Origin of the sequence: Pseudohongiella sp. O18, from assembly GCF_021729085.1 — a bacterium.
Taxonomy (GTDB): domain Bacteria; phylum Pseudomonadota; class Gammaproteobacteria; order Pseudomonadales; family Pseudohongiellaceae; genus Pseudohongiella.
In genome coordinates this window covers 629,044-744,386 of record NZ_JAJSAR010000002.1, presented here as the reverse complement: position 1 = coordinate 744,386, position 115,343 = coordinate 629,044, and the positions used below count along the sequence as shown (strand labels likewise).

Here is a 115,343-nt window from a genome sequence, read left to right as displayed (position 1 = left end):
CTACCTGCCGCGCAAGTTCAAAATTGCAGTCTGTGGCACCAGGCACGACCAGGCGGCCACGCAAGTCCATGATATTGGTCTGTACATGGTCAGAAATGCAGCTGGCGAGCTGGGCTTTCGGGTACTGGTTGGGGGCGGGCTGGGTCGCACCCCGGTCATCGGCAGTGAGATTCGTAGTTTCCTGCCGGAGCAACATCTGCTGAGTTACCTTGATGCCATCCTGCGCGTCTATAACCAGGAAGGACGCCGTGACAACAAATACAAAGCGCGCATCAAGATTCTGGTCAGGGAAACCGGTGTAGAGCAGTTCCGGGACAAGGTCGAAGCTGAATGGCTGACCGTCAAGGACGGTCCTATGACATTGACTCAGGATGAAGTGGTACGTTGCCGCGGATTTTTCCACGACCCGGATTACAAAGATCTGCCTGCCAGCAGTGAGCTGCTGAAGCGGGCACTTGGCGGCGACGTGATGTTTGCAGCGTGGCACGACCAGAATGTCAGCGCGCACAAACGACCCGGCTATGCCATTGTCACCATTTGTGCGAAGAAGACCGGTTATGCCCCCGGGGATCTGGACGCCGCACAGATGCAGTTCATTGCCGATCTGGCTGATCAGTACAGTTTTGGTGAAATGCGCATCACGCATACGCAAAACGTGGTACTCGCCGATGTTGAGCAGGACAAGCTGTACGACCTGTGGCAGGCACTGAAAACTCACGACCTGCAGGCGGATAATCTTGGCCTGCTCAGTGACATGATCTGCTGCCCGGGCGGTGACTTCTGCGCACTCGCCAACGCCAAATCGATTCCGATAGCGGAGTCGATCCAGCGTCGATTCAGCCATGCCGAACTGCGCGAGATTGGCAAATTGTCTCTGAACATATCAGGCTGCATGAATGCCTGTGGTCATCACCATGTCGGCAACATCGGCATTCTGGGTGTAGACAAAAAAGGTGAGGAGTTCTATCAGGTTTCTCTCGGTGGTTCTGCCAGCAACGAAACCGCACTGGGAAAGATTGTCGGCCCGGCTTTCTCGCAGGATGAAATACCGGATGTGATAGAAAAGATCGTATCGGTCTATAAACAGCAGCGAAGTGGTGGTGAGGAATTTGTCGAAACCTTTAATCGTATCGGTCTGGATCCGTTCAAGGCCGCACTATACGGCGACAAATCCAACTCACGCGCGCCGCGCCAGGCTTAATCATTGGACACTGAAAACATGCCAGCATCATCTGAATGGATCATCAAAGACCAGACTGTTGTAAGTAATTCCTGGAGAATTCTGGAGGCCGAGGTTGGCGTCGATGAGCTGGCGGACATGGAGCAGCAAGCCATCATCGTGCCACTCGATTTCTGGCTGGCCGAACGCAGCACACTGCAGGCCAGAAAGGGACAGACTGGGGTATGGCTGGACAGTAATGAAAAGCCGGGTTCGCTTATCGTCGACTCCGCATTTGATATTAATGATATCCCGCTGATTGCTGTCAATTTTCCAGTTTTCAGCGATGGTCGCGGCTACAGCACTGCACGCGCGCTCCGTCAGAATCTGGGTTACAAAGGCGACCTGATGGCGGTAGGCGATGTGCTGCGCGACCAGGTTTTCTTCCTGAAACGCTGTGGTTTCAACATCCTCATGCCACGCGCTGATCAGGATGCCGAGATCATGCTGACTGCCTTTGCCGACTTCAAAACCGGGTATCAGGCCAGCATTGACCAGCCTGAACCCCTGTTTCGTCGCCGTTAGGCTTGCAGATCCAGAACCAGTCGACCAGTCGACTTGCCCGCCAGAACCTGTTTGAGCGCATCGGACAGTTGCGCCAGTGATAACGTGGTTTGCAGTGATGCCAGCTGCGCCGGTTTCCAGTTTGCAGCCAGCTTGTTCCATAACTGTCGCTTGTGAGAAATTGGCAGGTTCACCGAATCGATGCCCAGCAGGTTCACTCCTCGCAGAATAAACGGAAATACCGATGCATCAAATGTGGGTGACGCGACCAATCCACAACAGGCCACACTGCCACCATAGCGCAGGGATTTAACGACATTAAAAAGGATGTCACCACCAACGGCATCGACTGCCCCACCCCATTGTTCCTTCAACAAAGGCCGCGGGTTGGGGCTGGCGTAGTCTTCCCGACCTATAATTTCAGTAGCGCCAAGACCCTTCAGGAAATCAGCAGCCTGGCCGGAGCCGGTCATGGCTGTAACAGAAAAGCCCAGCTGGGCAAGCAGAGCCACCGCAAAACTGCCTACCCCGCCACTGGCACCCGTTACAAGAACGGGACCGGAGTCGGCATCTACGCCGTTGAGGAGCAGCTTTTCCACGCACAGAGCTGCGGTAAAGCCAGCTGTGCCGATGATCATGCTTTCCTGAAGGCTCAAACCCGCCGGTCTGGGCACAACCCAGTCAGCTGGCACACGAATGTATTGCCCAAATCCTCCCGCGGTATTCATGCCCAGGTCGTATCCAATAACAATCACTTCATCACCCGGCTTGAAGTGTTCGTTCTCCGACTCTGCCACAACGCCTGCCGCGTCAATACCCGGTGTATGAGGGTAATTACGCGTCACGCCTTTATTGCCTGCTGCCGACAATGCGTCTTTGTAATTGAGTGACGAATAGGCCACGCGAATCAGCACATCACCTGCAGGCAGTTCCGCAACCTTGCGATCAACCAATGCCGACTCGTATCGGTTTTTGCCGTCATCACCGGCATGTTCGGTAACAAGCAATGCTTTGAATGATTCCTGGTCAAGTTTCATAAACTATCCTGTATCGCGTGAAGTTTGTGTTGCATGAAAGTCAGAATTGCTGCGGCGTGCGCAGGCGTTGCCACCAGTTCAGTAAAGTCTTGTCCATGGCCCGCTGCAGCACCCCACCAATTTTTTCGCCCAGCGGCACACGTATCTCATAACAGACCTCGTAGACATCAGCAGCCTCGCAGGACTGGACAATAAAGTCATCGCTGGTTCCGATGTCATCAACCATTTTGCGGTCATGAGCCTGCATGCCTACCCAGGTCTCTCCCGTGGAGATTTGATCAATGTCTACGACGGGACGGTAGCGTTGAACCCAGTCCTTGAACAGGCCATGCATCTCTTCAACATCCTGCTTGACCTTTTCGCGCCCTTTTTCAGTCACCTCAGTGAACGGAGTCAGAGTCCGCTTGTATTCACCAGCCGTGATCATCTCGAAATCAACATCGTTTTTCTTCAACAGCCTGTGGATGTTCGGCATCTGCACCAGCACGCCTATCGAGCCAATGATGGCAAACGGCGCTGCCAGCAGCCGATCTGCCAGACACGCCATCATGTAACCGCCGCTAGCGGCAACTTTGTCTACGCAGATGGTGAGCGGGATATTGCTCTGCTTAAGTCTGAGCAACTGCGACGCCGCCAGTCCGTAGGCATGCACCATGCCACCCGGGCTCTCCAGTCGCAACATGACTTCGTCATTTGACTCTGCCATGGTCAACACAGCCGTCACTTCCTGCCGCAGGGATTCCACCTCGTTTGCTTCCATGTCACCGTTAAAACTCAGAACATAAATGCGTTTTTTTCGCTGCTCACTGGATTGCTCACCCTTCAGTCTGCGCGCCTCTTCTTTGTCTTTTTTCTTCTGCGCCTTCAACAGCTTTTTAAGCATGAACTTGTCCAGAATCACGCGCTGCAGACTCTCTTTCAGGTCTTCAATTTCTTTGTTCAGGTGAATCACAGAAATACTGCCGCGGTTCACCTGGCGACGGTTGCGCTGACCGGCAGCGACAAGAATGCTTACCACCGCAAAAATGGCCACGACGATGGTTACCGCCCTCGCAAGAAACATCAGGTATTCAACAAAGTATTCCAAGATTTACACTCTCCTTTCAACGAGCGCTGTTGTTCAGCGCCGATTCCACATACGTCTCTATCAATTGCCCGGCAATGCTTATGCGCGGGGAAGGTACCTTCGGTAGCTGATCAACAGCATACCAATCGGCATCAGCAATTTCGTCCGGATCGGGGTTAATTTCGCCATCCAGGTAATCAGCGTAAAAGCCAAGCATTAACTGAGACGGAAACGGCCACGGCTGACTGCCGGTGTATCGAATATTGGTAACCTGCAGGCCGACCTCTTCGAAGACTTCCCGCCTTACCGCCTGCTCTGCACTCTCCCCTGGCTCGATAAAACCGGCCAGACAGCTGTAAAAATCAGTGCCGCGCCGACTGCTTCTGGCCAGCAGAATATTGTCGCCACGGGTAATCAGAACAATAATGCAGGGATTAATGCGGGGGTAGTATTCCTTGCCACAGGCAGTGCACAACACCCGGTTGGCAGCTTCCGCCAATTCTGTCTGATGTCCGCAGGCGCCACAGTAGCGGTGCATGATGTACCAATTTACAAGTTGACTGGCACGACCCACAACCGAAAATGAATCAAAGCCTGACTCCAGCAAAAACTGGCGCACGCCGACCGGTTCAATACTGGGGAATGGTTTGAGGGAGTCAAGCACCGCAACCTGGTAAACACCTGCGCCTCCGGTCTCATCGGCCACCGGCAACAGGGCGCGAAGCACAACATCAGGGCGGTTAAGTACATCTGGATTCCAGAGAGGACGCCCATTGTTCAGCAGAACACTGCCTTCGTGAAAAAGGATGACGGCAGCAGGCATCAGTCGGACTTGCCTCTAAGCCACACACAATTCTCGCCACTGGCCTTTTGGATGCGTTCCAGAAGCTTCTGGTGCGCCTGCCACTCTGCCTCTGTTGGCTGCGAAACTGCCAGCGCCAGACCTTCGCGGCTGACGCGAACAGCTTGTGTAGCGCCGCTTTCATTCTCTGACGCGGCTTCTTCAGCCAGACTCAGATCAGTCTGACCACCGGTCATCAGTAGATAAACGTCGGCCAGTATCTCGGAGTCAAGCAAGGCGCCGTGCAGTTCACGATGGGAGTTATCGACCTCGTAGCGCTTACAAAGGGCATCCAGACTGTTGCGCTGACCGGGGTGTTTGCGCCGGGCCAGCTGCAATGTATCGGTAATGCGACAATAATCTGCCATCCGCCCATAGGATGAGCCGAGTCGCTCCAGTTCCGCGTCAAGGAACCCAATATCGAACGGGGCATTGTGTATCAGCAGTTCTGCCCCACGGACAAATTCAAGAAACTCATCAGCAATTTCGGAGAACACCGGTTTGTCAGCCAGAAATTCGTTGCTGATGCCGTGCACTTCCTGGGCACCTTCGTCAATTTCCCGCTCGGGTCTGACATACTGGTGATAGTGATTGCCAGTAAGCCTGCGATGTTCAACTTCAACGCAACCTATTTCGATGATCCGGTGTCCCTGGGAGGCTTCCAGGCCGGTCGTTTCTGTATCCAGTACAATCTGACGCACTACTGATGCACTCCCGTATCTGCTTGTGCCGGCAACTCATCAATCCCACGATTCGCCAATTCATCCGCCAGCTCATTGCCCGGGTGGCCACTGTGTCCCTTGACCCAGTGCCAGTCAATATCGTGCTGCTGACTTAGCTCATCGAGCGCCTGCCACAGCTCCTGATTCAGTACCGGCTTGCGATTGGCGGTTTTCCAGCCTCTACGCTTCCAGTTGGGCAACCATTCACTGATGCCTGTCAGGACGTAACGTGAGTCGCTATATAATGAAACCTGACAGCCCGAACGTTTGAGTGCCTCAAGCGCCTTGATGACGGCAAGCAGCTCCATCTTATTATTGGTAGTGTGGAAGCTGCCGCCATACAGTTGCTTCTCCACCCCACGGTAACGCAGAACAGCCCCCCAACCACCCGGCCCCGGGTTGCCACGACAGGCACCATCGGTATAAATTTCAACAACTTCTTTCAATCATCTAGCCTTATTTGTAACTTATTCGTGATCGGGAGTATGGCGTCTGTAGGGGCGCAGCGGTACGACTTTGCGTGCCCTGCCAGCCGCTCTGCCTGGCTGGCTGGCAACACGACCCGTTTCAGGCAATGGTACGCCGAGCGCCGGCCGCTGCATTTTTCGCCAGCGCGGTGCTACCGGAATCAGTGGCACGCGCTGCTTGCTGGCAACCACCATATAGAACGCGCCTGTCGGATTGCCCAGTTTATCCAGCCAGCGCTCAAAATCGGCGGCTTTAGCAAGAATCCGTGGGTGCTTGAGCGGTGGCAGAAACCCACCGTAGGTGACTTTATCAACGCTAAAATCCAGCAGGCTCAACCAGTCCGACAAGCGACGTCGCGACAGAAAGCGGGCATTCCATGGTGTGCGTGGTCGCCAGCGCAGCAACTTGCTGAGCCCCCAGAGACTAACTGGATTGAAGCCAACAATCAGCAAACGTCCGCCTGGCCGCAATACCCGGGTCGCTTCCCGCAATAGCCGGTGACTGTCATTAGTGTAATCCAGCGCATGGTGCAGAAGAACTGCGTCAACGCTGTCGGTTTCCAGCGGCAGAGACTCGATGCTGGCCACAGGCTGGTTGATACCTGGTCGCCAGGCCGGTGCAAAACAAATCTTGTGCCCGACCAGGCAGTCCTGCAACATGTCCACTTGCGGTGCACAGGACAACTGCAGGACATGATAGCCAAACACACGACTGAGCACCGGGTATAGCGCCTGGCGCTGAGCATCCAGCAAGGCCTGACCCAGCGGTGATTGCAGCCACTCAGACAGTTCTGGCTCCAGCGTCACGGGATCGGGTAACTCGGGTTTGCGGTTGTGGGATGACATTGGCATTCTCCTCAAGTCTGGATTCTAGCACCGCAACGGAAACTCACCAAACCTGATCTGATATCATTGAGAAAAGCAGCAAAAGGAGAACACCATGAGCGATCAGGCGCAGTTCAGTATGGTTCCCATACCGGCGTTTAATGACAACTACATTTGGGCTATCTGTCATGGCAGTGCATGCACTGTAGTCGATCCGGGTGACGCCGAGCCCGTGATCGCGTTTCTTCAGGAAAAAGGTCTGCAGCTGCACTCAATACTGATAACTCATCACCACGCAGATCATGTCGGTGGCCTGAAAACGCTGCTGTCACGCTATTTCGTGCCGGTTTATGGTCCAAAAGGCGGTCATATTGATGGCATAAGCACAGCTGTAGGTGAGGCCGATCAGCTTGAGGTTGTCGGTGGATTCAGACTACAGGTTATTACGGTACCTGGTCACACACTGGACCATATCGCGTATTTCGGCAAACAACCGGACGATGACTCCCCTGCTCTGTTCTGTGGCGACACACTCTTCGCGGGCGGCTGCGGCCGTATATTTGAAGGTACGCCAGAAATGATGTACCAGTCGCTGCAGCGTCTGAGCAGTCTTCCCGGTAACACGCGGGTCTACTGCGCGCACGAATACACACTCAAGAACCTTGAATTTGCATCGCTTGCCGAACCACAGAACATCGATCTGCAACAGCGGATTGACGCTGAGAAAACAAAGCGCTCTAAACATTTGCCGACGCTCCCATCAACAATTGAGTTAGAATTGCGAACCAATCCGTTTTTGCGTTGTCACAATGACAGCCTCAAACAGCGTGTAATCGAACATTCTCCCGCTGAGATCAATGATGACTGCGGCACATTCGCTGCCCTGCGTCGTTGGAAGGACAACGCATAGACAAACGCCAGGCCGGACAGGAAGATGGCCGGCAGGAAACGACTAACAGGAATACTGCAGGAAACATGACTCCAGAATCATCCAAACCCCGCTTCAAGCGCCGGCGACTGTCGGCCCTGATTTCCCTGACTCTACTCATCAACGCCTGCAGCACTCTGCCACCGCCGGCCGAAGATACCGAACAGGCCGGCCCACTCTCCACACAAACACGAAGCGTTGCCCAGACACGCAATCGTGCACAACAGATACGGACCCAACGTGAAACACAGCCGGAACTGGAACTGACCCAGGCCGAGATCGAATTTCAGAACAGTGTGTGGTTCCGGGTCAGCGAAGGCATGCAGTTCTACCACCAGCATTACAACGACAGCATTCAGGAAGAAATTGACTGGTTTTTGAGTAACAGCAGCTTTATTAGCGAGATAAGTGCGCGTGCTGCTCCGTTCATTTACGAAATCGTATCAGAGATCCAGCAGCGCAATCTGCCGACCGAGCTCGCACTGCTGCCCTTTATTGAGAGCGCCTTTGAACCCAGCGCCCGCTCACCTGTCAATGCAGCAGGCCTGTGGCAATTCATGGCACCCACCGCAGCCAGCCTGGGCCTGCAGCGAGATTGGTGGTATGACGGCCGTCACGACCCGATCGCGTCAACCAGTGCAGCACTCGATTACCTGCAGCGACTGCACGCTCTGTTTAATGAGGACTGGTTACTGACACTGGCGGCCTACAACGCCGGCCAGGGAACCGTTTCCAGAGCCATTGAACGCAACGAGCGTAATGGCCGGGGCACAGATTTCTGGTCCTTGTCACTGCCAGGAGAGACACAGCGTCATGTACCGCGACTCCTCGCGCTGGCGTATCTGATGGCAGACCCATTATCAAACGAACTCGCGTTAGAGCCAGTGCCCGATACCACCTGGCTGGCCCGTGTCGACGCAGGCTCGCAGATCGATCTTAATCTGGCAGCACAGCTGGCTGGCATAGAGCCGGAACTGCTGTATCAACTCAACCCCGGTTATCTGCAGTGGGCTACACGTCCGCAGGGCCCTCACCTGATCAACCTGCCGCTGGACGCTGCCGAGCGATTTTCTGCCAATCTTGCTGATCTGGGCGATAACCGAGTTACCTGGGAACGTTATCAGATAAAACCAGGCGATACGCTGAGCGGCATCGCGCGCTCACAGCGAACGACGGTCGCCGCCCTGCAGCAAGCCAACAATCTTACCGGTAGCTCGATTCGGGCAGGTGATGATCTGTTGATTCCGCGCGCCTATGGTGCCGGTGATGGCATTCCCGGTATGGCCAGTATTCTGGCAGCAAACAATAATCAGCCGATACCCGCGGGCAATTACATAGTCAAAAGCGGAGACAGCCTCTGGAGCATCGCTAATCGCTACAGCCTGACGGTCAATGAACTGAGGCGCTGGAACAGTTTGAGCGAGAGCGCTGTGTTGCAACCGGGCCAGCGACTGGTTCTGCAGGCCGGTAACCTGACCGCAGCTGCAGACCTGTCAGGCAGCACCCAAGCTACCCTGACCCAGCGTTACGAAGTCAAATCGGGCGACACCCTTGCGGGAATCGCCAGACGGCATGGTGTGAGTGTAGAGGATATTACTGAGTGGAATGGCATCAGCCAACGTGCTCTTATCCATCCTGGCCAGGAGCTGATTTTGCACGTGGAGTAAGTCCGGCTGCTTCGCCGGACAACAGGTCCGGTTGCTGTTAAAGCAACCGGGCCCCTATCAGAATGATAACCAGCAGCACCGTTACCCACAACAGCATACTGCCAGTCGGCCAGGTTCGGGCCAGCGGGCCTTCCGGACCATGATAACGCAGCAGCATTGCCGGGATTGATTTACTGGGTTTGACGACCAGTGACTGCAGCAAATCCCCCAGACCTTTCACCAGGCGTTCGAATGCACGCCATAGTATCGGCCCAAGCCGTCGGTAGAAAAAGTCTACATCAAGGCTGATGGTCAGCGTGCGTTTCATCAAAGGCAGGGTGACGAAGAACGCCAGACCAGCAAACAGCAATAGCTGCAACTGGGTCACCAGGTGGTCCGCTGTATAAGGCTCGTATGTCGCCTCAAATGGCAGGAAGTCATACAGAATCTGCGGGAAAACACCGATCAGCACGCAGGCCGCAGCAAAGAAAATCATCGCCGCCTGCATGTTCCAGGACGGATCCTTCGGTCGCAGGCCAGAATCCTTCTGGAAAAACACAAACCAAGGGAATTTGATGCCGGCATGCAGGAATACACCTGCCGATGCAGCTACCAGGCAGTACCAGACAAAGGCGTACTGCTCATAGGCAGCACCTGAGCTGATCATTGACTTGGAAATGAATCCAGAGGTGTACGGGAACGCCGAGATGGCAAGCGCGCCAATGATGCCGCAGACAGCCGTCACCGGCATGGTTCGGTACAGACCGCCAAGATCAGTACACTTGCGCTTGCCAGTCTGGACCATGACCGCACCTGCGCTCATAAGCAACAACGCTTTGTAGATGATATGCGAGAAGGCATGTGCGGCCACACCGTTAAGCGCCATCTCGGTACCAATACCAACGCCTACAACCATGAAACCCACCTGGTTTACGATTGAGTAAGCCAGAATACGCCGCATGTCGTTTTCCATCAGCGCGTAAATAATGCCGTAGAAAATCATGTACAGACCGATCCAGATCAGCACAGACTGACCCGGGAACAGCAACCATAGTGCCAGTACGGCCGTTTTGGTTGTGAACGCCGAGAGGAACACAGAACCTGTCGGGCTTGCTTCAGGATAGGCATCTGACAGCCATGCAGAGACCGGGGGCGCCGCTGCATTGATCAGGATACCAATCAGAATCATCCAGGTGGCAAAACTTTCCAGCTGCAGGGCCTGAATCTCGATTGAGCCTGTCTGGATTGCCACACCTTCAATACCGATCTTGAGAATGATGCCACCGATCAGATGCATGATGCCGTAACGAATACCGGCACGGCGCGCCTCCTCAGTGCCTCCACACCAGACCACGATCGTCGAGAACAGTGCCATGAATTCCCAGAACAGGAACAGCGTAATCAGATCACCGGCAAAAGAAACACCGACAGCGCCGGCGGCATATGCCATGGCCGCTGAGAGTTCAGCAACTTTTGCGTGCCTGAAGGCGAAAAATCCGCCGATCATGGCCATCAGGGCGAATATCGTCGCGAACAGGCGTCGGACGTTGCTGGCCTCAACGAGTTCGACTTCATAACCGAGAAACCGGGCGCTCAACAGCACACCGTCATCCAGATTCCATATCATCAGGAGTGTCAGTAGCGGTACCAGCACCAGAAGAACTGGACGGAAACTATCGCGGACCACCGGCAGCAGCATGGCGCCGATGATCATGATGAAGGCAGGTGGGAACATTAACTCAGAGATCGTCATAGTACGTATCCGGACGCTTCAAAAATACTCCCAGGAGCTTGGCGAATACCACCATGCCCAGGCAGCTGACAAAACCGTAGATGGCATAAAAGCCAAAATAACCATCCAGTGCAAAATAGGCATGCACATGCACGAATATCTGCGCCAGTACCGTCAATGCGAGGATGACTGAAAACACCCACCACAGAATCTTGATAGTGGAAGCCCTGACCAGCCAATGGGGCTTGCCATCAACCAGATCAGGTGTTTCTACACGTGGGCAGTCGGCGCCATATTCATTGGCCACCAGGCCTTTGCCTGCCTTGCCGGGTACGGCCTTGATTTCACCAGGCTGCTCGCTCATTACGGCATCCCTCCTACAATCTGAGTCTCAAGATCCAGTACCGGACCGTTAAAGAAGAAGAACAACAGCGTCAGGGTCGCTGTCACACTCAACGCAATAACCATATTGGTGGGCGCTTCGGCGTGATCCTTGACGGGTGTCACATCCTCGGGCTTGAAGAATGCATTAAAGATGATTGGCAGGAAATAAGCCGCATTCAGCGCCGTGGACAGAATCAACACAACCAGCACGAAATAATTATCAAGCTGGAAGGCACCCGCAATGATGAACCACTTGGAGACAAATCCTGCCGTTGGCGGCACACCGATCATGGACAAAGCACCGATCGCAAAGGCCGTCATCGTGTAAGGCATCCGCCAGCCTATGCCGTTCAACTGGGTGATCTCGGTCTTCTTGGACGCCACATAGATGGCACCGGCGGTAAAGAACAGTGTGATCTTGCCAAAAGCGTGAGCAGCGATATGTATAGCCGCGCCTATTTCAGAGAATGGTGCGAGTGCCATTGTCGCCATGATGATGTAACTCAACTGGCCAATGGTTGAGTATGCCAACAGTCGTTTGATATTGGTCTGCCGCAAGGCGATGCAGGATGCTGCCACGACTGTGAAACCGGCGATATAAACAGCGAACTGTTCATACGGAACTTCGGCCAGATAGTCGGTACCAAAAATATAGATGACCACCTTGATCAAGGTGAATACACCCGCCTTTACAACGGCGACCGCGTGCAGCAATGCGGAGACTGGCGTCGGCGCGACCATCGCGGCCGGCAGCCAGCGATGAACCGGCATCACTGCAGCCTTGGCTACACCAAACAGGAACAACATCAACAACAGCGTCGCGGAGCCAGCCGCCAACTGACCCTCGAGGATTCCGCCTGGAACAAAATCCAGCGTACCTGCGGCCGCATAGGTCCAGATGATTGCCGGCAGCAGGAACACGATGGACGTTGTCATCAGGATGCCCAGATAAGTACGCCCGCCCGCCTTGGCCTTGTCGTCACCTTTATGTGTGACAAGAGGATATGTCGAGATTGTCAGGACTTCATAAAAAATGAAGAGTGTCAGCAGGTTTGCAGAGAACGCCACACCCATGGCACCAAACAGCGCGATGGCAAAGCATACATAAAAGCGTGTCTGCTGTTTTTCATTGGTGCCGCGCATATAGCCGATGGCGTAAATCGAGGTAACAATCCAGAGGCCGCTGGCGATCATTGCGAACAGTATCGACAGTGGTTCGGTATTGAAGGCAATTGGCACCCCGGAGAACAGCGTGACCAGTTCAACGCCTATTTCCTCACCAGCGTTCAGCCCCATCAGTACACGAATGACCAAACCGAACAGCGTCAGGGCTGTCACCATGGTTACAGTTTCGCGAAGGTTCGGCCAGCGACCTGCCAGTGCAATCAGCACCGCTCCGAGCAGCGGTACAACCAGCGTTAACAACAATGCAGTATTGGCAGTCACCGTACAACACCTCCCGCCATCAACTGAGCGGCAGCCGCTTCGGCTATATCCACAGTCAGACGCGTATCAATTCCAAACCAGATATTGGCAATGACGAGTACCCACAATGGAACCAGCAGACCCCAGGGTGCTTCACGCTTGGTGGCATCTTTGGGCTCACCAAAGAAACCAGCTTCCACAACACGACCAACATACACAACAGCCAGCATTGAACCTGCCAGAATGGCAACCACAACAGGCCACCAGCCCAGCTCCAGGGAAGCCAGAATCAAGTGCCACTTGCTGACAAAACCAACTGTCAATGGCACACCTATCAGGCTGAGGCCACCAAGAACAAAGGCCCAGAATGTCAAAGGCATGGTTTTGGCCAGACCACGCATATCATCAATGCTGGTACCACCCATCCTGTAAGCCACGGCACCCATCACCATAAACAGCGCGCCCTTCATCAGGCCATGGTTAAATACATGCAGCAGCGATGCAGTCAGACCCATGGCCGTGCCCATCGCAAGGCCAAGGACGATATAGCCAATCTGCGCCACGCTCGAGTAGGCCAGCATGCGTTTGATATTCGGCTGCATGATGCTGACTGTGGATGCACTTAGCAGACCGATAATCGCCAGTGGAACCAGAACCTCCGCAAGTGGTTCCGCACCAAAGCTGAACTCCACACCAAAAATCGTAAATACGAAGCGAATCAGAACATAAACTGCCACCTTGGTTGCGGTAGCGCCGAGAAACGCCGTGACGGCCGATGGCGAATAGGTGTACGCATTCGGCAGCCATAGATGCAGCGGGAACAGAGCCAGTTTCAGACAGATACCAGTCACGATGAAGGCAAAAGCCGTGCGAACGGTGCTGGAATCGCTTATGGCAGGCAGGCGTTCTGCCAGATCCGCCATATTCAGTGTACCCGTCATCACGTAGAGGAAGCCGACACCAATCAGGTAGAACGTGGCACCAATTGTGCCCATGATCAGGTAGGAGAAAGACGCCGTCAGAGCACGCCGATCCCTGCCCATGGCAATCAATGTATAGGTCGCCAGAGATGAAACTTCCAGGAACACAAACACGTTGAAAGCATCGCCGGTTACTGTGATACCGCAAAGGCCAAGAATTAACAGCAGCAACGCTGTGTAAAACAGTGGGCAGCGATCAGCACCGATTTCGTGCTCAACACTCAGCCGGGCATAGGGTAAAACCACACTAGCCAGACCAGTGATCAATACCAGCAGCAGGGCATTGGCAAAATCAATTCTGTATTCGATACCCCAGGGTGCTTCCCAGCCGCCCATGGTATAGATGAAAGTGCCCTGGGCATTGACCTGAATCAGCAGCAGAACGCTGCACAACAGCGCGAACCAGGAAAGCAGCGTCGCCAGCAGCCAGGGCCAGTTTGGGCCGCGCAGCAGCGACGCGACCGGCGCGCCAAGCAAGGGCGCCAGAATAACAAGTACAGGAAGATGCGCTAACATTAGAGTGAGGAGTCCATTGTATGTAATTCGTCTTCTTCAATCGTGCCAAACGACTCTTTGATGCGTACTGACAATGCGAGCCCGACTGCAGTCGTCGCCACACCGACAACAATCGCTGTCAGGATAAGTACGTGAGGCAGAGGGTTGGAATAAAGCGATGCGCCTTCCTGCATGACGGGACCGGTGGCACCTTCGATGTAACCAAAACTGATATAAAGGAAAAAGACCGATGTCTGAAAAACGTTCAGACCAATCAGCTTCTTGACCAGATTGCTGCTCGACATGACCATGTACAAACCGATCATCATCAGAAAAATGATGATGACGTAGTTCCACACTCCAAGTCCACTCATGATGCCTCTCCCCGACCTGCGAAGGTGAAGAACAGCAGCATCATCACTGATGCCACGGTCAGCCCCACACCGAACTCAACAAGAATAATACCAATGTGCTGACCAGCTATTGGGTCTGCAGCTAGAAAATCATAGTCCAGATAATTGCCACCCATCAGCATTGCAGCAACACCGACCAGGGCATAGATCAATACGCCGGAGGCGGCCACAATCTTCAACACCCATTGCGGCGCAATACGTTCAGCTGACTCCAGGCCAAACAAAAGTGTATGGATGACAAAAGCTGAGGCAAAAATCACACCCGCCTGAAAGCCGCCACCTGGGCCGAAATCGCCATGAAACTGGACATACAGGCCAAACAGCAGAATATAAGGTATGAGAAACTTGCCGACGATCCTGAGGATCAGATGGTCACTCATTGGATATACCCTCTTTGCGCTTGCGCCGTCGGCCTATCAATAACATGACGCCAACACCCGCAGTAAAAATAACAACCACTTCACCCAGTGTGTCGTAACCTCGATAGCTGGCCAGCACTGCAGTCACAAAATTGGGTACGTCAATCTCCTGCGGGGACTGTTCGATGTAGCGCGGAGCAACATGAGTATGAACCGGGTTATCAGGCTCTCCGAAAGGAGGCAGGTCCATTATGCCGTACACCAGCGTCGCGCCAGTTATCACAACTACCGCCAGGGGAAGCATGGTGCCCTTCTTTTTCAGAGGCTTTTCTTCTCTGCCGGTCATGGAAATGGTTGCCAGCATCAGGATCGTCGAAATACCTGCGCCAACAGCTGCCTCCGTAAACCCTACGTCCGCCGCGTCAAGCACCATAAACAGTGATGCCGAGGTTAGGCTGTAGATACCAAACAGCATGACTGCCGTAAACAGATCCCGGATCCGCAGTACTGCGATGGAAATGATGGCGAGAAATACCAGCAGGAAAATGTCAATCAATTGTTCCAGTATCACTTGCTGGCTCCTTGTTCTACACCACTGGTTTTAGTCCAGGGTACCAGTCCGCTATGGCGGGCAGCTTTAGCCAGGGCGTGCGTTGATGTTGGACAGGTGAACAACATAAAAAGGAATATCAGAAACAGTTTAGCGCTCGCCAGAGTCAGGCCGAAATGAATCATCAATCCGCCGAAGAACAGCCCCGCGCAAAGCGTATCGGTTACACCAGCGGCGTGCATCCGGGTGTAAAAATCTGGAAACCGGTTTATACCGATACCACCTATTACTCCCAGCGCACAGCCGGACAACAGCAGGATGGCCGAAAGCCATTGCAACAGATCCATGACTTACTCCTCGGTAGTTTCGCCGTCGTGGCCAAGTGTGCCGTATTCGAAATACTTCATCACCGCGATCATGGCGATGAAGTTGATCATGGCGTAGACCAGAGCAATGTCGAGATAATCGGCCCGTCCTGCCAGAGCGGCGATCAGGGATATCAACATCACCGTTTTGGTTCCGAACATGTTGACAGCCAGCATGCGATCAAAAATGCTGGGACCCAGCAATGCCCGAACGATAGCCAGCAACATTGTCACCAGAATAGCGATGGCAGCAGCGGCCAGTATCATGATTTCACCTCAACTTCAGAAGGTACACGGGCATCCATATCTCCGCTCAGCACGCCCTGAGCCGCAGCCCGATTCAGCGCATGGGCTTCGATCAGGTCGCCTTTAACTTCCAGAGTAACAGTACCCGGCGTCAGTGTGACTGAGTTGCCCAGAACCACCTTACCCAACTCTGAGTGTCGGGAGATGCGCGTTTGCACAACTGATGGATCGATATCGGGGTTCGGGCTGAGAATGACCTTGATGACCTGAAAATTTGAGATGACGATCTGACCAAGCAGATAGCCCCAGTAACGCACGAGTTTGAAGCTCAGGTGCAGAGGGTGGCTTTCGTCGTCAACCACGTTCATGCGGTGAGCAAGAAAAGTGGTGAAAATAACAGAAACAACACCGAGTGAGATGAGAAGAACCTTGGTGTAACCGGAGAGTATCCACCAAAGAACGGCCAGAATGACCAGTAGAGCTGACATGTGCTTCATTATTTAGCGCCCCAGAGCAGACGCACCAATCTGCACCTGCCAAGACCATTTGTTATGAATGGGATTTTAACCCCTGATGTGATTGTCTGACTGCAAATTTGTGATGACAAATTACATCAATTTGTGTCAACAACCTATTTTTTTGGCAATAGCGCCAATGTGTTGTCAAAGTAGCCGTACCGCCCGACAACCAAAATAATTGCAGGAGAAAACTAGCAAAACGCCGTCGCCTTGGCAAGAAATTCCGGCCCTGACGACGGCGCTTTAGTACCTGCCAGCAGCTAAGCAGGTGCGCGTAACAACACTGTAAACTACCTGATGGAAGCCTCTTCCTGCAGATTGCTCAACAGTGCAGAAAACACACTTCGCCCACGATTCTCCAGCATGGCGGCTGCCAGCTGCTGACGCTGGTCTTCGCCCAGCTCATCCAGGCTGCCAGCATTGACCGACTGCAGTTCAATCACGACATAGGCACCATTATTGAGTTGAAAACCGGCAAGCTCGGAATCGTTCTCCGCTGGCGCCGGCATTGAGAATACATTGGCCACTATTTCGGTATTGATATCAAATTGACCGCGACGAACACCCTCTCTCTCTGACCACTCCAGGGACTCCTGCTGCACAAATGAATCGATACTTTCGCCAGCCTGAAGCGCTGCGAGAATTTGTTCACCTACTGCTCTCGCCTGCTCCTGCTCCATCTGTGTACGAAGTTCGACAGCGATATCGGCGCGAACGTCTTCCAGCGGCTGAAGCGCTGATGGTCGATGTTCCGCCAGATGAATGACAACGGCCCGTGTCTCGCCAAGTTCAATAAGATCACTGTTAAGATCTTCTTCCAGTACTTCTGGTGAAAACGCTGCTTCGATAACGGCAGGATCAGATGTCACCGCGCTGCTACCACCTTCACGGCCAAAGAACGCTGACTGTTGAATCTCAAGGCCCAGCTCTTCGTTGATGGCCTGCAGATCAAAGTTCTCAAACGCAAGGTTGGCCATCGATTCGAGTCGACTGAAGTACAATTCGTCAACGCGCGCCTGGCTGAGTTCTCGTCTCAGCCGCTCCTCAACCTCCTCAAAGGGAGGGTAATCCTGCGCATCATATTCAGTCAGCTTAAGCAGGTGCACACCAAACTCTGATACTACCGGGTCAGATACCTCACCCACTTCCAGGGCTGCCAGTGCGCTTTCCATCTCCTGGGGAAACACGCTGCCATCTGTGAAACCGATATCACCATCTTCCGCTGCGGATGCTTCGTCTACGGAGAACTCCCGGGCCAGCTCACCAAAATCCTCGCCCGCATCTATCCGCGCTTTTACTTCGTTTGCGCGCGCAATCACTTCCTCTTCGCTTCCAGAACCGAGGTCAAAGAGTATATGCGCAGCTCTTCGTTCGACGTCAGCGACGGCAGCATCACGGTCTGCCTCGTAGCGCTCCATAACGGTGGCCTCATCGACTTCGATCTCATCGAAGATGGCGTCTTTATCCAGCATTACATAAGCCACAGAAACCTGTTCGGGGCTTGTGAACTGCTCGGGGTTCTGTTCGTAATAGGCTTCGATCGACTCTGGCTCAACCGCCTGGCCCAGGGTTCTGTTACCTAATGGAATTGAAAGATATCGAAAATCTCTGGTCTGAGTCTGCAGCTCGGCAATGCGTTGCAGGTCGGCATCCGTCACAAACGACGTCGCAGCATAGGCGTTAGCCAGCTGCCCCATCATCATGCTCTCTGCCAGTAACTGTCGATAAGCCTGGGGCGTATAGCCCTGTGCAGCCATGGTACGACGCGCCATCTCGTTGTCGAATACGCCGCCAATCTGGAACTGGGGGGTACGCAGAATCTGTCGATCCACCGAGTCATCAGAGATTGCCATCCCGGACTCCTGCGCGGCCTGCATCAACAATTTATCCTCAATCAACTGATTCAACGCGACCTCGCGGATCAGCTCTTCATCGAAGTCCGCTACATTGGCGCCCATCGAGGCCATCAGGTTCTGAATACTGACAGCAAGCTCCTGTTCAGTAATGTCTTCACCATTGACCGAGACTACATTGTTGCTGCCAAGAAACCCGCCAACAATGGACTCGGCACCAAACAGCGCAAAAATGCCAATGATGAAACCAATAATGATCTTGGCTACAACGCCCTGGGAATTGTCACGAATAGTCTGCAGCATAGCGCTTCCTGAATGTCATACATGTAAACTAAAAGGGCGCATCCAAGATGCGCCCCAGTTGGAGCCAGATCTGACTCCGGATAACGCTCTGACTAGGACAGCGGCCAGAGCCTGCCGATCAAAAACTGATCAGCCGTTAACAGCGTCTTTCAATGCTTTGCCAGGCTTGAAGTTTGGAACTTTGGCGGCGCTGATCTGGATTGTAGCGCCAGTCTGGGGATTGCGACCTGTGCGCGCTGCACGCTCTTTAGTGCCGAACGTACCAAAGCCAACCAGAACAACCGGCTCACTTTTTTGCAGAGATTCAGTAATGGTATCAATCATTGCGTCAATCACGCGGGCTGCGGCCGCCTTTGGTAAATCCGCGCTTGCTGCTACAGCTTCGATCAGTTCTGATTTATTCACGATAACCCCTTGTTTTGGTACCTGTTATGTTAATTTGAGTTAGGTTTTAGAAGCGGTTTCTTCCTGCCACTCCTTAAATACTTGTTACTTGTTTGCCGTCAGCAAAATGTAGCTGACCTACGCCATTCAATGTCCGATGTCGATTCTCTCGAAATCGCCTGAATCTCAAGCGGCGCGCGGCCTGCGGCCGCTACAACCGTGACTTTATACCAAGCGCCAGAAATGCCTGTCAACATAAAACACTGATAATCAGTGCGTGCTGACGGCTTTTTTATCACCCTCCTGGCTATGCTCTGGCAACACACCTTCCTGCGGAGGAATGGGGGTTGGCATTCTTTCAAGCGCAATCTCCAGAACCTCGTCTATCCACTTGACCGGGTGTATTGAGAGCTCAGCTTTGATGTTATCCGGAATCTCTTTCAGGTCCCTTTCATTATCAGCAGGAATAATGACTGTTTTGATATTGCCACGATGCGCAGCAAGCAGCTTCTCCTTCAAACCACCAATTCGCAACACCTGACCCCGTAGTGTAATTTCGCCCGTCATTGCCACGTCGGCTCGCACAGGTATGCCTGTCAGAACAGACACCAGTGCAGTACACATTCCAATACCGGCACTCGGGCCGTCCTTGGGAGTTGCACCTTCAGGTACGTGAATATGCAGATCAACTGATTCATGAAAGTTGGATTTCAGTCCCAGCATCGCTGACCGGCTGCGCACAACAGTCAGCGCAGCCTGGATGGACTCCTGCATGACATCACCGAGCGAACCCGTCTTGACAGTTTTGCCTTTGCCCTCTACGGCAACCGACTCGATGGTCAGAAGCTCGCCGCCAACCTGAGTCCAGGCCAGACCATTAACCTGGCCGACCCGATTGTCTTCTTCTGCCCGGCCGTAATCGAATTTTCGAACACCGGAATACTCTTCCAGCAGGTCTGGAGACAGGACGATGCCCGCGGGTTTCTTACCGCCTCTACCCTCTTCCAGCGCCGCTTTTTTGACAACTTTGCGGCACAGCTTGGCTATCTCGCGCTCTAGCCCGCGGACACCAGCCTCGCGTGTGTAATAACGGATGAGATCGCGCACAGTCTCATCAGGCACCGTCAGCTCGCCCTTCTTCAGGCCATTGGCCTCAAGCTGCTTGGGCAACAGATAGCGTGATGCGATATTGATTTTTTCAGCCTCGGTGTAACCTGGCAGGCGAATAACTTCCATACGGTCCAATAATGGGCCAGGAATATTCATGGTGTTGGAGGTACAGACGAACATCACCTCGGACAGGTCAAAATCAACTTCCAGATAGTGGTCGTTAAATGACTTGTTCTGCTCCGGATCCAGGACTTCCAGCAGTGCCGATGCAGGGTCACCACGATGATCCATGCCCATCTTGTCGATCTCATCCAGCAGGAACAATGGATTTTTCACACCGGTTTTCGACAGCTTCTGCAGCAGTTTACCGGGCAACGATCCGATATAGGTTCGACGGTGGCCGCGAATCTCAGCCTCATCGCGAACGCCGCCAAGTGCCATGCGAACAAATTTTCGGTTCGTGGACCGCGCGATCGATTCACCCAGAGAGGTTTTACCTACGCCGGGCGGACCCACCAGACACAAAATCGGTCCCTTGAGTTTACGAACCCGTTTCTGAACCGCGAGATACTCAAGAATGCGCTCCTTGACCTCTTCCAGTCCGTAATGGTCAGCATTCAGAATTTCTTCGGCCTTATCCAGCTGCAGACTGATTTTGCTGCGCTTTTTCCAGGGCACGTTCACCATCCAGTCCAGATAGGTGCGAACCACCGACGCCTCGGATGACATCGGCGACATCATCTTCAGCTTGTTCCATTCTGCCAGTGCCTTGTCTTTTGCCTCTTTCGGCATGCCGGCCTTGTCGATCTTGTTCTTGAGCTCTTCTGCCTCATTGGGAGCATCTTCCAGCTCACCCATTTCCTTCTGGATGGCTTTCATTTGCTCATTCAGGTAGTACTCGCGCTGGCTTTTCTCCATCTGCTTTTTGACACGACCACGAATACGCTTTTCAACCTGAAACAGGTCGATTTCAGCCTCGATAAGCCCCATCAGATGCTCAATTCGCGACTGCAGATTCACCAGCTCAAGCAGATTCTGTTTTTCCTGCAGCTGCAGAGACATATGTGAAGCGATGGTATCCACCATGCGCCCAGGTTCGTCGATACCAGATATGGAGCTCATGACTTCCGGCGGTATCTTGCGGCTGAGCTGCACATACTGGTCAAACTGCGACATCAGGGATCTCAGCAGCAGCTGGCCCTGCTTGTCTGGCAGCGGGTCCGTGTGCAGCGGCATGACCTGGCTCTGGAAATAGTCGTCTTCAAGCTCAACGGACTTGATGCGAGCTCGTGTGACACCTTCCACCAGCACCTTTACGGTGCCATCAGGCAGGCGTATCAGTTGCAGAATGGTAGCGACCGTGCCGACGGCAAATATATCCTTGATCCCGGGATCATCGTCGGAGGCGTTCTTTTGGGCTACCAGCAGCACCTGCTTATGACTGTGCATGGCAACTTCAAGCGCCTTGATGGATCTGGGGCGACCGACAAACAGTGGCTGCACGATCTGCGGGTAGACCACAACGTCGCGAAGCGGCAGCAGCGGCAGGCTAGAATTTACATTGGTGGGATTATCGGATACATCGCCCATAAATACTCTCGTCAAATTCTCAGTGACTGTTGACCTTTAATGTGAGGCCAGAGCCGACCGATTTCAAGTATGATTTTACGAAGAGTACGATCCGGGGAGCGATTTAGGCCACCAGTGGTGGCCTTCAATCAGTATTACAGGGTATGCAGTCGTGCGGGCGAACTAAAATCAGTCCGCCTTGCGAGAAGAGCTCTGCTGATCAGCTTCGTACATCAACAGCGGTTCAGATTCACCTTTGATGACTGCCTCGTCGATGATCACTTTGGTGACATTACCCATTGAGGGAATCTGGTACATACTGTCCAGCAGTACACTTTCCATGATTGACCGCAGGCCACGCGCGCCAGTTTTGCGCTCTTTCGCCTTGCGGGCAACCGCCTGCAGTGCGTCGTCGCGGAACTGAATTTCTACGCCTTCCATATCAAACAGTTTGGCATATTGCTTAACCAGTGAGTTCTTGGGCTCTTTAAGAATTCTCACCAGCGCATCCAGGTCCAGCTCGTCCAGCGTGGCAATCATTGGCAGACGGCCGACAAACTCTGGTATCAGGCCAAACTTGACCAGATCTTCTGGCTCAACCTTGCGGAAGGCATCGCCCAGCAGCTTGTCTTCGTCTTTGCTGCGAACCTCTGCGGTGAAACCAATACCACTTTTTTCAGAGCGATCGCGGATTATCTTGTCCAGGCCGGCAAACGCGCCACCACAGATAAATAGAATATTGGAGGTATCAACCTGCAGGAATTCCTGTTGCGGATGCTTACGACCACCCTGCGGCGGAACTGAAGCCACAGTGCCTTCGATGAGCTTCAGCAACGCCTGCTGCACACCCTCGCCTGACACATCGCGGGTGATTGAAGGATTGTCGGACTTACGTGAAATCTTGTCGATTTCGTCGATGTAGACAATACCAATTTGAGCCTTTTCAACATCATAGTCGCATTTCTGCAACAGCTTCTGGATGATGTTCTCGACATCCTCACCCACATAACCAGCTTCTGTCAGAGTGGTAGCATCGGCAATGGTGAACGGCACATCCAACAATCGGGCAAGCGTCTCGGCCAGCAATGTCTTGCCCGTACCGGTCGGGCCGATCATCAGGATATTACTTTTGCCGAGTTCGACGTCAGTGCCTTTGTTATCGTAACCGAGGCGCTTGTAATGGTTGTAGACGGCCACCGACAGAACCTTTTTAGCCTGGTCCTGACCGATAACATACTCATCAAGCGTCGCCTTGATTTCTTCGGGAACGGGCAATTTCTTGCGTCCCGATTCGGCTTCCTTCTCCTGGATCTCTTCACGAATAATATCGTTACACAGATCCACGCACTCATCGCACACAAACACCGAAGGGCCTGCGATCAACTTGCGGACTTCGTGCTGACTTTTGCCACAGAATGAACAATAAAGCAGCTTGCCGTTGTCATCACCCTTATTGTAGCGATCATCTGCCATGCATTAACCCTTGTATAACTACTGTTCTGGCCTTTTAGACTGCCCTGCGAGAGATGACTTTGTCAATCAGGCCGTAGGCCACTGCCTGCTCGGGGTTCATGAAGTTATCTCGCTCAGTATCACGTGCAATCTCGTCCAGAGGACGGCCAGTGTGGTGCGCCATAATCTCATTAAGCTGTTGACGCATCTTGAGAATTTCGGTCGCCTGGATCTCGATATCTGATGCCTGACCATGCGCTCCACCGCTTGGCTGGTGGATCATCATGCGCGAATTCGGCAATGCGAAACGTTTGCCTTTGGCGCCACCAGTCAGCAGAAACGCCCCCATGCTGGCTGCCTGACCCATGCACATCGTGCTGACATCCGGCTTGATGAACTGCATTGTGTCGTAAATAGACAGACCCGCCGTAACAGCACCACCCGGAGAGTTGATATACAGGTGTATATCTTTGTCCGGGTTCTCTGATTCCAGGAACAGCAGCTGTGCAACGACCAGATTGGCCATATGATCTTCCACGGGTCCCACCAGAAAGATCACGCGATCTTTTAGCAGGCGTGAGTATATGTCATAGGCCCGCTCACCGCGGGCGCTCTGCTCGACCACCATCGGCACCAGATTGGCCTCGATCATGGACAACATCGATTCACTGCTAACTGTGGTTCTGTATGGCATCAATCGGGCCTTCTCTACTTAACGCTGTTTATTCGCTGTCCTTGTCTTTGGCGGCAGCGGCTTTTTTCTTGGCCGGTTTTTTGGCCTTGGCGGTGCTTTTCTTGTCGTCCTCGGCTGCTTCCTGCTGAGGTTTGGTCAGCTCATCATAGCTGACTTTTTTCTCTTTCACGGTCGCCTGCTCAAGAATTACGTCAAATACCTGATCTTCCAGCACAGCGGATTCAACGGTTTCCAGCTGCTCCTTGTTGCCGTAGTACCAGTTGATGACTTCTTCTGGCTGTTCATAGGTGGCGGCGATATCTTCAATCGCTTCACGCACCTTGGCCGGATCAGCACGCATTGACTGCTGCTTGATCACTTCACCCAGAATCAGACCCAGTTTTACGCGCTTTTCTGCCTGCTCACGGAACAGGTCATCTGGCAGCAGACTGGCGTCGAGGTTTTTCGCTCCCGCACCGAACTGCTGCAGGGCCTGCTGACGCAATACGTTGATTTCTGCGGCTACCAGCGCAGACGGTACGTCTACGTCATTCTGGTCAAGCAGGGTATCCATGACTTCAGACTTCAGGCGATTTTTGCTGGCTTTCTTCAGCTCACGCTCCATGTTCTCTTTGACTTCTTTGCGGAAGCCTTCCTCACCGCCCTCGGTCACACCGAATGCGGCAAAAAATTCATCATTAAGTTCCGGCAGTTCAGGTGCTTCCACGCTGTTAACCGTCACTTTGAACTCTACCGGCTTGCCGGCGAGATCCTTGTTACGATAATCTTCCGGGAAGTTCAGGTTCAGCGTGACTTCGTCACCAGCCTTGGACTTCAGCAAACCCTTTTCAAAGCCCTCTATCATACGGCCTGAGCCAAGAACCAGATTGGTACCCTTGGCAGAGCCACCCTGAAACTCTTCTCCATCAATGGTGCCAACGAAGTCAATGTTCACGCGATCGTCATTGCGCGCCTGACGTTTGACTTCTTTCCAGCCCTGGCGCTGCTGACGCAGATTTTCGATCATTGTGTCGATATCTTTGTCTGTCACCTCAGCGACCTGCTTCTCAGCCTTGATTTTGCTGAAGTCAGACAATTCAATCTCCGGATAAACCTCAAATACGGCTACAAACTCAAGATCCTTGCCTTCTTCAAGAGTTTTTGGCTCAATTTTCGGCTGACCCGCAGGTTTGACACCCTGTTCATTCAGGGCGGCGTAATAGCTGCGATTCATCACATCGCCCAGGACTTCCTGACGTACGCCGGCACCGAAACGGTTGCGGATGACCTTCATGGGGACCTTGCCCTTGCGGAAACCGTTGATGCGGACCGTTTTGGCTGCCTCGCTCAAGCGCGCGTCAACAGCACTGTCAATTTCTGTCGCCGGTACGGTAACGGTCATCCGGCGTTCTAATCCAGTCGTGGTTTCGATCGAAACTTGCATGAAATGTCCTCGCAAACCGGCGTGCCCACCACGCCAGCGTAGTATCAACGGTGTTTATGGGCTTACTATTCCGATTTCCATCAAACATTTCAATGGCTTAAGTGAAAACCGGGTAAATTTGAAGAGCGCGATTGTCCCATATCACCGCTGTTTATTCAATAAATAATCGCTGACAGTCAGGGATGGCGGGCATTCGCGACGTTTTACAAATTATTTTCAGAAGAGGGATATTTTTGCCTGAACATCTGGTCTACTATCCAAGTCAGTACTAAACAAAAACACAACAACAAACTGGTGATCAACATGTACACGCCCGTCACCCTGAATAACGGCAGTCTCGCAACCGATAAAACTGAATCCGCGACCAGCGGAACAACCAGCGCCGTACGCGCAGGTGACCGTGTCTCGGTAGAGCACGCACGCACCGATCGGCTATTCAGCAAGTCAGGACTCTGGTACTTCCGAACGCGTGAAGGAAAAGATGTGGGCCCGTTCCGTTACCGAACCGAGGCAGAGCTGATGTTGACACGCTTCATTCAGGACCTGGCTGCCCAGCAGCAACCGGTCAGCACCAAACCACATTTTCGAATAAGCGCACAGCTTGGACGTCAATCCCGCTGACACAATGCCTGCCGGCAGGCCCGAAAGATATCATCAGCACTCGTCGTAAAGAACAGATGACCCTGTCTGGCCACCGTGTGTAACACGGCGCCGGACAGAACGGCATGCAGCCGCAGTGCTGAACATGGCACAGACAGTGTATCCGCCCCACCCTGCCATAAATGCACCGGCGCAACGACGCCTGCCGGATCAAAATCCCACTTGCGAAAACTCATCGCACTGTCGAAGGCCACGCCACGCCCACCCTGACGCGAGGCTTCCAGAGCATCCTGCCTGAGAATTCGTCGCACACCAGGATTATCGAACTGCTTACGGTCGGAATAACAGAGCCGCTCGCGAGCACGATCCATATAGTGCTCCACCCGTCTTGACAGCAGTGAGTGACGTAGATAAATGGCGCCTCTCAAGCCGGCAAGTAGAATGCGAGACAGGGCGGACTCCGAATCCGGCATCACCGGAAAGGGTGACATCATATTCACTGAACTGACCCGATTCGGGTACCGTTGTGCAAATGCCAGAGCGAATGGCCCGCCTCCAGCCCAGGACAGCAGAGCGACTGACTCCAGGTCGAGATGGTCAATCAGAGCAATCAGATCAGTATTAAATTGGGAATGCCCCGTGAGAGGCCGGAAACTTGAGAGACCGATGCCCGGACGATCTACGGCGATCAGTCTGAAACCTGCGGCAACTGCAGCCTCATGTAGCAATTGCCCTTCCAGGCGCGAACCGCCCTGGCTATGAAAATACAGCACGGGATATCCGTGACGGCGTCCAAATTCAGACCAGGCCAGCTGTCCGCCAGCCGCCAGCGACAGACAACGCGTGCGACCATTTACCGCGCTGTTGGCAGGCGTGTCGACTTGCTCGCCGGGATTTCCCAGCGTGCGGCGCTCTTCTCGGACTGGAACTAACATACTTCACCTGTGTCTGGGTACGACTGAATAGTAAGTGGGAATTTTTCCCACGTCAATACTACCAATGGCTATACTGCCTGAGTAGGACGAATTTTATGTGGGATTTATTCCCACCCAGCGTTATACTCCAGCGCATGAGTGGAAATTCAACAACGCCCAATAGCCCGACGCCTCCAGGACAACCGCCGGAAACGCTGGTCAATGCCATTCGCAAACTGGTTCGACCACTGGTCAAATTGCTGTTGTCATTCCAGATCACCTACCCCTATCTGATAAATCTCCTGAAAACCGTGTACGTAGAAGTGGCCGAAACGGAATTTCCGGTTGCCGGGAAACGCCCGTCAGACAGCCGGATCACACTTCTTACGGGAGTTCACCGAAAAGACGTCAAACGCCTGCGTTCCGAGCACACCGACAACGCCCCACTGTCACGCACTGTCTCCACTGGCGCGCAAATGATCGGTCATTGGATGGGCGACACGCGATTCTGCGACAGTGAGGGTCATCCACTGCCGCTGCCTCTGGCCGCCACTGGCGAAGAACCAAGTTTCGAAGAGCTGGTGGAACGCGTCTGCCGCAAGGACATTCGCCCACGCGTCATACTCGACGAATGGCTGCGCCTGGGTGTGGCGACGCTTGATGAAACAGACAAAGTGATACTGGATACCGGGGCATTTACCCCCCATCAGGGCTTTGACGAGAAGGCATTCTTTTTTGGCAAGTCACTGCATGATCATATCAGTGCAGGCACCCACAACCTTTTGAACAGAAAACCACCGATGATGGATCGTACCGTGTACTACGATCAACTCAGCGAAGCGTCAGTCGAAGAGCTTCAGGCGCTGGCTGAACAGCTTGGTATGCAGGCCCTGATTGCTGTCAACCAGCGTGCGCTGGCGCTGCAGCAGCGTGATAAAGCGTCCCACGTCACAAACTCGACAAAAAGTCATCGCAGCTACCGTATGAATTTCGGTATTTTTCATTACAATGATCTGCAAGAAGATCAGGTCAAGGATCCCGACCATGGCTAAAGCCATACTAGCGCTGCGTCATTACCCGGTTGCCCTGCTGGCAGCCCTGCTGCTGTTCGCCTGCAGCCTGATTATCGCTACCCAGAGCGTCGGTGTACTGCGTGCCATCCCGGGTGGTGACGATCAGGGAAGCGGCATGGGCGGTACCGGTAAAACCGGCCAGTTCGGCGATAGTGGCCTGGGCGGCACGGGCTCGCCAAACCCATTTCTGGGTGGAATTGATACAGATGACACCGAGCCTGACAGCTCTGAGCCGGAATCCAGATCTCCCATTGAGTCTCAGCCAGAAACGACAGAGCCACTGCAAAGCCGGGAGGCGTGGCCGGCTCCATGGATGCAGCGCCAGGATCAGCTCGCAGTTGGCGCACCCGATGCGATGGCGCCCGCGATAGAACTGCAACGCACTCCATTACCGCAGGATCCGTTCCGCCAGCCAGACACTGAACAGGTTGATCCCGATGCATTGCGGATTTTCGATCCCGATTCAGCGGAGCTGCCTCCGCACACCCGTCGCATGCTGGATCTTGCGGAGCAGACTACTGTTGAGCAGGCACCGCTGGAAATCAATCTGACTGTTCCCGAGCTGCCTGATGTCATCGATACTGAGGCGCTGGCACAGGAAACTGTCATCACACCTGCCAGACAAACTGCGCCCGAAAATCTGGACGAGGCTGACTCTACTGAGCGGCCTGAGCTGTACCAGGTAGTGGATCATCTGTCTGACAATTCAGAGTTGCCGGATGAGCAGCAAGCAGCGGACGGTGAAATTGACCGGCGCGCATCTCCTGAGCGCATACAGCGCCCCGAGCTGCCACCATTCCAGCGCATCAGGCCAGCCATCGATCGCGCCGCAGTAACAGCACCACGTCCGCAGCCGATGCGAATCTAGTCCTGGAATTAAGATCCTGGTTACCAGCGAACGCTCAATTGAGTGCCGATCGCCAGATCGGCACTGTCGTTCGTGAAACCCTCAACCAGATACATCATGACTGACCAGCGTGGGTCCGGGCTCCAGCTCAGATGCGGAATGAGCTCGTGCGTGTCACCTGTAAACTCTGAGACAGCCCCTCTGAAGTCGTATATGAGACCACCCTGCCAGTTTTCAGCCAAGGGGTAGGAAAGTCCGACTGAGACCACCCAGCTATTGCGCAAGTCCTGGAATACCGGGCTGGCTTGTCGATACTTCCATGCCAGTGTCGCGAACAAGGTCATCGGACCTGCGACCTGATACGCATCCAGCTGCAGTGTGCCGTCAAGTTTACCGGTGCCCAGACCACGCTTTTCGTCTGCTGTGGGCAGCTTTAGCTCAAAGCCGATATCAAAAAAAGGCAGGCTCTCAGAAACTGCAGGAAGCTCGTAGGTGTAAGAAACCAGCACATCGCCAACGCCTCGTTCTGATACGCGCCCTCCACTGTCGTCCCCTACCCGGCCTACATTGACCAGAATGTTGCCGGGGCCGCTGATTTCCACCATCGGAGCAGTGGCTTTCAGACGCCAGTTGGAACCATCAATCTCGTGAGAAACAGGCATATAGCGTATGCGGGTGGAGGAATCTTCGCCGTATTTCCCGCGACTGTAATACAGGGCTATAGCCGTAGTATGCCCTATCGACGCAGGCGAGTCTGACTCAATCAACGATGCCGCTGCTTCATCGGCGGCCTGCGCCACGGCATCGGATGTTCCGGCAACTGCGACTGCCAATACCATCAGGACAGCACATTGCGATTTTGCATGTGACAACATTGGCAGCCTTGATCTTCCTTATCGTGGTCGCAGGTTCAGCGCAGCGGAGTTGATGCAGTAGCGCAGCCCAGTCGGCGGTGGACCGTCAGGGAAAACGTGTCCCAGATGAGCATCGCAGTTGGCACACAGGATCTCTGTACGCGCCATGCCCAGCGAATGGTCTGCACGCTCTGTGACCGAGCTGCTGTCGACTGGCTGGTAGTAGCTTGGCCAGCCGGAACCAGAATCATACTTGGTTTCAGAATCAAACAACGCAGCATCACAGACGACGCAATGATAGACACCGGGCGTTTTGCAATCCCAGTACTTTCCGGTGAATGCTGGCTCGGTTCCGCAGTCGCAGACGATTCTGTAGGTATCAGCATCCAGTTTTTCTTTCAGTGCTGCCTTGTTGTCAGTCACCTTGTCACTCATGTTCTGTCACCTCAGGGTGGTGTAATTCGGAAATTTATAAAATACGTGCCTCTATCATTTTTTTGACGTCAGTTTACAATATCCGGCCTCAAGGCACATCCTGGAAACGGAGATATGATCAAGATAGGCCAATCGGACAAACTCGCCAAAGTCTGCTATGACATCAGAGGCCCGGTACTCGAAGTTGCCAAGCAACTTGAGGAAGAAGGCAACCGAATTCTGAAGCTGAATATCGGTAACCCGGCTCCTTTCGGCTTCGAGGCACCCGACGAAATCCTGCAGGACGTGATTCGAAATCTGTCCAATGCACAAGGCTACAGTGATTCAAAAGGGCTGTTTTCAGCGCGTAAAGCGATCATGCAGGAGTGCCAGCAGCTTGGCATTGACGGCGTCGACATTGATGACATCTATCTCGGTAACGGCGTCAGCGAACTGATAGTCATGGCCATGCAGGCACTGCTTAACAATGGTGACGAGGTTCTGGTGCCCGCACCGGACTATCCATTGTGGACGGCAGCGGTCAGCCTCGCAGGGGGCAACCCAGTGCACTACATCTGTGACGAGCAGGCCGACTGGTTTCCTGACATCGCGGACATCGAAAAGAAAATCACGCCCAAAACGCGTGCGATGGTCATTATTAACCCGAATAACCCCACAGGTGCCGTCTACAGCCCTGAATTGCTACTCGATCTGATACGAGTTGCCCGTAAGCACAAGCTGATTATTTTTTCTGACGAGATTTACAGCAAGATTCTGTACGACGATGCAGTGCACACACCCATTGCATCTCTCTGTGACGATTTGTTCATAGTGACATTCAACGGCCTCTCCAAGTCATACCGACTGGCTGGCTTCCGTTCTGGTTGGATGATACTTAGCGGCGCCAGAGAGCAGGCAACAGGTTATATAGAAGGACTGGAAATACTTTCCAACATGCGTCTATGTGCCAACGTACCTGCTCAATTTGCTGTGCAGACAGCACTGGGAGGCTACCAGAGCATTAACGAACTGATCATTCCAGGTGGCCGTCTCAGGGATCAGCGTGACGCAGCTTACAATGCCCTGGTCAGCATTCCGGGCGTCAGCTGTGTGAAACCCAAGGGGGCTATTTACATGTTCCCCAAACTGGACCCGTCAACTTACTCGATTATTGATGACCAGCAATTCATCCTGGAGCTGTTGGAGAAAGAGAAAATTCTGCTGGTGCAGGGTAGCGCGTTCAACATAGAGGACACCCAACACCTGCGCATCGTTTTCCTGCCCACTAAAGATGTTCTGCAGCAGGCGATGGACAAAATAGAGCGTTTCCTGAGCAAGTGGGCGCAATCACACTAGTGCTAAGCCTGTAGTACAAAACCTGCGGCATGTAACCAGCCCGCTACCTGCGGGCTTAGTCCGGCGGCATGAACATGGCTGGCGGAAAACTCACGTCTGCCGACCAGCTGACTGCGCAGCCTGTCAAAGACTATCGCGCCCTCATCGTGGGAAGCTTTATTGTACTGGAGCCTGAAAGTAGCAGCGACACGTGCTGGTGAAAATGCGCGCAGCAGGTAATCTGCAAATACGGCCGAGTCACTACCCTGCCCTGGCTGTCTGCCCGACCCTGCAGCCGTTTCGTAACGCGAGTCATGAACGACGCAGGGCAATCTGCTGACTGAAGCCAGGGATGCCGGCAAGTCAAAATGGTTCACCAGTGCTTTCAGAATGCGTTGTGTCGCGGCCAGTTTTGCTTCAACGCTGTAACCTGCAATATGTGGTGTCGCAAGACTTGCGGCATTGACAACATCACGGGACGGGTTCGGTTCGTTGTGCCAGACATCAAGGATCGCGACAAAGTGACGTTGTTTCGTCAAGTGAGTCAGCAATGCCTCGTCGTCGACAACCTCTCCCCGTCCGGCATTGATTAAGATAGCGTCAGGTCGCATCTTTGAGAACGCTTCGGCATTCATCATGCTGCGGGTCGCATGAGGGCCATCATGTGTCAACGGAGTGTGGAGACAGACAACATTGGCCTGCAGGGCCTGCTCGAATGAGACGTACTCAAGTCCGTCGACATTCTGTTGAAATGGGTCGCAACCCACGCAGCTGATGCCCAGCGCTTTCAGGCGCCTTGCCAGCAGCCCCCCCACATGACCAACACCAACAATCGCAATACTCGCAGCCCACGGATCGAAACCGGCACTACGAATCTGCTCGGCAAGACAGGCCAGTACATAGTCAGTGACTGCACCGGCATTTGCACCGGCGGCATCAGCCAGGTAAATATCATTGGAAGTTAGCCAGTCTATATCAATATGATTAGTACCACTGGTGGCGGTTCCGACAAAACGGACTCGACTTCCGGCCAGTAGTTCGGCATCGACTGTCGTAATAGAACGAACCAGCAAAGCATCCGCATCACGCAGATCAGCACTGACGATATCTCTGCCCGACTTCATGACCAGTTCGATGTCTTTGGCCCGCCACTTATCCAGTGCCAGTATGTTCTGGTCAGCAACTATTTTCATCGCAGCCCCTTAGTAATTAAACAAGCCAAATTTTCAAACTACGTACTACGTCAGACAATGCCGCCGTCCAGCTGTCGAATCAATCGTTGTGTCTCTTTCTCGTCAATCGCGAGAGACCTTAACAGATCGGTAAAGCCCGGCTGATCAAAACCACGCGCGAGCAGTGCTTCTGGCTTAACGGCTGCAAATGGCTCAGCGCAGTCTTCAGAATGGCAACAGACTATTCGTGCCAGCTGTCTGCTCAATTGTGCCTGCTCATGGTGAGTTTCCAGCTTCTGTTGGCAGCTTCTGGCACCGCGAAAACCAAGGCTCGCAACTGAGTCGATCTCGTTGTACAGCACATCAAGGTCACTGTAAGCCTGCAGCAAATGACGCGCTGCAACTGGCCCCAGGCCTGGTACGCCCGGTATGCAGTCAATACTGTCACCCACCAGCCCCAGATAACAGGGGAACTGCTCCGGCCAGATGCCAAAGCGCAACTGTATGTCATCACGGTTGCGAAAGGTCTGGGACTGAAAATCCCAGATCCTGTCCTGCTGTCGAAGCAGCAGTTGCGACAGATCCTTGTCCCGGCTGACTATGGTAACTGGCTGCTCATCAGCTGCCTTTATACATAGTGTGCCGATAATATCGTCAGCTTCAAACTGGCGACTGCCAAATGCACTTACACCCAGGGTCTCACACAAGTGGAAACACGCATCAAGCTGAAGCGCAAGATTGTCGTCAGGTAAAACGCGATTGGATTTGTAGGCTGGATACAGCTGGTGTCGAAAACCAGAGAACAGGCTCTGATCAAACGCCACAGCGACCAGAACCTCATCGTGGCGACGCCTGAGCTGTCGCAGAAAACGTATGAGAAAACGGGCGAAACCGACAAATGCACTGCGATCACTGCCATCTGTAGCGTAGGCAACTGTTGCCGGAGAGAAGTGTGCCTGAAAGATATAAATCGACGCGTCAACCAGATACAGCGGCGCGTTCATTCGCTTTTCCTGATCAGGTAGCGATAACGACCTTCGGCTTCAGTTTGATCAAGCAGCTCGTGTCCCAGGAACATGCAGAATTTTGGAACATCCCTTGTCGTGGACGGATCGGTGGCCAGCAATTCAAGCACGTCTCCGGATTGCATATCACGAATACGGTTGTGAAGCATCATCACAGGCTCGGGACAAAAAAGTCCCGATGCGTCGAGGTGATGATTGATGGGTATTTCCTTGCTCATATAAGCTGTATCTTTCTGTTTCGGCTCATGGCCGCCGTCCATCCGCCGCCACGATATTGCATGTTTCGCTATCGGGATCGAAGTCGATTCTGGCCTCACCCCGTTTCAACTGCAGGCGAACCTGAGCAACTTTGTCAGCCAGCGAATAGTCGTGCCAGCCGTACTCGGTACCCTCACGCGAAACGAACTCTTCGATCAATGCAGTCAGTGTGTCTTCAGGCAATGCCTGCCAGGGTATATCCATAATCAGGCAACATTGATCGCCTGGATCCGGTTGAACGATTCCCGATCCAGCTTCAGGTCGCGGAATGGAAACAAGCCCGTATCGGCGAGCTGCGACGGTTCCACATTGGCAATGCTGCGGAAAATGTTATCAATTCGGCCTGGCCACTGCTTTTCCCATGCCTGCAGCATGGCCTTCATTTCCTGCCGCTGCATGTTGTCCTGCGTGCCACACAGATTGCACGGGATGATAGGAAAACCACGCAATTTCGCATAACGCGCAATATCTTTCTCGGCAACATAAGCCAGCGGACGGATCACAATGTTCTGCTTGTCATCACTCAACAGTTTCGGAGGCATGGCTTTCAGTTTGCCACCAAAAAACATATTCAGAAACAGCGTTTCAACGATGTCGTCCCGGTGATGACCCAGCGCAATTTTGGTCGCACCAATCTGACGGGCGTAGGTATACAGGTTGCCGCGCCGCAAGCGGGAGCAAAGGCCACAATAGGTTTTGCCCTCGGGTGTTTTCTCTTTCACAATCGAGAATGTGTCCTGCTCAATGATATGGTAGTCGACGCCAATAGACTCCAGATATTCAGGCAGTACATGCTCGGGGAAACCCGGCTGCTTTTGATCGAGATTCACAGCCTTGATTTTGAAATCAATGGGAGCATGTTTCTGCAGGTGCAGCAGAACATCCAGCATGGTGTAGGAGTCTTTACCACCGCTGAGGCAGACCATGACAAAATCGCCATCCTCGATCATATTAAAATCAGCGATGGCGCGGCCAACGTCCCGTCGCAGACTCTTACGGCAGCGATTGAGACGTTTTTCGTCCGTTTTTTGTGCGATGCCAGGCGCCTCTGATGCACACGCCAATGTGTGACTCTGACTGGCCTCAATGTATTCCACAGCTTTCACCCTCAGTAAAACGTTTTGCCGGCAGCAGCCATCTCTCTCAACCCACTGGTGGGATGATAAAGCGGTCCCAGCTCTGCATACTTGTCTGCCATCTGGCAGAACGCGGCAACACCCATATTATCAATAAACCGCAATGCCCCGCCCCGAAACTTCGGAAAGCCCAGACCCAGCAGCAGGCCCATGTCCACCTCAACCGCAGAGCTGACAATATTGTCTTCAAGGCAGCGTACAGCCTCAAGACACAGAGCGACCATCATACGCTCCTGGATCTCCGCATCCGAAAGCGATTGCTGACCTGTCTGCAGTGGCTGCAGCGTCTTCAATATCTGCTCATCGAAGACCTTGGTGGGTCGCCCACCGCCGCCGGTTTCGTATTTATAGAAGCCCAGACCGTTTTTCTGACCATAATGTCCCAGCTCGTAAAGGTGATCGATTGCCGTTGTGAAGTCATAGCTCATCCGATCCGGGAACCCCTCCTCCATGACTTTCATGCAGTGCGAAGCGGTGTCGATACCTACAACGTCCAGCAGGTACGCCGGCCCCATAGGCCAGCCGAAGGCTTCCATGACACGATCTACTTCGCGCAGGTCTGCCCCGTCCCGCAGCAGCTGACAGAAGGCACCGAAATAGGGAAACAAGATACGGTTTACCAGAAATCCAGGGCAGTCGTTCACAACGATGGGCATCTTGCCCAGGGACAGCGCGTAGCCAACAGTTTTGGCAATCGCAGCGTCCCCGGTTTTCTCTCCGCGAATGACTTCAACCAGCGGCATCAATGGGACCGGATTGAAGAAGTGCATGCCGCAGAAGTTCTCAGGACGCTTCAATGCCTGGGCCAGACGAGTGATTGAAATCGTTGAGGTGTTGGAGGTCAGCACGCTGTTATCCGGCGTACTGCTCTCGACTTCGGCCAACACCGCCTGTTTGACTTTGGGGTTTTCAACGACAGCCTCAACCACCAGGTCTACCTGGTCGAAACCTGCATAATCCAGCGTAGGACTGATCGCAGACAGAACCTTTTTTGCCTTGGCGCTGTCCATGCGACCCCTGTCGACCTGTTTGGCCAACAATTTGTCTGCCTCTTGCAGACCGAGATCCAATCCCTGCTGGGCGATATCTTTCATTATGATGGGAGTGCCACGTAAAGCCGATTGATAGGCGATACCACCACCCATAATGCCAGCACCCAGCACAGCTGCCTTTTTCACAGGGCTGACGTCGCGAGAGAGCTTTTTGGCACGCGATTTCAGGAACTGGTCATTCAGGAACAGCTGAACCAGATTGCCAGCCACCTCACTGCGCGCCAGTCTTACAAAGGCCTGGTTCTCATGGCGCAGCGCATCGTCACGCTGTTTGGTAGCGCCATCCCACATTGACTGCACGGCCGTTTCCGCTGCTGGATAGTTGCTGCCAGCGTCTTTGCGCGTTCGCGCCATGCCGGCCGAAAAAACCTTTTCAAGACTCGCCGGGCTAAGCGTCACGGGAGAGGTTTTCTGTTTGCGGCGCTCCCAGATATCCAGCTCTCCAGACAGTGCCTGCTCGATCACTTCGATGGCTGCATCTTCAAGCGCATCTGATGTTACCAGCACGTCCAGCGCGCCATCGCTGAGCGCCTGCTCCGCCTTTACGTGGCGGCCGCTGCGTACCATGTCAATTGCCGGATCAGCGCCCAGCAGACGCAAGGCTCTGACAGTGCCGCCAAAACCGGGGCAGATCCCCAGATTGACTTCCGGGAAGCCTAGCACGGCTGCCTCGCTGCCGACACGATAATCGGCCGCCAGACACAGCTCAAAGCCACCGCCCAGAGCCATGCCGTTGATCGCAGCAACCGTTGGGATGGGCAGATCCTCCAGCGCATCAAAAACGGCGTTCGCGCCTGCAACCCATTCAAGCAGTTCGGACTCAGACAACTTGAATTTGTCAGTGAACTCCTTGATATCGGCACCGACAATGTAGCTGCTTTTGCCACTGACACAAATGACACCGGTGGCATCACTGGCTGCAATGGCTTTTATGGCGGCGTCCAGCTCCGAAAGCATCAGTGCATTAAAAACATTGACGGAGGAGTCAGGCAGATCAAAACAGAGTCTCGCAATCCCCGACTCGAGTTTACTGACCTCTATGCCCTTGCCTTGATAAATCATTAGACTTCTCCTGCAAATATTTGTTTTAAATGCTGTTTTAAAATCTTGCCCATACACTGAATTACGCGGCGCAATTATAAGCCAATTCAGCGCCCGCCGCAGTGCTTCCGGCTTGTCAGTTACTGTCGCCCAGGCGGTCAAGCTGATAATCGCCTGACAGCACACGCCCCCACCAGGTGGCATTTTCAAGGTACCACTTCACCGTACTGCGTAATCCGCTCTCAAAGGTTTCTCTTGGCACCCAGCCCAATTCCCGCTGGATTTTGGACGCGTCTATCGCATAACGCAGATCGTGGCCTGGCCGGTCCTTTACAAAAGTAATCAGACTGGCATGCGGCGTGACTGGCGACTGTGGGTGTAGCTCATCCAGCAGTTCGCAGATCGCTTTAACAACATCGATGTTCTGTTTCTCGTTGTGACCGCCGATATTATAGGTCTCACCGGGTATGCCCTGCCGCACGACCAGATGCAGAGCCCTGGCATGATCCTCAACATGCAGCCAGTCACGCACCTGTTTTCCGTCACCGTAAACTGGCAGGGGTTTGCCGTGTATGGCATTCAGAATGATGTGGGGAATCAGCTTCTCTGGAAAATGATAGGGACCGTAATTATTCGAACAGTTGGTGACAATGACAGGTAAGCCATAGGTTCGACGCCAGGCTCTGACCAGATGATCTGAACTTGCCTTGCTGGCGGAGTAAGGGGAGCTCGGCGCATACGGTGTCGACTCGGTAAACAGTTCATCAGGCCCCTCAAGGTCGCCGTAGACCTCATCGGTCGAGATGTGATGAAAACGGAACTGTGATTGTCGGTCCTCAGGTAGCTGATTCCAGTACGACCGCACAGCTTCAAGCAGGGTATACGTCCCCACAATATTGGTTTCAATAAAGGCTGCCGGACCATCTATCGATCTGTCCACATGACTCTCGGCCGCCAGATGCATCACTGCATCGGGCTGGAAGTCTGCAATCAACTGATCCATGGCCTGCCGGTCGCAGATGTCCTGCTGTGCAAACTGGTAGCGGGGATCGGCGCTGACAGCGGCCAGTGACTCCAGGTTGCCTGCATAGGTCAGCTTGTCGACATTCAGGACGAAGTCCGAGCTGTGCTGTATGATCTGCCGCACGACGGCTGAGCCGATAAATCCCGCCCCGCCTGTGACCAGTATGCGTAACGATTTTTCCATGTTGTTTGTTCGCTCCCTACCCTTTCTGCTTGATTCGGACGTCTTGAGACCTGATCTCGGACACGCTGCCGTCTGCCGCTGATTCAACAGCTGCGTTCACCTCAGGAACACTCTCCAGAACTTCATCACTCTGGATGGTCGATAGGCAGGCATATGCCTGACGACAATGGTGGCGTGTACAGTCGCTAAGACAAACATGCCGGTGCTGAATGACCCTGGTCTGTGGACCGAGCGGCCGCCATATGGCCTCGATTGTGGGACCGAAGATTACCACACCCGGCAAGCCCAGCGCAGAGGCCAGATGCGAAGGGCCGCTATCGTTTCCGACAATAAAGGCGGCAGCGGCAAACAATTCGGCCAGTGATTTGAGATCAAGGCGGTCACAAAGGTCTGTACACTGCCTGTGGCTCTCTCCCAAACCCGCCAGCACGGCTGTGTTGAGCGCTGCGTCACCGGCGCCGGCACCGATCAAAACGACATGGTAACCACGTTCAATGACACGCAAAGCCAGTTCAATAAAGCTGGCAACTGGCCATCTCTTATAGTGTTTACTTGCGCCGGCGTGAATGATGAACAGCGGTCGATCAGATTGTCCGGATTCCAGGGCAGGTACTTGAGCGGTGACGCTTGATAATACTGGATAGGCCTTGTCACTGGGAACTGGCAGCGCAAGCTGGCTGAAGATTTCCCGGTAGGCGTACCAGATCGACCTTTCTCCGGCAGCTCGATTGGCACGTTCAACCTGCAGATATTTGTGAAAACCAAACTGGTAACGCGCTTCAGTACTGCTGACCCTGAACCTGGCGGCCGAAAGATGAGCAAGACGGTGACTGACTGAGTCTTCTTCAATTGTGAAGGCGAGATCCGCCTGAAATCTTCTGATAGAACGCACACACGCGAGCCATGCCCTGGCAGCTTTCAGGCGCTGCCGGCGAGCCTTGAGCAACTGTCGAGGATAATATACAAAGTGCACACCGGGTGCCTGAAAGGCTGGCTCGAAAAGCTCCCGAAAACCGCTATCCAGCACCAGCAGCAGCTCGATTCCCTCATCGGCGCAATATGAAACCAGATGTTGAATATGCTGACCTGACAGCAGCAGATTGCCTAAAAACTTGGTGGGATTGATCAGCGCAATTCTTCGGCCACGCTGCATCCAGGCAGGGTCCATTATCTTGCTTGTATCTGCGGTCAAATCAACATCGCCCACTGTCTCGGCTCATTTACCGGTATGTCTAAAAACGGGATCCCAGTGCTCATCGGCCATGTCTGCCTGCGTGCGGATACGCTCAAGGTAAAGCTCGTAAAGCTGGATGTTGGATGCCGGGTGAGCCTTCTCCACCAGCATGGCGATTATACCAGCCGCCTCCTCGCCCTGTCCCTGACGATAACAATCCAGAGCTTTGTTGAACTGTTCTACCTGATCAATCTCACCCTGAGACAGTGTGTCCCTGTGCGCTACGGGTTCAAACAGCTTGACCGGCTTTTCGCGGCCAGACACCGTAACCAGATCAATATCACGCCAGACTATCCGGTTGTCAGGATCTGCAGCAACACGTGTCTGCTCACTGATTAGTGCCGCAAGATTGTAGAAGCGTGTCAGGCCTTCAAGGCGTGCAGCAAGATTGACTGCATCCCCGATCACGGTGTAGTTGAGTCGGTCTGATGAGCCTATGTTGCCGGCAACGACATGCCCTGTGTGAACACCAATTCGTACAGAAATGGAGACCGGAAACTCATAGGCACGCAGCATTTCGTTGATAGCAGGCAGCTCAGCCTGCATTGCCATCGCACACTCAAGAGCCCGCTGGTGGTCGTCGGCGTGAGAAACAGGAGCACCGAACACCGCCATCACAGCATCCCCGATAAATTTGTCAACGATACCACCGTGCTGATCAACAACACGGCATAGCCCCTCGAGACAGGTATTAAGTACTGAAATTAATTGCTGCGGGGGAACACGCTCGCCAAGAGCAGTAAAACCTGCGATGTCCGCGAACAGGATGCTTACTTCTCTGTCCTCGCCGCCAAGCTCAATCTGCCGGCTGAGAAGTTCATCCGCGACCCCTTTAGAAACTACTTTGCCGAGCAGGTCCCTGACCTTCTCTTTTTCTGCCAGCCCGTTGGCCATGCGCTCAACGGCGCGCTCCAGCTCGCCTACTTCATCTTTACCGGTCACCACCCTGTCGCCGTCGGCCAGTTGGTACTGTCCACGTTCAATCTGTTCCACGCGCGTGGCGAGCCGCAAAACCGGCCGGGTAAAACCTCTGGCCAGCACAAACACTGCCAGAAGACTTATGCTGACAATGGCAATCGAAAAGTCCAGCAGGCGTTGCTGCAATACCTGCAGGTTCTCCTGATTCTCCCGGTAAGATCGCTGAACGACTGCGAGAATGGCTGGCGTCTCAGTATCCCCACTTGCCAGTTGCCGGACCTGGGTGCCAAAACTTTCCGTAGCCAGGCTTACACGCTGAGTCTCGTTCATCAGCGACGGTTCCAGGCGTTCCGCCAGCAGCCGGCGGTTTTCGCCTTCAAGACTGGAAGCAACCACCTCCAGTGCAGTTGCATTTACCTGGTCAGGACGATGGCGCAGTATCGATATCTCGGAAGCGGTGCTGCGTCGGATCTCTCTGACAAAACTCTCGTCCAGCGGAAACCCGGCGAATATCCAGGCAACAGGTTGCGGCAGCATTAGAGGCACAACAGTGATCTGATAAGGGGTCTCTCCGACGATGAGAATCCGGTCGCCCTGCCCCTCTGGATGAGTGACCGCATTGTCCACAACCGCTCGCCAGTCAGCCGGCAAAGTCGAAAAACCCTGATCATGCGTATCAATAATGACTCGACCCTGCATATCACTGATGAGCATGAGATCAGCGGCCCCCTGAGAGCGGGCAAGAAGATTGGTGGCCGCATCACGAATGGTCATTGGGTCTGCGGCACCAAAGGCGTTCCGGAAGCCCCAGTCACGCGTGAGCGCATTACTGATGGTCAGCAGCGTGTTTTTATGGGATTCGACACTGTAGTCAAACACCTGAGTGCCGATATTCAGGTATGAGTTGATGGTTCTATCTGTGTAGCGAAGATTCTCCTGCTCGACAAACCAGTAGATAAGGGCAAGAACCGGCAGTATCAGTACCAGGAGAAACAATATCAATCGCGAACGAATACTGGTCAGGCTCATGAACTGCCACTTGGAAGGCTTATGGGCATTTACCCGATGCATTATCCTGTTATATCGTAGGGGAGTCACGTTTTGTGAACGAAATCAAACTGGAATTAATCATGACAAGACGGTATCTGGCTTGTTTCTCCGCATTTTGCCCCAACGCACGCAATCTCATAAACCCTCTGGCACTCGTTATCTCCTTCTGGATGGCCGCCGTCCCCTATAGCCATGCACAACTCAATATCGTGTTTATCGATACCGACGGCAACCCCGTCAAAGATGTCATCGCCGAACTGCAGGTTTCCCGAATAGAGACGGTCCCGCAGGAGATTGGCGTGATGGACCAGGTCAACCGTGCCTTTGTGCCGAATGTTTTGCTGATTGCGCGTGGACAACAGGTTAGATTTCCGAACAGCGATAACGTAAGGCACCACGTTTATTCTTTTTCGGATGTAAGACAATTCTCGACACCTCTGTACGCCGACGAAGAGGTAGATCCCATCCTGTTTGACCAGGCTGGAGTTGCGACGCTTGGCTGCAATATTCACGACAGCATGGTCGCCTATGTCTATGTCTCTGAGTGGCAGCACCGTTACCAGAGTGATGAGCTGGGCAGAATCAGTCTGGATAACAGCGGGGCCGATGTCATCCATGTATGGCACCCCTGGCTGCAGACACCCGAAAACCGGCAGGAGATTCCACTCACAGGCGCTTCCAACAACCAATTGACCATTGAACTGGATGTAAGAGATCCATCTCAGGTATTCGGTTTCCGGGCCATTCGCGAGGAGAATAGCTGATGCCAATGTTGTCTGGAGAACGCAATTTGCGAACCGGTCGTTCAGAGGCCGCCGGTCGCTGGCTGCTTCTGCCCCTGCTTGGCATCATGAGCGCTGGCTTTGCGATGACAGCCTCGGCACAGTTACTGGAAACAGCTGGCAGGCAGGGAAAAATTAAAGGCACTGGGGCCGTGAGCAGCATTTCAGGCGCCTCGGGAGGTGGTCTTACCCCTTGGGCTACACTGGGCACCTACGCGAGCGACGGGCAGCAGGGAGTCAACATTTTTCAATCACGGGCATCGGTCGATGACTATTCACTGGATGTGGTCGGTGGTGCCTTCAACTACGACGACAGAGTTGAGATTGCATACGCCAAACACGACTTCGAGATAGAAGCCGCCGGACTCCACATCCGCCAGGATAAGATATCTGCAAGATACAAGTTGCACGGCGACATCATTTACGGCAACGCTCCACAGATTACCATCGGCGTTGAACATGGCCAACTTCGCGACAAGGCGGTGGCGCGAGCTGTTGGGGCCGAACATACGGCTGGCACCGACTTCATTGTCAGCGCCGGTAAGGTCTGGCTGGACGGTATTGCCAACCGCAGCACACTGCTCAACGTGAATGTCCGTTACGGTGAGTCGAATCAGTTTGGCATTCTGGGCTACGGTGGTGATGCCAGCGGTAACAAATTTACAACTGAAGTTGCCGCCGCCATGTTTCTCACTCGCAGCATCGCCATCGGTGGCGAGTTCAGGCAAAAAGGCGACTACCTGTCTGCATTGAACGAGGATCATGCGCGTGACCTGTTCATCGCCTGGTTCCCCAATAAACATCTGTCGGTGACCGGAGCCTGGATCGATCTGGGTGATATAGCTGGCGCTACTGATCAACGCGGGTATTACATTTCAGTACAGGCAACCTTATGAGACGATTCACACAGTCACTGCTGACGACCGGTATCAGGGCGGCTCGCAATGCACAGCTTCTGACAACTTTGCTGGCGGCATTAGCGCTGGCCGCGTGTGCCAGCAATCAATCTGACGCAACCCTCTATGACGATCTGGGAGGCCAGCCGACAATTGATCGGATTGCTGATGAGTTCATCATGGAAATAGCATACGACGATCGCGTATTTCCGCGCTTTGCCGATTCAAACGTGCAAAGATTCCGCGAGAAAATCATCGAACATTTTTGCATGATTGCAAATGGCCCCTGTGTCTACACCGGGGACTCAATGGTGCAGACTCACACTGGCATGAATATAAGTGAAGCTGAGTTCAATGCGGTCGTGGAGGATCTTATTGCTGCCATGGATACTGTAGGTGTCAACATTGGCACCCAGAACCGTCTGCTAGCCAGACTTGCTACACTTCGCCCTCAGATTGCTGGTATCTGAGTTTCTGTAGATGGTTGCCGCGAAAGCCACGTGCCTGCGCAAAGCGCTCGAGTTTTGCCCAGGCCAGGGTGCCAGGTTGCGGTAAGGGGCTACCGAACCGTTTATTGACTGCTTTTTGCAGATTTTTTACCCATTCATTTTCATCGATGCTCAGCTCCTGAGAACTAATTTCATCCGGCACTCCTGCATTTTTGAGATGCAAGAAAATATACTGCGGCCCATAACCTTTATTGAATCGGGCACGCACGTAGGACTCAGCGAATCGTTGGTCAGAAAGCAAACCATCGTCCTGAAGAGTGGACAACACTGACTCCAGCAGCTGTGTTTCTGTCTCGGGGAATTTTTCAGTAAGCTTGCGCCGAAGTTCACTTACACTGTGTTCCCGTCGCGCCAGATAATCCATGGCGCGACGGCGTAAAGACACAGCAATCTTGCGGGTCTGATCGTCAGTCGACATCAGCTTCCTGCAACTCCTCCTGATCGCTGCCGCTCAACAGGGCATTTCCGCCAAGAAGCTGGGCGCGAATTTTGGTTTCCAACTCAGTGGCCAAAGCAGGATTTTCTTCAAGATAGACCGCGACATTTTTCTTGCCCTGACCGATCTTGTCGCCATTGTAAGCGTACCACGCACCTGACTTGTCGAGCAGGTTGAGTTTGACACCCAGGTCGATAATCTCTCCCATACGATAGATGCCCTTGCCGTACATGATCTGAAACTCTGTCTGACGGAATGGCGGAGCCACTTTGTTTTTGACCACTTTCACGCGTGTCTCGTTACCAACAACCTCATCGCCTTCCTTGATGGAGCCGATGCGGCGGATATCGAGGCGCACCGAGGCATAGAATTTGAGAGCGTTACCACCAGTGGTTGTTTCAGGCGAACCAAACATGACACCAATTTTCATTCGGATCTGGTTGATGAATATGACCAGCGTGTTTGAATTCTTAATGTTGGCAGTCATTTTTCGAAGGGCCTGCGACATCAGACGCGCCTGCAGTCCCATATGACTGTCACCCATCTCACCCTCGATCTCGGCCTTGGGCGTCAGGGCCGCAACCGAGTCCACAACAACAACGTCAACCGCACCGGAACGTACAACCATGTCACAGATTTCCAGTGCCTGTTCACCAGTGTCGGGCTGGCTGACCAGCAGATTCTCCACATCAACGCCCAGATTGCCCGCATAAATCGGGTCCAGTGCGTGCTCAGCGTCGATAAATGCACAGGTTCCTCCGGCCTTTTGACACTCAGCAATAACCTGCAGCGTCAGTGTCGTCTTACCCGAAGATTCCGGGCCGTAAATCTCGACGATGCGTCCTCTGGGAAGACCGCCGATACCCAGCGCCACATCGAGGCCCAGCGAACCAGTGGAAATGGCCGGGATTGCTTCACGTCCCTTGTCCCCCAGACGCATCATTGAGCCTTTGCCGAATTGCCGCTCGATTTGCGATAATGCGGCGCTCAGCGCTTTTTCCTTATTGGGATCTCGATTCTGTGCATCAGCCATTGCTTGTATCCTGTTGTTAAAATCAGTTGTTGAGAATTAAATACCGGACTTGTCAGGTATTAAAGCAGACATATACTGTATATTCAACCAGTAGTATTAAAAATTAAGCTTCCTGCAGCCATTCCAGCAGCCCACCCAGCGCCGCAATCACAGCCTGTCGCCGTATCTGTTCACGATCTCCATCATAGACCTGGCAGGATGTGCGCATCTCGACATTGTCTCTGCTGCCCCGGCAGGCCCAGGCTATCCAGACAGTGCCGACTGGTTTTCGCTCCGATCCACCACCGGGACCGGCAATACCACTGGTGGCGATCGCGAAATCTGCGGCAGAAGCCTTGAGGGCGCCCGTCGCCATATGACGCACGGTCGGTTCGCTCACAGCTCCCGGCGCCTGTTCGCCTTCCAGGCACTCCAGGGGCACTTCCAGCAGACGATGCTTGGCAGAGTTGGCATAGGTAACCAGCCCAAGACCAAACCAGCCGGAACTTCCGGGCACATCCGTCAGCGCGTGAGCAAGGCCACCACCGGTGCAGGACTCGGCAACGGTAACTGACTGGCCACGTCGGGAAAGTTCTCGGCCTATAGATTCAGCCAGCATGTAGATTTCGTTATCCATGCGCCGAAGTCTAACATCAATAAAGCGGTCTGCCGCATCACTTTGCAGTGCCCGCAGCCAACGCTGTTCGATGCCTCTCAGGTCTGCTAATCTGTGCCGCTTGCGAATGCAGTGATTCGACAGCGACGCCTGCAGATACCGATTGAAAGAATTTTGGCACCAGTACCCGTGACTCTCAAACCCAAGCAAACAGCTCCTGTGATTTCAGAAAAAGACCTACAGTCCCATACGCCGATGATGCAGCAGTTTTTGCGGATCAAGGCACAGCAGCCAGATCATTTGCTGTTCTACCGTATGGGCGATTTTTACGAACTTTTCTACGATGACGCCACTCAGGCTGCGGAGCTTCTGGACATCACACTGACAGCCCGGGGCAATTCCAACGGCAAACCCATCCCGATGTGCGGCGTACCCTATCATTCGGCAGAGCGCTACCTGGCAAGACTCGTGGAACTGGGTCGCTCCGTCGCTATCTGCGAGCAGATCGGTGACCCGGCCACCTCAAAGGGCCCGGTTGAGCGCCAGGTCGTCAGAATTGTCACACCGGGTACCGTCAGCGACGAAGCATTGTTGAAGGAACGCAGCGACTGCGTGCTGCTGGCAGTGACAGGCGTTCAGGATCATGGCGGCGCAGAGCACTTCGGCCTGGCATGGATGGATATCAGTGCCGGGCGCTTTCATGTCTGCGAAGCTGGCAGCCAGGAGTCCCTGTTGGCGGAACTTGAGCGAATCCGGCCAGCTGAAATCCTCTACAACGATGCTATCGAATTCCCGACAGCTGTGACCCAGCGTTCCGGCGCCCGCCGACGCCCTGTCTGGGAGTTTGATGCCGACAGCTGTCACCGGCTGCTGACCAGCCATTTTCAGACTCGTGACTTGCGTGGCTTTGGCTGTGAACACCTGCCACTGGCCATTCAGGCGGCGGGCGCCCTGCTCGGCTATGCAAAAGACACGCAACGATCCAGCCTGCCGCATATGCAGCGTCTGAGCGTTGAACAGCCCGACGATGCACTGATACTGGACGCTGCAAGCCGCAGAAACCTGGAAATCGATCGCAATCTCGGCGGCGGCAGCACCAACACACTGATGTCGGTAGTGGATCGCACCATGTCACCGATGGCTAGCCGATTGCTGAATCGCTGGCTCAACAGGCCGCTCCGAGATCGGCATGGCCTTCAGCTACGTCAACAGGCGGTCGCGGAGCTGCTGGCGGATTATCGATTTGAGACACTGCAGCCGATTCTCAAGCAGATTGGCGACACTGAGCGAATCCTGGCCAGGGTAGCTTTGCGATCAGCACGTCCCCGCGACCTGGCCAGACTGCGTGACGCACTGTCGGCACTGCCAGAACTGCAGGCACAGCTGCGGCCGATCCTCGCGCAGCGAGAGACGCCTCAGTTGGTAAACCTGCAAACAACAATCGCGGAGTTCCCCGAACTGGCGGAACTGTTGACGCGCGCAGTCATTGATAACCCCCCTGTTGTCATCCGCGAAGGTGGAGTCATCGCCGAGGGCTATGACGCCGAACTTGATGAGCTGCGGGCCCTTAGCAGTAATGCCGGACAGTACCTGGTTGATCTGGAGGTACGTGAAAAACAGAGAACCGGGCTCAGCACCCTCAAAGTCGGTTACAACCGGGTACACGGTTACTACATTGAAGTCAGTAAATCCCAGGCAGCGGAAATGCCTGCTGAATTCCAGCGCAGGCAGACGCTCAAGAATGCGGAGCGTTTCATCACACCCGAGCTGAAAACCTTTGAGGACAAGGTTCTGAGCGCCAACAGCAAAGCCCTGGCGAGAGAGAAGGCACTTTATGACGAATTGCTTGAGCGGGTAGCGACGCAATTGTCTGAACTTCAGGACAGCGCGCAGGCTCTGGCCGAGCTGGATGTGCTGTGCAATTTTGCCGAACGCGCCCTGAATCTGGATTGGGCGCAACCGCAACTGACCGAAGAAAGCGGGATTGCGATAGAACAGGGACGCCACCCGGTTGTTGAACAGGTACTTGAAACCCAATTTGTCGCCAATGACACCTCACTGGGTGAATCGCACGACATGCTCATCATTACCGGACCTAACATGGGTGGTAAATCGACCTATATGCGCCAGACAGCACTGATCGTGCTGCTGGCATATTGCGGCAGTCATGTGCCAGCCAGAGCAGCGCGCATTGGACCCGTTGATCGCATCTTTACGCGCATTGGTTCGTCTGACGACCTGGCGGGCGGGCGCTCCACCTTCATGGTGGAAATGACAGAGACCGCAAACATTCTGCACAACGCCACAGCGCAGAGCCTGGTGTTGATGGACGAGGTGGGACGCGGCACCAGCACCTTTGACGGGCTGTCGCTGGCCTGGGCCAGCGCCGTATACATCGCTGAACAGTTACGGGCAATGACACTGTTCGCGACGCACTATTTTGAGCTGACTGTGCTGGCTGATCAGTACCCGGCCATCGGTAACGTTCACCTGGACGCTACCGAACACGCCAACGGCATCGTCTTCATGCACAGCGTCAAACCGGGACCAGCCAATCAGAGTTACGGTCTGCAGGTGGCGCAACTGGCAGGTATTCCCGCAGAAGTGATCCAGCGGGCCCACCACAAGCTGCATGAGCTCGAACAGCAGGCGCTGCGTTCCAAGGATGCCGTCATGGACGCAGCCGACAACAGCCCTCCCAGTGGGAAGCGCCAAACACAGGCTGCCGCCAGCAAAAACCCGGCACAGAATGATCTTTTTGCACCGCAGCATCACCCGGCCCTGGAACTGCTGTCGGCCGCAGATCCGGACGCGCTGACACCGAGGCAGGCACTGGAGCTGATCTATCGTCTGAAGAAGCAGCTGCCGGGAACATGAAAACCCTCCTTGGCCCGGACGCCCCAGGTGACTTATAATGCCGCTTCACTTTTGACGCTGCACCGATTCAACAGGACTGGAATACAACATGACATTTGTAGTCGGCGAAAACTGCATTAACTGCAAACACACAGATTGCGTGGAAGTCTGCCCAGTGGACTGCTTCTATGAAGGCCCTAATTTCCTGGTCATTCACCCGGATGAGTGCATCGATTGCGCGCTGTGTGAGCCAGAATGTCCAGTAGATGCCATATTCGCTGAAGACGAGCTACCAGACGACCAGAAGCAGTTTCTGGAACTGAATGCGGAACTGGCAGAAAAATGGCCCAACATCACCCAGATGAAGCCACCGATGGAAGAAGCCGAAAAGTGGAATGGCGTCCCAGGAAAGATTGAGCACCTGGTCAAGTAAATCCGCCTGACTGCCGGCTTTCCAGCGCCTGGATCAACAGGCGCTGAACAGCCGCCGCAACATCAAAAAAATACCGAAATATCACATCCTTCCGAACTCGCCATGCTACGCAGGCGTCGGATCGCCTCCAGCTGCAGCTGCCTGACACGTTCGCGCGTCAAACCCACTTCCCTGCCGACGTTCTCAAGCGTATCGGCCTGATGGCCCAGCAAACCGAAACGGCGGATGATCACCTCACGTTGTCGCTCAGCTAGCGCCGCCAGCCAACGATGCAGGGTCAGCTGACGGGTACTGGCATGCAGTCTTTCCATCGGATCAGCGGAATTTGCCGCATCAATATCATCGCTCGCCACTTCGTCAGGATCTGGGGGACACTCTGTTGAGTCGAAGCTCGATTCATGACAGTCAAGCAGTGCATCCAACTGTGCCAGCGGTTTGCATAGCGCCTCAGCCAACTCGGCGCGACGTGGCTGACGCCCAAGCTCTGCGCCAAGTTCGCGCTCTGTCCTGAGACACAGACTGATTTCCTTGATGATATGCACAGGCAGACGCACATTGCGCGCGTAGTTCATGATCCCTCTCTCCACGTTCTGCTTGATCCACCAGGTTGCATAAGTAGAGAAACGGTAGCCTCGCTCCGGATCATATTTGTCGACAGCCCGAATCAGGCCAAGATTACCCTCTTCCACCAGATCCAGGAACGCCAGGCCGCGGCTGCGGTATTTGCGCGCAACACTCAGCACCAGCCTGAGATTGTGGCGGATCATTTCCCCGCGACTGAACATGTCCCCCTGACGTGCAGCACGCGCCAGTTTGACCTCATCGTCGTAGCTAAGCAGATTGATTGGAGTGACTTCACGAATGTAAGCGGATTCGGCATCCAATGCCGCAGAACGATATTCCATTACCTTGTTTTCCCCCTGATAGCATCTTTACAAGACCGCGCTCTTAAACGATCGATTGTTAAACGAACGATCGTTAAGCTATCACACGAGAGGATCGGCGCAAGGCCGGAGCGACACAATACTGGATCAGCCGGTTTAAATTGTGCGCAATCTCACAAAACAAGAAATACGCTGCTTCTTCTATCGCGAAGGAAGAAAACCGGTGGGGTCACTGGGTTTACCATCGACACGAACCTCGAAATGCAGCAGATCGCGTCCATCCGGGCCAGTGCCAATCTCTGCTATTTTATCGCCACCACGCACACTGTCGCCCTCACCCACCAGAACGCGACTGTTGTACATATAGGCGCTCAGGTGACGCGCACTGTGACGCAGGATGACCAGATTACCGGCACCCTGGATACCCTGCCCGGCATACACAACATCACCATCAGCAGCGGCGTATACTGGATTCCCCCGGGCACCAGCGATGTTGATACCACGGCGCGCCTGGGTGTCAGAGAAGGTACTTAACAGACGACCATCTGCAGGCCATTGCCATTGAACCCCATCCAGAGTTCTGGTGTTGATGCTTCCGGTGCGCCTGGCCGCAACAGATTCGCTGGGGCGCTGACCTTCCGAGCTGGCAATATTCTCACCAGCAGGTGATGCTGGAATGTCTGGCATGTTCGACAAAGCAGAGCTGGCTATTGCCTGGTCACTGACGATCAGCCGCTGACCAGGAAAAATGGTATAGGGCGGATTAAGGTTATTTACCAGGGCAACGGTTCTGACATCGAGATTATGGGTCCAGGCTATTGAGTAAAGAGTGTCGCCACGCGCTACAACATGCACTGCGCCAGGAGTCGGGCTCTGATTTGCAGCTGCCGCTCGGTCGGCAGCTGAGCTAACTGACTGCTGCTGAACCGGCGTGGAACTCTGCACATTCGATGAGGACAGTGGCGCCGGCGATGGGGCCGAAGGGCTCTGAGAAGATGAACTGCCCGCCGTCGAAGTATCGCTTGAAACCCTCCTTACACCACCGCCAATGGCAACCGGGCGAACCACAGTGGCAGCCGAGCCCACCTGCCCCTGACTGGTGCTGGCGCTCTGCGGGGCTGGCGAAGCCGTTGCGGGATTCCGTGCAACGCCGCTGCCACTCTGGCCGCTGCTGAGGATTTCCGCGCGCTGACGCTCAAGGTTGTTACTTCTGTCATCGACAGGCGCTTCATAGCTGCTGCTGCATGCCACCAGGAATGAAAGTGCTCCCGCCAGGCTCCACTGCAACCAGCCACGCTGGCGCGCCCCCTGGGCAACTCCGATGTACGACATACCACTCTCCTGCAGACTCACTGCGATGGAAGCTGTTGAGGCCGTCTGTTTACGGCACTGTGTGTATTTTGACGGTATTTTATTATGCGCGCGAGTTATTGTTTATGCGCGTTGAGTGTAGCGGGCAAACAACACAATGACAGCCGCACCAAGCCCTGACAGGGCCACAGCAAGCAGCTGCCCGCTTACGCCAGCGCTCGCAACAAGCTCATTGCCAGGCCACAAAACGATCAGCGAAGCTGCCAGCATACCCGTCAGGACTGCATAAGTCTGTTCGCGATAATAGTAGAAAGTCAAAGACAGCACATGCGAGAAGGACAATAGTCCAATTGCACAGCCGGCAGCAAAAACAGCGATTACCGGCAGGTTGAAGTCACGCAGTGCATCCAGCACATACTCATAAACGCCCAGCAACAGCAGAATGAAGGCACCCGAGATGCCCGGCAGTATCATGGCACAGATGGCAATCAGACCACTGAAAAAAATATATACCAGCGAATCGCTGCCCGCTGCTGGATTAAGCAGCGCCGTCAGCCCTGTCACTGCGAAACCCAGACAGAACAACAGGACTTTTATCATCGACCACATACCCACCTGCTTGTTCAGCAGCCAGGATGAGGCCAGGACCAGTCCCATGAAAAAAGCCATCACCAACATAAAGTGATGTTCCAGCAGATAAAGCACCAGATTTGCCATCAACAGCAGACTGCCAAGAATGCCCAGTCCCAGCGACAACAGAAACGCTCCATCGATGTGAGTCCAAAGTGCTCGCGGCCCCTGCTTCCAGAGCAGGCTGAGCGCCACCGGATTGCAGCGACGCAGGGCGTTTACCAGCTGCTCATAGATCCCGGTGATTACCGCGATGGTGCCACCCGATACGCCCGGTACAGCGTCGGCAACTCCCATCGCCATTCCTTTCAGAAATACCGACAATCTGGCCCTGGCACTGGTTTCTCTGGGGAACGACATTCAGTACTGAACCTGTCCAATATAAAGTGGGACGAAATTAACGGCTTCCAGCACCTGAGTGTGAAACTCATCACCCTGTCGCTGAATCAGACGCAGCTCCTGGCTGCCTTTTTCACGCCCTACTGGTATCACCAGTCGTCCACCGTCAGCCAGCTGCTCAAGCAGCTCGGCAGGTACATGCTGAGGGGCAGCGGCAGCCACGATAGCATCAAAGGGGCCATGCTCAGGCCAGCCCAGGCTGCCATCATCATGTTTGCTGCGTACATTCCTGATCTTCAGCAAGCCAAGATTTTTTCTGGCTTTATCCAGCAGCGGCTGAATTCTCTCGACTGTCCAGACACGATCTGCCAGTTGCGCAAGGATGGCTGTCTGATACCCACAGCCTGTTCCGACCTCCAGTACACGCGGCAATTTACTGCCATCACTGGCGCGGCCAGCCAATACGGCTTCGGTCATTCTGGCCACTACGTAAGGTTGCGATATGGTCTGGTTGTAACCAATTGGCAGTGCAGTATCTTCGTAGGCCCGGTGAGCCAGTGCTTCATCCAGAAATATATGTCGCGGCGTCGTTCGCATGACATCCAGTACCGCCCAGTTCTTGATACCGCGATCCAGCAGAGACGCAATCATGCGTTCCCTGGTACGTTGTGATGTCATGCCAATTCCGGCGAGATTTATGGTATTCACTGCTTACCTGCAAAAATGTTGTTGGTTCTTTACGCCTGACTATAGTCGAGCAGTTCGTGCAGCACCGCTGTTGCAAAACAACCCGCGGGAAGTTCAAAACTCAGCTCCAACTGGTCGCTGTCAAAAAAGCGATAGTGTAAACGCTTGACCGGCAAGCGCAAGCTACGCCTTTGCTGTTCCAGGCCTGCTCTCTCGAGACCATGGCACAGTGTCGGCCAGCGCAGACAGCATGCCTGCTCCAGAGCCCTGGTTCCACCCAGGCTGCGCAATGCTCCCTTTCCCCACAGTGGTCCGGTAGGATGGATATCCATGCGAGACAGTCGTTCAGGCAAGGCCGGATCTTCGCTATCAGCCAGGAAAACGCTGCCGGTCCCGTCGAGATTCATCACATCACCATCGAGCAGCGAATCCCAGTTGCCCTGCTGGACGCGCGCGGCCAATACCGCGTTGAACAGAGAGGATCTTGCAGCGGAAAGCCACATGCTGCGTTGTGTTCGTGAAGCCCGGGGAACCCGATTTTCTTCAGAACGCTTTGCCAAAGTATCAAGATAGGCAAATGCATTTTCTATATTGTCGAAACCAAAACGCTGTTCACCAAAATAGTTGGGAACACCCTGACTGGCAATGCTTTGCAGGCGGCTGGACAATAACAACTCGGGCGAAGAATCTGTTCCGCATTTTGACCGGAGGCCTGTCAGTCGCAGCCGAAAATGATTCGCCCCATGACTACCGCGGCGCAGTTTGCGGCTATTGCGGCTGACAGCAAGAATTTTCAGGTTATCGCTGTCCAGTTCTTGAATAATGGACTCGGACAAGGATTTATCGTGAATGCTGAACCACTGGCTGCACACTCCTTGCTTGTCTTTTAGCCCGGAGTAGCTGATTCGCTTTAACGGCACACCGGTAACTTCGGTTATGCGCTGGGCAACATCAAGGGTTGTCAGCATCGTTTTTTGTACCTGCACCCAGACATGTTCGCCCTGCCCGGTGCAATTGAATCCAAGCACTTCATCGACAACAAAATCGCCTGGTGTCTTTTTAAAGACACCTGTTACCTCTGTTGCGCCCAGCGCATGAGGCAACCGCGCCATCAATGCAATGAGATCTGCCTGTTCCGCCTCAGTAACAACGCCCTCGGCCTGTTCGTTGTGAAGATCAGTCACGGGCAAGCAAAACCACTGCGTATGCCTCGATACCCTCTCGGCGACCTACAAACCCCATACCCTCAGTAGTTGAGGCCTTGACATTGACCGCACTGACAGGCAATTCCAGCAGCCCGGCAATGACCTCACACATGCCGGGTATGGACGCGGCCATTCTGGGCGTCTGCGCAAGAATTGTAGAGTCGAGGTTGACCAGTTGCCAGCCATCCTCGCGCGCCATCTGGAAAACAGATGATAGCAGCCGTCGACTATCGGCGTTGCGGAAAGACTCATCATTGTCCGGAAAATGTCGACCAATATCACCTTTGCCAATAGCGCCAAGAATGGCATCACAGACAGCGTGCAACAGTACGTCACCGTCGGAGTGTGCCAGCAGGCCCCTGTCATGCGGCACCTGTACGCCACCAATCATTAAGGGTCTTCCGTCATGTGGTTCGGCAAACCTGTGTGCATCGTAGCCGTGACCGACTCGTATATTGCTAAATACCGACATTCATCAATTCCTGTCTTTGACTGTCTTTTGACCAGCTGTAATGGCCTGCGCCTGCAGAATCAGCTCGGCCAACACCAGGTCTTCGGGGTAGGTAATTTTGATATTGTCTTTACTGCAGGGAACAAGAACCGGCTTAAGGCCTGCAAGCTCCATGGCAGATGATTCATCAGTGATAAGCTCACCGCGGGACTCACTCTGCTGCAGTGCCGCTATCAAATCCGCTACCCGAAACAATTGTGGTGTACATGCTGCCCACATTTCACGCCGATCGACCGTATTAGCAACACAGGCAATCTTCTCTCCGGCGCCTCCGACAGTATCTTGAGCTTTCTTCAATGTGTCAGAGACGACCGTTGCCAGCAGTCCGCCTGGCGCGTGATCTGTCAGGCAGGCTTCAATCAGACGATTGACATCCGTTGTCCGGACGCAAGGCCGTGCAGCGTCATGGACCAGCACCCAGTCATCCCCACTGGAACGCGCCGCGATATCGCACAGACCTGACAGAACGCTTTGCCAGCGCTCGCTGCCACCCTGGCTGATATGAATAGGGGTTTTAATTCTCGATGCGAGGGAATCGGCTATGCTGCGCCCCGTAGCATCGTCTGATGACAGCACCAGCTGCAGGCTCGACAGGCCTTCGGTCGAAGCCATGCGCAAGAGACTGTGTTCAAGAACGGTTTTACCCTGGAGGAGGAGATATTGTTTGGGGATCTGCGCCCCCATCCGACTTCCCAGGCCTGCCGCTGCTACCAGGGCATGGATCGACATGGTTTATTCAATCAACATGTAAAAAGTTTCGTCTTCACCGACCATGCCCAGATCACTCCGGGCACGCTCTTCGATTGCATCCAGGCCATTTTTAAGGTCAAGAACTTCACGTTCCAGCAGCTGGTTGCGTTGACGAAGAGCCGAGTTCTCAGCCTGCTGGGCAGCAAGCTGTTCCTCCAGCAGGCGCAAATCGCGCACCCCGCCTTCTCCTATCCATAATCGCCACTGAAGCAGCAGCAATACCACAACCAGGCCGGAAACGATGACCTTCATATCGACCTCATCAATTTACGTGATCGAACTCCTGAATACCCCGATAAATCGCCTTGCTACCGAGTTGCTGTTCAATGCGCAGCAACTGGTTGTACTTCGCCACACGGTCGGAGCGACACAGAGAACCAGTCTTGATCTGCCCTGCGCCTGTGGCTACTGCCAGGTCCGCAATGGTGGTGTCTTCTGTTTCACCTGAACGGTGGGAAATCACGGCAGTATAGCCGGCCTTGCGGGCCATCCGAATCGCTGCCAGTGTTTCAGTCAGACTGCCGATCTGATTGAACTTGATCAGGATTGAGTTGGCAATACCCTGCTCAATACCACGTGACAGAATTTCGGTGTTGGTTACAAACAGGTCGTCACCGACCAGTTGTACCTTGTCCCCAACCTTGCGGGTCAGCACGGCCCAGCCGTCCCAGTCACTTTCGTCCATGCCGTCTTCAATCGACAGAATGTTGTAGTCCCTGGCAAGTTTGGCAAGATAGTCGGCAAATCCGGTCGCATCAAAACTGGCATTCTCGCCTTTCAGGACGTATTTACCGTCACGATAGAACTCGGATGAGGCGCAGTCCAGTGCCAGTCGGATATCAGAACCCATCTTCAGACCGGTCTTTTCCACCGCCTGCATGATGGCATCCAGTGCCGCTGCATTGGATGGCAGGTTTGGCGCAAAACCGCCCTCGTCGCCCACGGCTGTATTAAGCCCCTGAGACTTCAGCACCGACTTTAGGCTGTGAAAAATCTCGGCACCATAACGCAGTGCCTCAGCAAAACTTGGTGCACCAACAGGCTGAACCATGAACTCCTGGATGTCCACGTTATTGTCTGCGTGCTCGCCACCGTTGATAATATTCATCATTGGCACCGGCAGACTCATGCTGTCGCTTGAGCCATTGAGTTGTGCGATCCAGGCGTAAAGCGGCATTTTGTTGGCTTGTGCGGCCGCTTTGGCAGCAGCCAGCGAGACCGCAAGAATGGCATTGGCACCTAGATTGGCTTTGTTCGGCGTGCCGTCCAGGTCGATCATGATCTTGTCGATGGCAGCCTGATCCTGGGCATCGTGTCCCAGCAGCGCATCCCGAATCTGCTTGTTGACGTTTCCTACCGCCTTTAGCACGCCCTTGCCAAGGTATCGACCAGCATCCTTGTCACGCAGTTCCAGTGCCTCACGTGAACCGGTTGAGGCACCTGATGGCGCGCAGGCTGTACCGACAATGCCATTGTCCAGTGTTACATCGGCTTCCACTGTAGGGTTGCCACGTGAATCCAGCACTTCACGTGCGCAGATGTCTTTAATAATTGCCATATTATTTCCTGTCCATTCTATAGGTAAGGTATTCGGTATTTCCGTTAGTTTGTATCAATTTCCGGGAACTGCTTGACCAGGTCGTCCACTGCCTTCATCTGACGCAGGAAGGGTTCCAGCTTGTCGAGCGGCAGTGCACAGGGGCCGTCACATAATGCCTTGTCCGGATCCGGGTGCGCCTCCAGAAACAGCGCGGACAGGCCCTGGCTCATGCCAGCACGCGCCAGTTGTGTAACATCAGCACGACGACCATCCGCGCTGGCGCTGAGTCCACCTGGGCGCTGCAGCGAATGGGTAACGTCGAACATGACCGGATAGCGAAATTTCTTCATTACCGAGAAACCCAGCATATCGACGACGAGGTTGTTGTATCCGAAACTGGAGCCCCTTTCACACAACATCAATTTACGATTACCGGCCTCTTCAAACTTCGTCAGAATGTGACGCATCTCCTGAGGTGCAAGAAACTGAGCTTTCTTGATATTGATGACGGCATCGGTACGCGCCATTGCCATTACCAGGTCTGTCTGCCGTGAGAGAAACGCTGGCAATTGAATGATATCCGCAACCATTGCCACAGGGGCGGCCTGACCAGGCTCATGCACATCAGTGAGAACTGGTACCTTGAATCGGGTCTTGATGTCCTGAAGAATTTTCAAGCCGTTCTCCAGACCAGGACCACGATAGGAATGAATTGATGAGCGATTCGCCTTGTCAAAGGATGCCTTGAACACATAGGGAATATTGAGGCGCGAGCAGACATCAACATACTGCTCTGCCACTTCCATCGCTAAAGCATGCGACTCCAGCACGTTCATACCACCAACGAGTACAAACGGCAGATCATTGCCGAACACAATACTGTCGCTGAGCCTGAGATGAATATTGCTGGTCTCTGCTGTCATTGCTGGCTCGCCTGATGGACCAGGGCGGCTTTTATGAAGCCAGTAAACAATGGGTGACCATCTCTAGGTGTAGAGGTGAACTCGGGATGGAACTGGCAGGCAACGAACCACGGGTGATCTGGGACCTCAATAACCTCAACCAGTTCACCATCCATGGAGCGACCTGCGATAATCAGGCCATTCTGCTGCAGTACGTCAGCATAGTTGTTGTTGAATTCATAACGGTGACGGTGACGCTCAACAATGACATCCTTGTTGTAACAGCCATATGCCGTCGAGGTTTCCTGCAGGCGACACTGCTGGCCACCCAGTCGCATGGTGCCACCAAGATCAGAATTCTCATCACGTTTTTCAACGTCACCTTCTGCTGTTGTCCACTCACTGATCAGTGCAACCACCGGGTCTTTACAATCGGTCTTGAACTCGGTGCTGTGCGCATCAGTCAGACCCGCCTTGTTGCGGGCATACTCGATCACGGCCACCTGCATGCCCAGACAGATCCCCAGATAGGGAATCTTGTTCTCGCGTGCGTACTGTACCGTAGCAATTTTCCCTTCTACACCGCGCAGGCCAAACCCGCCGGGTACCAGGATCGCATGTGCGCCTTCCAGCATTCCTGTGCCGTGGACTTTGATGTCACTGGAATCAATATAACGAATGTTGACCTTGGTGCGGGTCTGTATGCCTGCGTGACTGATCGCTTCGATCAGGGACTTGTAGGCGTCCAGTAGTTCCATGTACTTGCCGACGATGGCAATGGTCACTTCCTGGTCCGGGTTCAGCTTGGCGTCCACAACACGATCCCACTCACGCAGATCTGCCGGCGGGCAATCCAGCCCGAACTTGCCAACAATGATGTCATCAAGTTCAGCATTTCTAAGCAGAGAAGGAACACGGTAAATGGTATCGGTATCCGGCAGGGAAACCACCGCAGGCAGATCAACGTTGGTGAACAGCGCAATCTTGCGGCGCGCCGACTCTGCGATTTCCTGTTCAGAGCGACAGATCAGAACATCGGGCTGAATACCTATCGAGCGCAGCTCTTTTACAGAGTGTTGTGTCGGTTTGGTTTTGGTTTCACCGGCCGTCGCAATATAGGGTACCAGCGTCAAATGCATGAACAATGCATGCTGGGAACCGAGTTCGACGCGCATCTGTCGTACGGCTTCAAGAAATGGCTGCGATTCGATGTCACCGACGGTGCCACCAATCTCTACCAGAGCGATGTCGGCACCTGCTGCACCTTCAACGACCCGCCGTTTGATCTCATCGGTTATATGCGGAATAACCTGAATCGTGGCACCCAGATAATCTCCGCGGCGCTCACGTCGAATGACTTCTTCGTAAACGCGACCGGTGGTGAAGTTGTTGCGCGCAGACATGGTCGTACGAATGAAGCGTTCGTAATGTCCGAGATCGAGGTCGGTCTCCGCGCCATCTTCGGTTACAAATACTTCGCCATGCTGGAACGGGCTCATGGTCCCCGGATCCACATTGATATATGGATCGAGTTTGAGCATGGTCACTTTGAGTCCGCGCGCTTCGAGAATCGCGCCAAGAGATGCCGAGGTGATGCCTTTGCCGAGCGAGGAAACCACCCCGCCGGTAATGAAAATATATCGCGTCATTAACGCCCCATCCTTAATCATTGATGGGGCTACAGATTACCAGAACCGCCCCCCATCGACAAACGAATTCTCTGCTTCATTACAATTGTTCCGATTGGCTTATGACGTGCCACCAATCCATTGCGGGAGAAACCCTGCACCACTGTTGTCGGCCTGAAAGCCCTCGCAGGGGCCTACGCCAGCAACCCATGCAAGCTGCCCGTCTATCCACAGCAGCGGTGTCCGGTCACGCAGCCATGGCTGGATACGTGCCTCATTCAGCACCTTTTTTAACGACTTGCGTGGCCTGCCCGGCAATTTGGCCTGCTCACCTCCCTGTCGGTAAGTAATCTGCACTGATGCCTGAGCCGGCCAGTACAGACCACCCCGCAAAACGGGCACCTTTATCAGCACACCATTACCAGGCAGTTGCACACTGTCCTGCTCAGTTGGCCAGGACTGACCAGCTGCGGGTAGCGCAGATGGTACAAGGCTCTGTCTGATCAGGTACAAAAGCCCGTCATAACGACGCAATTCAAAGCCCTGCCAGCGCACCACAGGCTGCGCGTCTTCGGCCACCAGCAACAACTCTGCCTGCAATGTCAGCAGCAATGTCCGGGACGGCCAGTCGCCTGTCTGCAACCATAACCACTGACGCAGAACCAGCCGTTGCCGGTGCGACGACAGGCTCAACAAGGATTCCAGTCTCAGTACATTCGGGTCCGGACCACGAACCTCTTCCAGCAAGGTTTCAGCCAGTTCCTGCAGCAACTCATCAGCTTCGCGCTGAACCTCTGCTGCGGCACCAAGCCGCTGCCGCCAGGCTGGCCACTTCTCCGCGAGTTTCGGCGCTACTTCCAGACGCAAGTGATTGCGTCGAATGTCAACATCCTGATTGCTCTCGTCGGTCACCCAGTTGAGTGACTGGTCGCTGGCAAATTCGGCCAGCTGCTCTGCGCCCAGGTCCAGCAGTGGTCGCCAGATATGCCCGTCACCCAATTCACGACACCTGGGTATACCCGCCAGACCTCGCGGACCACTGCCTCGCATCAATTGCAAAAGAACGGTTTCTGCCTGGTCGTCCAGATGATGCGCCGTTAAAAGAACCTCATCACTGCCCAGAATCTCCGAAAAGGCCTGGTAGCGGGCCTGACGCGCGCGCATCTCAATACTGCCGGTATCATCGGGGCCCAGTTCCAGTCTGCAGACCTGCAATGGTATCGCCCTATCCCTGCACTGCGTTTCGCAATGCCGCTGCCAGTCGTCAGCATTGGGCGACAGTCCATGGTTAGCATGGACGGCACGCAGCCCAAGAGGCAGTTGAGCCCCCAACTGCCAGAGCAGATGCAGCAATACGGTAGAGTCCCGTCCACCACTAAAAGCAAGCACCAGCTGCCGCTTACGCGGCAACTGGCGCTGTAATTCATCGATAGAGTCGAGAAGTCTTTGCTGCAAATTCACGTGACGCGCTCCTGCGGACCGCAAAAACAGCAATCAGAGCCGGGGCTCAGCGAGTGATTCCGTAACTCATCAGACGTCGATAACGGCGTTCGATGAGGTTGTCTATCTCCATGTTCTGCAGACGTTCAACCTGATCCACCAGTGATGCCTTGATGTTCTCAGCCATGGTTTTTATGTCCCGGTGAGCACCACCCAGCGGTTCCGGAATTGTGCTGTCAACGATGCCCAGTTCCTCAAGTCGTTTGGATGTCACACCCATTGCCTCAGCGGCATCAGGTGCGTGTTCAGCTGATTTCCAGAGAATCGTGGCGCAGCCTTCCGGGGTAATGACGGTGTAGGTTGAGTACTGCAGCATATTCAGGTGGTCAGCGATGCCAATAGCGATCGCCCCCCCGGAATTTGCTTCACCAGTGACGGTGGCAATCAGCGGCGTTCTGACACGCGACATCATCGCCATGTTTTCAGCAATCGCCTCATTAATGCCGCGCTCCTCAGCATCAATACCGGGATAAGCCCCGGGCGTATCGATAAAGCTGAGCACTGGCAGCCTGAAACGCTCTGCCATTTCTATCAATCGTCGCGCCTTGCGGTAGCCCTCGGGGCGCGGCATACCAAAATTGTGTCGCACCTTCTCCTTGGTCCCGCGGCCTTTCTGGTGCCCAATAACCATGACAGGCTTGCCATCCAGTCGCGCCACACCGCCCACTAATGCCTGGTCATCAGCAAACAGCCGATCACCATGCAGCTCATCAAAGTCGGTGAATATATGCTGGATGTAGTCCAGTGTATAAGGGCGCAGAGGGTGACGAGCAACCTGGGAAATCTGCCAGGGCGTCAGGTTTGCGTAGATTTTCTCTGTCAGCTTGGTGCTTTTTTCCTGCAGCTTCTGAATTTCTTCACCGATATTCAACTCATTGTCATCACTGACAAGGCGCAGTTCATTGATCTTGACTTCAAGATCGGCAATCGGTTGCTCAAAATCTAGATAATTGGGATTCATAGTCGCGTTAAATCAGCCTTTGTAAGACATTATAGGATCGGATGATAACAAATATCACGCCACCCTGTCCCGTCCTGTCATTCAGACCCATATCTCCTTTCTGACAGCCAGCTTTCGGCCTGTCCAGCCGCACTGGCATCAGTGCCCGTAAGCGACAGCAACTGACTCACGACCAAACATTTCACCCAGCTCCTGCAGCAGGTCCTGCTCTGGCAGCACACACCAGTCATCACCCAGCTGTAACCACCCATCCACGTCCGGTCGCCGATAGCATATGCGCACCCGGCAAGGCTTCAGCACTGGTTCTGCGTTCTCGTCAGGATCCGTCCCGGTGACCGGTAATGGCCGGCGATAAGGATCAAGGCACGCCGCCAGCCGCTTGCTGAAGTCGGGGTGCAGCCGGTCGGCGCTCAGTGTCAGCTCAAGCGCACGGGCAAACTTCTGCCGGGCCTGTGTCAGACTCAGTACCTGCCGTGTGCGGCCACGCATGCCACCACTGAAATCGTCCATGGACACCTGGCACTCAACCAGCAGGATGGCGTCTTTCTGCAGAAGATCACGATATTGCTCGTACTCTTTTGCAAACAGTGACACTTCGAATCGCCCGCTTCGGTCGTCAAGCGTGATAAATGCAATCAGGTCGCCGCGTTGACTGCGCATTGTGCGCATACCGACTACCAGGCCAGCAACCCACTGAGCTTCTCGTTCCGGCCGAAGATTGGCGATCCGGTCCCTGGTCAGACGTGACAATTCGGGCAGATATTCATCGATGGGGTGACCGCTCAGATACAGGCCCAGGGTTTCCTTCTCCTCGCGAAGACGTTGCTGCTGGCTCCAAGGCCGGGCTGGTTTGAGCGCTGCTGCATCAGAGGATTCAGTGACAGGTGCAATATCACCAAACATATCCATCACGCCGGCGGCCTGATTGCGGCTGCTCTGCTCCGCTGCCTGAACAGTGTCGGCGATTGAGGCAAACAACCGTGCACGCGCTGTATCTGCATCGGCATCCACCAGGCAATCCATGGCGCCTGCTTTAACCATGGCCTCCAAAGCACGTTTATTGACCGTCTTCAGGTCCACCCGCTGGCAGAAGTCGAGCAATGACGTGAACGCACCCCCTGCATTACGCGCTTCAATAATGGCGTTGATCGGGCCCTCCCCCAGGCCTTTGATCGCACCAAGGCCATAAACCACTTCGCCCTTGTCATTGACGGTAAAATTGTAGGCGCCAATATTCACGCTGGGCTCGACAAGTGGCAGCTCCATTGACCGGCATTCTTCAATCAGGGTAACCACCTTGTCGGTGTTCTGCATATCGGCCGACAACACCGCCGCCATGAAATAGGCCGGGTAATGCTGCTTCAGCCAGGCAGTCTGATAGGATACCAGCGCGTAAGCCGCCGAGTGTGACTTGTTAAAACCGTAGCCGGCAAATTTTTCCATCAGGTCGAAAATGGATCCAGCCAGATCCGCATCCAGCCCATTGGCAGCCGCACCCTCGAGGAAAATGGAGCGTTGTTTCTCCATTTCTTCCGGTTTCTTTTTGCCCATCGCACGGCGCAGCATATCCGCTTCACCCAGGCTGTAATTGGCAAGCACCTGGGCAATCTGCATCACCTGTTCCTGATAAAGAATCACACCATAGGTGTTCTTCAATACCGGCTCCAGGTCAGGGTGTGGATAAGCAACATCCGCACGACCATGTTTACGGTTAATAAAATCATCCACCATTCCCGACTGCAGCGGGCCAGGACGGAACAAGGCCACCAATGCCACGATATCTTCAAAACAGCTGGGCAACTGGCGACGAATCAATTCCTTCATCCCTCTGGATTCCAGCTGAAACACTGCAGTGGTATCGCCCCGCTGCAGCAGCTGATACACCCGGGCATCATCCAGTGGGATGGCTGTAATATCGAGAGGATTGTTGTGACGGTCAGGCTCCTGGGCGTTAATCATCTTGATTGCCCAGTCAATAATGGTCAGCGTTCGAAGACCAAGAAAGTCAAACTTGACCAGCCCGGCGGTTTCCACATCGTTCTTGTCGAACTGAGTGACCAGACCGTCGCCGTTCTCGTCACAGTAAAGCGGTGAGAAGTCAGTCAGCACCGTTGGCGCAATCACCACGCCACCGGCATGTTTGCCAACATTGCGCGTGATACCTTCGAGTTTAAACGCCATCTCCATAATTTCCTGGGCGTCTTCGTCACCTTCGACAAATTCGCGCAGGGCTTCTTCCTGTTCCATAGCCTTGGTAAGCGTCATACCGACTTCAAATGGAATCAGTTTGGATAACTTGTCCGCCAGACCATAGGATTTACCCTGCACACGTGCCACGTCTCGTACTACAGCTTTGGCAGCCATGGTTCCGAAAGTGATAATCTGGGACACTGCGTCCTTCCCGTATAGTTCAGCAACGTGCTGAATCACACGGTCACGCCCCTCCATGCAGAAGTCGACGTCGAAATCAGGCATGGAAACCCTTTCCGGGTTCAGGAAGCGCTCAAACAGCAGGTCATATTTAAGTGGATCCAGATCAGTGATGCCCAGCGCATAAGCTACAATTGACCCTGCGCCCGAGCCTCGCCCCGGCCCAACCGGCACACCATTGTTCTTGGCCCACTGGATGAACTCCATCACGATAAGAAAATAACCAGGAAATCCCATCTGTATGATGACATCCAGCTCGAAATCGAGGCGCTTGTAGTACGGCTCACTGAAAGCCATGCAATCGGCATCCTGTGCTTCATAGCTGCGCCCGTGAGATTCATAGAACAGTCTCGGGAGTCGCTGCTCCAGGCCCTCGCGACTGAGCTGACGAAAGTATTCGTCCATACTCATACCCGGTGGCACAGGATAATTGGGCAGGAAGGGTTTACCCAGCTCGATATCAAGATTGCAGCGCATGGCAATACTGACGGTATTACTCAGCGCCTCCGGGATATCGGCAAACAGCTCTCGCATCTCATCCGGGGTCTTCAGGTACTGCGACTCTGTGTAGTGACGCGGGCGGCGCGGATCATCGAGCGTGCGACGTTCATGAATGCACACTCTCACTTCATGTGCTTCAAAATCTTCCGGCTTGAGAAAGCGCACATCGTTGGTAGCAACCAATGGGCAGCTGGCTTCCGAGGCGAGGTTCACCGCGGCCTGAATATAGGCCTCTTCGCCAGCACGACCACAGCGCTGTATTTCAAGGAAAAAACTTTCCGGAAAAAGTCTCATCCACCAGTCAAGGGCGCTGCGCGCACCGGCGGTATCGCGTTCATTCAACAGTCGCCCGACCTCACCTTCCGGACCGCCTGACAAAGCAATCAGCCCGTCAGCATGTGTCTCCAGCCATTCACGCTTGATGGTCGGGCTGCCATGCCCCTCTTTCTGCGTATACGACATGGAAATCAGGCGCGTCAGATTGCGGTAACCATTAAGATTACGGACCAGCAACACCAGGGGAAACGGGCGTTCCCGGTTGTCCGTGTTCTCAACCAGAATATCGCAGCCACAAATGGGTTTTACACCTGCCGCCATGGCGCCGCTGTAGAACTTGATCATGGCAAACAGGTTGCTCTGGTCTGTTACTGCGACCGCCGGCATACCCGCTTCGGCGACGGTGTTGATCAGCGGTTTGACACGAACCAGTCCGTCGACAATAGAATATTCTGTGTGAACCCGAAGGTGGACAAAATCTAGGCCGCTCATCTGTCAGTGTGTCTCCATCGATGTATCAATTCCTGCCCACCTGCCTCAGATTTGGCGCCTGTGCCAGGCGGGCTTTGACTGGTGCAAAACTTCGGCGGTGCGCGTTGCAGGGGCCCAGTCGTTCCAGGGCAGCCAGATGCTCGGCTGTTGGATATCCCTTGTGCTTTGCAAAGCCGTAGTCAGGGTACTGCTCGTGCAGTTCGAGCATAACATTGTCGCGCGCAACCTTGGCAAGAATCGATGCTGCCGCAATGCAATCAACACGGCTGTCACCCTGCACAACAGCTGTCGATCGATAGGACCAGACAGGACAGCGATTGCCATCTACAAAGACAAATTCGGGGGTCTCAGACAGAGCATCTACCGCGCGGTGCATGGCCAACAGGCTGGCCTGCAGTATGTTCAGCTGATCAATCTCTTCGGGCTCGGCACAAGCTATGGCGTAACATACCGCCTGCTCCTGAATCTGGCGAAATAGATTCAGTCGTCGCTTCTCGGTCAGTTTTTTTGAGTCATTCAGGAAGGGCAGATCATATTTTTCTGGCAGAATAACAGCCGCCGCGTAAACAGCGCCGGCCAAAGGCCCACGGCCAGCTTCATCAACTCCTGCTATCGGGCCAGAGATGTCAGAAGCAAATTCAAATCCAGATTGCAGATGAGTATCCACCAAGCTACTTTCCTTCTGGTGTTATTGTTTTTTGATAACAGAAAGCACAGCTGGTGCAGCACTTCATGTCTTTCCGTTCCGCCAGGGTGTCAGCTGCCAGCTTCAGTCTCGATCAGCTCTGCTACAGCCTCAGCAGCCTGACGGTTGGCATCGCGTTTCAGAGTGCGGTGAATCCGGGCAAACTCTTCAGCCAGATTCTCAGTTCGCTCCGGTTCGTTCAGCCAGGTCAGCAGACACTGCGTGACTGCCTCTGGTGTGGCTGCGTGCTGAAGGTACTCCGGCACCAGCTGCCTGCCGGCTAGCAGATTGGGCAATGCAACCCACGGCACCCGCAACATGCGCGACGCCAGCATCCAGGTGATTGGCGCAAGTTTGTAGCAGACCACCATGGGACGCTGCAGCAACATGGCTTCCAGCGTCGCGGTGCCTGATGCCTGTACAACCAGATCACAGGCCTGCATGGCCTCATGCGACTGGCCGTTCAATAATACAAAGTGATTTCTGATTTCCGGGCTCAACGCCGCGTGCTGATCCATCATCTGCACAAGCTGATGGTAGCGTGAATCGTTGGCACAGGGTATGACAAACCGAACTGTGCTGCGCTGTCGCAGACAGGCAATCGCTGCGTCAAGAAAAACCGGTGCCAGCCTCTGTACTTCGTTACGACGGCTACCTGGCATCAAACAGATCCAGTCGGCATCACTGGCCAGCCCCAGGGCCTCCCGCTGATGCAGCTTTACGGCCTGCTGATCGGCATCGGGGTCGGTCTCGTCTGCCAGTGGATGCCCAACGCAGCGCGCCGGGATTGCATTGCTGCGATAAATTTCTGATTCGAATGGAAACAGTGTCAGCATCAGGTCAACGCATTGAGCAATGCGTTTGATGCGTCCCTCTCCCCAAGCCCAGACACTGGGGCTCACATAATGAACTGTTTTGATACCGGACGCACGCAGTGGTTGCTCCAGCCGCAGGTTAAAACCGGGTGAGTCGATACCAATAAAGACGGCAGGACGTTCGCGCTGATAGAGCGACAGCAAGTCCCGTTTCAGGCGCAGCAATTCAGGCAACCGCCCCAGAGGTTCAACAAACCCCATCACCGAAAGGCGTTCCATGGGGGTAATGCTGACGAATCCCTGCGCGAGCATCCGGGGGCCACCGACGCCCATAAACCGGGCCTCAGGATAACGCTGACGCAACTGCTGCATCAGCCCCGCTCCCAGAATATCGCCAGACTCTTCTCCGGCAACGATCCCTATCAGCATACCTGCCTCATCAACTAACGTTGTGACTGGAACCGGGGCCGCCTAGCGGTGAATGCCTTTTGTCGATCCGGTGATGGATTTCAGAAAAACTGCCAATGCGGGGTTTGTTTCTGCAACTGGTGTCAGACTTTCACGCGCCTCTTCCAGGCTCAGGCCACGCTTATAGACAGTTTTAAACGCATCCCGAATTAGTTTGACGGTTTCTGCGTCAAAGCCGCGACGTTCAAGCCCTACTGTGTTGACGCTGCGAACGGCTGCAGGAGAGCCGCTGACAATTACGTAGGCAGGCACGTCATGCGAAATATGTGTCATACCACCAACCATGGCATGCGCACCAATACGTAGAAACTGGTTAACCCCGGCAAAACCGCCCAGAATCGCCCAGTCATCAACCTCGGCGTGCCCGGACAAACCTGCGTTGTTGGCGAATACCGTGTTGTTCCCGACGATACAGTCATGTGCAACGTGTACGTACGCCATCAGCAGGTTGTTACTGCCAATACGCGTATACGACCCGCCCGCACCGGTACCTCTGTGCAGCGTACAGCCTTCTCTGATGATATTGTTGTCGCCTACTTCCAGCCAGGTATCTTCTCCAGCAAATTTCTTGTCAGCCGGATCCTCACCAACAGATGCAAACTGGTACACCTGATTACCTTTACCCAACCGGGTGTTCGATTTGATAACGACATGAGACGCTATGGTCGTTCCTTCACCAATTTCAACATTGGGACCGATAATACTCCAGGGTCCAATACTGACGTTGTCAGCTATTTTGGCAGAAGGGTCAATGATCGCGCGCGGGTCTATCACTGTTCTCGCTTCCTCTCTGCGCACATGATTGTCGCTTCACCGACAAGTTCATTGTCGACGGAAGCGCGGCACTGGAATTTGTAGATCCCGCGCTTACTGGTCAGGATAGTGGCTTCCAGCGTCAGTCGATCGCCTGGCACCACTGGCCGTTTCAGTCGGACTTCATCCGCACCTACAAAGTAGTACAGATAACCGTCCTTGGGTTTTTTCTCCTGGCTTTTGAAGCCCAGCACACCAGCAGCCTGCGCCAGCGCTTCGATAATGAGAACGCCTGGCATAATCGGATAATCTGGGAAATGCCCGTTAAAAAAGGGTTCATTCACAGTGACATTTTTGTACGCCACGATTGATTTGCCCAGCTCCATGCTGACCACACGATCCACCAGCAAAAACGGGTATCGCTGGGGCAGGTACTCCTTGATTTCTTCCACATTCATCATAGTTTTATTCCTGAGTGTCACAACTGGCGTTTGCCCAGTTGCTTTTCAATAGTTCGCAGCGCTTTGGACAGGTCTGCCAACTTGGTCTGCGCCACCGCATTACGGCGCCATTGACTGCTTTCCTGCAGTATCGCGCCCGATGCATAAACACCTGGCTTGTCCACAGAACGACTGACCATGGACATCGCCCCAATGCTTACTTTGTCGGCAATTGTCAGATGTCCGGTTATCCCTACACCACCGCCGATGAGGCAGTAGCGACCAATGTGCGTGCTGCCGGCCAATGCGGTACATCCGCAGATGACCGTGTGATCCCCTACTGTGCAGTTATGCCCAATCTGGACCTGATTGTCTATCTTTACGCCGTTACCAATCACGGTGTCGTCCAGAGCTCCGCGATCAATGGTACTGCCTGCCCCTACTTCGACGTCGTCTCCCAATCTTACAGACCCAAGCTGGGCGATCTTTACCGAACGCTCACCATCGAAGGCAAACCCGAATCCATCGGCGCCGATAACGACTGAAGAGTGCAAAATAACACGGCTACCGATGTGTACTCGATGATAAATACTGACATTGGCGTGGATAACACAGTCGCTGCCGAGGCGGGAACCGCGACCTATGCTGACATTGGCGCCTATCCGGGTGCCGTCACCAATAACAACAGCTGCATCTATGACGGTGCCGGGCCCGATGACGACTCTTTCGCCGATCACTGCCTTGGGACTGACCCGCGCACTGGCATCGATACCCGACCCGTCGTGATCTGCCCCGGATTCCTGTGCTTCCATTCTGGCGAACAGTTGTGACGCATGCGCGTAAGCGACGTAGGGCTTGCGGGTCACCAGGCAGGGTTTGTCAACCAGCTCGAGCATATCCGGGTGCACAATAAATGCTGAGGCATCTGACTTCGCCAGCTGCTTGATATACTTGGGATTACTGAGAAAACTGAGTTGACCGGATGTAGCTGTGGCCAGGGTCGCAAGACCTGTGATGGGAAGATCTGTCACCCGCTGGCCAGCATCATTCAGCTCAGTGCCAAGATGCTGTGCCAACTCACCCAGCGTGACAGATCCCATCGTCTTTACCGCAACTTCAGGGCGCTTAACGTGCCAGCTCGTTGAGTTTCGCCGTCACCAGCGCAGTGATGTCATAGCTGTTATTGAAGTATGCAACAGACTCTGCATTGAGAACCAGATCGTAATTACCTTCTTCAACCACCGCCTCAATTGCCTGTCCGAGGAACTGACGCTGGCTTTCAATGAACTGCTGCTGACGCTGATTCCAGGCATTCTGCAGGCGCTCGGCAATAACCTGCATCTGTACCTGACGCTCTTCGGCGTCGGAGTTAAGCTGCTGCAGTTCCTGCTCGCTCAGGATGGATTCATCACGCTGGGCGCGCTCGATGATCTCACGCAATTCAGTGTTCAATCGCTCCAGACGCTGCTCATCAGACGCAAATTGACTACGGGTGTTCGCTTCCAGCTCACGGGCAGCATCTGTGTTAAACAGTGCCTGTTCGAGGTTAATGATACCTATAACCGGTTGCGACTGCGCCATTGCCGTGTTGCCAACCAGCAGCCAGGCAGCAACCAGTATCATCATCTTTCTCATCATCATCACCCTATTCTAAATAATTAGAAACTTACATGAATTTGGCCCTGACCAGTCGATCAGGGAGGCGCATTATAGCACTGTGATCAGAAACCTGCTCCAATCGTAAAGTCGAAACTCTTGGTACGGTCGTTGTCGTCTTTGGTGAACGGTTTGGCCAGGTAGAAAGTCAAAGGTCCAAATGGCGACAGATAGGTCACGCCAACACCAACCGAGTAGCGCAGCTCGCCAGTGTCGAAATCGGAGCAGTTATTGTTACGCGTCTGACGCAGGGTGCAATCCGTTGAGAACACACTGCCTACGTCAACAAACAGGCTTGAACGGACACGGCTGCGATCATCAACAAACGGTAGCGGGAACAGAAGCTCGAATGAAGCTGTTGTCAGCAGGTTGCCACCAAAATTGTTACGATCGCCATAGATATCCCGCGTACTGGTGACCAACTGACGCAACTGGTTGCCATTTTCGTCCAGTAAGGGCTGGTTGTTCTCATCAAGCACCGGCGCCGTTACGTAGCCCTGTGAGTTGCGATCAAAACCTTGCGGACTGCCTGCCTCGTTGATGATGATGTCGCCATTTTCATCTTTTGCCAGCTCGGTGAAGTCTGTGCTGTATATAGCCGGCGGTGTACTGCGCGGTCCCAGGCTGTTTTCCTCAAAGCCGCGAACAGAACCGTTGTAGGCAAGACCACCCGCAAAATAGTTCTGGAAAAACGGCAGCTCACCGGTATCGCCATAACCGTCACCGTAACCAAAATTGGTTCGCAGTCGGAATACCCAGTCTTCGCCAAACACCGGCTTGTAATAGTCAGTGTTGTAACTCAGGCGGTAATATTCCAGATCGCTGCCTGGCAGGGTTATTTCTGCCGACGCCTGCTGGAAGAAGCCTCGGGTAGCCAGCTGGCCTCTGTTCAGCGTATTGCGGATCCAGTTAGTTGTGATGGTAAAATTGTCGAAAGAGCGACCATACTTATCAATGAAACCTGGTTCTACGCCCTGATTAAGATATTCCTCCGACAGGTCACTGATGTTGCCAAAAATGGCATCACGCACGGGACCTTCCCAGGGATTGATATTGGCCGGACTGATAATGTAGCGATTGATATTCGGATTCAGTTTGGGTGTAGATTCGATTTCCTGCACGGAGAAGCCGGTGCCGGAAGTCAATTCTGTATGGCTGTAACCCAGGTTATAACCAATCTGCTGGAATTCATCTATAGGATAGCTGAAGCTGACTGAGCCGCCATAGGACGTCGTCGAGAAACTGGCAACGTTCAGGAAAGAGTCCTGCTTCTGGGCAAACAGACTGAAGCCGCGGCTGACACCATCAGGCGTGTAGTAAGGGTCCACGTAACTGAAGCGGGCACTGGAGCTGTAATAGCTTCGGTTCAGACCTACAGAAACTGTTCGACCTGTCCCCAGAAAATTTTCGGCCTGCAGGTCTGTGGAAATGAACCAGTCACCTCCACCACCAGACCCAACACTGAATGAAATGCTGCCGAAGTTCTGTTCTTCAACGTCGAATTCGACATCGATCTGGTCGGTCATGCCCGGGACTTCAACGGTTTCCACTTCTACCGTAGAGAAGTAACCGAGGCGCTCCAGGCGCACTTTGGAAAACTCGATCTGTTGACTTGAGGCCGGTGCACTTTCAAGCTGTCGCATTTCGCGGCGCAGGACATCGTCCGCTGTCGCAATGTTGCCCCGGTAGTTGATGCGATTGACGTAGGTCCGCGCACCAGGTTCAACATAAAATATCACTTCAACTGTCTGATCTTCGTCGTTTACCTCTGGCACACCTTCAACTTCAGCAAAGGCATAACCCAGATTGCCAAGAATCTGCGTCATGTATTCTTCGCTGGCCGTGATCAGCGCCTGGGAATAAGTCTGACCGGGACCCACCAGTGTGTAGGCGCGCAGAATCGCTTCGGCATTAACCAGGTCACCCACCAGGTCCACGTTGCTGACCGTGTAGGCCTGCCCTTCACTGACATTGATGGTGATATAGATGTCTTCGTTATCCGGGGTAACTGAAACCGGTGTCGAATCGATATTGAACCGGGCAAAACCGTTGTCCAGATAGTGCGACGTGATACGTTCGAGGTCACCTTCAAACTGCTCTCGTGAATAATTGTCACGACCACTGAAAGGCAGGTACCAGGGCTTCACCCCAAGGTCCATCAGCTCCAGCAGTTCGTCATTCTCATAGACGTTATTGCCAACAACATTGACGCCACGAATGCGACTTTCTTCACCCTCGTTCACCGTCATGTCAATGGCAACACGATTACGTGGCAGATCGGTTACTTCAATATCAACGGTAGTGCCATATCGCCCACGAGACGAATACACTTCCTGGATACCCTGACGGATCGCTTCCAGCGTAGAACGGGTGAAGATACCACCCTCAACGATTTCAGCGGATTCCATATTGCGCAGAATATCTTCTGTCTGCAGAACGCGGTTACCCGAAATATTGATTTCACTGACTGACGGACGTTCGAGGACCGTTATCAGAAGGACGCCGTCTTCGCGGGCGACTTCGACCTCTTCAAAATACTGTGATTCGGTAATGGCCCGAATGACCTGAGCAGCCATGCCGGGTTCAAAGTAGTCACCAATGCTGACTGGCAGCAGGCTGAACATCACCCCCGGAGAGATGCGTTGCAGCCCGTCAATTCGGATATCGGTGATTTCGAAGCCCTGTTGCTGATTCTGGGCGACTGTTGGAACACTGGTGGTCATGACGGTAGTGCCCAATAAGGCACTCGTCAGCAATACACTACGGCAAATTCTAATCATGAAGTTCTAACGAGTCCGGACTTATTCTTGGTAAATTTTTTGATGTCAGCCGTGCCCTGCCGTCATTTACAGCAGTCGAGTCACATCGTTATACAGGGCCAACATCATGATACCCCCGATCATCAGCAATCCCAGTTGCAAGCCCATCGCCTGAACGCGCTCTGGCACGGGACGGCGTATGATAGCTTCTATGGTGTAATACAACAAATGACCTCCATCGAGCACCGGTATAGGCAGCAGATTAAGCACGCCCAGACTTATGCTGAGGATTGCCAAAAAGCCGAGATATACTTCCAGACCATATGTCGCCGTTTCACCAGCAACCTGCGCAATGGTAATTGGACCATTAATATTCTTGACGGAAATCAGCCCGACAACCATCTTTTTAATTGAGTCGAGCACGAACACCGACTTGTCCCAGGTTTCCACTACCGCCGGGACAATCGCAGTCAGCGGGTTGTAAGACACCTCGCGCCGATGCTCCGGTGGCAGGCTTCCGTACAGATCAAATGCCTGCACACCAGCCCCGATCACACCAATTCGACTGCCATCCTGCGCCTGCCCGACGTCTGGCACCAAAGTCAACGCCACCTCGGACGCTCCGCGTTGGACAACAACTTCCAGAGGCAGTTCCGCTGAGCCTCGAACGATATTGACCCATTGCATCCAGTCGGTCACTGTCTCGCCATCAGCCGCAACTATCCGATCCCCGGATTGCAGGCCTCCTGTCTCGGCAGCTCCACCCGGCACAACCATGTCGATAATCGGAGGAATCTCATACTGCACGATGCCCAGTTCAACAAGCGGGTTGGGTTCGGTGGTGTCCGACAACCAGCTGTTGATAGACAGACTGTACTCGTTGACGGCATCGCTGTTGCCTGGTGATGCCGAAATACTCACGGCGCCGCTCTCGCCCATTCTATCGAGCAGCGCCATGACCACCTGCTGCCAGATGTCCACGGGTTGACCATCGACGGCCAGTATTTCGTCACCCGGGCGCAGACCGGCCTGCCATGCCGGTGATTCAGTTTCCACGTTGGCAATCACCGGCGCAATACCACGCTGGCCGTAGGCAACATTGATTACCCAGAACACCAGAATCGCGAGCAGGAAGTTGGCCAGTGGCCCCGCCGCTACAATGGCAAATCGCTGCCAGATGGGTTTGTAGTTGAAAGCCATATGACGCTGCGATTCAGGAACCGAGCTGCCGGCTTCAGCATTGGTGTCTTCCTGGCCAAGCATCTTCACATAACCACCCAGCGGAATCGGGGCTATGACGTACTCAGTGCCATCCTTGCCTACCCAGGTTTTTACCGCCTTGCCGAACCCAATGGAGAAGCGCAGCACTTTGACGCCACAGCGCCTGGCCACCCAGAAGTGTCCAAACTCGTGAATGGTAACGAGAATGCCCAGGGTGACAATCAGGGCCAATATATTGACTATCAGGGTTTGCAGCATAAACTCCACCGGATTGTTATGCAGTGCGTGAGCGCCTTTGCAAGGTGGCAACCAATTCGCCTGCCACCGACCTCGCCTGCGTATCCATCTCTTGAATCATAGCCAGTGAGACCGGCCCGCGACAAGTTATTTGCTCAAGTGTGGCGGCGATGATACGTGATATGTCAGTAAACGCCACCCGTCTGCCCAGGAATGCAGCCACCGCCACTTCATTGGCAGCATTAAGCACTGCAGGCGAGGCGCCACCGCGCTTGGCCGCTTCGATTCCCAGTTCAAGACAGGGAAAGCGTGTCATGTCAGGCCGCATAAACTGAAGATCCGGACCTGCCGCAAGGTCAAGAAAGCTCGCACCGGAGCTGATCCGGGACGGCCAGCCCAGTGCATGAGCAATGGGCACACGCATATCAGGGCTGCCCAGCTGGGCCAGCACCGACCCGTCTTCGTACTCAACCATGGAATGGACGATACTCTGCGGATGAACGAGGACATCAACACGGTCCGGGGCAAGGTCGAACAGGTAGCAGGCCTCGATAAACTCCAGTCCCTTATTCATCATGGTTGCCGAATCGACTGAAATTTTGCGCCCCATTGACCAGTTCGGGTGCTTGCAGGCCTGTTCCGGGGTTACCCGGTCAAGCTGACTGGTGTCGGCGCTCAGGAATGGCCCACCGCTGGCTGTCAGTATCACTTTGCGGATACCGGCCTTCAACAGCTTGGCTTCCCCCTGCTGAGCTGAGGCAGGCAGACACTGAAAGATTGCATTGTGCTCACTGTCTATTGGCAGGATTGTCGCCTGGCTTTCCCGGGCAGCCTGCATAAACAGCTCACCGGCCATGACCAGAGCTTCCTTGTTTGCGAGCAACACCAGCTTGCCGCTTGATGCCGCAGCCAATGCCGGAAGCATTCCGACCGCGCCGACAATGGCAGCCATGACGGCGTCAACTTCCGCGGCGCTGGCTACCTGCGACTGGGCTTCCACGCCGCCGAGGACTACTGTTTCGCTCCCAGCAGACTGCAAGGCCTGTCGAAGCTGCTGCGCGGCATCAGCATCAGTCATGACGGCATAAGCAGGTGCGAACTCAAGACATTGCTGCGTCATCAACTGGTGATTGGTGTTTGCCGTCAGGGCATAAATAGAGAACTGCGGATTTTTGCGGACCACATCCAGCGTGTTGACGCCAACCGAGCCGGTAGACCCGAGTACCGTCAATCGCTTTTCAGTTACGTTCACAGGACCTCCGGCATGGCGCGGAGCAGGATCAGGGCAAGCACAAATACGGGTGTAGCAGCCATCAGGCTATCGATACGATCAAGCACACCACCATGACCCGGCAGACTGCGGCCACTGTCTTTAATACCGCGATGTCGTTTGAGCATGCTCTCGAAAAGGTCTCCGACCACCGACAGAACGGCCAGCAGCACCGCCAGGCACATCAACAGCGCCCATAAATCAATACTCAGGGGCTGACGACTGTGCAGCCAGGCGAGCAGGAGCGCACTCAGGGCAACACAACTTGCCAGACCGCCCCAGAACCCGGCCCAGGATTTTTTCGGGCTCAAGGCTGGAGCCAGGCGTCTGTTACCCCATTTTCGACCGCTGAAATATGCTCCGATGTCGACAACACTGACCAGTGCCACCAGCACAAAAACCAGCACGCCCGAGGATTCAATCATCTTGAGGTAGTACAGTCCCAGCCAGGTAGGCAGCAGACAAAGCACACCGAGTGCGCCGATTTTCCAGCGCTGTTGCCAGCGATGCTGCCCACTGGGGTACTGTCTGATAGTCCAGAAAACCCAGAACCAGAACAGTGTCGCGAAAGCCATCAGCATAGTGAGGGCCATTTCGTTGATTGAGGAAACTGCCGTACCCAGTGACTGACCAGCTACATCGAGATCTGCACCGGGTACTGATGAGCGTGACACCAGGAATAAGGTGAGCATCAGAATTGCAGCAAACCCCAGCGTCCAGACCGCCTGCTCAGCAGCGCGCCGCAGGCCCATCAGTTGCCCCCACTCCCAGAGCGCCGGCAGCAGAACCAGGCCAAGAAACACTGCAAAATATGGCGCTGGTAGCCAGGCGGTGCCAAGGTACAACCCGAGCAACATGACGATGGCTGTCAGAACTCTCTGCCTGAGCAATTCAAACCTCTAATTATTGTTCAATTCGTCGTCGCTACCAGATTGTCTGCCAAAACGGCGCTGTCGACGACTGTAATCATCCAATGCCAGCTGAAAAACCTGATCATTGAAGTCAGGCCAGAAGCACTCTGTAAAATAGAACTCAGTATAGGCGAACTGCCACAGCAAAAAATTGCTGATGCGTTGCTCGCCACCAGTTCGTATGCACAAATCCGGCTCCGGGACATCACCCAGACAGATGTGTTGTTGAAGCAGCTCAGGGGTGATATCAGATGCCGCAATCTCCCCTTGCTGAACTTTCTCAGCCATAACTCTGGCAGCCTGTGCGATATCCCAGCGCCCACCATAGTCAGCAGCAACAGTCACAACCGTCCCGGTATTATTGCGCGTCAGTTTTTCAACGTCATTCATATGCCTCTGCAGTCGGGGTGCAAAGGAACTACGATTGCCAATGAACTGCAGTCGCACATTACGCTCATGCATCATGCCGATTTCATGGCGCTGCAGGACATTCAGAAACAGCGCCATCAGGCCCTGTACTTCCTTGCGTGGCCGCAGCCAGTTTTCGCTGCTGAAGGCAAACAGGGTCAGATAGGGAATTCCACGATCCACACATCCAAACACCACGTCCCGGGCAATCTGCGCACCCACTCGATGCCCTACTGCACCACGCTCGCCGCGACTGCGGGCCCACCTGTTATTGCCATCCATGATGATGGCAACATGCTGTGGCAAGCTGCGAGCGTCTGTCTGCGCGTCACCGTCCTTGTTCTGCATATCCGGTTCCACCCAGGGTTTCAGATTGACAGCAAGTCTTTCTCTTTCTCGCTGTATGTGGCTTCAACAGCCGCAATGTGTTTATCAGTCAACTTCTGGATGCGCTCTTCTGCACGGCGCTGCTCGTCTTCACTGATCTCCTTGTCCTTAAGCAGATCTTTGAGCGTGCTGTTGGCATCGCGGCGAATATTGCGGATTGCGACTCGCGCGTTTTCCGCTTCGGCCTTGGCCTGTTTGGTATATTCGCGACGGGTTTCTTCCGTCAGGGCTGGCATCGGTACACGGATGGACTCACCATTGTTGGATGGATTCAGACCCAGATCTGATTTCATGATGGCTTTTTCGATATCACCAATCAGGGGGCGCTCCCAAGGAGTCACAACCAGCAGACGGCCTTCTTCAACGGTAATATTGGCCAGCTGGTTAAGCGGTGTGTCTGCCCCGTAGTACGGCACGTTTACACTGTCCAGGATGCCCGGATGGGCGCGCCCGGTCCGAATTTTATTAAACGCCAGCTCCAGCGACTGGATGGATTTGTCCATGCGCTCGCCGGCATCTTTGATGATCTCTTCAATCATTACGTTCCCCTGTCAGACTTCTGGTCGGACGACGCCAATCAGCGTGCCATCGGTTGTTCCCATTACATTATTCAACAGCGACCCGGGCTTCTGCATGTTGAACACGCAGACCGGAATATCGTGATCGCGCACCAGACAGATTGCTGTGAGGTCCATGACCCCCAGCTTCTTGTCGAGTACTTCATCATAAGTCAGGTAGTCGTATTTGACGGCATCTGGCACTCGCATTGGATCCGCAGAGTAAACGCCATCAACTTTTGTGGCTTTGAGCACCAGTTGTGCATCAATTTCGATGCCACGCAGGCAGGCTGCCGAGTCGGTGGTAAAAAATGGATTGCCGGTGCCAGCAGCGAAGATGACAACATCGCCATTGCGCAGATGACGAATGGCGGCACGACGATCATAATGCTCCACCACGCCACTCATGGGTATCGCAGACATGACACGGGTTGAGATACCAGCCCTTTCAAGCGCATCACGCATCGCCAGCGCATTCATGACGGTTGCCAGCATACCCATATGGTCGCCGGTAACGCGCTCCATACCTGCCGAGTGCAACGCGGCGCCGCGGAACAGGTTGCCGCCACCGATAACCATGCCAACCTCAATGCCAAGGCCTATCAGCTGTCCAACCTCGACTGCCATACGGTCAAGCACTTTGGGATCGATACCGAAGTCGGCCTCGCCCGTCAGCGCTTCGCCGCTCAGTTTCAGGAGTATGCGTTTATACTTTTTATCCGCTTTTGCCATGGTTTACTCCAGTCAAGGGTTAGATTTAAGGACGCATCTCCAGTCAGCTGCTGTGGTCTGCAACCGGCGATTGCCGGCTGCAGAGCCAGTGAGCCAGATTTTACTGCTTTTTGGCAGCTGCTGCCTGCGCAGCAACTTCTTCAGCAAAATCGACAACTTCTTTCTCGATACCTTCACCGACTTCGTAGCGGACAAATCCGACCACATCAGCACCGGCTGCTTTCAGCAACGCGCCGACAGTCTGATCAGGATCCTTAACGAATGCCTGTTCCAGCAGTGTAATTTCTGACACGTATTTGCGAATGCGGCCTTCGATCATCTTGGCAATGATCTCTGCAGGCTTGCCACTCTCTGCCGCCTGGGCCGTGAAAATCTCCCGCTCTTTATCCAGAACTTCCTGGGGAACGTCATCAGCACGCACAACCATTGGGTTAACGGCCGCAACATGCATCGCTACATCTCGCGCCAGTTCAGCATTGCCACCGGACAGGGCGACCAGCACGGCAATACGGTTATTGCTGTGCACGTATGCGTCAACTACACCACCTGCAGGCGCTTCAACAACCTGAATACGACGCAGATTGATGTTCTCACCGATCTTCTGTACCAGCGCCTGACGCTCGTCTTCAATGCCGGAAGCCAGCAGCTTCTCGACGTCACTTTCCTTGCCAGCAAATGCCTGGTCAGTAATTTTGTTGGCAAAGCCCAGGAAGTTGTCATCACGTGCCACGAAGTCTGTTTCGCTGTTCACTTCGACCACAACTGCGTAGCTGCCATCGTCCGCCACACGCGTGATCACAACGCCTTCAGCAGCAGTACGACCGGCTTTCTTGGCTGCTTTCAGACCGCTTGACTTACGCAGGTCTTCAATCGCTTTTTCCATGTCGCCTTCGGCTTCAACCAGAGCCTTTTTGCAATCCATCATGCCCAGACCGGTGCGCTCACGCAGCTCCTTGACCATACCTGCTGTAATGTTAGCCATAATAAACGCCTCAAATTATCTCTATATTAATGTCTAAATACTTTGAATACTTTGAAAAAAAGGGGCCTAGCCCCTTTTCTTCGAAAAATGGAGTTACTCAACCGATGATGAATGCTGCCGTTTGCCGGCAGCATTCACGCAGCCATCAGGCAGACGCGCTGTTCTCGTCAGCTGCCGCTTCAGGCGCGCTGGCCTGTGCTGCTTCGTCTACTTCCACAAAATCGCTGTCACCCAGTTGGTTCCCCTGGTTACGGCCAGCCAGACAGGCATCAGCCACAGCCCGCGCATACAGTTCGATGGCGCGAATTGCGTCGTCGTTGCCGGGGATTGGGTAGTCGATACCATCTGGATTGCTGTTAGTGTCCACAACACCAATCACAGGGATTCGCAGGCTGTTGGCTTCAGTGATTGCAATGCGCTCGTGATCAACGTCAATCACGAACAATGCGTCTGGCAGTCCAGCCATATCCTTGATACCACCGATACTGCGCTCCAGCTTGTCTTTGTCGCGACGACGCATCAGCGCTTCTTTCTTGGTCAGACGCTCGAGTGTGCCGTCAGTTTCCTGGGCTTCCAGATCGCGCAGACGCTTGATAGAACCACGAATGGTCTTGTAGTTGGTCAACATGCCACCCAGCCAGCGGTGGTCAACATAAGGCATGCCAGCACGCTCTGCCTGTTCCTTGATGATCTTGCCTGCCGCACGCTTGGTGCCAACAAACAGGATTTTCTTGTTGCGCGACGCAAGGCTCTGAATGGCCATCAGCGCGTCGGTGAATGCAGGAACAGTGTGCTCCAGGTTGATAATGTGAATCTTGTTACGGGCGCCGAAAATGTACGGCTTCATCTTCGGGTTCCAGTAGCGGGTCTGGTGGCCGAAATGAACGCCAGCCTTCAGCATGTCCTTCATGGATACTGCAGTCATGATAATTACCTTTTTACTTAGGGTTAGGCCTCCACACACCCCATGCTCCAACCCATACCGATATGATCGTCGGGCACCCAGGAAACATGTGACGGTGCATGTGTGACATTATTTAGATTACGCTGTTGACCACCCTGCGGTGAGGGCCAGTTTTTCAGCGCGCGCTTTTATACCACAAAAGCTACCGCGCATAAAGAAAAACTGATTTAAATTGAACTCATTGCAGGATATGGGACAGAATGGTCAGGACAGTCAATTCCTCAATACATCCAGCACCAGTCCGATTTCAAAAGAGCGCCATGAACTCAAAGAAGCCGTCAAAAATCAGCCCCCTCAGAAACGCCATCAAGCTAGCCGCCTGCGCCGTGTCGCTAAGCACCGCACTGGCATCTCCCGCCATTGCCCAGCACGCTGTGATTACGATCTACCACCACGTATCTGACAGCACACCGCGCTCTACCAGCCTGACAGCCCAGGAACTGCGCACACAACTGGAATACCTGCGTGATAATGATTTCGCGGTCTGGCCACTGGACCGTGTCATTGAGGCCCTCAAAAATCAGGAGCCGATGCCAGACAAGGTTGCGGCGCTGACCTTTGATGACGCCTACGAGTCGATCTACACCACAGGCTGGCCCATGCTGAAGGAATTTGGCTACCCCATGACACTGTTTGTCAGCACTCAACCAGTTGATGACGAACAGTCTGGATATCTGACCTGGCCACAGATACGCAAGATGGCTGACGAAGGCGTGATTATCGCTAATCATATGGTTTATCACCCGCACATGGTGGACGCCCAGCCGGGCGAGAGCGACGCAGGAAGACTGCAAAGATTGCGAGAGGAATTGTTGACAGCGGAATCGCGCATCGAAGAACAGACCGGACAGTCACACAAGATACTGGCCTACCCGTACGGTGAGTACGATCTGGAAATCCTCGACATGATCGAGTCGCTGGGGTTTACGGCACTGGCTCAAAACTCTGGCGCTGTTGGTTATCATTCGGATTTCCGGGCTCTGCCACGCTACCCATTGGCTGCCTCGTTCGCCGATATTGAGTCTGCTTCAACCAAACTGAATTCACTGGCCTTTGAGGTACGACACATCGATCCGGTCTCGCCAATGACTGACAGCCGCCGCCCGGCAGTGACCATGCAGCTGGCAGGGGATTTTAACGTCAGTCAACTGGGATGTTACGCCAATGGTCAGCCCATGGAGCTGGAGTGGCTGGATCGAGAAGCGGTGCATTTCCGTATTCAGCCAGCCGAAGGCCAGGAGTTCGCGATGCGGCGCTTCAACTATATCTGCACAGCACCGAAGCGTGGGACCAATCGCTACTACTGGTTCAGCAAGTTCTGGACGCGAAGCACCCCTGATAATGCCGATTGAGTACTCAGGACTTGTCGCGATGACGCAACTGATTGATGCGAATGATGTCCTGCAACTCTGACACATAAGCCTGACCACGCTCAGAATAACGTGTCAGACCACGAGCCAGAACCAGCGAGTCCAGCGGCATATCACGCATGCGCATGGCTTCGCGCAGCACTCGAAGATCTTCATAACTGCGGTGAGTATTAAGGTTGCGGAAATAAGCACGCACAGAGGCCTGCACGCTGGCAAACGCACGTACTTCATGCGACCGTGACTCGCCGCGACGTCTGGGGACCAGCCCGCAGCCTTCATCGAAGCACCACTGACCAAAGATGTTATTACCCTCACGGGCGAAGCGGGACGTACCCCAGCCTGATTCGTTCGCGGCCTGAGCGAGCACCAGTGATTTAGGCAGAACATCAACGCGGCGCACCAGCTCGCGACCCACACTCAGGCGCCCTTCAGCACTACTCAGGTCAGCATCATCAAGACGGTATTCCGCCGCTATCTCGGCAAAACGCTCCTGTTCGACTGCTGACAGGGGCATACCGTCACGAACCACTTCCCACATCGGCATCAGTTCCGCACGGGTGGCGGCGATACGTCGGTTTTCGTTCTCTACATAACTGCTGAGAAACTCAAAAAATGCTTCTTTGCGCGTATCAACATCACCGAGCGATTCAAAATCAGGCATTTCCGGGCTGACCACGGTGGCCTCCCCGGTTGCTTCGTTTTGCGTGTGATCGAAAATGATGCGCTCGTCCACCACAGGACCGGTCTGTCGGTACTGGGCGAAAGCGGTAAAGGTAAACACGGCAAGTGCGCTGACACACGCGGTGCGCGCAATAGCAGGCAAACGGGGATGTCGGAGTAAATCAAACACGATTATCATTCCTCTATCGTTGTGTCACTCAGCAGCGCTTTAAACTTCGCTTTTTCTCTCGCTTGTCTGAGGACCGGTTAATCTCACTATAAGGTATTGATAATTATTGTTTTACTCTTGCTTTAGCTAGCATTCACGACACATCCTGCGAACACGAATGGGCGGCACATTAACGGAATTTGCCTTTCCTGGCAAGCTTCATCCACTCAGACTGCCACCTCGACAATCCGGTGAAGCAGCAACCGCCCCCCCCTTTTCTGACCACTCTTCAGGGGTATACAGATGCATCGCCAACGCGTGCACACCATCTTTTAATTCGCTGGCCAGCACCTGATAGACCAGTTGGTGTCGCTTTACTGCGTTCAGGCCAATGAACTGCGGTGACGCCAGAATCAGCTTGAAATGAGACTCTGTGGCTGGTCCGCTGTGCCGATGACTTTCATTAATCAGCTCAAAATGCTCGGGCGACAAATCGGCAATCACCCTCCGGTGTATACGTTGCTGCATAGGTCCTGATGTCATCTGCTATACACCCTCCCGATCTTTTCTGTCATCTACTATCTATCGACATTTGCGGCAAAAGACCCGCAAACTGTCTGATGATGCGTTTTACTGTTAAAGCCAGAGTATAACACGACGCAAGTCTTACCCCCGATGTAACGTCGAGCACGACAGATTATTCCAACGTGTTATCATGCGCCCCCGCACTGACATCCTGAACCTCCCGCACTATGACGATATCCTGGTATCCCGGACATATGTTCAAGGCCAACAAGGAACTGGCCAAACTGATAGAACAGGTCGATGTAGTCATTGAAGTACTCGATGCCCGCATGCCTGCAGCAAGCAGCAACCCTCTGCTGCACAAGATGCGCCGACAGCATCACAAACCCTGCCTCCATATACTGAACAAGGCTGACCTCGCCAATCCGGACGCGACACGCGCCTGGGTGAAACACCTGACGCGCGCCGGTGAGAGCTCAGCACTTCCCAATGGCACTGGCCAGCTCCTGTTTCCGGCCACCATTGTGACGCACTGCCAACGCCTGGCCCAACACCAGAAACGCCGCTACAGCGCTGCGATTATTGGCATCCCCAATGTTGGCAAATCCACTTTGTTGAATCAGATAAGCGGTCGCAAACTGGCTAAAACCGGCAACGAACCCGCCGTGACCAAGAACCAGCAACGCATCAAACTCAATGATCAGTGGTTCCTGTTCGACACGCCGGGCGTTCTCTGGCCCCGCCTGGAAGATCAGGACGCGGCCTACCGACTGGCGGCCGCTGGCGCGATCCGCAACACTGCCATTGTGTTTGAGGATGTTGCCATGGAAGCTGCCGAGTTTCTGCTCCGGGATTTTCCGGAGGCACTTATAGAGCGATACCGCATACAGCCGCTTCCCGACTCAGCAGAAGAGTTCATGAGCATACTGGCCGAGCGTCGTGCCTGTCGGACCCAGCGCGGTGACACCGACTGGCACAGAGTATCGGAAATACTCCTGCATGACTTTCGGGAAGGTAAACTTGGCCGGCTGACACTGGAACTGCCTCCTGAAGAGTCTCCCAATCAAACATTAAATGGCGAACCACCCGCAGGAACACCCGAAACTCATGCCTGAAGCACGTATTTTCGCACTGGGACAGAGATGGATCAGCGACACAGAGCCAGAATTAGGGCTTGGCATAGTAACCGACCTCGATCACCGCACAGTGGCAGTCGCCTTTCGCTCATGCCAGCAAACCCGTCGTTATGCTCAGGCCCAGGCGCCTCTGACCCGCTTACGACTCGCTTCGGGGGACCCCGTCAGCCTTCCCGGCTCCGGCGACGAGCCGCCGCTTGACGCAGTCATTGAAGCCCGCCACGAAGGTAGTCACCACACCTTCGTTTACATGGTCAGTGTCAATGACGGGCCGCCCCAGCCTTTGCCAGAGCAGGCCTTACCTGACGCACTGAGTATGAACCGGCCACTGGATCGTCTACTGGCAGGCCAGTACGAGTCGGCGACATGGTTTGAGCTGCGGCGACGAACCAGCAGCCTGCTTCAGCGCGCCCAGAGCAGCGGCCTGATGGGCCTGTGCAGCGCGCGTGCCGACCTGATTCCACACCAGTATTATATTGCCAGCGAAGTCGCCAACCGCTACGCACCGCGCGTTATGCTGGCTGACGAAGTGGGACTGGGCAAAACGATAGAGGCAGGCCTGATTCTGCAGCAGCAGTTGACTCTGGGACTGGCAAGCCGCGTTCTTATAGTGGTTCCAGAGCCGCTACTGCACCAGTGGCTGGTGGAAATGCTGCGACGCTTTAATCTGCTGTTCACCATCATTGATGAGCCGCGCTACCAGGCGTTAATCGAAAGCGGCGAGGACAATCCCTTCGCCACCAGTCAGCTGGTGTTATGCCCCCTGTCGCTATTCCTCAACTCCCCCGCACATCTGGCGAGTGCCCGGTCGGTAGAGTGGGATCTGTGCATTGTTGATGAGGCACATCACCTGCAACTACAACTGGAAAGTTCGCCTGCACAGGCCTTGCCCGATACCGAAGCCTATCAGGCACTGGCGAGTCTGGCTGCCACCACAAAAGGACTGTTACTGCTGTCGGCAACGCCTGAACAAATGGGTCAGTCGAATTTTTTCGCGCTGCTAAGGCTGATCGACCCCGCCCGGTTTAACGATTTTGAGCAGTTTCAGGCTGAACAGCACCGCTATCAGGAAATCGCCGAACGAATAGAAAAAATCAGGAATACCTCGCCAGTGGATAGCGACGAAATCCGTCGATTGCTGGACCAGCATGGCACAGGGCGAATCCTGTTCAGGAATACTCGGCGTGCCCTCGGCAACATGCCCGAGCGCGAACTGCACGCCTGGCCTTTGCCAGCCTCGGCTGAGTCGGCGCAACCCAGGACGGGCAAGTCGGCAAACTCTGACACTGATCCTCGTCTTGCCTGGCTGCGACAGTGGCTGGACGACCATCGCAGCAAGACACTGCTGATATGCTCTGATGATGCCACTGTCATGACGCTGGAAGAACAGCTCCGGCTGGCTGGCGTACGCTGCAGTGTCTTTCACCGCGGCATGAGCCTGCTGGAGCGTGACCGGTCTGCCGCCTACTTCGCCAGCGATGAGCCTGACGCGGCGCGCATACTGATCTGTTCAGAGATAGGCAGTGAAGGCCGCAACTTTCAGTTCTGTCGCAACCTGATTCTATATGATTTGCCCGGCAGTCCCGATGTGCTGGAGCAGCGCATCGGCAGGCTGGATCGAATCGGACAGACCCACACCATCCAGATCCATGTGCCCTACCAGCGCAATACCTCTCAGGAGGTACTGTTCAACTGGTATCACCGGGCACTGAACGCCTTTTGCCAGATTGCACCGGGAGCCTGGCAAACCTGGGCTGTGTTCCGTGAGCAGCTTCAGCGCTGCATTCACCTCGCCGATAGCGGGCAGGATGTTCAGACTGCTGGATTTGAGGGCTTTCTGGACGCCGCCAGAGCGCATCACGAGGGCGTGTGCCAATCGTTGGAGCACGGACGCGACCAGCTACTGGACATGAACTCGTTTGACGCTGCCGCAGCGCAGACAATCATCTCAGCGATCCAGCAATTTGAAGCCAACAGCTCACTGGACAGCTGGCTTATAGACGTTCTCGATCACTATGGCGTTTTTAATGAGCGCCACAGCGACGGCAGCATCACCATCGTCCCCAGCGAAGACATGCTGATACCTGCATTTCCCGGGCTGCCGGACGCCGGCATTGACGCCTGTTTCGACCGCCAGCTGGCGCTGGTCCGGGACGACCTGGCCCACCTGACCTGGCAGCATCCCATGGTAATTGGTGCATTGGACCTGGTCCTGGCTACCACGCATGGCAATGCCTGTATCAGCACATCGAGCAGCGACCGGACCACGAACCCGAATCAGCCGAAAACTGGTGAGTTCGTGCTACAACTACTGTACCGGATCAGGGTCGACGCGCCGGCGCAGCTGCAGTTGCAAAAATACCTCACTGACAGCGCAATCAATGTCACACTGACACTGAATGAGGAAGGTGAGCCGGTCACATTGACATCTGCTTACCCCGGCAGCACACAACAGGCCGTTGAGCGTTCCGCTGCGACACAGTTCCTTGAGGAAAACCGACAGTCCCTGCTGGACCTGCTGCAAACGGGCAATCAGCTGGCAAGCGAACAGTGCAAACAGCTAACCAGCCAGACAAGCAAGACCATGCTTGAGGCCCAGATGCAGGAAATTAAACGACTGCTTGCATTAAAGCAGCGCAATCCCAATATACGAGACGAGGAAATTCAGTTCCTGAAGGACCAGACCCTGGCATTGCACAACTGCCTGTCTGGCGCAAAAGCCGAACTGACAGCCCTCCACCTGGTAATCATGAATTAAAAGAGGACATCGCCCGTAATGAGTCAAACCTCCAGTCAGCAAATGCCATCGCAGACTCACCCCAGCTTTCAGTGGCTGCGCAGCCATGCCATCCCCTCTTTGCAGCTGGAGGTCCAGGAGTTTGAACATATAAAAACCGGAGCGCGCCACTATCACCTGGCGTCTGACAACCCGGAGAATGTTTTTATGGTGGCGCTGCGCACCCTGCCAATGGACTCGACCGGTGTCGCCCATATCCTTGAACACACCGCACTGTGTGGCAGCGAGAAATACCCGGTTCGCGACCCCTTCTTCATGATGATCAGGCGTTCACTCAATACCTTCATGAACGCCTTCACCAGCAGTGACTGCACCGCCTACCCATTTGCAAGCAAAAACAGAAAAGACTTTAACAACCTGCTGCAGGTTTATATGGACGCAGTGTTTTTCTCGAATCTGGACGAACTGGACTTTGCCCAGGAAGGCCATCGACTGGCATTTGCAGAAGACGGCAACCCGGAAAGTGATCTGCAATACAAGGGTGTTGTATTTAATGAAATGAAAGGTGCCATGAGCTCTGCCACTGCTCGCCTGTGGCAGACCGTCACCAGCTATCTGTTCCCGACCAGCACCTACCACTACAACAGTGGAGGAGAGCCGACTCATATTCCGGATCTCAGTTATGCTCAGCTCAAGCGTTTCTACGAGACACACTACCACCCCAGTAACGCCATTTTCATGACTTACGGGGATATCCCGGCCCACGAGCTCCAGGAGCAGTTCGAGGACCTCGCCCTGAAGCGCTTTGAACGCCTGTCCATAAAATTTGCAGCCACTGACGAAAAACGCTATCTGGCGCCGATCCGAGTACAGGAGTCCTACGCGGTAGACGCCGAAGAAGGTACAAGTGACAAAACTCATGTGGTCACAGCCTGGCTGCTTGGCAAGAGCACCAACCTGATTGAACTGTTTCGTGCTCAATTGCTGAGCTCAGTCCTGCTGGACAACAGTGCAAGCCCGCTGATGTCTGCATTGGAGACATCAGAGCTTGGTCAGTCGCCCTCGCCTCTGTGTGGCCTGGAGGACAGCAATCGTGAGATGAGCTTTATCTGTGGCCTTGAGGGCTGCTCTGAGGATGCCACCAGAGACGTTGAATCATTGATCGTCGAAACGCTGGAGCGACTCGCGGAAACGGGCGTGGACAGTGAACAGGTAGACGCCGCACTGCATCAGCTCGAACTGCACCAGCGAGAAATATCGGGTGATTCCTGGCCTTACGGACTACAGTTGATGATGTCAGCACTGTCGACCGCCGTGCATCGCGGTGATCCTATACAAGTACTGGATATTGAAATCGCCCTCACGCGACTGCGGGAGGATGTCGCACAACCAGGGTTCATCCAGGGCCTGATCAAACAGCTGCTGCTGAACAATCCGCACCGCGTCACATTGACTCTCACACCCGATGCAGGGCTGGCACAGCGTGAAATTGACGCCGAAACGGCGCGGCTGCAGGCCATCAAAGAACAGCTCGACGATGATGAGAAAAAGGCAATCATTGAGCTGAACCGCCGGCTGGCGGAACGCCAGGCGCAGCAGGATGACCCGGGAATTCTGCCCAAGGTTGGCCTTGAAGATGTGCCTCCGGAATTGCCGGTCATTGAGTCCCGACAACTCAAGACAGCTCAGGGTACACCATTGACCTGGTATGCACAGGGCACCAATGGCCTTGCGTACCAGCAGATTGTTGTTGATCTGCCCGAACTCGAACCCGAGCTGCTGGATGTTCTGCCCCTGTACACCAGCATTTATACCGAACTCGGCGTGGGATCTCGCGACTACAGTTCTGTACAGACCTGGCAGGCCAGTGTCAGTGGCGGCCTGAATTGCTACGCCAGCATCCGCAGTACTCTGGAAAGCGAACAAAAATCCAAAGCCATTCTGGTGCTGTCATCGAAGTCGCTGCTTGATCGTCACGCAGACATGACAACGCTGCTTTATGAGACGTTTTTTAATGCCCGCTTCGATGAGACCAGGCGTATACAGGAACTGCTATCCCAGATCAGTGCCCGGCAGCAGTCCAGTGTCACCGGTCGCGGACACAGCCTGGCCGTCTCGCTGGCCGCCAGCCGCATGAGCCCAACGGCCGAGTTGAATCATCGATTCACCGGCCTGGCGGCAATAAGAAACCTCAAAGAAATGATCAAGTCGGATTCCTATGTCGATGATCTGACTGAAAAATTCCGGCGCATACAGCAGCACCTTACAGCAGCACCACGGCGTTTCCTGCTCATTGGTGAGGAAGCCCACCAGCAGACCCTGGTGCAGCAGCTGGATCAATGCTGGCGTGATGCGCCGCCAGTGGAAAGCTCGCACAAGCCACTGATGTTACCAGAGCTGCGCGACAGTACTTCTGAATTGTGGACCACCAACAGCCAGGTCAATTTCTGCGCCAAAGCCTATCCAACGGTACCAGGAGGTCATCCTGACCACCCAGTCCTGTGTGTGCTGGCCGGTGTGCTGCGCAATGCCTACCTGCACCGTGCCATCCGCGAACAGGGTGGCGCCTATGGCGCGGGTGCGGAGCAGGATTCAGGATCGGCCTCCTTCCGGTTCTTCTCCTACCGCGACCCGCGTCTGGCAGACACGCTGACTGACTTTGACCAGTCTGTCAGCTGGCTTCTTGACGAGACACACCAGCATCAACTGGTGGAAGAAGCGATTCTGGGCGTGATCAGCGGCATGGACAGATCCACGTCACCGGCGGGGGCGGCCAAACAGGACTATTACAATAATGAGTTTGGTCGCACACGAGAAACCCGCATGGCATTCAGAAAAGCCGTGCTTGCTGTCACCATGGAGGATCTGGTCCGCGTCGCGCGCCGCTACCTGAAACCGGGCAACGCCAGCACTGGTGTCGTCAGCAGCAGCTCTCAGCGCAAAGTCGCCGAACAATTGGGCTTAACGATTAAAACGCTGTAAAACGGTATGTGAAATTTTTTTGGGTCAGGATGGAACTTTTAAAAACGGTTCCAGTCTGAGTAAGTGTAGGTAGATTGCAGACAAAATTGTGGGTTTTGTTTCATTTATCTCTCCCTTGATAGTAGTATGACTCCAAGCCCGGCTCCTCAGCCGGGCTTTTTTTTGCCGCGCCATTCACGCAGGAAGTGTTGCGCAGACAGACCGAAACCGGCTCCTACGATATCCGCTGCCACATCCAGCCAGTCGCCAGAGCGCCCCGGCACCAGCAACTGGATACCCTCGCTAAGCAGGGCAAGAAACAATATAAAGGCCGCAATTCGCACATAAAAGCGTCTTTGCGGCCAGCCGAGCACCAGACTCCAGGCCAACCAGGCAAACAACAGCATATGGACCAGCTTGTCGGTGGGCAGTCCTGACGTGTTGTCGAGCTCAGCTTGCCAGCCGAAAATCTCAGCGATACCAGATTGAATCGCCTCAAGCGCAGTGCCTGGCAGGCTGAGAAACAGCATGACCAGCGACAACGCGATGGCAGCGTGCCATTTACCCGGGCTCATGTAGCACCCGGTTGACACCATCGTTATACTGGCGGTGAACAGACACTTTTATTCGGACGGAGGATACAGTCATCATGTCTGATGCATTTAAGAAGGCCCTGCAGGAAAAATCCGCGGAATTGGCCGAGGAACGAAAAAAGCGTGAGCAACGAGAGAAGGAAAATGGCAAGGCCCCAGAACTGCCGGACATCAAGCTGAACTGGGGCAACACGCCAACGAAGCACTGAACTACGCAGCGCCGGCTAATGCGCTGCCAGATCAGGCGCTTGGCGCGTCCGCACTCGCCTGATCGACCAGCGTCTGCAGTTCGCCATTCTGGAACATATCAGTGATGATGTCACAGCCGCCAACCAGCTCGCCGGCAACCCACAGCTGGGGAAAAGTCGGCCAGTTTGCGATACCTGGCAATGTTGCGCGTATCTCAGGATTGGCAAGTACATCGACGTAGGCGAAACGCTTGCCGCAGGACATCAGACACTGTACCGCCTGAGCAGAAAACCCGCACTGCGGCTGGTCTGGTGACCCCTTCATATAAAGCAGGATATTGTTGCCGCTGATCTGATCACGAATGGTCTGTTCTACACTCATAAAACCCTTACCTGTTGGTACATTGACTGAAGTTGCGTCATTCTACATGAAATGACTGGCAATCGATAATTGCCCCCATGACAAAAAATGCTAATATACGACGCTTGGTCGGAGGGTAGCGCTCGCTGCCCTTTTTAGTTTTAAAGCTGGTATCACCATGACGACTCGACATTTTCTGACACTGCTGGATCTTACGCCACAGGAACTGCACAACATCATTCACCGGGCCATCGCTCTGAAAAAAAGCCCTACCCTGCGCGATGAAACGCTGAAGAACAAAACGCTGGCGATGATTTTCGAAAAATCATCTACCCGAACACGTGTGTCCTTCGAGGTGGCCATGACGCAGCTGGGCGGCTCCTCGCTGTTTCTGTCACCCTCGGATACCCAGCTGGGCCGAGGCGAGAGCATAGAGGACAGCGCTAAAGTTCTGTCCCGAATGGTCGATGTAATCACCATCCGTACTTTCGAACATGCCAAACTGGAGCGCTTTGCCCGAAACTCGTCTGTACCTGTGATCAACTCATTGACTGACGATTTTCACCCCTGCCAGTTACTGGCAGATATGCAGACGTATTTTGAGCACCGCGGCGACATCGCCGGCAAAACCGTGGCCTGGGTCGGTGACGGCCATAATATGTGCCAGTCCTACATCAACGCCGCGCGGCAGTTCGATTTTGAACTGCGAATTGCCTGTCCCGAGGGTTTTGAACCCAATCAGGACCTGCTGGACGCCAACAGCAACCGGGTCAGCATCGTGCGCAATCCGGCAGAGGCAGTCGCCGGAGCGTCACTGGTTGCCACCGATGTATGGGCATCAATGGGCCAGGAAGAAGAACGCCGCCAGCGGCTGGACAAATTCCATGGCTTTCAGGTGACGCGTGAATTAATGGCACATGCCGCCTCCGACGCGCTGTTCATGCATTGCCTGCCCGCCCACCGTGGCGAGGAAGTCAGTGCTGAAGTGCTGGACGATCCAGACAGTGTGGTCTGGGACGAAGCAGAAAACAGACTTCACGCTCAAAAAGCGCTGCTGGAGTTTCTCTGTAACGCCAGGTAGGACTTGATGGCCAGAGGCTTGTAGGCTAATGCTGGAGAATTACAAGGATGTGTAACTGACAACAACCGTGGAAATAATTTCAAATCCAACATGAGCAACGCGACCATCACAACCCTATTGTTCAGCCTGCTTTTGTTAGCCCCTCTTTTTTACGTGTTCAGGCACTGGCAGCCAAGCCAGACCAGCAGTCGTTCACGCCGTGACCAGCTCAATGAACAGTCCATGCGAATACTCTCCAGCGCTGTGGAACAGAGCCAAAGCGGCGTGGTCATTGCCGACTGCTCAGGCATCATCGAATACGTGAATCCCCGCTACACGCAGATCACCGGCTACAGCAATGCTGAGGCTGTCGGGCGCATCGCCGAGCTGATGAACAATGAACAGCTGACCGACCCCAACAACCTGACCATGCAGGAAGCCATGCAGCTTGGCAGTAGCTGGGAAACCTTCATGGTCAGCTCCCGCAAGAATGGCGAACGCTTCTGGCAACAGGTAACTGCCTCCCCCATTCATGACGACCTGGGCGCGCTAAGCCATATCGTGCTGAACATTGAAGACATTAGCGAGCGCGTGGAGACCCAGGCGCAGATGGAACAGCTTGCTTTTTATGACCCGCTGACTGGTCTCGAGAATCGCCGTCTGTTTAAGGACCGTCTGGAACAGAGCCTCAAGCATGTGCGTCGCAGCAAAAAGAGCACAGCGCTGTTGTTTATCGACCTGGATCAGTTCAAGCGCATCAATGACACGCTGGGGCATGATGCCGGCGATGAATTGCTGACCACCGTCGCCAGGCGGCTGCGTGAGTGCGTGCGCGAAGAAGACATCGTGGCACGCCTGGGTGGCGATGAGTTCACGATACTACTGGCGGACATCAGTCACGCCGACGACGCAGGACTGGTTGCCCGCAAAATACTTCAGGCACTGACCGAGCCGATTCAGCTGGGTGCCCAGGAGGTGACTGTCAGTGGCAGTATCGGTATCACCATTGCACCTGAAGACAGCATGAATGCCAGCGTATTGATGCGCAATGCCGACCTGGCGATGTACCGTGCCAAGGATCAGGGCCGCAACAATTTTCAGTTTTTTACCGATGACATGAACATAGAGTCGCAGGCGCGCATGTCGCTTGAGAATGAACTGCGGCTGGCAGTATCGAATCGCGATTTTGTGGTATTTTTTCAGCCGCAGATCAATCTTGCCAACAATAAGATCTGTGGCTTCGAGGCGCTGGTACGCTGGCGACATGAACAGGTTGATCTGATTCCGCCAGATCGATTCATACCGGTAGCCGAGGAAACGGGCCTGATTATCCAGGTTGGCGAGATTGTTCTGCGCCAGGCCTGTGCGCAGATAAAGGCTCTGCAAGTGGCCGGCCTGCACGGCTATACCGTTGCTGTCAATCTGTCAGCTCGCCAGTTTCGTGACTCCAACCTGGTCAGCCTGGTTCGTGAAGTACTGACCGAAACCCAGCTTGAACCACGCTGGCTGGAGCTGGAAATTACCGAAAGCATGCTGATGGACAATATCGAACAGGCCATCGAGATTCTGACCGAGCTCAAGAAACTCGGCGTTACGGTGACCATCGACGACTTTGGCACTGGATATTCATCACTCAGCTATCTGACACAGTTGCCTGTGGATAAATTGAAAGTTGATCGCTCATTTGTCAGCAACCTGCCGGAAAGCGCCCGACACACCGCCATCACGACTGCCATCATCGCGATGGCGCAGCGCCTTAAGCTGCAGGTCGTCGCTGAGGGTGTGGAAACGGCATCACAGGCGAATTTCCTGCTCGACAATCAATGCAACATTCTGCAAGGGTTTCTGTTTTCCCCTCCGGTCAATCCTGAATCCCTGGACCAGACGCTCACGCAGCTTGGGCTGATGCTTGAAACAGGATCTGCCCGTTGCCCCGCGTGAACCCTTTGTACTGCCAGATCTGAGACCTCACCACTATATATTGTGTTCGAATACACAAAAAATCACACCTTATCCACAAGATATTCACAGAAAAAGCACTTGCAATACGACCAATAGCGCACTATCTTGTGTGTTGTCCGCAAAAACCGACTATATATAGTAGTTTTCCTGCTTGGCATCCGTCATTACTGCTGTGTCGACAGCCTGTCGCCCGGAAATGACGATTTTTGACACAAGATCTGTACCAGAAAACAGCACAACGATATTCAGAAATTTGCTTCTACCTTAACAATAAAATCATTGCGTTCATGGAGAATCCAATGCAGACCAATACCCCCAGCTACGGCAGCACACCCACCGCTCAACGCGCCGCGCCGCGGGCAGAACAAGACCTGCCGGCGACTGCACCTGGCCAACTGCGGGTCATCAAGCGCAATGGCGCCGTTGTGACCTACGATGAGTCAAAAATCGTGGTGGCCATCACCAAGGCCTATCTGGCCATTGAAGGTGGCACGGCTGCTGCCTCGGCACGAGTTCGTGAAACTGTCAGCAAGATGGCTGCACAGATCAGCACCATCTTCAAACGTCGTATGCCGTCCGGTGGCTCTATCCATATTGAAGAGATACAGGATCAGGTCGAGCTGGCACTGATGCGTACTGGTGAACACAAGGTGGCTCGCGCTTACGTACTGTACCGCGCAGAGCACACACGCCTGCGTGAACAGCAGCGCAGCCGCGAACAACAACAGGAAACCAGTGTTCAGGTCACCTACCCAGACGGCAGCCAGGCGCCACTCGACACCGTTCGACTGCGCACTGTCATTGATGAAGCCTGTGTCGGACTGGAAGGTGTCTCTGCTGATGCCATCTACGAAGAAACGCTGCGCAACCTTTACCCTGGGGTCAAGCTTGAAGACGTTCGCACATCTGCGGTGATGACCGCACGGACGCTGGTTGAGCAGGATCCAAATTATTCCTACGTCACTGCACGTCTGCTGCTCGACACACTGCGCAGTGAAGCGCTGGGTTTCCTCGGTCTGACTGACAGTGCAACCCAGAGCGAAATGAACTATCGCTATCCAACCGTGCTGCGTCCCTATATTGAAAAAGGCGTGGAACTTGGCCTGCTCTCACCTCACCTGCTGGAGTTTGACCTGGATGTGCTGGGTGAAGCCCTGAAAGCCGAGCGTGACACACAGTTCACTTACCTGGGCCTGCAGACACTGTACGATCGCTATTTCATCCACAGCGAGGGCGTGCGTTTCGAGTTGCCGCAGATTTTCTTCATGCGAGTCGCCATGGGTCTGGCCAGCAATGAAACCGACCGTGAAGCACGTGCCATCGAGTTCTACAATCTGATTTCCAGCTTCGACTACATGGTATCAACACCGCAGCTGTTCAATTCCGGCACCCTGCGCCCGCAGCTGTCTTCCTGCTTCCTGACCACCGTGCCAGACGATCTGCATGGCATCTACAGCGCCATCAAAGACAACGCCATGCTCTCCAAATGGGCTGGCGGTCTGGGCAATGACTGGACTCCCGTGCGTGCACTGGGCGCCAACATCAAAGGCACCAACGGCAAATCCCAGGGCATCGTTCCATTCCTGAAGGTCGTCAACGATACGGCTGTCGCGGTCAACCAGGGTGGCAAACGCAAAGGAGCGGTCTGTGCCTATCTGGAAACCTGGCACCTGGACATCGAGGAGTTCCTGGAGCTGCGCAAGAACACCGGTGATGACCGTCGTCGTACTCACGACATGAATACGGCCAACTGGATTCCCGACCTGTTCATGAAGCGCGTGTTTGATGACGGCGAGTGGACGCTGTTCTCGCCCAACAATGTACCTGAACTGCACGACCTGCATGGCGAAGCATTCGAGCGTGCCTACGAAGAGTACGAGCGCAAGGCAGCTGCTGGCGAAATGGAAATCTACAAAACCGTGCGTGCCAAGGATCTGTGGCGCAAGATGCTGTCCATGCTGTTCGAGACCGGACACCCGTGGATCACCTTCAAGGATGCGTGTAACGTGCGCTCACCACAGCAGCATGTCGGCACCATTCATTCATCAAACCTGTGTACGGAAATCACACTGAATACCAGTGCTGACGAAATCGCGGTCTGTAACCTGGGCTCGGTCAACCTGGTGAACCATGTCACCGAACAGGGTCTGGACACAGAGAAACTGCAGCGCACCATCAAGACTGCCGTGCGTATGCTGGATAACGTTATCGACATCAACTACTACTCGGTGCCACAGGCGGAAAACTCCAACCTCAAGCACCGTCCGGTGGGCATGGGTGTGATGGGTTTCCAGGACGCACTGTACGCCCAGCGCATCGCTTACGGTTCTGACCAAGCGGTTGAGTTTGCTGACCGATCAATGGAAGTCATCAGCTACTACGCCATTCAGGCATCCACCGATCTGGCTGAAGAGCGTGGCCCCTACCAGTCCTACAAGGGCTCACTGTGGGATCAGGGTATCCTGCCAATCGACTCACTGAAGCTGCTGCAGGAAGTGCGGGGCGAGAAGTATCTGGAAGTCGATATGGGTCAGACCCAGGACTGGGAAGCACTGCGACAGCGCATTGCCCAGACCGGCATGCGTAACTCCAACGTACTGGCAATTGCACCTACCGCGACTATCGCCAATATCTCGGGTGTATCGCAGTCAATCGAGCCGACCTATCAGAACCTGTACGTCAAATCAAACCTGTCGGGCGAATTCACCGTGGTTAACCCATACCTGATCCGTGACCTCAAGGCACTGGATCTGTGGGACAACGTCATGGTTAACGACCTGAAGTACTACGATGGCAGCGTGCAGCAGATCGATCGTATCCCGCAGCACCTTAAAGATCTGTACGCGACTGCATTCGAAGTAGAGCCCCGCTGGCTGGTGGATGCCGCCAGTCGCCGCCAGAAGTGGATCGATCAGGCACAGTCGCTGAACCTTTATATCTCGGGTGCCAACGGCAAGAAGCTGGATATCACGTATCGCATGGCCTGGCTGCGCGGTCTCAAGACTACCTATTACTTGCGCTCCCTGGCGGCAACCAGCACCGAGAAGTCGACGGTCGCGGGCAGCAAATTGAATGCCGTTTCCAGTACACCAGAGCCAGCACCGGTACCTCAGGCCTGCTCTATCGATGACCCTGACTGCGAAGCATGTCAGTGATAATAAATTTCAAAATCAGGGGGTTAAAATGATTTCTTGGGATGAGTTCTACGACGATCCGACTTCAGTGGACGACGGCAAGGCGGCGGCAAAACCAGCCCAACCCGCTCGCGCCACCTCACAGTCGGCAAATGCTGCTGCCGGTCAGGCGGCAGCAACTGCTGCGGCGCAGGCCAGCCACAACAGTGTCGCCTCATCGGTGGCACCACGTGTCTCCGAACAGACAGCGTCCAGCTACAATGAAGCGCTGGCAGCCGCTCGAACCATGCAGGCCATGGACGAGGCACTTGCGCCAGAGCCAGCCCAGACGGAACTGCCTGCCAACGCATCTTCAGATGCCAAGGCTGAAGCCAATAACCAGCGCGTTCTGGCGCAGGCTCACGCCGAGCTGGAGAAGCTGGACATCAGCGCCGGTCAGCAGGAGCTCGAAGAGTGGACGGAACGCGTATCCGTTGACGACAAGCGCATGATCAACTGTCGCGCTGACCTGAACCAGCTGGTGCCGTTCAAGTATGACTGGGCCTGGCAAAAATACCTTGATGGCTGCGCCAACCACTGGATGCCGCAGGAAATCAACATGAACGCGGATATCGCGCTCTGGAAAAGCGCCAATGGGCTGACGCCGGACGAAAGACTGATCGTCAAGCGTAACCTGGGTTTCTTCTCCACCGCCGATTCGCTGGTTGCCAATAACCTGGTGCTGGCCATCTATCGCCTGATCACCAATCCGGAATGCCGTCAGTACATTCTGCGTCAGGCATTTGAGGAAGCCATCCACACCCATGCCTACCAGTACTGCATCGAGTCACTGGGTATGGACGAAGGTGAAATCTTCAACATGTACCACGAGATCCCTTCGGTCGCAAAAAAGGCTTCCTGGGGTCTGAAGTACACTCAGGAACTGAGTGATCCCAACTTTACGACGGGCACACCAGAAACCGACAAGGCACTTTTGAAGAACCTGATTGCCTTCTATTGCTGCCTGGAAGGTATTTTCTTTTATTGCGGGTTTACCCAGATTCTGTCCATGGGTCGCCGCAACAAGATGACGGGTACTTCCGAGCAGTTCCAGTACATTCTGCGTGACGAGTCCATGCACCTGAACTTCGGCATCGACATGATCAACCAGATCAAGATCGAAAACCCGCAACTGTGGGACGATGCCATGAAGCGTGATGCAACTCGCATGATACTGCAGGCTACCCAGCTGGAAATTGAATACGCGCGCGACACCATGCCACGCGGTGTATTGGGTATGAACGCTGTCATGATGGAAGAGTATCTGCAGTTCATTGCCAATCGTCGTCTGGTCCAGATTGGACTGCCCGAGCAGTTCAAGGGTGTGAAGAACCCCTTCCCATGGATGTCGGAAATCATGGATCTGCGCAAAGAGAAGAACTTCTTCGAAACACGTGTCATCGAATACCAGACTGGTGGTGCACTGAGCTGGGATTGATCGGGCAGAGTTAACACATCGGGTCCGGCCTGGGTGGTCTTTCGCCATACCATCCAGGCCGGATACCGCTGTGTCTTGAACAACCCTGTCCAAATGAGTCTATATCTATGTCTGGCACACACCTGTCTGACGGCGACATGTCCGCTACCTCCTCCCAGCTCACCGGGCTCTCCAGCGCAGGCGGCGCCGTTCTGCTGGCAGCAGGCTTTAGCCGACGATTCGGTAGTGTCAAGTTGGCAGCCAGGCTGCCTGACGAAGATACCCTGTTCGCAAGAACACTTCACAATTTGTTGGCAGCAGCTCCGGAAGTGATTGTGGTTGGCAGAGCTGAATTGGCACAACAGGGCGTCTATGAAGACGTGCAATCCGCTGACCCGCGCCGGGTGAAACTGGTCATGTGCTCCCAGGCCGAGGAAGGCATGGGCAGAACGCTGGCGACCGGGGCATCGCATATTCCGGCCCACTGGCCCAGTTGCCTGATCTGCCTTGCTGACATGCCCTACATCGCTACCGAAACCTACCGTCAGATACTGCGACACTGCGCCCCGGACAATATTGTAATCCCCAGTTTTCAGGGACGCCGCGGCCATCCTATCGGTTTTGGACAAACGTTTTTTGAGGAACTGCAGAACTGCCACGGTGACACCGGCGCGCGAAACCTGCTTAGCTCCCGACCCGACGCAATACGTCCCCTGCCCGTTAACGATCCTGGCATTCTTCAGGATATCGACCAGCCGGACGATCTGGCCTAGAATGGCGCCATGACTGCGATCTTACAGACCAACCAGATTAATCTACGTCGTCTCTGTGCGCTGACGGTGCTTTGCTTAATCGTTGCCGGCTTCAGTTCGATGGTGCAAGCTCAATCGTTCAACGAGCCGACGCTGAACAATCTCCGCAATCCAGTGCTGGAAATAAATAGCTCGCTGGGCGATATTCAGCTCGAATTGTTTCCCGATGCTGCACCACAGAACGTCGAGCGGGTCCGGCAGCTAGCTGCGCCAGAGCGCGCCTACTATGACAATCTGACCTTCCATCGCTCAGTCAACAACACACTGATTCAGCTCGGTGCACCAGAGCGGGCGGGACGCGAGCGTCCAGCAACCACGGTACCTGATGAAATTAACGCCCGTGGTCTGGGCCTGGAACAGCAACAGGTGCTTGACCCGGGCGGCAGGCCCCATGCCTGGCTGAATATCCGGGACCAGATGGATTTTCAGGGCAAGCTGTTGATGCCACTGTATCGTCGACTGAATATCAGAAATGAGTCGCAGCTGATACAACGCCAGGATGAAGTGCTTGGGCAGTTGCGCAACATGAATCTGTTGCAGGCTTATGAGCAAATGGGCTATCGCTATGATGGCACGCTGGCATCCCGCCGACCGCTGGCAGGCAGCGTCGTGATGGCGAACTATGGTCCCAATACCAATGATGGCGAACTGGTCATCCTGCTAAGAGATGCGCCCTGGCTAACAGGCACCCATACGGTGGTGGGTCGAGTAGCCTCAGGCATGGACGTTGTCGAGCAGATTGGTCGTTATCCGAATGCCAGTGTACGTGTGTATCAGGTCAGACCCGTTAGCGTTACTCCCGCGGAGGACACAATCAATAATGGCCAAACCACCCCGTAGAAAAAGCAAAGCCCGAGCTGTAAAAGCCAGCACTGCACTAATGCCAATGAGCCTGACAGCCGGGCTTTTCCTGGGCTTCGGTCTGGGCGCTCTCGCCAGTAGCGTTTTGTGGATGACGCTTGCCGGTCTGGCGGTGGGCGCTGCCATTGGTTATCAAGTCGACAAGCGCAATGGTATTGCCTACACGCGTGGAAAGATCTCGCGTCGATAAGGCGGTAATGAATCCAGAATGGCCTTGCCATAGAACTTGTTCACCAGTCGCTCATCCAGGATGGTGATACGTCCACTGTCAGTTTCGCTGCGCAACAGTCGACCGGTTGCCTGAACCAGTCGAAACGCTGCTTCCGGCACCGACAGGGTCATGAATGGATTTTTACCCTGCTGTTGCAGCCATTGCGACAGCGTCGCCTCAATTGGATCGTTAGGGACCGCAAACGGTATTTTGGCGATGACAACATGGCGACAGTAATCGCCGGGCAAATCTACCCCCTCAGCAAAGCTGGCCAGTCCAAAAATGATACTGGGCTGCCCCTTGTCGATTCGCTGACGATGGTAAGTCAACAGTTGGGCTTTTTGATAATCATCCTGATTAAGCACGTGTTCACGCCAGGGCGCTTTCAAGCCATCCAACACATCCTGCAACTGCCTGCGTGAACTGAAAAGCACCAGCGTTGCCTCGGCAGGATCTATCAGCTTAGGCAGCCAGCTAATGATGGCGTCGGTGTGAGCCGCCGCATTGCCCGGATCACAGTTCATTTTAGGGATGGTCAGCCGTGCCGCAGCTGCGTAGTCGAAGGGACTGTCGATATGGTGATAGACCGTATGGGCCGGCAAACCGCTGCGCATCGTCAGCACGTCAAAATTGCCCAATGCCGACAGTGTTGCCGAAGTCAGCACGGCACCGGCACAGCGCGACCACAAATGTTCCGTCAAGGTGCGGTCAGCCAGCACAGGACTGCTGTTAAGCGACAGGTCTTTATTTTCGCCGGCGTCCAGCCAGGCCATCCAACGCGCGGCTGGCGCACTTTCCTGCCGATCCTGGGCCGCAAAGGTCTGCCAGAGTTTTTCTGCGGCCTCGGCGCGGCTGGCCATACCACCGAGAACCGGAAACCATTGTTCTGCCTGCTGACGCTCTGGAAGCGTCTGGGCATCCTCAATCAAACGGCGCAGGTGAGTCACTATCTCCTTCAGACCTCGTGTCAGGCGAAAATGCCCGGCCGCCATCTGCACAGCCTGCTCGCGCACCTCATCCGGCACTCGCCCCAGTTCAAAACTGAAGGTGCCCTCGCCTTCTTCCGGGCAAAGCGGCTCCAGCATCAAGCGCGCATCCACCAGCAATTGCCGCAACTGCTGGACAACCGGATCAAGTTCACGTGATTCGCGGCGCAGGGTATCATTGTCGGGAAGGCGAGTGTCGGCCACCAGCTTGCTCAATGTTTTACTGACTGTCTCCAGCCATTGCAGCGAACCGTTCAGCCTGGTGCTGGCCGCAAAATGCTGGTTAGCCTTGACCGGTAAATGGTGCGCTTCATCAAATATATAGATGGTGTCTTCCGGCGCTGGCAGAATAGCGCCCCCGCCAAAGGCCAGATCGACCAGCACCAGATCGTGGTTGGCAACCACACAGTCTGCGCTTTGCACCTGATCGCGTGCCTGATAGAAACAGCAACGACTATAGTTGCTGCACTTCTGGCCAGCACATTGCCCTGCCTCGACCGTCACCGGTCGCCACTCGTCTTCCCGCAACACGCCTTCCCAGTCGTCCCGGTCGCCCTGCCAGCTACCGTCAGCAATTTTGTCCAGCATACGCTGGTACAGAGCCTGGTTATCGCGCCCGTCGGCGCCCATATCACCCACCACCTCACCAAAAAGTTCGAACAGCGCGTTCTCACTGGCGTTACCCTTGAGAACCTGGTCAAGACGCGACAGGCAGACATAGCGCCCCCGGCCCTTTGCCAGCGTAAAACTGAAGCTTAAGCCACTGTGTTTGAGAATGTCGGGGAGATCGCGCTGCGTCACCTGCTCCTGCAGCGCAACGGTTGCGGTAGCCAGGACCACCTTTTTATTTAAATGTCTGGCCAGTGGCAATGCGGCAAGGACATAGGCCAGGGTTTTGCCGGTGCCGGTCCCGGCTTCGACCACACAAATGGGCGGCGTATGCACTTTACCGTCTTCATCCGGTTCATCGTCCACTTCCACTTCGCTCAGTGCGCGGGCAATCTCGGCGATCATCAGCCGTTGGCCATAGCGCGGTCGCAGCGACTTGGCTGAGACAATCTGTTTATAGGCGCGCTGGATTTCATCCTTGACTTCGGTGGGGAGCATTAACTGGCAACTTGATAAGACTGTGCTGTGATTATAGCACCTGTCTGGTATGATACGGGGCCGATCAGGGAGAGCAGCCTTTATGACTTCTTCGACACCACATGATGACGCAGTAACCCAGCAGGAGGCAACCAGCCAGCCTGATACGCCCACCGCAGACGCCACCGAAAGTCGTCCGGCGCGGCCATCTGTGTCCGAACAGGAAAAGCTGCAAAACGCGATTCCCAATACATCATATAAAGACCTGCCGACATTGCTAGTGTTGCAGACCCGCCTTGCAGCCCTGATGAGCGAAGAGTCTCGTGCAGACGACCCCGCCCTGCAGGCACTGGCCAGTACAGTTGCCGAGCGAATTGCCCAGCACCACGACTGGCAGGCATCCATGGTGTCGGAGGTCGAAAAGTCCCAGGCAACACTGCAACAGTTGCTGACTGATGGACGTTTGCGTGAAGCACAGAGTCTTTGGGATCGCAATCAGAATACATTAAAGAAGCTTACAGAAGCTGAACAGCTGCGCCTGCAGGAACTGCTCGCCCCGCTGAAAGCCGAGCTGACCAAATTACTGGACTGGAAGAAGTTCGCGGCATCAGAAAAGAAACGCGAACTGATCGAAAAAATGCGAGCGCTGACAACTGACGAATCAGCCCCCGCTGCCAAGGCCAAACTGATCCGTGAACTACAGGACGAATGGAAACTGCTGGGCCATTCAGATGACAACGATGAGCTTTGGCTGCAATTCAGTGAGCTGGGCAAAACTGCATTTGAGCCCTGTAAAGTCTATTTCAAAGAACGTAAAGAGAAGCAGGCAGCCAACCTGATAGCCCGCACCAATATCTGCGAACAGCTTGAGGCATACGTCGCCACCCTCGCTGACAAGCCTGAACAGGCAATTGATCTTCAGGAAGCGGTCAAACTGGAACAGCAGGCACGCACCGACTGGAAAAAGTTTGCGCCTGTTGCCCAGAACAAGATCAAAAGCCTGCAGCAACGATTCAATAACGTCCTGAATGCCCTCAAACAACAGAAGCGCTCTGCTCTGCAATTACACAACGCGCAGAAGCAGGCGCTGATCGACCAGGCCAAAGCGCTGGTTGAGGAGGCTGACCTGGCGGCGGCCATCAATCAGGCAAAAAAATTGCAGGCAGACTGGAAAGCTCTGGGCCCGGGCTCCTATCAGGATGACCGCAAACTCTGGACCGAGTTCAGAGGTGCCTGCGATGCCTTGTTCGCACGCCGTGACCAGGTGTCACGCGAGCAGCGCAATCAGGGTAATAAAGCTGAGAATGAAGCGCGCAAGATCATTGGACAGCTGAATGCACTGATGGCCCTGGACGACGAGCAGTTCGCTGACGCCAGAGCTCAGTACAACGACCTCAGCAAAGCTTTCAGGGCAGCACTTAGCCCCGACATGAAGGCGCAGCGCAAGAACCTCCAGGATCAGTTCAATAAACTGGCCAGGCGGTTTGATGCCAGAATGAAAACGCTGCCCGACAGAAAAACCATGCAGCTGATGCAGTTGATTACGGCACGGGCGGAGTACTGTCAGAAACTTGAAGCAAAGCTGCTGAGCAAAAAAGCGGTCACCGAGACTGCCGATGAAATCACTGCTCAATGGCAGGCCTTTGACTCAGTGGGTGACCCGGCACTTGGCAATCTGCTCGAACAGCGACTTCAACAACTGCTTGCTCACGTCGCCGCAGCCCCGGACGACGGCAAGACTATCAAGGCAGCCGCACTGCAACAAGCAGACGCGATGCGATTACTCTGCGTGGATGCCGAGATCATGTGCGGGGTGGATTCCCCTGCCAGCGATAAAGCACTGCGCATGCAGCAGCAGCTGAACCAGCTTCAGAAAGGTTTGGGAAGAATGCCAGCGACCCAGAAGGAACGTCTGGAGAATGTACAGCAGGCAGAGATGCAACTAATTTGCAGCGGCCCCCTTACCGAGATGGATCGAGCTTCATTTTCAGAGCGACTGCAGCGCGTCCGTCAACGCGCCTGAGGCAGCCGTTAACGCCGGTAACGGCTGACCACCGGGTTGGCATACATGCGCAAGGCCAGCGGCTGGATTTCTTTCGGCATGGCAGCTAAGCGCTGCTGAAATCGTTCGGCCACTTCTGTATCCTGTGGCATGCTGGCAAGCTGCTGCTCACCTTCGTCAGTCAGGGCAGGAAGCTCTTTATCGCCTTGATCGCGCAACTGCCGGTAGGCCATCAGATTGGTTTGTTGCAAACGGTAGTTATCCACGACCTGCTGATCAATCATTGCCGCGACCTGTTCATCATCATCGGTTTCAAGCTTCAACTCTGATCCGAACGCAACATGCACATCACCCTTAAAGCCAACCATACCCGTTACGATACTGTCGATATCACTCTTTTCGGTTTTGATATACGTGCCGGTCGTCTGTTTCTGATAAAGCTCATCGGCTTTCATCGCGTCACAGGGATCAAACTGGTAAGAGATGGAAACCGGAACAATGTGCAGTTCATTAAGTGACTGCGCCAGACCCGCGTTGCGTTTATGCATGGCGAGCATTTTCAGCAGCGCCGTTTCGGTCCTGTCAATGCCATCTTTGGCGCGGCCTTCACGCTGGGCAATCCAGACATTGCGATTGATTTCCACGCAATGATGAATATAGGCCGATAACTGCTTGCTCGATTTCAGCAGTTCGCGTCCTTTCAGGGAGCGTTTAACAATAAAGCTTTTGTTCAGCCGCATCAGATCTGTAACAAATGGTCGCTTGAGCAGGTTGTCGCCAATCGCAATGTATAGTGTGTCAAAACCTGCGTGATACAGCATGTAATTGACAAATGCCGGGTCCATTGCGATGTCGCGATGGTTGCTGATAAAGAGATAGGATTTGTCCTTCGATAACTGGTCGAGACCGCTGTGGGTCAGCGCGGTTGTGGTTCGCTCGATCATGCGATCCATATAACCCGCAATGACATCCTGCATCGTTGCCACGTTATGAACGCTTTGCAGTTGCTGACGCAACTTGCGTCGTGCCAGAAATTCCAGCACTGCTGGCAACATGCGATGCGCCCGGGGGTAATTAAAATGTGCAATACTGCGGATGAAGTCTTTGTCTGACAGTAACTGGTCCAGAACTGGCCTGATCTCGTCATCGTGATAAGGACGAATATCGTGGAATGGATCCTGTTGCTGTGTGTCTGCTAAAGACTCTGTCATTCGTTAATCAGCCATGGCGGTGCAAGTGCGCGCGATTCTACTCATTTTGCCAGTTTCAGGCAAACTGACTCGATCCATTGTTCCAGTGCATCCAGTATCTGCAGCTTCTCTGGCTCGCCGCCAAGCTCTTGACGTAACAAAGAAATCTCCTGGCGGCACTGTTGCACACTGAGACCGGCCAGTGTGTCGGTATCATCAGGCTCTGCCAGCTGGAGCCGCTGCCTGCAGAATTCCTGCCAGCGCTGCTGCTCAGTTGCATCAAGCGTGGACGGGAAGTTGCGCGCACGATAGCGAAACAGCATTTCCGGCAAGCGCCCATCGCGAAACTGAGCGCTTATTGCAGAAAACTGTTGTTTCAAGGTCTGCACGTCGAGCTGCCTGACCTTCTGCAGCAGGCGTTTATCAGCGTCGCTGAAAAAACCACCACTGTAGATCATAAAGTCTGGATCAATCTGCACAGATGGCGCCTGCTCGCTGACCATGGCACTGGCAATCCGACGCATGAAGTCCGGCTGAGAATGGATTTTCTCCCAGTGTTGGCGCGCAATTGACATGTCAATGCCCAGTTCCTGCATGCGCTGCTGCTCCAGTGTCGCCATTGGTGCCAGCATCGGGCTGCGATTGAGATGGACCGTGGTCACCGGCAGGCGTAGCTCCCCATCCGCCCGCTCTGACGATGGCGTGAACATCGCCTGCCGGAGTGCCGACACATCGCATTCGAGCCAGGGCCCGGGATCAATCATCAGGTCATAAAGCAATACACCATTTGTATCAGTTGGGTGCGCAGCCAGTGGCATGGCAATTGTCAGGCAGCCTTGCGCAGCGGGGTACATGCCACTGACGTGCAGCACTGGCCGATGTGAGGCCAGATCCAGCTGGGCACTGACACTGTGTTTGCGCCGCAGCTCAAATGCGAAATCATAAAGTTTCGGTTGCGACTGTCTGACACAGCGAGCAAGACCGATGGTGGCACGCACATCAGCCAGCGCATCGTGTGCATTTGCATGATCAATCCCGTTGGCCCGGCTCAGATCTTCAAGACGGAATGAAACACCTCCGTCGCTTCGTTGCGGCCACTGCAGGCCCGTGGGACGCAGGGCGTGACAAAGGCGCATCACATCCATCAGATCCCACCGGGAATTGCCATTCTTCCACTCACGTTCGTAGGGGTCGTAAAGGTTGCGATACAGCAGCTGACGCGTCATCTCGTCATCATAACGAATACTGTTGTAACCCACGCCACAGGTTTGTGGCTGGCTAAATTGCGCGTGAATCTGCCGGATGAACTCCGCTTCTGGCAGGCCTTCACGCTGCGCCAGTTGCGGCGTAATCCCGGTAATCAGGCAAGCCTGAGGATGAGGCAGATAATCGAGGGCTGGCTGACAGTAGATAATCAGAGGTTCACCAACCTCATTCAGATCCATGTCAGTACGAATACCGGCAAACTGGCAGGCACGGTCGCGGCGTGCGTCCGCGCCAAAAGCCTCATAGTCATGCCAGTAAAGACTGGGCCCTGAGCCATTGCCTGGGTGTCGGGGGTGCTGATTCGAAGTCATGGCTCCGGAATATAGCACGAAGGCCGGTTATTGAAGTGCCTCAAGTGGTGTAAACTTGGCGACAGAAATCATTCGCCCGGATTTGTTCAGGGCGTCGTGTCACCATCTTTGCAGGGAAACCAGCTATGCATTTTCCAGGAGCCCACATCATCAGTGTGTCCCAGTTCGAACGCAGCGATGTCGAGCGCATCTTCGACGTGGCCAGCGCCATGCGGCCCTATGCGCACCGTGAGCGGGTAACCAAAGTGCTTGATGGCGCCATTCTCGGTAATATGTTTTTTGAACCGAGTACCCGTACGCGCGTCAGCTTCGGTTGCGCCTTTAATCTGCTGGGTGGTGAAGTGCGAGAGACAACCGATATCAAAGCCAGCTCGCTGACCAAAGGCGAGTCTCTCTACGACACTGGACGTGTAATGAGCGGCTACAGCGACATCATTGTCATGCGCCACCCCCAGGCCGGCTCGGTCGCTGAGTTTTCACGGGCCAGCCGGGTACCGGTACTGAACGCCGGCGATGGCCCCAATGAACACCCCAGTCAGGCCTTGCTGGACCTTTACACCATCAAGCGCGAACTGATGTCACGCCAGCAGGGTATCGACGGCATGCATCTGGCCATGGTTGGCGATCTAAAACACGGCCGCACGGTCCACTCACTGTCCCAGCTGGTCAGCCTGTACAGCAATATTCGCTTCACCCTGATTTCACCCAGGGAATTGCGCATGCCGGAGGAGATCGTTGAAGAACTCCGTCAGCGTGGTCACGAAGTGGTGGAAACCGAAGACATGGAGTCAGGCCTGACCGCCAATGACATAGTGTACCTGACGCGGATCCAGGAAGAACGTTTCGCCAATAAAATGGAGGCCGACCTCTACCGGGGACGCTTCCGGCTTAACCAGGCAATCTACACACGTTACTGTCAGCCCAACACGGTCATCATGCATCCACTGCCCCGTGACTCTCGTGACGATGCCAACGAGCTTGATAATGACCTGAACCAACACCCCAATCTGGCCATTTTTCGCCAGACAGACAATGGAGTGCTGGTACGTATGGCATTGTTCGCACTGACGCTGGACGTTGCGGATCAGGTTGATAAACACGCTCGCGACGTCAACTGGTATACAGAACGCCGCTTCTGAGCCGTCAGGAGATATACCCATGGACCTTCAGAACCTGTTGAGCACGATGGTGGCCAAAGAAGCCTCGGATCTTTTTGTGACCGTAGGTGCGCCGGCCAGCATAAAGGTTTTCGGCAAGGTCAGTGCAATATCAGACTCGCCCGCCAGCCAACGCGACACTGAAGCGCTGGCAAGCCACATCATGTCGAGCGAACAGGCCGAGCAGTTCCGGCGCGAGTCCGAAATGAACCTGGCATGGCTGGAACCGGACGTTGGCCGTTTTCGTGTCAATGTCTATCGCCAGCGCGGACAGACTGCACTGGTGTTCAGGCATATCAAGACTGACATTCCCACGCCGCAGCAATTGGGGCACCCTGAGATTCTGAAACAGCTGGTCATGGAAAAACGCGGCCTGATCCTGTTTGTGGGTGGTACGGGTACCGGCAAGTCAACCTCACTGGCGGCTTTGATCAATCATCGAAATGCCCATGACAGTGGCCACATCGTCACAGTGGAAGACCCCATAGAATTTATCTATCCGCACCAGAAGTCCCTGATCAGTCAGCGCGAGGTTGGCATAGATACTCTCAATTATCAGAATGCTCTGAAAAACACCCTTCGCCAGGCACCCGACGTGATCCTGATCGGTGAAATCCGCGGCCAGGACACCATGGAACATGCCATCGCGTTTGCAGAAACCGGCCATCTCTGCCTGGCAACATTACATGCCAACAATGCCAATCAGGCTCTGGACAGAATTATCAATTTTTTCCCGGAAGAGCGCCATCGGCAGCTGTTTATGGACCTGTCGCTGAATCTTCGCGGCCTGATCTCACAACGGCTTATTCCCTCAACTGATGGTCGCAGGGCGGCAGCTTTCGAAATCCTGCTCGGTACGCCGCGGGTGACCGACCTTATTCGTCAGGGGAAAGTTGACGAGATCAAAGAGGTTATGGAGAAATCGGAAGAACAGGGTATGCGCACATTTGACTCAGCCCTTTTTGGCCTGGTCCGCGAAGGCCGAATTTCCATAGACGAAGCACTGCGCAATGCCGATTCCAAGAACAATCTGCGGCTGCGACTTGAACTGGCCGGTGGTGGACAGCTGGGTACTTCTGCTGGTGTCAGCCAGCAGGACAAAAGCACTCAATCCAAAAAGGAAAGCACCGATATCGACTACGGCGGTTTGTCGCTGCGCCCCAAAGACTGAAGCTTCAGGGCGGCATTCGCACGCCACCATCCAGGCGGATCACCTCGCCGTTCAGATAGCGATTTCTGACAATGGATAGCGCCAGATCGGCAAATTCTTCCGGCAGGCCCATCCGTTTGGGATACTGAATAGACTGCACCAGGGCGTCTCGTACCTGTTCAGGAGCCGCCTGCATCATCGGTGTTGAAAAGACACCGGGGGCGACTGTCATGATCCGTATCTGCTCGCGAGCCAGGTCTCTGGCAATTGGCAGCGTCATGCCGACCAGTCCGCCCTTGGCGGCGCTGTAAGCAGCCTGGCCGCGCTGCCCATCAAAGGCTGCCACCGAGGCAACATTGATGATCACTCCCCGGTCTGCATCATCCTCAAGCTCTCGCTGACACATGGCTGCGGCACACAGACGCAGTACGTTGAACGTACCAATCAGATTTACATCGACAATTCGGCGAAACATATCAAGCGGCATGGCACCATCGCGGCCCACGGTTTTGGCAGCACCGCCGATGCCAGCACAATTGATATTGATATGCAGCCCGCCAAACTTCTGGATTGCAGAATCAATGGCACGCTGCACACTCTGCTCGTCTGTAATGTCGCCAGCCTGCCAGGCCACCTCCCCCGCCACACTCGCTGCAGCTTCAACCAGCCGTTCTTCATCACGGTCAAACATCAGCACTTTCGCTCCACTGTCGACCAGCGCCCGGGTAGCGGCAAGCCCCAGGCCTGAGGCAGCGCCTGTCACAAATGCTGTTTTTTCCTGAATCTCCATGGTAAAACCTCCGCATGCAGTCAATTATGCAAGCATGTAAGATGCGAACTGTTGAAGCAAGTGCTTATTGATAGCGCACTCAAAACAAGATCAACACCGGGTGAGAAAAACAACAATGACACCAAGATCAGACAACAACAGCATCCAGCACTCGCAGGAAACATCAGGCGGCCCGCTGCAGGGTCTCAAAGTTGTGGAAATGGCCGCCATCGGCCCGGTTCCGTTTACTGCAATGATGCTGGCCGACATGGGTGCCGACGTTGTTCGTGTAGAGCGCTCAATCAGCAAAGACGAAAGCTCGCTCAATGCCATGGATCGTGGTCGGCAGAATCTGACCCTGAACCTTAAAAAAACTGGCGATCTTGAACAGGCACGACGACTCATTTCACAGGCGGATGTATTGCTGGAGGGATTCCGCCCCGGCGTGATGGAGCGGCTCGGCCTCGGGCCAGAGCCGTGTATGGCGGACAATCCGCGACTCATCTATGGGCGCATGACCGGCTGGGGGCAGCAGGGTCCTCTAGCTGCAGCGGCTGGCCATGATCTCAATTACATCGCCTTGAGCGGCGCCCTGCATGCTATGGCAGATGGAGAGACCCCACCGCGCCCACCACTCAACCTTGTTGGCGACTATGGTGGTGGCGGCATGCTGTTGCTGTCGGGTGTGCTTGCTGCCCTGCATGAGCGCACAAAATCAGCCAGGGGCCAGGTGATAGATGCTGCAATGAGTGACGGCACCGCGCTGTTGATGTCACTACCCTATGCGCTTTATAACTCCGGGCGCTGGACACAGCCACCAGGGAAAAATCTGCTCGATGGCGGTGCTCCGTTCTATCAGTGCTATAAATGCGCCGATGGTAAATTCATCAGTATTGCGCCGATTGAACCTCAGTTCTATGAGGAGCTGCTGCTGCGTTGCGGAGTCAAGGCGGACAAGGAAAATACACTGTTGTTTGAGCAAATGAATCAGAACAGCTGGCCCCGCATGCAGGAGCAGCTAAAGCATCTATTCGCAACGCGCTCCCGCGAACAGTGGTGTGAATTACTGGAGGGAACTGACGCCTGCTTCGCACCTGTGCTTAGCATGTCGGAAGCGCCAGAGCACCCACACAACAGGGCACGCGAGACTTTTGTCAGCCTGTCAGGCCAATCTGGCAAGTATCAACCTGCGCCGGCACCACGCTTTTCCCGCACACCCTCCAGCTGCGGCGCAAGCCCCACTGTCACCGACATCGACTCCCTCATGCAGCGCTGGTCGGAAGAATTACCGTCAGTCAATACCCTGAACTCCGATACGGAAGCCGAACAGGTTGAGGCTCTGCAGCAAGAAGTTCAGTACCTGAAGAGCAGACTGGAAAAGCTGGAAACCACTGATTCTTTGACCGGGCTGAACAATCGGCGCAGCTTTTCTGAACGATTGCGACAGGAACACGCCCGGATTCAGCGCGGCGACCGTACCGCCTGTCTGCTGCTGGCCAACATCGATCACTTCCGGCACATCAACGAGCAATATGGCCACGAAATGGGTGATCAGGTACTGGTCAGATTCGCAAGGATCTGTGACAGCGTTTTTCGCCAGTACGATGTTGTCTGCCGTTGGGGCGATCGGGAGTTTCTCATACTGCTGCCAGCAACAGACAAGCACCAGGCAGGAGCGGTGGCGGATCGCTTACACCAGACACTTAATGATATCAGTCTGGACGATGATGAACAGTCCATGAAACTGACTGTCAGCATTGCCATTATTACCATGACGGCTGACAAAGATATTACCGTTTTGTTGCGACAGCTCGACGACATGCTCACTGAAGCCAAGTCGGCCGGGCGCAATGTAACTGTGCTTGATTGACATACAATTCAACTGATCCGAATAAGCTGACCAAGGAAATTGAATGCTGACGATTGACGAGTACATGGAATACGACGCGACTGGACTGGCACAGTTGTGCCGCAAAAAGGAAGTCACTGCCGAGGAGTTGCTGACCATCGCCTGTACCAGGGCAGACGCCGTCAACCCGAAGCTGAACGCACTGGTGCATCGTGAAGACACATCGGCAATGGAGCTTGCCCGGCGACAGGATCACAAACCAGGCGATGGTCCGCTGGCGGGTGTCCCATTTGTGATCAAAGAGGTCAATGCCGTCAAGGACTGGCCCTATACACGCAGCACTCCATTGCTTCGCGACAATGTCGCCCTTCAGCACAGCCGGATTGCACAACGCTACTTCGATGCCGGGCTGCTTCCTTTTGCCAGCAGTAATACCCCTGAGCTTTGCCTGACCATAACTACAGAGTGGTCGCTGTTTGACCTGTGCCGCAATCCGCATAACCCGGCATTCAGTGCCGGCGGCAGCAGCGGCGGCTCTGCCAGTGCCGTCGCAGCCGGTATTGTTCCCGCCGCCGACGCCAGCGATGGTGGTGGTTCCATACGTGTACCAGCCGCCTGTTGCGGGCTGATTGGTCTAAAACCAAGCCGTGGCCTGACCGTAACGGAGCCTGATGTGGGCAACGCCTGGAGTGGCATGAGCGTCAGCCATGTTGTCTGCCGTTCGGTGCGCGACAGTGCCGCGTTTCTGGATATTCAGAAGCTGTCCAGACCAGACCTGTTTGCCCTGCCACCACAGCCTCCCAGCTTTACGGATGCCTGCCAGCGGGCTCCAGGCCAGCTGACTATCGCTGTGCAACTGGAACACCCGGGCGACGGCGAAATTCACCCTGAATGTCACGCCGCCGTAGAGGAAACTGCGCGTCGCTGCGAAGCCATGGGACATCAGGTCGCGCTAATCGCGCCGCCCGTGGATTACGCAGCCGCGGGCAGAGCCATGGCGACCCTTATCAACATTCATGCGGCACAGATCATCGCGCCTCTGCTGGAGCAAAAACAGCTGGAACTCAAAGACGCACAGTTGTCCGAGTCAGTGGTACGAATGGTCGCGCGTGGCATCAAGGCCACGGCACATCAATACCTGCAGGCAATCGACACACTGAAACAGATAGAACGGCAAATGGCAGACTTCCACCAGCAATATGACCTTGTACTGTCTCCGGTGCTGGCGCACCCGACGGCCCCTCTGGGCTGGCTGGACATGAACAGTCAGGACATGCGCGAATACGCCAGCCGTTACGCAGCTTACAGTCCGTTCACTGCGCTGTTTAACGGCACCGGCCAGCCCAGCATCTCGCTGCCGCTGGGGCAGAGCCAGCAGGGTTTGCCCATCGGGGTGATGTTCAGTGCCGCCTGGGGAGGCGATCAGACGCTGTTGCAACTGGCCAACACTTTAATTAAGGGCGTTGTGCCGATTGCTGCAAGCTGACCCTGCTGTTGTTATAATGCGCGCCTTTTGGGCACCGATTGTTAATTAAAAAGGTGCGCTATTGTCGGCATGCGGTACTTGGCAAGCCGATTTTTTGTCAACCATTCACCTACTGACACAGGATACTGATCGAAGATGAGCAAAACCAAGTTTTCCCGCTGGCGCCCTCACCCATGGCACGGCATTGCTGCTGGCCCGGATGTTCCGCGTATTGTTACCGCCTACATTGAAATCAGCCCCTTTGATCAGATGAAGTACGAAATTGACAAGGATTCGGGATACCTGTGCGTCGACAGACCTCAGCCGACTTCCGCACAACAGCCCACGCTGTATGGGTTTATCCCGCGGACTTACTGTGGCGATCGTGTACGCGACCTGATGCCTGGCGCTGAATGTGGCGACGGTGACCCGCTGGACATCTGTGTGATCAGCGAGCGGGCCATAGACCGTACTGAAATTCTGATGAAAGCAAAAGTGGTTGGTGGCCTGCCAATGAACGACGGTGGTGAAGCTGACGACAAAATTGTCGCCGTCCTGGTTGACGACCCGGCGTTTGGCCATGTCAATGAAATCAGCGAGCTGCCGCCCATCATGATTCACCGCATCGCCCACTACTTCCGCACCTACAAGATGGTGCCCGGCAAAGAAAACAAGGTCACAATTGGCGAGCCTTACGGCTTTAACCGCGCGGCTGAAGTCATTGCAGCATCAATGGCCGACTACGATCAGGACTATGGTCACCTGCAAGAGCAAGAGTGATTGCGAGCGGTCAGGCTTTTATTCCATGCCTGACCGCAGTAACCTCGGCAAGGATCGCGATAGCGATCTCAGCCGGGGTTTTGCTGCCAATCTGGAAGCCAATCGGTGCATGCAGGCGATTGATCTCGTCCTCAGATAGTCCCAGTTCCGGCAGTCGCTCGCGT

At 54.4% G+C, this 115,343-nt stretch carries 105 protein-coding genes and 1 pseudogene (2 of these 106 only partly in view); 31 read left to right on the top strand and 75 right to left on the bottom strand.

Annotated elements, in window-relative coordinates; translation table 11 throughout:
- Positions 1–1,201: the 3' portion of a nitrite/sulfite reductase gene (locus LVD14_RS10685; protein ID WP_237134069.1), read on the top strand. 479 nt of this gene lie to the left of the window's left edge; 1,201 of the gene's 1,680 nt are visible here — the last part of the coding sequence; its start codon lies beyond the left edge, outside the window; its stop codon occupies positions 1,199–1,201.
- An 18-nt stretch (positions 1,202–1,219) separates the two neighbouring features.
- Positions 1,220–1,744, top strand: coding sequence for a DUF934 domain-containing protein (locus LVD14_RS10680; RefSeq protein ID WP_237134068.1), 525 nt, complete (start codon positions 1,220–1,222; stop codon positions 1,742–1,744).
- Here the strand turns inward: LVD14_RS10680 and LVD14_RS10675 are convergent.
- Genes LVD14_RS10675 through LVD14_RS10650 form a run of 6 tightly spaced genes read right to left on the bottom strand, consistent with a single transcriptional unit; the run spans position 1,741 to position 6,702 of the window.
- A complete protein-coding gene (locus LVD14_RS10675; RefSeq protein ID WP_237134067.1) occupies positions 1,741–2,760 on the bottom strand; it encodes a YhdH/YhfP family quinone oxidoreductase in 1,020 nt (339 codons plus the stop codon). The genes LVD14_RS10680 and LVD14_RS10675 overlap by 4 nt on opposite strands.
- A 40-nt stretch (positions 2,761–2,800) precedes the next feature.
- The gene (sohB, locus tag LVD14_RS10670) at positions 2,801–3,847 is read right to left on the bottom strand and encodes a protease SohB (protein WP_237134066.1); all 1,047 of its coding nucleotides are present in this window, start codon (positions 3,845–3,847) and stop codon (positions 2,801–2,803) included.
- Between the two features lie 16 nt (positions 3,848–3,863).
- Entirely contained in the window at positions 3,864–4,649 is a 786-nt protein-coding gene (gene nudC, locus LVD14_RS10665) for an NAD(+) diphosphatase (RefSeq protein ID WP_237134065.1), read from the bottom strand.
- Positions 4,649–5,368, bottom strand: coding sequence for a DNA polymerase III subunit epsilon (gene dnaQ, locus LVD14_RS10660; RefSeq protein ID WP_237134064.1), 720 nt, complete (start codon positions 5,366–5,368; stop codon positions 4,649–4,651). Before dnaQ ends, nudC begins: the two co-directional genes overlap by 1 nt.
- Positions 5,368–5,835: a ribonuclease HI gene (gene rnhA, locus LVD14_RS10655; RefSeq protein ID WP_237134063.1), complete on the bottom strand. Its 468-nt coding sequence runs from the start codon at positions 5,833–5,835 to the stop codon at positions 5,368–5,370. Before rnhA ends, dnaQ begins: the two co-directional genes overlap by 1 nt.
- Before the next feature lie 21 nt (positions 5,836–5,856).
- Positions 5,857–6,702 (bottom strand): class I SAM-dependent methyltransferase, encoded by an 846-nt coding sequence (locus tag LVD14_RS10650; protein WP_237134062.1) that lies wholly within the window; start codon positions 6,700–6,702, stop codon positions 5,857–5,859.
- 94 nt (positions 6,703–6,796) lie between these two features.
- Here LVD14_RS10650 and gloB point away from each other — a divergent pair, with 94 nt between their 5' ends.
- Both gloB and LVD14_RS10640 read left to right on the top strand, forming a co-directional pair.
- On the top strand, positions 6,797–7,591 hold the full coding sequence (gene gloB / locus LVD14_RS10645; RefSeq protein WP_237134061.1) for a hydroxyacylglutathione hydrolase: 795 nt from the start codon (positions 6,797–6,799) through the stop codon (positions 7,589–7,591).
- A 65-nt stretch (positions 7,592–7,656) separates the two neighbouring features.
- The gene (locus LVD14_RS10640; protein ID WP_237134060.1) at positions 7,657–9,276 is read left to right on the top strand and encodes a LysM peptidoglycan-binding domain-containing protein; all 1,620 of its coding nucleotides are present in this window, start codon (positions 7,657–7,659) and stop codon (positions 9,274–9,276) included.
- 37 nt (positions 9,277–9,313) lie between these two features.
- On the opposite strand, the gene LVD14_RS10635 is transcribed toward LVD14_RS10640, so the two are convergent.
- From LVD14_RS10635 to tig, 16 genes and pseudogenes are all read right to left on the bottom strand, one after another.
- Positions 9,314–11,008 carry a Na(+)/H(+) antiporter subunit D gene (locus LVD14_RS10635; RefSeq protein WP_237134059.1) on the bottom strand — a complete coding sequence of 565 codons (1,695 nt, stop codon included), beginning with the start codon at positions 11,006–11,008 and terminating at the stop codon, positions 9,314–9,316.
- A complete protein-coding gene (locus tag LVD14_RS10630) occupies positions 10,995–11,351 on the bottom strand; it encodes a hypothetical protein (RefSeq protein ID WP_237134058.1) in 357 nt (118 codons plus the stop codon). The genes LVD14_RS10635 and LVD14_RS10630 overlap by 14 nt, the downstream gene beginning before the upstream one ends.
- Positions 11,351–12,817, bottom strand: coding sequence for a proton-conducting transporter membrane subunit (locus LVD14_RS10625; protein WP_237134057.1), 1,467 nt, complete (start codon positions 12,815–12,817; stop codon positions 11,351–11,353). The genes LVD14_RS10630 and LVD14_RS10625 overlap by 1 nt, the downstream gene beginning before the upstream one ends.
- Positions 12,814–14,292: a monovalent cation/H+ antiporter subunit D family protein gene (locus LVD14_RS10620; protein WP_237134056.1), complete on the bottom strand. Its 1,479-nt coding sequence runs from the start codon at positions 14,290–14,292 to the stop codon at positions 12,814–12,816. The genes LVD14_RS10625 and LVD14_RS10620 overlap by 4 nt, the downstream gene beginning before the upstream one ends.
- A complete protein-coding gene (locus LVD14_RS10615) occupies positions 14,292–14,645 on the bottom strand; it encodes a cation:proton antiporter subunit C (protein WP_237134055.1) in 354 nt (117 codons plus the stop codon). Before LVD14_RS10615 ends, LVD14_RS10620 begins: the two co-directional genes overlap by 1 nt.
- A complete protein-coding gene (locus LVD14_RS10610; RefSeq protein ID WP_237134054.1) occupies positions 14,642–15,064 on the bottom strand; it encodes a Na(+)/H(+) antiporter subunit B in 423 nt (140 codons plus the stop codon). Before LVD14_RS10610 ends, LVD14_RS10615 begins: the two co-directional genes overlap by 4 nt.
- A complete protein-coding gene (locus LVD14_RS10605) occupies positions 15,057–15,614 on the bottom strand; it encodes a DUF4040 domain-containing protein (protein ID WP_317622715.1) in 558 nt (185 codons plus the stop codon). The genes LVD14_RS10610 and LVD14_RS10605 overlap by 8 nt, the downstream gene beginning before the upstream one ends.
- Positions 15,611–15,940, bottom strand: coding sequence for a monovalent cation/H(+) antiporter subunit G (gene mnhG, locus LVD14_RS10600; protein ID WP_237134053.1), 330 nt, complete (start codon positions 15,938–15,940; stop codon positions 15,611–15,613). Before mnhG ends, LVD14_RS10605 begins: the two co-directional genes overlap by 4 nt.
- A gap of 3 nt (positions 15,941–15,943) precedes the next feature.
- A complete protein-coding gene (locus LVD14_RS10595; protein ID WP_272907271.1) occupies positions 15,944–16,225 on the bottom strand; it encodes a monovalent cation/H+ antiporter complex subunit F in 282 nt (93 codons plus the stop codon).
- Positions 16,222–16,701 carry a Na+/H+ antiporter subunit E gene (locus LVD14_RS10590; protein ID WP_237134052.1) on the bottom strand — a complete coding sequence of 160 codons (480 nt, stop codon included), beginning with the start codon at positions 16,699–16,701 and terminating at the stop codon, positions 16,222–16,224. The genes LVD14_RS10595 and LVD14_RS10590 overlap by 4 nt, the downstream gene beginning before the upstream one ends.
- Before the next feature lie 311 nt (positions 16,702–17,012).
- Positions 17,013–18,878, bottom strand: a complete 1,866-nt coding sequence (locus LVD14_RS10585; RefSeq protein WP_237134051.1) for a SurA N-terminal domain-containing protein — start codon at positions 18,876–18,878, stop codon at positions 17,013–17,015.
- A 129-nt stretch (positions 18,879–19,007) separates the two neighbouring features.
- Positions 19,008–19,283, bottom strand: coding sequence for an HU family DNA-binding protein (locus tag LVD14_RS10580; protein WP_237134050.1), 276 nt, complete (start codon positions 19,281–19,283; stop codon positions 19,008–19,010).
- 249 nt (positions 19,284–19,532) lie between these two features.
- A complete protein-coding gene (lon, locus tag LVD14_RS10575) occupies positions 19,533–21,962 on the bottom strand; it encodes an endopeptidase La (RefSeq protein ID WP_237134049.1) in 2,430 nt (809 codons plus the stop codon).
- A 168-nt stretch (positions 21,963–22,130) separates the two neighbouring features.
- Positions 22,131–23,414 carry an ATP-dependent Clp protease ATP-binding subunit ClpX gene (gene clpX, locus LVD14_RS10570; protein WP_237134048.1) on the bottom strand — a complete coding sequence of 428 codons (1,284 nt, stop codon included), beginning with the start codon at positions 23,412–23,414 and terminating at the stop codon, positions 22,131–22,133.
- 34 nt (positions 23,415–23,448) lie between these two features.
- Positions 23,449–24,054, bottom strand: a complete 606-nt coding sequence (gene clpP, locus LVD14_RS10565; RefSeq protein WP_317622157.1) for an ATP-dependent Clp endopeptidase proteolytic subunit ClpP — start codon at positions 24,052–24,054, stop codon at positions 23,449–23,451.
- A 154-nt stretch (positions 24,055–24,208) separates the two neighbouring features.
- Positions 24,209–25,510 (bottom strand): annotated as a pseudogene (tig, locus tag LVD14_RS10560) (trigger factor); the annotation flags it as partial.
- Positions 25,511–25,813: 303 nt separating this feature from the next.
- On the opposite strand from tig, the gene LVD14_RS10555 reads away from it, so the two are divergent.
- Positions 25,814–26,131, top strand: coding sequence for a DUF6316 family protein (locus tag LVD14_RS10555; protein WP_237134047.1), 318 nt, complete (start codon positions 25,814–25,816; stop codon positions 26,129–26,131).
- Here the strand turns inward: LVD14_RS10555 and LVD14_RS10550 are convergent.
- Positions 26,119–27,045 (bottom strand): alpha/beta fold hydrolase, encoded by a 927-nt coding sequence (locus LVD14_RS10550; protein WP_237134046.1) that lies wholly within the window; start codon positions 27,043–27,045, stop codon positions 26,119–26,121. The genes LVD14_RS10555 and LVD14_RS10550 overlap by 13 nt on opposite strands.
- Before the next feature lie 95 nt (positions 27,046–27,140).
- Between LVD14_RS10550 and LVD14_RS10545 the strand changes: the two genes are divergently transcribed.
- Together LVD14_RS10545 and LVD14_RS10540 are read left to right on the top strand one after the other, a co-directional pair.
- Complete coding sequence (locus tag LVD14_RS10545; protein ID WP_237134045.1) at positions 27,141–28,076, top strand: DUF6502 family protein; 936 nt, start codon at positions 27,141–27,143, stop codon at positions 28,074–28,076.
- Positions 28,069–28,965, top strand: a complete 897-nt coding sequence (locus LVD14_RS10540; RefSeq protein ID WP_237134044.1) for a hypothetical protein — start codon at positions 28,069–28,071, stop codon at positions 28,963–28,965. Before LVD14_RS10545 ends, LVD14_RS10540 begins: the two co-directional genes overlap by 8 nt.
- Before the next feature lie 20 nt (positions 28,966–28,985).
- On the opposite strand, the gene LVD14_RS10535 is transcribed toward LVD14_RS10540, so the two are convergent.
- Together LVD14_RS10535 and msrB are read right to left on the bottom strand one after the other, a co-directional pair.
- Complete coding sequence (locus LVD14_RS10535) at positions 28,986–29,819, bottom strand: transporter (protein ID WP_237134043.1); 834 nt, start codon at positions 29,817–29,819, stop codon at positions 28,986–28,988.
- An 18-nt stretch (positions 29,820–29,837) separates the two neighbouring features.
- Positions 29,838–30,233: a peptide-methionine (R)-S-oxide reductase MsrB gene (gene msrB, locus LVD14_RS10530; RefSeq protein WP_237134042.1), complete on the bottom strand. Its 396-nt coding sequence runs from the start codon at positions 30,231–30,233 to the stop codon at positions 29,838–29,840.
- A 117-nt stretch (positions 30,234–30,350) separates the two neighbouring features.
- Between msrB and LVD14_RS10525 the strand changes: the two genes are divergently transcribed.
- A complete protein-coding gene (locus LVD14_RS10525) occupies positions 30,351–31,568 on the top strand; it encodes a pyridoxal phosphate-dependent aminotransferase (protein WP_317622733.1) in 1,218 nt (405 codons plus the stop codon).
- A 2-nt stretch (positions 31,569–31,570) separates the two neighbouring features.
- Here the strand turns inward: LVD14_RS10525 and LVD14_RS10520 are convergent, their stop codons facing one another.
- The 9 genes from LVD14_RS10520 to LVD14_RS10480 all read right to left on the bottom strand — a co-directional run bounded on the left by LVD14_RS10520 (position 31,571) and on the right by LVD14_RS10480 (position 41,619).
- Positions 31,571–32,740, bottom strand: a complete 1,170-nt coding sequence (locus LVD14_RS10520) for a 4-phosphoerythronate dehydrogenase (protein WP_237134040.1) — start codon at positions 32,738–32,740, stop codon at positions 31,571–31,573.
- 50 nt (positions 32,741–32,790) lie between these two features.
- The gene (locus LVD14_RS10515) at positions 32,791–33,723 is read right to left on the bottom strand and encodes a 5'-3' exonuclease H3TH domain-containing protein (protein ID WP_237134039.1); all 933 of its coding nucleotides are present in this window, start codon (positions 33,721–33,723) and stop codon (positions 32,791–32,793) included.
- Positions 33,720–33,962 carry a sulfurtransferase TusA gene (tusA, locus tag LVD14_RS10510; RefSeq protein ID WP_237134038.1) on the bottom strand — a complete coding sequence of 81 codons (243 nt, stop codon included), beginning with the start codon at positions 33,960–33,962 and terminating at the stop codon, positions 33,720–33,722. The genes LVD14_RS10515 and tusA overlap by 4 nt, the downstream gene beginning before the upstream one ends.
- 25 nt (positions 33,963–33,987) lie before the next feature.
- The gene (locus LVD14_RS10505) at positions 33,988–34,206 is read right to left on the bottom strand and encodes a YheU family protein (protein ID WP_237134037.1); all 219 of its coding nucleotides are present in this window, start codon (positions 34,204–34,206) and stop codon (positions 33,988–33,990) included.
- Between the two features lie 2 nt (positions 34,207–34,208).
- Positions 34,209–35,039 (bottom strand): tRNA 2-thiocytidine(32) synthetase TtcA, encoded by an 831-nt coding sequence (ttcA, locus tag LVD14_RS10500; RefSeq protein WP_237134653.1) that lies wholly within the window; start codon positions 35,037–35,039, stop codon positions 34,209–34,211.
- Positions 35,040–35,110: 71 nt separating this feature from the next.
- On the bottom strand, positions 35,111–37,252 hold the full coding sequence (fadB, locus tag LVD14_RS10495; RefSeq protein ID WP_237134036.1) for a fatty acid oxidation complex subunit alpha FadB: 2,142 nt from the start codon (positions 37,250–37,252) through the stop codon (positions 35,111–35,113).
- 115 nt (positions 37,253–37,367) lie between these two features.
- Positions 37,368–38,438 (bottom strand): dTDP-glucose 4,6-dehydratase, encoded by a 1,071-nt coding sequence (rfbB, locus tag LVD14_RS10490; protein WP_237134035.1) that lies wholly within the window; start codon positions 38,436–38,438, stop codon positions 37,368–37,370.
- 16 nt (positions 38,439–38,454) lie between these two features.
- Entirely contained in the window at positions 38,455–39,606 is a 1,152-nt protein-coding gene (locus tag LVD14_RS10485; protein WP_237134034.1) for a glycosyltransferase family 9 protein, read from the bottom strand.
- 48 nt (positions 39,607–39,654) lie between these two features.
- The gene (locus LVD14_RS10480; protein WP_237134033.1) at positions 39,655–41,619 is read right to left on the bottom strand and encodes an adenylate/guanylate cyclase domain-containing protein; all 1,965 of its coding nucleotides are present in this window, start codon (positions 41,617–41,619) and stop codon (positions 39,655–39,657) included.
- Between the two features lie 101 nt (positions 41,620–41,720).
- Here LVD14_RS10480 and LVD14_RS10475 point away from each other — a divergent pair, with 101 nt between their 5' ends.
- The 3 genes from LVD14_RS10475 to LVD14_RS10465 are packed head-to-tail and all read left to right on the top strand — an operon-like array spanning position 41,721 to position 43,788.
- Positions 41,721–42,404: a methylamine utilization protein gene (locus LVD14_RS10475; RefSeq protein WP_237134032.1), complete on the top strand. Its 684-nt coding sequence runs from the start codon at positions 41,721–41,723 to the stop codon at positions 42,402–42,404.
- A complete protein-coding gene (locus LVD14_RS10470; RefSeq protein WP_237134031.1) occupies positions 42,404–43,318 on the top strand; it encodes a DUF3034 family protein in 915 nt (304 codons plus the stop codon). Before LVD14_RS10475 ends, LVD14_RS10470 begins: the two co-directional genes overlap by 1 nt.
- Positions 43,315–43,788, top strand: coding sequence for a group I truncated hemoglobin (locus LVD14_RS10465; RefSeq protein ID WP_237134030.1), 474 nt, complete (start codon positions 43,315–43,317; stop codon positions 43,786–43,788). Before LVD14_RS10470 ends, LVD14_RS10465 begins: the two co-directional genes overlap by 4 nt.
- On the opposite strand, the gene LVD14_RS10460 is transcribed toward LVD14_RS10465, so the two are convergent.
- The 3 genes from LVD14_RS10460 to LVD14_RS10450 form a co-directional block, all read right to left on the bottom strand.
- Positions 43,757–44,245 (bottom strand): regulatory protein RecX, encoded by a 489-nt coding sequence (locus LVD14_RS10460; protein ID WP_237134029.1) that lies wholly within the window; start codon positions 44,243–44,245, stop codon positions 43,757–43,759. The genes LVD14_RS10465 and LVD14_RS10460 overlap by 32 nt on opposite strands.
- On the bottom strand, positions 44,235–45,296 hold the full coding sequence (gene recA / locus LVD14_RS10455; protein ID WP_237134028.1) for a recombinase RecA: 1,062 nt from the start codon (positions 45,294–45,296) through the stop codon (positions 44,235–44,237). Before recA ends, LVD14_RS10460 begins: the two co-directional genes overlap by 11 nt.
- 103 nt (positions 45,297–45,399) lie before the next feature.
- Positions 45,400–45,912: a nicotinamide-nucleotide amidohydrolase family protein gene (locus LVD14_RS10450; RefSeq protein ID WP_237134027.1), complete on the bottom strand. Its 513-nt coding sequence runs from the start codon at positions 45,910–45,912 to the stop codon at positions 45,400–45,402.
- Positions 45,913–46,146: 234 nt separating this feature from the next.
- Here LVD14_RS10450 and mutS point away from each other — a divergent pair, with 234 nt between their 5' ends.
- Both mutS and fdxA read left to right on the top strand, forming a co-directional pair.
- Complete coding sequence (gene mutS, locus LVD14_RS10445; protein WP_237134652.1) at positions 46,147–48,768, top strand: DNA mismatch repair protein MutS; 2,622 nt, start codon at positions 46,147–46,149, stop codon at positions 48,766–48,768.
- Positions 48,769–48,856: 88 nt separating this feature from the next.
- On the top strand, positions 48,857–49,180 hold the full coding sequence (fdxA, locus tag LVD14_RS10440; protein WP_237134026.1) for a ferredoxin FdxA: 324 nt from the start codon (positions 48,857–48,859) through the stop codon (positions 49,178–49,180).
- 62 nt (positions 49,181–49,242) lie between these two features.
- On the opposite strand, the gene LVD14_RS10435 is transcribed toward fdxA, so the two are convergent.
- From LVD14_RS10435 to rpsB, 29 genes are all read right to left on the bottom strand, one after another.
- Positions 49,243–50,085, bottom strand: coding sequence for a sigma-70 family RNA polymerase sigma factor (locus tag LVD14_RS10435; RefSeq protein ID WP_237134025.1), 843 nt, complete (start codon positions 50,083–50,085; stop codon positions 49,243–49,245).
- A gap of 180 nt (positions 50,086–50,265) precedes the next feature.
- Positions 50,266–51,396 carry a peptidoglycan DD-metalloendopeptidase family protein gene (locus tag LVD14_RS10430; protein ID WP_237134024.1) on the bottom strand — a complete coding sequence of 377 codons (1,131 nt, stop codon included), beginning with the start codon at positions 51,394–51,396 and terminating at the stop codon, positions 50,266–50,268.
- Positions 51,397–51,498: 102 nt separating this feature from the next.
- Positions 51,499–52,365 carry a DUF368 domain-containing protein gene (locus tag LVD14_RS10425; protein ID WP_237134023.1) on the bottom strand — a complete coding sequence of 289 codons (867 nt, stop codon included), beginning with the start codon at positions 52,363–52,365 and terminating at the stop codon, positions 51,499–51,501.
- Positions 52,366–53,022 carry a protein-L-isoaspartate(D-aspartate) O-methyltransferase gene (locus tag LVD14_RS10420; protein ID WP_237134022.1) on the bottom strand — a complete coding sequence of 219 codons (657 nt, stop codon included), beginning with the start codon at positions 53,020–53,022 and terminating at the stop codon, positions 52,366–52,368.
- A 59-nt stretch (positions 53,023–53,081) separates the two neighbouring features.
- Positions 53,082–54,215 (bottom strand): tRNA pseudouridine(13) synthase TruD, encoded by a 1,134-nt coding sequence (gene truD, locus LVD14_RS10415; protein WP_237134021.1) that lies wholly within the window; start codon positions 54,213–54,215, stop codon positions 53,082–53,084.
- On the bottom strand, positions 54,208–54,690 hold the full coding sequence (gene ispF / locus LVD14_RS10410; protein ID WP_317622731.1) for a 2-C-methyl-D-erythritol 2,4-cyclodiphosphate synthase: 483 nt from the start codon (positions 54,688–54,690) through the stop codon (positions 54,208–54,210). The genes truD and ispF overlap by 8 nt, the downstream gene beginning before the upstream one ends.
- A 21-nt stretch (positions 54,691–54,711) precedes the next feature.
- Positions 54,712–55,476 (bottom strand): 2-C-methyl-D-erythritol 4-phosphate cytidylyltransferase, encoded by a 765-nt coding sequence (gene ispD, locus LVD14_RS10405; protein WP_237134019.1) that lies wholly within the window; start codon positions 55,474–55,476, stop codon positions 54,712–54,714.
- 3 nt (positions 55,477–55,479) lie between these two features.
- Positions 55,480–55,749 (bottom strand): cell division protein FtsB, encoded by a 270-nt coding sequence (ftsB, locus tag LVD14_RS10400; RefSeq protein WP_237134018.1) that lies wholly within the window; start codon positions 55,747–55,749, stop codon positions 55,480–55,482.
- A gap of 10 nt (positions 55,750–55,759) precedes the next feature.
- Complete coding sequence (eno, locus tag LVD14_RS10395) at positions 55,760–57,055, bottom strand: phosphopyruvate hydratase (RefSeq protein WP_237134017.1); 1,296 nt, start codon at positions 57,053–57,055, stop codon at positions 55,760–55,762.
- Positions 57,056–57,099: 44 nt separating this feature from the next.
- The gene (kdsA, locus tag LVD14_RS10390; RefSeq protein ID WP_237134016.1) at positions 57,100–57,960 is read right to left on the bottom strand and encodes a 3-deoxy-8-phosphooctulonate synthase; all 861 of its coding nucleotides are present in this window, start codon (positions 57,958–57,960) and stop codon (positions 57,100–57,102) included.
- Positions 57,957–59,588 carry a CTP synthase gene (locus tag LVD14_RS10385; RefSeq protein ID WP_237134015.1) on the bottom strand — a complete coding sequence of 544 codons (1,632 nt, stop codon included), beginning with the start codon at positions 59,586–59,588 and terminating at the stop codon, positions 57,957–57,959. Before LVD14_RS10385 ends, kdsA begins: the two co-directional genes overlap by 4 nt.
- A gap of 99 nt (positions 59,589–59,687) precedes the next feature.
- Complete coding sequence (tilS, locus tag LVD14_RS10380; RefSeq protein WP_237134014.1) at positions 59,688–61,028, bottom strand: tRNA lysidine(34) synthetase TilS; 1,341 nt, start codon at positions 61,026–61,028, stop codon at positions 59,688–59,690.
- Positions 61,029–61,074: 46 nt separating this feature from the next.
- Entirely contained in the window at positions 61,075–62,028 is a 954-nt protein-coding gene (locus tag LVD14_RS10375; protein ID WP_237134013.1) for an acetyl-CoA carboxylase carboxyltransferase subunit alpha, read from the bottom strand.
- A gap of 138 nt (positions 62,029–62,166) precedes the next feature.
- Positions 62,167–65,727, bottom strand: a complete 3,561-nt coding sequence (gene dnaE / locus LVD14_RS10370) for a DNA polymerase III subunit alpha (protein ID WP_237134012.1) — start codon at positions 65,725–65,727, stop codon at positions 62,167–62,169.
- A gap of 25 nt (positions 65,728–65,752) precedes the next feature.
- Complete coding sequence (rnhB, locus tag LVD14_RS10365; RefSeq protein WP_237134651.1) at positions 65,753–66,382, bottom strand: ribonuclease HII; 630 nt, start codon at positions 66,380–66,382, stop codon at positions 65,753–65,755.
- Between the two features lie 101 nt (positions 66,383–66,483).
- Positions 66,484–67,656 (bottom strand): lipid-A-disaccharide synthase, encoded by a 1,173-nt coding sequence (gene lpxB / locus LVD14_RS10360; protein ID WP_237134011.1) that lies wholly within the window; start codon positions 67,654–67,656, stop codon positions 66,484–66,486.
- A gap of 42 nt (positions 67,657–67,698) precedes the next feature.
- Complete coding sequence (gene lpxA, locus LVD14_RS10355) at positions 67,699–68,493, bottom strand: acyl-ACP--UDP-N-acetylglucosamine O-acyltransferase (RefSeq protein WP_317622141.1); 795 nt, start codon at positions 68,491–68,493, stop codon at positions 67,699–67,701.
- Positions 68,466–68,909 carry a 3-hydroxyacyl-ACP dehydratase FabZ gene (fabZ, locus tag LVD14_RS10350; RefSeq protein WP_237134009.1) on the bottom strand — a complete coding sequence of 148 codons (444 nt, stop codon included), beginning with the start codon at positions 68,907–68,909 and terminating at the stop codon, positions 68,466–68,468. The genes lpxA and fabZ overlap by 28 nt, the downstream gene beginning before the upstream one ends.
- A 17-nt stretch (positions 68,910–68,926) precedes the next feature.
- Positions 68,927–69,988: a UDP-3-O-(3-hydroxymyristoyl)glucosamine N-acyltransferase gene (lpxD, locus tag LVD14_RS10345; RefSeq protein WP_237134008.1), complete on the bottom strand. Its 1,062-nt coding sequence runs from the start codon at positions 69,986–69,988 to the stop codon at positions 68,927–68,929.
- Positions 69,989–70,013: 25 nt separating this feature from the next.
- Complete coding sequence (locus tag LVD14_RS10340) at positions 70,014–70,514, bottom strand: OmpH family outer membrane protein (RefSeq protein ID WP_237134007.1); 501 nt, start codon at positions 70,512–70,514, stop codon at positions 70,014–70,016.
- Between the two features lie 95 nt (positions 70,515–70,609).
- A complete protein-coding gene (bamA, locus tag LVD14_RS10335; RefSeq protein ID WP_237134006.1) occupies positions 70,610–73,324 on the bottom strand; it encodes an outer membrane protein assembly factor BamA in 2,715 nt (904 codons plus the stop codon).
- 66 nt (positions 73,325–73,390) lie between these two features.
- The gene (rseP, locus tag LVD14_RS10330; RefSeq protein ID WP_237134005.1) at positions 73,391–74,782 is read right to left on the bottom strand and encodes an RIP metalloprotease RseP; all 1,392 of its coding nucleotides are present in this window, start codon (positions 74,780–74,782) and stop codon (positions 73,391–73,393) included.
- A gap of 16 nt (positions 74,783–74,798) precedes the next feature.
- A complete protein-coding gene (gene ispC / locus LVD14_RS10325; protein ID WP_237134004.1) occupies positions 74,799–76,013 on the bottom strand; it encodes a 1-deoxy-D-xylulose-5-phosphate reductoisomerase in 1,215 nt (404 codons plus the stop codon).
- Positions 76,010–76,921: a phosphatidate cytidylyltransferase gene (locus tag LVD14_RS10320; RefSeq protein ID WP_237134003.1), complete on the bottom strand. Its 912-nt coding sequence runs from the start codon at positions 76,919–76,921 to the stop codon at positions 76,010–76,012. The genes ispC and LVD14_RS10320 overlap by 4 nt, the downstream gene beginning before the upstream one ends.
- A 9-nt stretch (positions 76,922–76,930) precedes the next feature.
- Complete coding sequence (uppS, locus tag LVD14_RS10315; RefSeq protein ID WP_237134002.1) at positions 76,931–77,698, bottom strand: polyprenyl diphosphate synthase; 768 nt, start codon at positions 77,696–77,698, stop codon at positions 76,931–76,933.
- Between the two features lie 20 nt (positions 77,699–77,718).
- Positions 77,719–78,276, bottom strand: a complete 558-nt coding sequence (gene frr, locus LVD14_RS10310; protein WP_237134001.1) for a ribosome recycling factor — start codon at positions 78,274–78,276, stop codon at positions 77,719–77,721.
- 12 nt (positions 78,277–78,288) lie between these two features.
- Complete coding sequence (gene pyrH / locus LVD14_RS10305; protein ID WP_237134000.1) at positions 78,289–79,026, bottom strand: UMP kinase; 738 nt, start codon at positions 79,024–79,026, stop codon at positions 78,289–78,291.
- Positions 79,027–79,126: 100 nt separating this feature from the next.
- Entirely contained in the window at positions 79,127–80,008 is an 882-nt protein-coding gene (tsf, locus tag LVD14_RS10300) for a translation elongation factor Ts (RefSeq protein WP_237133999.1), read from the bottom strand.
- A gap of 145 nt (positions 80,009–80,153) precedes the next feature.
- Positions 80,154–80,933 carry a 30S ribosomal protein S2 gene (gene rpsB, locus LVD14_RS10295; protein ID WP_237133998.1) on the bottom strand — a complete coding sequence of 260 codons (780 nt, stop codon included), beginning with the start codon at positions 80,931–80,933 and terminating at the stop codon, positions 80,154–80,156.
- A 299-nt stretch (positions 80,934–81,232) separates the two neighbouring features.
- Here rpsB and LVD14_RS10290 point away from each other — a divergent pair, with 299 nt between their 5' ends.
- The gene (locus tag LVD14_RS10290) at positions 81,233–82,324 is read left to right on the top strand and encodes a polysaccharide deacetylase family protein (RefSeq protein WP_237133997.1); all 1,092 of its coding nucleotides are present in this window, start codon (positions 81,233–81,235) and stop codon (positions 82,322–82,324) included.
- Between the two features lie 4 nt (positions 82,325–82,328).
- Here the strand turns inward: LVD14_RS10290 and LVD14_RS15560 are convergent, their stop codons facing one another.
- Positions 82,329–83,192, bottom strand: a complete 864-nt coding sequence (locus LVD14_RS15560; protein ID WP_237133996.1) for a glucosaminidase domain-containing protein — start codon at positions 83,190–83,192, stop codon at positions 82,329–82,331.
- Between the two features lie 198 nt (positions 83,193–83,390).
- Positions 83,391–83,714, bottom strand: a complete 324-nt coding sequence (locus tag LVD14_RS10280; protein WP_237133995.1) for a BolA family protein — start codon at positions 83,712–83,714, stop codon at positions 83,391–83,393.
- A 209-nt stretch (positions 83,715–83,923) separates the two neighbouring features.
- Between LVD14_RS10280 and ylqF the strand changes: the two genes are divergently transcribed.
- From ylqF to LVD14_RS10265, 3 genes are read left to right on the top strand one after another with little or no spacing between them, the layout of a single operon-like run.
- The gene (gene ylqF, locus LVD14_RS10275) at positions 83,924–84,811 is read left to right on the top strand and encodes a ribosome biogenesis GTPase YlqF (protein WP_237133994.1); all 888 of its coding nucleotides are present in this window, start codon (positions 83,924–83,926) and stop codon (positions 84,809–84,811) included.
- On the top strand, positions 84,804–87,590 hold the full coding sequence (locus tag LVD14_RS10270) for an SNF2-related protein (protein ID WP_237133993.1): 2,787 nt from the start codon (positions 84,804–84,806) through the stop codon (positions 87,588–87,590). Before ylqF ends, LVD14_RS10270 begins: the two co-directional genes overlap by 8 nt.
- Before the next feature lie 18 nt (positions 87,591–87,608).
- The gene (locus tag LVD14_RS10265; RefSeq protein WP_237133992.1) at positions 87,609–90,551 is read left to right on the top strand and encodes an insulinase family protein; all 2,943 of its coding nucleotides are present in this window, start codon (positions 87,609–87,611) and stop codon (positions 90,549–90,551) included.
- A 146-nt stretch (positions 90,552–90,697) separates the two neighbouring features.
- Here LVD14_RS10265 and LVD14_RS10260 read toward each other — a convergent pair whose 3' ends face one another.
- Complete coding sequence (locus LVD14_RS10260) at positions 90,698–91,105, bottom strand: VanZ family protein (protein ID WP_237133991.1); 408 nt, start codon at positions 91,103–91,105, stop codon at positions 90,698–90,700.
- A gap of 74 nt (positions 91,106–91,179) precedes the next feature.
- On the opposite strand from LVD14_RS10260, the gene LVD14_RS10255 reads away from it, so the two are divergent.
- On the top strand, positions 91,180–91,332 hold the full coding sequence (locus tag LVD14_RS10255; RefSeq protein ID WP_237133990.1) for a hypothetical protein: 153 nt from the start codon (positions 91,180–91,182) through the stop codon (positions 91,330–91,332).
- Positions 91,333–91,363: 31 nt separating this feature from the next.
- On the opposite strand, the gene grxD is transcribed toward LVD14_RS10255, so the two are convergent.
- The gene (grxD, locus tag LVD14_RS10250) at positions 91,364–91,693 is read right to left on the bottom strand and encodes a Grx4 family monothiol glutaredoxin (RefSeq protein ID WP_237133989.1); all 330 of its coding nucleotides are present in this window, start codon (positions 91,691–91,693) and stop codon (positions 91,364–91,366) included.
- A gap of 157 nt (positions 91,694–91,850) precedes the next feature.
- Between grxD and argF the strand changes: the two genes are divergently transcribed.
- The 7 genes from argF to LVD14_RS10215 all read left to right on the top strand — a co-directional run bounded on the left by argF (position 91,851) and on the right by LVD14_RS10215 (position 101,147).
- Entirely contained in the window at positions 91,851–92,753 is a 903-nt protein-coding gene (gene argF / locus LVD14_RS10245; RefSeq protein WP_237133988.1) for an ornithine carbamoyltransferase, read from the top strand.
- A gap of 222 nt (positions 92,754–92,975) precedes the next feature.
- Positions 92,976–94,673 (top strand): putative bifunctional diguanylate cyclase/phosphodiesterase, encoded by a 1,698-nt coding sequence (locus tag LVD14_RS10240; protein WP_237133987.1) that lies wholly within the window; start codon positions 92,976–92,978, stop codon positions 94,671–94,673.
- A 320-nt stretch (positions 94,674–94,993) separates the two neighbouring features.
- Positions 94,994–97,849 carry a ribonucleoside-diphosphate reductase subunit alpha gene (locus LVD14_RS10235; protein ID WP_237133986.1) on the top strand — a complete coding sequence of 952 codons (2,856 nt, stop codon included), beginning with the start codon at positions 94,994–94,996 and terminating at the stop codon, positions 97,847–97,849.
- A 265-nt stretch (positions 97,850–98,114) separates the two neighbouring features.
- Entirely contained in the window at positions 98,115–99,305 is a 1,191-nt protein-coding gene (locus LVD14_RS10230; protein ID WP_411268288.1) for a ribonucleotide-diphosphate reductase subunit beta, read from the top strand.
- A 107-nt stretch (positions 99,306–99,412) separates the two neighbouring features.
- Complete coding sequence (locus tag LVD14_RS10225; protein ID WP_237133985.1) at positions 99,413–100,057, top strand: NTP transferase domain-containing protein; 645 nt, start codon at positions 99,413–99,415, stop codon at positions 100,055–100,057.
- A gap of 9 nt (positions 100,058–100,066) precedes the next feature.
- On the top strand, positions 100,067–100,936 hold the full coding sequence (locus LVD14_RS10220) for a peptidylprolyl isomerase (RefSeq protein ID WP_237133984.1): 870 nt from the start codon (positions 100,067–100,069) through the stop codon (positions 100,934–100,936).
- Entirely contained in the window at positions 100,917–101,147 is a 231-nt protein-coding gene (locus LVD14_RS10215; RefSeq protein WP_237133983.1) for a hypothetical protein, read from the top strand. The genes LVD14_RS10220 and LVD14_RS10215 overlap by 20 nt, the downstream gene beginning before the upstream one ends.
- On the opposite strand, the gene dinG is transcribed toward LVD14_RS10215, so the two are convergent.
- Positions 101,117–103,261 (bottom strand): ATP-dependent DNA helicase DinG, encoded by a 2,145-nt coding sequence (gene dinG, locus LVD14_RS10210; RefSeq protein WP_237133982.1) that lies wholly within the window; start codon positions 103,259–103,261, stop codon positions 101,117–101,119. The genes LVD14_RS10215 and dinG overlap by 31 nt on opposite strands.
- Before the next feature lie 82 nt (positions 103,262–103,343).
- On the opposite strand from dinG, the gene LVD14_RS10205 reads away from it, so the two are divergent.
- Positions 103,344–105,263, top strand: a complete 1,920-nt coding sequence (locus tag LVD14_RS10205) for a DUF349 domain-containing protein (RefSeq protein ID WP_237133981.1) — start codon at positions 103,344–103,346, stop codon at positions 105,261–105,263.
- Positions 105,264–105,271: 8 nt separating this feature from the next.
- Here LVD14_RS10205 and LVD14_RS10200 read toward each other — a convergent pair whose 3' ends face one another.
- Together LVD14_RS10200 and sbcB are read right to left on the bottom strand one after the other, a co-directional pair.
- Positions 105,272–106,453, bottom strand: a complete 1,182-nt coding sequence (locus LVD14_RS10200; protein WP_237133980.1) for a 1-acyl-sn-glycerol-3-phosphate acyltransferase — start codon at positions 106,451–106,453, stop codon at positions 105,272–105,274.
- A 41-nt stretch (positions 106,454–106,494) separates the two neighbouring features.
- Positions 106,495–108,009 (bottom strand): exodeoxyribonuclease I, encoded by a 1,515-nt coding sequence (sbcB, locus tag LVD14_RS10195; RefSeq protein ID WP_237133979.1) that lies wholly within the window; start codon positions 108,007–108,009, stop codon positions 106,495–106,497.
- 125 nt (positions 108,010–108,134) lie between these two features.
- On the opposite strand from sbcB, the gene LVD14_RS10190 reads away from it, so the two are divergent.
- On the top strand, positions 108,135–109,148 hold the full coding sequence (locus LVD14_RS10190) for an aspartate carbamoyltransferase (protein WP_237133978.1): 1,014 nt from the start codon (positions 108,135–108,137) through the stop codon (positions 109,146–109,148).
- Between the two features lie 19 nt (positions 109,149–109,167).
- Positions 109,168–110,337, top strand: a complete 1,170-nt coding sequence (locus tag LVD14_RS10185; protein WP_237133977.1) for a PilT/PilU family type 4a pilus ATPase — start codon at positions 109,168–109,170, stop codon at positions 110,335–110,337.
- Positions 110,338–110,341: 4 nt separating this feature from the next.
- Here LVD14_RS10185 and LVD14_RS10180 read toward each other — a convergent pair whose 3' ends face one another.
- Positions 110,342–111,106 carry an SDR family NAD(P)-dependent oxidoreductase gene (locus tag LVD14_RS10180; protein ID WP_237133976.1) on the bottom strand — a complete coding sequence of 255 codons (765 nt, stop codon included), beginning with the start codon at positions 111,104–111,106 and terminating at the stop codon, positions 110,342–110,344.
- 115 nt (positions 111,107–111,221) lie between these two features.
- On the opposite strand from LVD14_RS10180, the gene LVD14_RS10175 reads away from it, so the two are divergent.
- From LVD14_RS10175 to LVD14_RS10165, 3 genes are all read left to right on the top strand, one after another.
- Positions 111,222–112,955 carry a CoA transferase gene (locus LVD14_RS10175; RefSeq protein WP_237133975.1) on the top strand — a complete coding sequence of 578 codons (1,734 nt, stop codon included), beginning with the start codon at positions 111,222–111,224 and terminating at the stop codon, positions 112,953–112,955.
- Between the two features lie 43 nt (positions 112,956–112,998).
- Positions 112,999–114,420, top strand: coding sequence for an amidase (locus LVD14_RS10170; protein ID WP_237133974.1), 1,422 nt, complete (start codon positions 112,999–113,001; stop codon positions 114,418–114,420).
- A 135-nt stretch (positions 114,421–114,555) separates the two neighbouring features.
- A complete protein-coding gene (locus LVD14_RS10165) occupies positions 114,556–115,179 on the top strand; it encodes an inorganic pyrophosphatase (RefSeq protein ID WP_237133973.1) in 624 nt (207 codons plus the stop codon).
- A gap of 10 nt (positions 115,180–115,189) precedes the next feature.
- Here LVD14_RS10165 and LVD14_RS10160 read toward each other — a convergent pair whose 3' ends face one another.
- Positions 115,190–115,343: the final stretch of an XdhC family protein gene (locus LVD14_RS10160; RefSeq protein WP_237133972.1), read on the bottom strand. 821 nt of this gene lie beyond the right edge of the window; 154 of the gene's 975 nt are visible here — the last part of the coding sequence; the start codon falls outside the window, past its right edge — the gene reads right to left on this strand; the stop codon is at positions 115,190–115,192.

Excerpts from the sequence above, each read along its gene's own strand:
- LVD14_RS10280 (WP_237133995.1), bottom strand. The coding sequence starts at position 83,714 with ATGACATCAGGACCTATGCAGCAACGTATACACCGGAGGGTGATTGCC.
- rpsB (WP_237133998.1), bottom strand. The coding sequence starts at position 80,933 with ATGACTGCAGTATCCATGAAGGACATGCTGAAGGCTGGCGTTCATTTC.
- clpP (WP_317622157.1), bottom strand. The coding sequence starts at position 24,054 with ATGTTGTCCATGATCGAGGCCAATCTGGTGCCGATGGTGGTCGAGCAG.
- mnhG (WP_237134053.1), bottom strand. The coding sequence starts at position 15,940 with ATGGATCTGTTGCAATGGCTTTCGGCCATCCTGCTGTTGTCCGGCTGT.
- LVD14_RS10175 (WP_237133975.1), top strand. The coding sequence starts at position 111,222 with ATGACACCAAGATCAGACAACAACAGCATCCAGCACTCGCAGGAAACA.
- lon (WP_237134049.1), bottom strand. The coding sequence starts at position 21,962 with ATGGGCGATGTATCCGATAATCCCACCAATGTAAATTCTAGCCTGCCG.
- tsf (WP_237133999.1), bottom strand. The coding sequence starts at position 80,008 with ATGGCTAACATTACAGCAGGTATGGTCAAGGAGCTGCGTGAGCGCACC.
- ylqF (WP_237133994.1), top strand. The coding sequence starts at position 83,924 with ATGACGATATCCTGGTATCCCGGACATATGTTCAAGGCCAACAAGGAA.
- LVD14_RS10630 (WP_237134058.1), bottom strand. The coding sequence starts at position 11,351 with ATGAGCGAGCAGCCTGGTGAAATCAAGGCCGTACCCGGCAAGGCAGGC.
- LVD14_RS10585 (WP_237134051.1), bottom strand. The coding sequence starts at position 18,878 with ATGCTGCAGACTATTCGTGACAATTCCCAGGGCGTTGTAGCCAAGATC.
- LVD14_RS10460 (WP_237134029.1), bottom strand. The coding sequence starts at position 44,245 with ATGTCGACTGACGATCAGACCCGCAAGATTGCTGTGTCTTTACGCCGT.
- LVD14_RS10535 (WP_237134043.1), bottom strand. The coding sequence starts at position 29,819 with ATGTTGTCACATGCAAAATCGCAATGTGCTGTCCTGATGGTATTGGCA.
- LVD14_RS10185 (WP_237133977.1), top strand. The coding sequence starts at position 109,168 with ATGGACCTTCAGAACCTGTTGAGCACGATGGTGGCCAAAGAAGCCTCG.
- LVD14_RS10675 (WP_237134067.1), bottom strand. The coding sequence starts at position 2,760 with ATGAAACTTGACCAGGAATCATTCAAAGCATTGCTTGTTACCGAACAT.
- LVD14_RS10515 (WP_237134039.1), bottom strand. The coding sequence starts at position 33,723 with ATGAACGCGCCGCTGTATCTGGTTGACGCGTCGATTTATATCTTTCAG.
- gloB (WP_237134061.1), top strand. The coding sequence starts at position 6,797 with ATGAGCGATCAGGCGCAGTTCAGTATGGTTCCCATACCGGCGTTTAAT.
- LVD14_RS10170 (WP_237133974.1), top strand. The coding sequence starts at position 112,999 with ATGCTGACGATTGACGAGTACATGGAATACGACGCGACTGGACTGGCA.
- LVD14_RS10480 (WP_237134033.1), bottom strand. The coding sequence starts at position 41,619 with ATGAGCCTGACCAGTATTCGTTCGCGATTGATATTGTTTCTCCTGGTA.
- ftsB (WP_237134018.1), bottom strand. The coding sequence starts at position 55,749 with ATGAAGGTCATCGTTTCCGGCCTGGTTGTGGTATTGCTGCTGCTTCAG.
- LVD14_RS10545 (WP_237134045.1), top strand. The coding sequence starts at position 27,141 with ATGTGGGATTTATTCCCACCCAGCGTTATACTCCAGCGCATGAGTGGA.
- dnaE (WP_237134012.1), bottom strand. The coding sequence starts at position 65,727 with ATGAGCGGCCTAGATTTTGTCCACCTTCGGGTTCACACAGAATATTCT.
- recA (WP_237134028.1), bottom strand. The coding sequence starts at position 45,296 with ATGGCTGATGCACAGAATCGAGATCCCAATAAGGAAAAAGCGCTGAGC.
- LVD14_RS10475 (WP_237134032.1), top strand. The coding sequence starts at position 41,721 with ATGACAAGACGGTATCTGGCTTGTTTCTCCGCATTTTGCCCCAACGCA.
- LVD14_RS10265 (WP_237133992.1), top strand. The coding sequence starts at position 87,609 with ATGAGTCAAACCTCCAGTCAGCAAATGCCATCGCAGACTCACCCCAGC.
- LVD14_RS10200 (WP_237133980.1), bottom strand. The coding sequence starts at position 106,453 with ATGACAGAGTCTTTAGCAGACACACAGCAACAGGATCCATTCCACGAT.
- kdsA (WP_237134016.1), bottom strand. The coding sequence starts at position 57,960 with ATGACAGCAGAGACCAGCAATATTCATCTCAGGCTCAGCGACAGTATT.
- LVD14_RS10220 (WP_237133984.1), top strand. The coding sequence starts at position 100,067 with ATGACTGCGATCTTACAGACCAACCAGATTAATCTACGTCGTCTCTGT.
- lpxB (WP_237134011.1), bottom strand. The coding sequence starts at position 67,656 with ATGCTGATAGGGATCGTTGCCGGAGAAGAGTCTGGCGATATTCTGGGA.
- LVD14_RS10225 (WP_237133985.1), top strand. The coding sequence starts at position 99,413 with ATGTCTGGCACACACCTGTCTGACGGCGACATGTCCGCTACCTCCTCC.
- lpxD (WP_237134008.1), bottom strand. The coding sequence starts at position 69,988 with ATGGGATCTGTCACGCTGGGTGAGTTGGCACAGCATCTTGGCACTGAG.
- LVD14_RS10505 (WP_237134037.1), bottom strand. The coding sequence starts at position 34,206 with ATGGATATACCCTGGCAGGCATTGCCTGAAGACACACTGACTGCATTG.
- LVD14_RS10540 (WP_237134044.1), top strand. The coding sequence starts at position 28,069 with ATGGCTAAAGCCATACTAGCGCTGCGTCATTACCCGGTTGCCCTGCTG.
- rfbB (WP_237134035.1), bottom strand. The coding sequence starts at position 38,438 with ATGGAAAAATCGTTACGCATACTGGTCACAGGCGGGGCGGGATTTATC.
- LVD14_RS10375 (WP_237134013.1), bottom strand. The coding sequence starts at position 62,028 with ATGAATCCCAATTATCTAGATTTTGAGCAACCGATTGCCGATCTTGAA.
- LVD14_RS10215 (WP_237133983.1), top strand. The coding sequence starts at position 100,917 with ATGGCCAAACCACCCCGTAGAAAAAGCAAAGCCCGAGCTGTAAAAGCC.
- argF (WP_237133988.1), top strand. The coding sequence starts at position 91,851 with ATGACGACTCGACATTTTCTGACACTGCTGGATCTTACGCCACAGGAA.
- LVD14_RS10550 (WP_237134046.1), bottom strand. The coding sequence starts at position 27,045 with ATGTTAGTTCCAGTCCGAGAAGAGCGCCGCACGCTGGGAAATCCCGGC.
- nudC (WP_237134065.1), bottom strand. The coding sequence starts at position 4,649 with ATGCCTGCTGCCGTCATCCTTTTTCACGAAGGCAGTGTTCTGCTGAAC.
- LVD14_RS10230 (WP_411268288.1), top strand. The coding sequence starts at position 98,115 with ATGCAGGCCATGGACGAGGCACTTGCGCCAGAGCCAGCCCAGACGGAA.
- LVD14_RS10610 (WP_237134054.1), bottom strand. The coding sequence starts at position 15,064 with ATGAGTGACCATCTGATCCTCAGGATCGTCGGCAAGTTTCTCATACCT.
- frr (WP_237134001.1), bottom strand. The coding sequence starts at position 78,276 with ATGATTGAAGAGATCATCAAAGATGCCGGCGAGCGCATGGACAAATCC.
- LVD14_RS10260 (WP_237133991.1), bottom strand. The coding sequence starts at position 91,105 with ATGAGCCCGGGTAAATGGCACGCTGCCATCGCGTTGTCGCTGGTCATG.
- LVD14_RS10470 (WP_237134031.1), top strand. The coding sequence starts at position 42,404 with ATGCCAATGTTGTCTGGAGAACGCAATTTGCGAACCGGTCGTTCAGAG.
- pyrH (WP_237134000.1), bottom strand. The coding sequence starts at position 79,026 with ATGGCAAAAGCGGATAAAAAGTATAAACGCATACTCCTGAAACTGAGC.
- LVD14_RS10620 (WP_237134056.1), bottom strand. The coding sequence starts at position 14,292 with ATGTTAGCGCATCTTCCTGTACTTGTTATTCTGGCGCCCTTGCTTGGC.
- sbcB (WP_237133979.1), bottom strand. The coding sequence starts at position 108,009 with ATGACTTCGAATCAGCACCCCCGACACCCAGGCAATGGCTCAGGGCCC.
- LVD14_RS10240 (WP_237133987.1), top strand. The coding sequence starts at position 92,976 with ATGCGAATACTCTCCAGCGCTGTGGAACAGAGCCAAAGCGGCGTGGTC.
- tusA (WP_237134038.1), bottom strand. The coding sequence starts at position 33,962 with ATGAGCAAGGAAATACCCATCAATCATCACCTCGACGCATCGGGACTT.
- LVD14_RS10430 (WP_237134024.1), bottom strand. The coding sequence starts at position 51,396 with ATGTCGTACATCGGAGTTGCCCAGGGGGCGCGCCAGCGTGGCTGGTTG.
- dinG (WP_237133982.1), bottom strand. The coding sequence starts at position 103,261 with ATGCTCCCCACCGAAGTCAAGGATGAAATCCAGCGCGCCTATAAACAG.
- fadB (WP_237134036.1), bottom strand. The coding sequence starts at position 37,252 with ATGATTTATCAAGGCAAGGGCATAGAGGTCAGTAAACTCGAGTCGGGG.
- LVD14_RS10435 (WP_237134025.1), bottom strand. The coding sequence starts at position 50,085 with ATGGAATATCGTTCTGCGGCATTGGATGCCGAATCCGCTTACATTCGT.
- LVD14_RS10485 (WP_237134034.1), bottom strand. The coding sequence starts at position 39,606 with ATGGACCCTGCCTGGATGCAGCGTGGCCGAAGAATTGCGCTGATCAAT.
- LVD14_RS10385 (WP_237134015.1), bottom strand. The coding sequence starts at position 59,588 with ATGACGCGATATATTTTCATTACCGGCGGGGTGGTTTCCTCGCTCGGC.
- LVD14_RS10190 (WP_237133978.1), top strand. The coding sequence starts at position 108,135 with ATGCATTTTCCAGGAGCCCACATCATCAGTGTGTCCCAGTTCGAACGC.
- LVD14_RS10450 (WP_237134027.1), bottom strand. The coding sequence starts at position 45,912 with ATGGATAACGAAATCTACATGCTGGCTGAATCTATAGGCCGAGAACTT.
- LVD14_RS10615 (WP_237134055.1), bottom strand. The coding sequence starts at position 14,645 with ATGAGTGGACTTGGAGTGTGGAACTACGTCATCATCATTTTTCTGATG.
- LVD14_RS10465 (WP_237134030.1), top strand. The coding sequence starts at position 43,315 with ATGAGACGATTCACACAGTCACTGCTGACGACCGGTATCAGGGCGGCT.
- grxD (WP_237133989.1), bottom strand. The coding sequence starts at position 91,693 with ATGAGTGTAGAACAGACCATTCGTGATCAGATCAGCGGCAACAATATC.
- fdxA (WP_237134026.1), top strand. The coding sequence starts at position 48,857 with ATGACATTTGTAGTCGGCGAAAACTGCATTAACTGCAAACACACAGAT.
- fabZ (WP_237134009.1), bottom strand. The coding sequence starts at position 68,909 with ATGATGAATGTGGAAGAAATCAAGGAGTACCTGCCCCAGCGATACCCG.
- LVD14_RS10235 (WP_237133986.1), top strand. The coding sequence starts at position 94,994 with ATGCAGACCAATACCCCCAGCTACGGCAGCACACCCACCGCTCAACGC.
- LVD14_RS10340 (WP_237134007.1), bottom strand. The coding sequence starts at position 70,514 with ATGATGATACTGGTTGCTGCCTGGCTGCTGGTTGGCAACACGGCAATG.
- LVD14_RS10555 (WP_237134047.1), top strand. The coding sequence starts at position 25,814 with ATGTACACGCCCGTCACCCTGAATAACGGCAGTCTCGCAACCGATAAA.
- LVD14_RS10420 (WP_237134022.1), bottom strand. The coding sequence starts at position 53,022 with ATGACATCACAACGTACCAGGGAACGCATGATTGCGTCTCTGCTGGAT.
- LVD14_RS10205 (WP_237133981.1), top strand. The coding sequence starts at position 103,344 with ATGACTTCTTCGACACCACATGATGACGCAGTAACCCAGCAGGAGGCA.
- eno (WP_237134017.1), bottom strand. The coding sequence starts at position 57,055 with ATGGCAATTATTAAAGACATCTGCGCACGTGAAGTGCTGGATTCACGT.
- bamA (WP_237134006.1), bottom strand. The coding sequence starts at position 73,324 with ATGATTAGAATTTGCCGTAGTGTATTGCTGACGAGTGCCTTATTGGGC.
- LVD14_RS10270 (WP_237133993.1), top strand. The coding sequence starts at position 84,804 with ATGCCTGAAGCACGTATTTTCGCACTGGGACAGAGATGGATCAGCGAC.
- LVD14_RS10425 (WP_237134023.1), bottom strand. The coding sequence starts at position 52,365 with ATGTCGTTCCCCAGAGAAACCAGTGCCAGGGCCAGATTGTCGGTATTT.
- ispD (WP_237134019.1), bottom strand. The coding sequence starts at position 55,476 with ATGTCGATCCATGCCCTGGTAGCAGCGGCAGGCCTGGGAAGTCGGATG.
- uppS (WP_237134002.1), bottom strand. The coding sequence starts at position 77,698 with ATGCAGAACAAGGACGGTGACGCGCAGACAGACGCTCGCAGCTTGCCA.
- clpX (WP_237134048.1), bottom strand. The coding sequence starts at position 23,414 with ATGGCAGATGATCGCTACAATAAGGGTGATGACAACGGCAAGCTGCTT.
- LVD14_RS10640 (WP_237134060.1), top strand. The coding sequence starts at position 7,657 with ATGACTCCAGAATCATCCAAACCCCGCTTCAAGCGCCGGCGACTGTCG.
- LVD14_RS10165 (WP_237133973.1), top strand. The coding sequence starts at position 114,556 with ATGAGCAAAACCAAGTTTTCCCGCTGGCGCCCTCACCCATGGCACGGC.
- LVD14_RS10680 (WP_237134068.1), top strand. The coding sequence starts at position 1,220 with ATGCCAGCATCATCTGAATGGATCATCAAAGACCAGACTGTTGTAAGT.
- LVD14_RS10650 (WP_237134062.1), bottom strand. The coding sequence starts at position 6,702 with ATGTCATCCCACAACCGCAAACCCGAGTTACCCGATCCCGTGACGCTG.
- LVD14_RS10290 (WP_237133997.1), top strand. The coding sequence starts at position 81,233 with ATGAACTCAAAGAAGCCGTCAAAAATCAGCCCCCTCAGAAACGCCATC.
- rseP (WP_237134005.1), bottom strand. The coding sequence starts at position 74,782 with ATGCTGCAAACCCTGATAGTCAATATATTGGCCCTGATTGTCACCCTG.
- LVD14_RS10255 (WP_237133990.1), top strand. The coding sequence starts at position 91,180 with ATGTCTGATGCATTTAAGAAGGCCCTGCAGGAAAAATCCGCGGAATTG.
- LVD14_RS10595 (WP_272907271.1), bottom strand. The coding sequence starts at position 16,225 with ATGATACTGGCCGCTGCTGCCATCGCTATTCTGGTGACAATGTTGCTG.
- msrB (WP_237134042.1), bottom strand. The coding sequence starts at position 30,233 with ATGAGTGACAAGGTGACTGACAACAAGGCAGCACTGAAAGAAAAACTG.
- LVD14_RS10635 (WP_237134059.1), bottom strand. The coding sequence starts at position 11,008 with ATGACGATCTCTGAGTTAATGTTCCCACCTGCCTTCATCATGATCATC.
- mutS (WP_237134652.1), top strand. The coding sequence starts at position 46,147 with ATGATGCAGCAGTTTTTGCGGATCAAGGCACAGCAGCCAGATCATTTG.
- LVD14_RS10180 (WP_237133976.1), bottom strand. The coding sequence starts at position 111,106 with ATGGAGATTCAGGAAAAAACAGCATTTGTGACAGGCGCTGCCTCAGGC.
- LVD14_RS10520 (WP_237134040.1), bottom strand. The coding sequence starts at position 32,740 with ATGAAAATAGTTGCTGACCAGAACATACTGGCACTGGATAAGTGGCGG.
- LVD14_RS10590 (WP_237134052.1), bottom strand. The coding sequence starts at position 16,701 with ATGAAGCACATGTCAGCTCTACTGGTCATTCTGGCCGTTCTTTGGTGG.